This is a genomic window from Streptomyces sulphureus DSM 40104 (genome assembly GCF_000381025.1).
GTDB classification, from domain to species: Bacteria; Actinomycetota; Actinomycetes; order Streptomycetales; family Streptomycetaceae; genus Streptomyces; species Streptomyces sulphureus.
Genome location: NZ_KB905815.1, coordinates 1 through 110,578 on the forward strand (window position 1 = coordinate 1; position 110,578 = coordinate 110,578).

At 72.3% G+C, this 110,578-nt stretch carries 113 protein-coding genes, 1 rRNA gene, 1 pseudogene and 1 riboswitch (1 of these 116 cut by a window edge); of the genes and pseudogenes, 53 read left to right on the forward strand and 62 right to left on the reverse strand.

The window, feature by feature from the left end; genetic code table 11:
• Nucleotides 1-62 (reverse strand): 16S ribosomal RNA (locus F603_RS0108045); the annotation flags it as partial.
• Between the two features lie 417 nt (nt 63-479).
• Nucleotides 480-1,154, reverse strand: coding sequence for a DNA-3-methyladenine glycosylase (locus F603_RS0108050; RefSeq protein WP_211231051.1), 675 nt, complete (start codon nt 1,152-1,154; stop codon nt 480-482).
• Nucleotides 1,155-1,293: 139 nt separating this feature from the next.
• On the opposite strand from F603_RS0108050, the gene F603_RS0108055 reads away from it, so the two are divergent.
• Nucleotides 1,294-2,076, forward strand: coding sequence for a sporulation protein (locus tag F603_RS0108055; RefSeq protein ID WP_026328237.1), 783 nt, complete (start codon nt 1,294-1,296; stop codon nt 2,074-2,076).
• A 7-nt stretch (nt 2,077-2,083) separates the two neighbouring features.
• Here the strand turns inward: F603_RS0108055 and F603_RS0108060 are convergent, their stop codons facing one another.
• Complete coding sequence (locus F603_RS0108060; protein ID WP_019545500.1) at nt 2,084-2,515, reverse strand: barstar family protein; 432 nt, start codon at nt 2,513-2,515, stop codon at nt 2,084-2,086.
• A 140-nt stretch (nt 2,516-2,655) separates the two neighbouring features.
• On the opposite strand from F603_RS0108060, the gene F603_RS0108065 reads away from it, so the two are divergent.
• On the forward strand, nt 2,656-3,189 hold the full coding sequence (locus F603_RS0108065; protein ID WP_019545501.1) for a YbhB/YbcL family Raf kinase inhibitor-like protein: 534 nt from the start codon (nt 2,656-2,658) through the stop codon (nt 3,187-3,189).
• Between the two features lie 131 nt (nt 3,190-3,320).
• Complete coding sequence (locus tag F603_RS0108070; RefSeq protein ID WP_019545502.1) at nt 3,321-3,800, forward strand: HNH endonuclease; 480 nt, start codon at nt 3,321-3,323, stop codon at nt 3,798-3,800.
• A 68-nt stretch (nt 3,801-3,868) separates the two neighbouring features.
• Here F603_RS0108070 and F603_RS0108075 read toward each other — a convergent pair whose 3' ends face one another.
• Genes F603_RS0108075 through F603_RS0108085 form a run of 3 tightly spaced genes read right to left on the reverse strand, consistent with a single transcriptional unit; the run spans nt 3,869 to nt 6,107 of the window.
• Nucleotides 3,869-4,810, reverse strand: coding sequence for an SPFH domain-containing protein (locus tag F603_RS0108075; RefSeq protein WP_019545503.1), 942 nt, complete (start codon nt 4,808-4,810; stop codon nt 3,869-3,871).
• Nucleotides 4,811-4,864: 54 nt separating this feature from the next.
• Nucleotides 4,865-5,296: an NfeD family protein gene (locus F603_RS0108080; protein ID WP_019545504.1), complete on the reverse strand. Its 432-nt coding sequence runs from the start codon at nt 5,294-5,296 to the stop codon at nt 4,865-4,867.
• A gap of 13 nt (nt 5,297-5,309) precedes the next feature.
• Nucleotides 5,310-6,107 carry an ABC transporter ATP-binding protein gene (locus F603_RS0108085; RefSeq protein WP_019545505.1) on the reverse strand — a complete coding sequence of 266 codons (798 nt, stop codon included), beginning with the start codon at nt 6,105-6,107 and terminating at the stop codon, nt 5,310-5,312.
• A gap of 112 nt (nt 6,108-6,219) precedes the next feature.
• On the opposite strand from F603_RS0108085, the gene F603_RS0108090 reads away from it, so the two are divergent.
• Nucleotides 6,220-7,041 carry a hypothetical protein gene (locus tag F603_RS0108090; protein ID WP_019545506.1) on the forward strand — a complete coding sequence of 274 codons (822 nt, stop codon included), beginning with the start codon at nt 6,220-6,222 and terminating at the stop codon, nt 7,039-7,041.
• Between the two features lie 117 nt (nt 7,042-7,158).
• Here F603_RS0108090 and F603_RS0108095 read toward each other — a convergent pair whose 3' ends face one another.
• The 3 genes from F603_RS0108095 to F603_RS0108105 form a co-directional block, all read right to left on the reverse strand.
• The gene (locus F603_RS0108095; protein ID WP_019545507.1) at nt 7,159-7,800 is read right to left on the reverse strand and encodes a response regulator; all 642 of its coding nucleotides are present in this window, start codon (nt 7,798-7,800) and stop codon (nt 7,159-7,161) included.
• Entirely contained in the window at nt 7,793-8,953 is a 1,161-nt protein-coding gene (locus F603_RS0108100; protein WP_019545508.1) for a GAF domain-containing sensor histidine kinase, read from the reverse strand. The genes F603_RS0108095 and F603_RS0108100 overlap by 8 nt, the downstream gene beginning before the upstream one ends.
• 148 nt (nt 8,954-9,101) lie before the next feature.
• Nucleotides 9,102-11,657: an FHA domain-containing protein gene (locus tag F603_RS0108105; protein WP_026328238.1), complete on the reverse strand. Its 2,556-nt coding sequence runs from the start codon at nt 11,655-11,657 to the stop codon at nt 9,102-9,104.
• 428 nt (nt 11,658-12,085) lie between these two features.
• Between F603_RS0108105 and serB the strand changes: the two genes are divergently transcribed.
• Complete coding sequence (gene serB / locus F603_RS0108110) at nt 12,086-13,396, forward strand: phosphoserine phosphatase SerB (protein WP_245600748.1); 1,311 nt, start codon at nt 12,086-12,088, stop codon at nt 13,394-13,396.
• Between the two features lie 9 nt (nt 13,397-13,405).
• Here the strand turns inward: serB and F603_RS0108115 are convergent, their stop codons facing one another.
• From F603_RS0108115 to F603_RS0108130, 4 genes are all read right to left on the reverse strand, one after another.
• Nucleotides 13,406-13,921: a SixA phosphatase family protein gene (locus tag F603_RS0108115; protein WP_019545511.1), complete on the reverse strand. Its 516-nt coding sequence runs from the start codon at nt 13,919-13,921 to the stop codon at nt 13,406-13,408.
• An 80-nt stretch (nt 13,922-14,001) separates the two neighbouring features.
• Nucleotides 14,002-14,217, reverse strand: a complete 216-nt coding sequence (locus tag F603_RS0108120) for a hypothetical protein (protein ID WP_019545512.1) — start codon at nt 14,215-14,217, stop codon at nt 14,002-14,004.
• A 156-nt stretch (nt 14,218-14,373) separates the two neighbouring features.
• Nucleotides 14,374-14,490, reverse strand: a complete 117-nt coding sequence (locus tag F603_RS36215; RefSeq protein WP_281168873.1) for an SGM_5486 family transporter-associated protein — start codon at nt 14,488-14,490, stop codon at nt 14,374-14,376.
• A gap of 63 nt (nt 14,491-14,553) precedes the next feature.
• Nucleotides 14,554-15,873: a CynX/NimT family MFS transporter gene (locus F603_RS0108130; RefSeq protein ID WP_019545514.1), complete on the reverse strand. Its 1,320-nt coding sequence runs from the start codon at nt 15,871-15,873 to the stop codon at nt 14,554-14,556.
• 200 nt (nt 15,874-16,073) lie between these two features.
• Here F603_RS0108130 and F603_RS31840 point away from each other — a divergent pair, with 200 nt between their 5' ends.
• Entirely contained in the window at nt 16,074-16,763 is a 690-nt protein-coding gene (locus tag F603_RS31840; protein WP_019545515.1) for a FadR/GntR family transcriptional regulator, read from the forward strand.
• 54 nt (nt 16,764-16,817) lie between these two features.
• Here F603_RS31840 and fabI read toward each other — a convergent pair whose 3' ends face one another.
• Nucleotides 16,818-17,579, reverse strand: a complete 762-nt coding sequence (gene fabI / locus F603_RS0108140; RefSeq protein WP_019545516.1) for an enoyl-ACP reductase FabI — start codon at nt 17,577-17,579, stop codon at nt 16,818-16,820.
• A gap of 4 nt (nt 17,580-17,583) precedes the next feature.
• Nucleotides 17,584-18,324: a 3-oxoacyl-[acyl-carrier-protein] reductase gene (gene fabG / locus F603_RS0108145; RefSeq protein ID WP_019545517.1), complete on the reverse strand. Its 741-nt coding sequence runs from the start codon at nt 18,322-18,324 to the stop codon at nt 17,584-17,586.
• 506 nt (nt 18,325-18,830) lie between these two features.
• On the opposite strand from fabG, the gene tyrS reads away from it, so the two are divergent.
• The 3 genes from tyrS (at nt 18,831) to F603_RS0108160 (ending at nt 21,168) form a co-directional block, all read left to right on the forward strand.
• Complete coding sequence (gene tyrS, locus F603_RS0108150) at nt 18,831-20,237, forward strand: tyrosine--tRNA ligase (RefSeq protein ID WP_019545518.1); 1,407 nt, start codon at nt 18,831-18,833, stop codon at nt 20,235-20,237.
• A gap of 130 nt (nt 20,238-20,367) precedes the next feature.
• Nucleotides 20,368-20,721, forward strand: a complete 354-nt coding sequence (locus F603_RS0108155; protein WP_019545519.1) for a DUF3099 domain-containing protein — start codon at nt 20,368-20,370, stop codon at nt 20,719-20,721.
• A 210-nt stretch (nt 20,722-20,931) separates the two neighbouring features.
• Nucleotides 20,932-21,168 (forward strand): hypothetical protein, encoded by a 237-nt coding sequence (locus F603_RS0108160; RefSeq protein ID WP_019545520.1) that lies wholly within the window; start codon nt 20,932-20,934, stop codon nt 21,166-21,168.
• Nucleotides 21,169-21,183: 15 nt separating this feature from the next.
• Here F603_RS0108160 and moaA read toward each other — a convergent pair whose 3' ends face one another.
• From moaA to F603_RS0108175, 3 genes are all read right to left on the reverse strand, one after another.
• Nucleotides 21,184-22,173, reverse strand: a complete 990-nt coding sequence (moaA, locus tag F603_RS0108165) for a GTP 3',8-cyclase MoaA (RefSeq protein ID WP_019545521.1) — start codon at nt 22,171-22,173, stop codon at nt 21,184-21,186.
• 179 nt (nt 22,174-22,352) lie between these two features.
• The gene (locus tag F603_RS0108170; RefSeq protein WP_026328239.1) at nt 22,353-24,002 is read right to left on the reverse strand and encodes a solute symporter family protein; all 1,650 of its coding nucleotides are present in this window, start codon (nt 24,000-24,002) and stop codon (nt 22,353-22,355) included.
• Nucleotides 23,999-24,370 carry a DUF485 domain-containing protein gene (locus F603_RS0108175; RefSeq protein WP_169379059.1) on the reverse strand — a complete coding sequence of 124 codons (372 nt, stop codon included), beginning with the start codon at nt 24,368-24,370 and terminating at the stop codon, nt 23,999-24,001. Before F603_RS0108175 ends, F603_RS0108170 begins: the two co-directional genes overlap by 4 nt.
• 333 nt (nt 24,371-24,703) lie before the next feature.
• Here F603_RS0108175 and F603_RS0108180 point away from each other — a divergent pair, with 333 nt between their 5' ends.
• Complete coding sequence (locus F603_RS0108180) at nt 24,704-26,194, forward strand: S8 family peptidase (protein WP_019545524.1); 1,491 nt, start codon at nt 24,704-24,706, stop codon at nt 26,192-26,194.
• A gap of 106 nt (nt 26,195-26,300) precedes the next feature.
• On the opposite strand, the gene F603_RS0108185 is transcribed toward F603_RS0108180, so the two are convergent.
• On the reverse strand, nt 26,301-27,200 hold the full coding sequence (locus tag F603_RS0108185; protein ID WP_019545525.1) for a sterol desaturase family protein: 900 nt from the start codon (nt 27,198-27,200) through the stop codon (nt 26,301-26,303).
• A gap of 211 nt (nt 27,201-27,411) precedes the next feature.
• Between F603_RS0108185 and F603_RS0108190 the strand changes: the two genes are divergently transcribed.
• From F603_RS0108190 to F603_RS0108200, 3 genes are read left to right on the forward strand one after another with little or no spacing between them, the layout of a single operon-like run.
• Complete coding sequence (locus F603_RS0108190) at nt 27,412-28,425, forward strand: DEDDh family exonuclease (RefSeq protein ID WP_019545526.1); 1,014 nt, start codon at nt 27,412-27,414, stop codon at nt 28,423-28,425.
• A 25-nt stretch (nt 28,426-28,450) separates the two neighbouring features.
• A complete protein-coding gene (locus F603_RS0108195) occupies nt 28,451-29,290 on the forward strand; it encodes an SURF1 family cytochrome oxidase biogenesis protein (RefSeq protein ID WP_019545527.1) in 840 nt (279 codons plus the stop codon).
• A 47-nt stretch (nt 29,291-29,337) separates the two neighbouring features.
• Complete coding sequence (locus F603_RS0108200; protein ID WP_019545528.1) at nt 29,338-30,099, forward strand: SDR family oxidoreductase; 762 nt, start codon at nt 29,338-29,340, stop codon at nt 30,097-30,099.
• A 53-nt stretch (nt 30,100-30,152) separates the two neighbouring features.
• Here the strand turns inward: F603_RS0108200 and amaP are convergent, their stop codons facing one another.
• From amaP to F603_RS0108225, 5 genes are all read right to left on the reverse strand, one after another.
• A complete protein-coding gene (gene amaP, locus F603_RS0108205; RefSeq protein WP_019545529.1) occupies nt 30,153-30,779 on the reverse strand; it encodes an alkaline shock response membrane anchor protein AmaP in 627 nt (208 codons plus the stop codon).
• A gap of 16 nt (nt 30,780-30,795) precedes the next feature.
• Nucleotides 30,796-31,437: a DUF6286 domain-containing protein gene (locus tag F603_RS0108210; protein ID WP_019545530.1), complete on the reverse strand. Its 642-nt coding sequence runs from the start codon at nt 31,435-31,437 to the stop codon at nt 30,796-30,798.
• On the reverse strand, nt 31,434-31,802 hold the full coding sequence (locus F603_RS0108215; protein ID WP_019545531.1) for an Asp23/Gls24 family envelope stress response protein: 369 nt from the start codon (nt 31,800-31,802) through the stop codon (nt 31,434-31,436). The genes F603_RS0108210 and F603_RS0108215 overlap by 4 nt, the downstream gene beginning before the upstream one ends.
• 45 nt (nt 31,803-31,847) lie before the next feature.
• The gene (locus tag F603_RS0108220; protein WP_016907249.1) at nt 31,848-32,039 is read right to left on the reverse strand and encodes a hypothetical protein; all 192 of its coding nucleotides are present in this window, start codon (nt 32,037-32,039) and stop codon (nt 31,848-31,850) included.
• 61 nt (nt 32,040-32,100) lie between these two features.
• Nucleotides 32,101-32,574: an Asp23/Gls24 family envelope stress response protein gene (locus tag F603_RS0108225; protein ID WP_019545532.1), complete on the reverse strand. Its 474-nt coding sequence runs from the start codon at nt 32,572-32,574 to the stop codon at nt 32,101-32,103.
• Nucleotides 32,575-32,772: 198 nt separating this feature from the next.
• On the opposite strand from F603_RS0108225, the gene F603_RS0108230 reads away from it, so the two are divergent.
• A complete protein-coding gene (locus F603_RS0108230) occupies nt 32,773-33,567 on the forward strand; it encodes a hypothetical protein (RefSeq protein WP_019545533.1) in 795 nt (264 codons plus the stop codon).
• Between the two features lie 6 nt (nt 33,568-33,573).
• On the opposite strand, the gene F603_RS0108235 is transcribed toward F603_RS0108230, so the two are convergent.
• From F603_RS0108235 to F603_RS0108260, 6 genes are all read right to left on the reverse strand, one after another.
• Nucleotides 33,574-34,353, reverse strand: a complete 780-nt coding sequence (locus F603_RS0108235) for an enoyl-CoA hydratase/isomerase family protein (RefSeq protein WP_019545534.1) — start codon at nt 34,351-34,353, stop codon at nt 33,574-33,576.
• A gap of 76 nt (nt 34,354-34,429) precedes the next feature.
• Nucleotides 34,430-34,651 carry a helix-turn-helix domain-containing protein gene (locus tag F603_RS0108240; protein WP_016907245.1) on the reverse strand — a complete coding sequence of 74 codons (222 nt, stop codon included), beginning with the start codon at nt 34,649-34,651 and terminating at the stop codon, nt 34,430-34,432.
• Between the two features lie 351 nt (nt 34,652-35,002).
• Nucleotides 35,003-36,601 carry an ABC-F family ATP-binding cassette domain-containing protein gene (locus F603_RS0108245; protein ID WP_019545535.1) on the reverse strand — a complete coding sequence of 533 codons (1,599 nt, stop codon included), beginning with the start codon at nt 36,599-36,601 and terminating at the stop codon, nt 35,003-35,005.
• A gap of 164 nt (nt 36,602-36,765) precedes the next feature.
• Nucleotides 36,766-38,058 (reverse strand): hypothetical protein, encoded by a 1,293-nt coding sequence (locus F603_RS0108250; protein ID WP_019545536.1) that lies wholly within the window; start codon nt 38,056-38,058, stop codon nt 36,766-36,768.
• A gap of 236 nt (nt 38,059-38,294) precedes the next feature.
• Nucleotides 38,295-39,428, reverse strand: a complete 1,134-nt coding sequence (locus F603_RS0108255; RefSeq protein WP_019545537.1) for an alpha/beta hydrolase family protein — start codon at nt 39,426-39,428, stop codon at nt 38,295-38,297.
• 53 nt (nt 39,429-39,481) lie between these two features.
• The gene (locus F603_RS0108260; RefSeq protein WP_019545538.1) at nt 39,482-40,114 is read right to left on the reverse strand and encodes a class II aldolase/adducin family protein; all 633 of its coding nucleotides are present in this window, start codon (nt 40,112-40,114) and stop codon (nt 39,482-39,484) included.
• Nucleotides 40,115-40,259: 145 nt separating this feature from the next.
• Between F603_RS0108260 and F603_RS0108265 the strand changes: the two genes are divergently transcribed.
• From F603_RS0108265 to F603_RS0108320, 12 genes are all read left to right on the forward strand, one after another.
• Nucleotides 40,260-41,093 (forward strand): class I SAM-dependent methyltransferase, encoded by an 834-nt coding sequence (locus tag F603_RS0108265; RefSeq protein ID WP_019545539.1) that lies wholly within the window; start codon nt 40,260-40,262, stop codon nt 41,091-41,093.
• A 635-nt stretch (nt 41,094-41,728) separates the two neighbouring features.
• The gene (locus F603_RS0108270; protein ID WP_019545540.1) at nt 41,729-43,084 is read left to right on the forward strand and encodes an inorganic phosphate transporter; all 1,356 of its coding nucleotides are present in this window, start codon (nt 41,729-41,731) and stop codon (nt 43,082-43,084) included.
• Nucleotides 43,085-43,100: 16 nt separating this feature from the next.
• Nucleotides 43,101-43,313: a hypothetical protein gene (locus F603_RS0108275; RefSeq protein WP_019545541.1), complete on the forward strand. Its 213-nt coding sequence runs from the start codon at nt 43,101-43,103 to the stop codon at nt 43,311-43,313.
• A gap of 143 nt (nt 43,314-43,456) precedes the next feature.
• A riboswitch (cobalamin riboswitch) is annotated at nt 43,457-43,656 on the forward strand.
• A 144-nt stretch (nt 43,657-43,800) separates the two neighbouring features.
• A complete protein-coding gene (locus F603_RS0108280; RefSeq protein WP_019545542.1) occupies nt 43,801-44,805 on the forward strand; it encodes a cobalamin biosynthesis protein in 1,005 nt (334 codons plus the stop codon).
• Complete coding sequence (locus tag F603_RS0108285; RefSeq protein WP_019545543.1) at nt 44,802-46,352, forward strand: cobyric acid synthase; 1,551 nt, start codon at nt 44,802-44,804, stop codon at nt 46,350-46,352. The genes F603_RS0108280 and F603_RS0108285 overlap by 4 nt, the downstream gene beginning before the upstream one ends.
• A 50-nt stretch (nt 46,353-46,402) precedes the next feature.
• Nucleotides 46,403-48,538: a putative cobaltochelatase gene (locus F603_RS0108290; protein ID WP_019545544.1), complete on the forward strand. Its 2,136-nt coding sequence runs from the start codon at nt 46,403-46,405 to the stop codon at nt 48,536-48,538.
• Entirely contained in the window at nt 48,538-49,137 is a 600-nt protein-coding gene (cobO, locus tag F603_RS0108295) for a cob(I)yrinic acid a,c-diamide adenosyltransferase (RefSeq protein ID WP_019545545.1), read from the forward strand. The genes F603_RS0108290 and cobO overlap by 1 nt, the downstream gene beginning before the upstream one ends.
• Complete coding sequence (locus F603_RS0108300; protein WP_026328241.1) at nt 49,131-50,549, forward strand: cobyrinic acid a,c-diamide synthase CobB; 1,419 nt, start codon at nt 49,131-49,133, stop codon at nt 50,547-50,549. Before cobO ends, F603_RS0108300 begins: the two co-directional genes overlap by 7 nt.
• Nucleotides 50,550-50,979: 430 nt before the next feature.
• Entirely contained in the window at nt 50,980-51,441 is a 462-nt protein-coding gene (locus F603_RS0108305) for a cobalamin biosynthesis protein (RefSeq protein ID WP_019545547.1), read from the forward strand.
• On the forward strand, nt 51,425-52,528 hold the full coding sequence (gene cobC, locus F603_RS0108310; protein ID WP_019545548.1) for an Rv2231c family histidinol phosphate aminotransferase CobC: 1,104 nt from the start codon (nt 51,425-51,427) through the stop codon (nt 52,526-52,528). Before F603_RS0108305 ends, cobC begins: the two co-directional genes overlap by 17 nt.
• 29 nt (nt 52,529-52,557) lie before the next feature.
• Entirely contained in the window at nt 52,558-53,868 is a 1,311-nt protein-coding gene (locus tag F603_RS0108315; RefSeq protein WP_019545549.1) for an alpha/beta fold hydrolase, read from the forward strand.
• Between the two features lie 112 nt (nt 53,869-53,980).
• Nucleotides 53,981-54,382 (forward strand): hypothetical protein, encoded by a 402-nt coding sequence (locus F603_RS0108320; RefSeq protein WP_019545550.1) that lies wholly within the window; start codon nt 53,981-53,983, stop codon nt 54,380-54,382.
• Nucleotides 54,383-54,385: 3 nt separating this feature from the next.
• Here F603_RS0108320 and F603_RS0108325 read toward each other — a convergent pair whose 3' ends face one another.
• Together F603_RS0108325 and F603_RS0108330 are read right to left on the reverse strand one after the other, a co-directional pair.
• Entirely contained in the window at nt 54,386-54,790 is a 405-nt protein-coding gene (locus F603_RS0108325) for a DnaJ family domain-containing protein (RefSeq protein ID WP_019545551.1), read from the reverse strand.
• Between the two features lie 47 nt (nt 54,791-54,837).
• Nucleotides 54,838-55,929, reverse strand: coding sequence for an amidohydrolase family protein (locus F603_RS0108330; protein WP_019545552.1), 1,092 nt, complete (start codon nt 55,927-55,929; stop codon nt 54,838-54,840).
• Here F603_RS0108330 and F603_RS36370 point away from each other — a divergent pair.
• The 6 genes and pseudogenes from F603_RS36370 to thpD form a co-directional block, all read left to right on the forward strand.
• A pseudogene (locus F603_RS36370) lies at nt 55,928-56,164 on the forward strand (hypothetical protein); the annotation flags it as partial. The gene F603_RS0108330 and the pseudogene F603_RS36370 sit on opposite strands and share 2 nt — an antisense overlap.
• Before the next feature lie 80 nt (nt 56,165-56,244).
• The gene (locus F603_RS36375) at nt 56,245-56,454 is read left to right on the forward strand and encodes a hypothetical protein (protein ID WP_019545553.1); all 210 of its coding nucleotides are present in this window, start codon (nt 56,245-56,247) and stop codon (nt 56,452-56,454) included.
• A gap of 408 nt (nt 56,455-56,862) precedes the next feature.
• Nucleotides 56,863-57,375, forward strand: a complete 513-nt coding sequence (gene ectA, locus F603_RS0108340) for a diaminobutyrate acetyltransferase (RefSeq protein ID WP_019545554.1) — start codon at nt 56,863-56,865, stop codon at nt 57,373-57,375.
• A gap of 120 nt (nt 57,376-57,495) precedes the next feature.
• Nucleotides 57,496-58,764, forward strand: coding sequence for a diaminobutyrate--2-oxoglutarate transaminase (gene ectB / locus F603_RS0108345; RefSeq protein ID WP_019545555.1), 1,269 nt, complete (start codon nt 57,496-57,498; stop codon nt 58,762-58,764).
• A 196-nt stretch (nt 58,765-58,960) separates the two neighbouring features.
• Complete coding sequence (locus F603_RS0108350; protein WP_019545556.1) at nt 58,961-59,365, forward strand: ectoine synthase; 405 nt, start codon at nt 58,961-58,963, stop codon at nt 59,363-59,365.
• A 71-nt stretch (nt 59,366-59,436) separates the two neighbouring features.
• Nucleotides 59,437-60,336, forward strand: a complete 900-nt coding sequence (gene thpD, locus F603_RS0108355; protein WP_019545557.1) for an ectoine hydroxylase — start codon at nt 59,437-59,439, stop codon at nt 60,334-60,336.
• Between the two features lie 67 nt (nt 60,337-60,403).
• Here the strand turns inward: thpD and F603_RS0108360 are convergent, their stop codons facing one another.
• Nucleotides 60,404-61,924: an aldehyde dehydrogenase (NADP(+)) gene (locus tag F603_RS0108360; protein WP_019545558.1), complete on the reverse strand. Its 1,521-nt coding sequence runs from the start codon at nt 61,922-61,924 to the stop codon at nt 60,404-60,406.
• A gap of 130 nt (nt 61,925-62,054) precedes the next feature.
• On the opposite strand from F603_RS0108360, the gene F603_RS0108365 reads away from it, so the two are divergent.
• Nucleotides 62,055-62,825 carry an IclR family transcriptional regulator gene (locus tag F603_RS0108365; protein WP_019545559.1) on the forward strand — a complete coding sequence of 257 codons (771 nt, stop codon included), beginning with the start codon at nt 62,055-62,057 and terminating at the stop codon, nt 62,823-62,825.
• 96 nt (nt 62,826-62,921) lie between these two features.
• On the opposite strand, the gene F603_RS0108370 is transcribed toward F603_RS0108365, so the two are convergent.
• From F603_RS0108370 to F603_RS0108420, 11 genes are all read right to left on the reverse strand, one after another.
• Complete coding sequence (locus F603_RS0108370; RefSeq protein ID WP_019545560.1) at nt 62,922-63,809, reverse strand: polysaccharide pyruvyl transferase family protein; 888 nt, start codon at nt 63,807-63,809, stop codon at nt 62,922-62,924.
• Nucleotides 63,806-64,810: a glycosyltransferase family 9 protein gene (locus F603_RS0108375; RefSeq protein ID WP_019545561.1), complete on the reverse strand. Its 1,005-nt coding sequence runs from the start codon at nt 64,808-64,810 to the stop codon at nt 63,806-63,808. Before F603_RS0108375 ends, F603_RS0108370 begins: the two co-directional genes overlap by 4 nt.
• Entirely contained in the window at nt 64,807-66,285 is a 1,479-nt protein-coding gene (gene rfaE2, locus F603_RS0108380; protein WP_019545562.1) for a D-glycero-beta-D-manno-heptose 1-phosphate adenylyltransferase, read from the reverse strand. Before rfaE2 ends, F603_RS0108375 begins: the two co-directional genes overlap by 4 nt.
• A 38-nt stretch (nt 66,286-66,323) precedes the next feature.
• Nucleotides 66,324-67,022 carry a D-sedoheptulose-7-phosphate isomerase gene (locus F603_RS0108385; protein WP_019545563.1) on the reverse strand — a complete coding sequence of 233 codons (699 nt, stop codon included), beginning with the start codon at nt 67,020-67,022 and terminating at the stop codon, nt 66,324-66,326.
• Between the two features lie 72 nt (nt 67,023-67,094).
• The gene (locus tag F603_RS0108390; protein ID WP_019545564.1) at nt 67,095-68,348 is read right to left on the reverse strand and encodes a glycosyltransferase; all 1,254 of its coding nucleotides are present in this window, start codon (nt 68,346-68,348) and stop codon (nt 67,095-67,097) included.
• Nucleotides 68,345-69,313, reverse strand: a complete 969-nt coding sequence (locus F603_RS0108395) for a glycosyltransferase (protein ID WP_019545565.1) — start codon at nt 69,311-69,313, stop codon at nt 68,345-68,347. Before F603_RS0108395 ends, F603_RS0108390 begins: the two co-directional genes overlap by 4 nt.
• On the reverse strand, nt 69,310-70,365 hold the full coding sequence (locus F603_RS0108400) for a glycosyltransferase family 9 protein (protein WP_019545566.1): 1,056 nt from the start codon (nt 70,363-70,365) through the stop codon (nt 69,310-69,312). Before F603_RS0108400 ends, F603_RS0108395 begins: the two co-directional genes overlap by 4 nt.
• On the reverse strand, nt 70,362-70,889 hold the full coding sequence (locus F603_RS31850) for a D-glycero-alpha-D-manno-heptose-1,7-bisphosphate 7-phosphatase (RefSeq protein ID WP_019545567.1): 528 nt from the start codon (nt 70,887-70,889) through the stop codon (nt 70,362-70,364). The genes F603_RS0108400 and F603_RS31850 overlap by 4 nt, the downstream gene beginning before the upstream one ends.
• Before the next feature lie 824 nt (nt 70,890-71,713).
• Nucleotides 71,714-72,712, reverse strand: a complete 999-nt coding sequence (locus F603_RS0108410) for a glycosyltransferase family 2 protein (protein WP_019545568.1) — start codon at nt 72,710-72,712, stop codon at nt 71,714-71,716.
• Nucleotides 72,709-74,379 (reverse strand): carbamoyltransferase family protein, encoded by a 1,671-nt coding sequence (locus tag F603_RS0108415; protein WP_019545569.1) that lies wholly within the window; start codon nt 74,377-74,379, stop codon nt 72,709-72,711. Before F603_RS0108415 ends, F603_RS0108410 begins: the two co-directional genes overlap by 4 nt.
• A 46-nt stretch (nt 74,380-74,425) precedes the next feature.
• Entirely contained in the window at nt 74,426-75,415 is a 990-nt protein-coding gene (locus tag F603_RS0108420) for an NAD-dependent epimerase/dehydratase family protein (RefSeq protein WP_019545570.1), read from the reverse strand.
• A 413-nt stretch (nt 75,416-75,828) separates the two neighbouring features.
• On the opposite strand from F603_RS0108420, the gene F603_RS31855 reads away from it, so the two are divergent.
• The 7 genes from F603_RS31855 (at nt 75,829) to F603_RS0108455 (ending at nt 81,130) form a co-directional block, all read left to right on the forward strand.
• Nucleotides 75,829-77,211 carry an MFS transporter gene (locus tag F603_RS31855; protein ID WP_019545571.1) on the forward strand — a complete coding sequence of 461 codons (1,383 nt, stop codon included), beginning with the start codon at nt 75,829-75,831 and terminating at the stop codon, nt 77,209-77,211.
• Between the two features lie 101 nt (nt 77,212-77,312).
• Complete coding sequence (locus F603_RS0108430) at nt 77,313-77,504, forward strand: DUF2795 domain-containing protein (protein ID WP_019545572.1); 192 nt, start codon at nt 77,313-77,315, stop codon at nt 77,502-77,504.
• A gap of 73 nt (nt 77,505-77,577) precedes the next feature.
• Nucleotides 77,578-78,489 (forward strand): glycosyltransferase family 2 protein, encoded by a 912-nt coding sequence (locus F603_RS0108435; protein WP_019545573.1) that lies wholly within the window; start codon nt 77,578-77,580, stop codon nt 78,487-78,489.
• The gene (locus F603_RS0108440) at nt 78,486-79,409 is read left to right on the forward strand and encodes a glycosyltransferase family 2 protein (RefSeq protein WP_019545574.1); all 924 of its coding nucleotides are present in this window, start codon (nt 78,486-78,488) and stop codon (nt 79,407-79,409) included. Before F603_RS0108435 ends, F603_RS0108440 begins: the two co-directional genes overlap by 4 nt.
• Nucleotides 79,410-79,540: 131 nt before the next feature.
• Entirely contained in the window at nt 79,541-79,981 is a 441-nt protein-coding gene (gene panD / locus F603_RS0108445) for an aspartate 1-decarboxylase (protein ID WP_019545575.1), read from the forward strand.
• Between the two features lie 100 nt (nt 79,982-80,081).
• Complete coding sequence (locus F603_RS0108450) at nt 80,082-80,540, forward strand: hypothetical protein (RefSeq protein ID WP_158678623.1); 459 nt, start codon at nt 80,082-80,084, stop codon at nt 80,538-80,540.
• A gap of 290 nt (nt 80,541-80,830) precedes the next feature.
• Nucleotides 80,831-81,130 (forward strand): VOC family protein, encoded by a 300-nt coding sequence (locus tag F603_RS0108455; protein WP_019545576.1) that lies wholly within the window; start codon nt 80,831-80,833, stop codon nt 81,128-81,130.
• A gap of 110 nt (nt 81,131-81,240) precedes the next feature.
• On the opposite strand, the gene F603_RS35045 is transcribed toward F603_RS0108455, so the two are convergent.
• Nucleotides 81,241-81,405 (reverse strand): hypothetical protein, encoded by a 165-nt coding sequence (locus F603_RS35045; protein WP_019545577.1) that lies wholly within the window; start codon nt 81,403-81,405, stop codon nt 81,241-81,243.
• Nucleotides 81,406-81,687: 282 nt separating this feature from the next.
• The gene (locus F603_RS35765; protein WP_037955632.1) at nt 81,688-81,882 is read right to left on the reverse strand and encodes a hypothetical protein; all 195 of its coding nucleotides are present in this window, start codon (nt 81,880-81,882) and stop codon (nt 81,688-81,690) included.
• Between the two features lie 119 nt (nt 81,883-82,001).
• Here F603_RS35765 and F603_RS0108475 point away from each other — a divergent pair, with 119 nt between their 5' ends.
• From F603_RS0108475 to F603_RS35055, 4 genes are read left to right on the forward strand one after another with little or no spacing between them, the layout of a single operon-like run.
• Nucleotides 82,002-82,751 carry a helix-turn-helix domain-containing protein gene (locus tag F603_RS0108475; RefSeq protein ID WP_026328245.1) on the forward strand — a complete coding sequence of 250 codons (750 nt, stop codon included), beginning with the start codon at nt 82,002-82,004 and terminating at the stop codon, nt 82,749-82,751.
• Nucleotides 82,748-83,218, forward strand: a complete 471-nt coding sequence (locus F603_RS0108480; protein WP_019545580.1) for an NUDIX domain-containing protein — start codon at nt 82,748-82,750, stop codon at nt 83,216-83,218. Before F603_RS0108475 ends, F603_RS0108480 begins: the two co-directional genes overlap by 4 nt.
• 30 nt (nt 83,219-83,248) lie before the next feature.
• A complete protein-coding gene (locus tag F603_RS35050; protein WP_158678625.1) occupies nt 83,249-83,494 on the forward strand; it encodes a hypothetical protein in 246 nt (81 codons plus the stop codon).
• The gene (locus F603_RS35055; RefSeq protein WP_158678626.1) at nt 83,491-84,006 is read left to right on the forward strand and encodes a hypothetical protein; all 516 of its coding nucleotides are present in this window, start codon (nt 83,491-83,493) and stop codon (nt 84,004-84,006) included. The genes F603_RS35050 and F603_RS35055 overlap by 4 nt, the downstream gene beginning before the upstream one ends.
• Nucleotides 84,007-84,383: 377 nt before the next feature.
• Here F603_RS35055 and F603_RS0108485 read toward each other — a convergent pair whose 3' ends face one another.
• The gene (locus tag F603_RS0108485; protein WP_026328246.1) at nt 84,384-84,677 is read right to left on the reverse strand and encodes a GlsB/YeaQ/YmgE family stress response membrane protein; all 294 of its coding nucleotides are present in this window, start codon (nt 84,675-84,677) and stop codon (nt 84,384-84,386) included.
• Nucleotides 84,678-84,818: 141 nt separating this feature from the next.
• Nucleotides 84,819-85,634 carry an NAD-dependent epimerase/dehydratase family protein gene (locus F603_RS0108490; protein WP_019545582.1) on the reverse strand — a complete coding sequence of 272 codons (816 nt, stop codon included), beginning with the start codon at nt 85,632-85,634 and terminating at the stop codon, nt 84,819-84,821.
• A 579-nt stretch (nt 85,635-86,213) separates the two neighbouring features.
• On the opposite strand from F603_RS0108490, the gene F603_RS33435 reads away from it, so the two are divergent.
• From F603_RS33435 to F603_RS0108505, 3 genes are all read left to right on the forward strand, one after another.
• Nucleotides 86,214-86,522 carry a hypothetical protein gene (locus F603_RS33435; protein WP_019545583.1) on the forward strand — a complete coding sequence of 103 codons (309 nt, stop codon included), beginning with the start codon at nt 86,214-86,216 and terminating at the stop codon, nt 86,520-86,522.
• Nucleotides 86,523-86,729: 207 nt separating this feature from the next.
• The gene (locus F603_RS0108500) at nt 86,730-87,872 is read left to right on the forward strand and encodes a TerD family protein (RefSeq protein ID WP_019545584.1); all 1,143 of its coding nucleotides are present in this window, start codon (nt 86,730-86,732) and stop codon (nt 87,870-87,872) included.
• Between the two features lie 384 nt (nt 87,873-88,256).
• The gene (locus tag F603_RS0108505; RefSeq protein WP_019545585.1) at nt 88,257-88,577 is read left to right on the forward strand and encodes a DUF952 domain-containing protein; all 321 of its coding nucleotides are present in this window, start codon (nt 88,257-88,259) and stop codon (nt 88,575-88,577) included.
• Between the two features lie 10 nt (nt 88,578-88,587).
• Here the strand turns inward: F603_RS0108505 and F603_RS0108510 are convergent, their stop codons facing one another.
• Nucleotides 88,588-90,105 carry an MFS transporter gene (locus tag F603_RS0108510; RefSeq protein WP_019545586.1) on the reverse strand — a complete coding sequence of 506 codons (1,518 nt, stop codon included), beginning with the start codon at nt 90,103-90,105 and terminating at the stop codon, nt 88,588-88,590.
• Between the two features lie 207 nt (nt 90,106-90,312).
• Complete coding sequence (locus F603_RS0108515) at nt 90,313-91,593, reverse strand: YeeE/YedE family protein (protein ID WP_019545587.1); 1,281 nt, start codon at nt 91,591-91,593, stop codon at nt 90,313-90,315.
• A 327-nt stretch (nt 91,594-91,920) separates the two neighbouring features.
• Here F603_RS0108515 and F603_RS0108525 point away from each other — a divergent pair, with 327 nt between their 5' ends.
• Together F603_RS0108525 and F603_RS0108530 are read left to right on the forward strand one after the other, a co-directional pair.
• Entirely contained in the window at nt 91,921-92,130 is a 210-nt protein-coding gene (locus F603_RS0108525; protein ID WP_019545588.1) for a DUF2277 domain-containing protein, read from the forward strand.
• A gap of 35 nt (nt 92,131-92,165) precedes the next feature.
• Nucleotides 92,166-92,951, forward strand: coding sequence for a crotonase/enoyl-CoA hydratase family protein (locus F603_RS0108530; protein WP_019545589.1), 786 nt, complete (start codon nt 92,166-92,168; stop codon nt 92,949-92,951).
• Nucleotides 92,952-92,986: 35 nt separating this feature from the next.
• Here F603_RS0108530 and F603_RS0108535 read toward each other — a convergent pair whose 3' ends face one another.
• Nucleotides 92,987-94,501 (reverse strand): hypothetical protein, encoded by a 1,515-nt coding sequence (locus F603_RS0108535; RefSeq protein WP_019545590.1) that lies wholly within the window; start codon nt 94,499-94,501, stop codon nt 92,987-92,989.
• A gap of 311 nt (nt 94,502-94,812) precedes the next feature.
• Here F603_RS0108535 and F603_RS0108540 point away from each other — a divergent pair, with 311 nt between their 5' ends.
• Nucleotides 94,813-96,657, forward strand: a complete 1,845-nt coding sequence (locus tag F603_RS0108540) for an endonuclease/exonuclease/phosphatase family protein (protein WP_019545591.1) — start codon at nt 94,813-94,815, stop codon at nt 96,655-96,657.
• Nucleotides 96,658-96,707: 50 nt separating this feature from the next.
• On the opposite strand, the gene F603_RS0108545 is transcribed toward F603_RS0108540, so the two are convergent.
• The 4 genes from F603_RS0108545 to dapD all read right to left on the reverse strand — a co-directional run bounded on the left by F603_RS0108545 (nt 96,708) and on the right by dapD (nt 100,465).
• Nucleotides 96,708-97,538, reverse strand: coding sequence for an EI24 domain-containing protein (locus tag F603_RS0108545; protein WP_019545592.1), 831 nt, complete (start codon nt 97,536-97,538; stop codon nt 96,708-96,710).
• A 55-nt stretch (nt 97,539-97,593) separates the two neighbouring features.
• On the reverse strand, nt 97,594-98,397 hold the full coding sequence (locus F603_RS0108550) for an ABC transporter permease (RefSeq protein ID WP_019545593.1): 804 nt from the start codon (nt 98,395-98,397) through the stop codon (nt 97,594-97,596).
• 2 nt (nt 98,398-98,399) lie between these two features.
• Entirely contained in the window at nt 98,400-99,365 is a 966-nt protein-coding gene (locus F603_RS0108555; RefSeq protein WP_019545594.1) for an ABC transporter ATP-binding protein, read from the reverse strand.
• Nucleotides 99,366-99,478: 113 nt separating this feature from the next.
• Nucleotides 99,479-100,465 carry a 2,3,4,5-tetrahydropyridine-2,6-dicarboxylate N-succinyltransferase gene (gene dapD, locus F603_RS0108560; protein WP_019545595.1) on the reverse strand — a complete coding sequence of 329 codons (987 nt, stop codon included), beginning with the start codon at nt 100,463-100,465 and terminating at the stop codon, nt 99,479-99,481.
• 193 nt (nt 100,466-100,658) lie between these two features.
• Here dapD and F603_RS0108565 point away from each other — a divergent pair, with 193 nt between their 5' ends.
• On the forward strand, nt 100,659-101,792 hold the full coding sequence (locus F603_RS0108565) for a 5-methyltetrahydropteroyltriglutamate--homocysteine S-methyltransferase (RefSeq protein WP_019545596.1): 1,134 nt from the start codon (nt 100,659-100,661) through the stop codon (nt 101,790-101,792).
• Between the two features lie 34 nt (nt 101,793-101,826).
• Here the strand turns inward: F603_RS0108565 and F603_RS0108570 are convergent, their stop codons facing one another.
• The 7 genes from F603_RS0108570 to F603_RS0108600 all read right to left on the reverse strand — a co-directional run bounded on the left by F603_RS0108570 (nt 101,827) and on the right by F603_RS0108600 (nt 109,470).
• The gene (locus F603_RS0108570) at nt 101,827-102,372 is read right to left on the reverse strand and encodes a TetR/AcrR family transcriptional regulator (RefSeq protein ID WP_019545597.1); all 546 of its coding nucleotides are present in this window, start codon (nt 102,370-102,372) and stop codon (nt 101,827-101,829) included.
• Entirely contained in the window at nt 102,372-102,692 is a 321-nt protein-coding gene (locus F603_RS0108575) for a DMT family transporter (protein WP_019545598.1), read from the reverse strand. The genes F603_RS0108570 and F603_RS0108575 overlap by 1 nt, the downstream gene beginning before the upstream one ends.
• A 70-nt stretch (nt 102,693-102,762) precedes the next feature.
• On the reverse strand, nt 102,763-102,978 hold the full coding sequence (locus F603_RS0108580; RefSeq protein WP_019545599.1) for an EF-hand domain-containing protein: 216 nt from the start codon (nt 102,976-102,978) through the stop codon (nt 102,763-102,765).
• A gap of 96 nt (nt 102,979-103,074) precedes the next feature.
• Nucleotides 103,075-105,954, reverse strand: a complete 2,880-nt coding sequence (locus F603_RS0108585; protein ID WP_019545600.1) for an NHLP bacteriocin export ABC transporter permease/ATPase subunit — start codon at nt 105,952-105,954, stop codon at nt 103,075-103,077.
• Nucleotides 105,954-108,233: an NHLP family bacteriocin export ABC transporter peptidase/permease/ATPase subunit gene (locus F603_RS0108590; protein WP_425426958.1), complete on the reverse strand. Its 2,280-nt coding sequence runs from the start codon at nt 108,231-108,233 to the stop codon at nt 105,954-105,956. The genes F603_RS0108585 and F603_RS0108590 overlap by 1 nt, the downstream gene beginning before the upstream one ends.
• Complete coding sequence (locus tag F603_RS0108595; protein ID WP_019545602.1) at nt 108,230-109,036, reverse strand: HlyD family efflux transporter periplasmic adaptor subunit; 807 nt, start codon at nt 109,034-109,036, stop codon at nt 108,230-108,232. The genes F603_RS0108590 and F603_RS0108595 overlap by 4 nt, the downstream gene beginning before the upstream one ends.
• Before the next feature lie 218 nt (nt 109,037-109,254).
• On the reverse strand, nt 109,255-109,470 hold the full coding sequence (locus F603_RS0108600) for a hypothetical protein (RefSeq protein WP_019545603.1): 216 nt from the start codon (nt 109,468-109,470) through the stop codon (nt 109,255-109,257).
• A gap of 604 nt (nt 109,471-110,074) precedes the next feature.
• Here F603_RS0108600 and F603_RS0108605 point away from each other — a divergent pair.
• Together F603_RS0108605 and F603_RS0108610 are read left to right on the forward strand one after the other, a co-directional pair.
• Nucleotides 110,075-110,434, forward strand: a complete 360-nt coding sequence (locus tag F603_RS0108605) for a hypothetical protein (RefSeq protein ID WP_019545604.1) — start codon at nt 110,075-110,077, stop codon at nt 110,432-110,434.
• A gap of 40 nt (nt 110,435-110,474) precedes the next feature.
• A protein-coding gene (locus tag F603_RS0108610; RefSeq protein WP_019545605.1) for a DUF6571 family protein crosses the window boundary here: on the forward strand, nt 110,475-110,578 show its 5' end (the start). 2,146 nt of this gene lie beyond the right edge of the window; 104 of the gene's 2,250 nt are visible here — the first part of the coding sequence; it begins with the start codon at nt 110,475-110,477; its stop codon lies beyond the right edge, outside the window.

Genomic DNA, 110,578 nt, shown 5'->3' on the forward strand with positions numbered 1-110,578 from the left:
ACTTGCATGTGTTAAGCACGCCGCCAGCGTTCGTCCTGAGCCAGGATCAAACTCTCCATGAATGCATTCCACATCCACAAAGACCACACACCCACACACACGCGGGCATGCACAATCCTTGCCGAAAAAAATCAAAGAAACCCACCCAACCAAAAAACAGGCCAGGTACGGGCATCAACAAACTTGGCGTTGACTAAATGGCACGCTGTTGAGTTCTCAAAGAACGAACGCTTCCATCGAACCCCTCCCAGGGCCCTCCGGGCGCTTCCCTCTCGGTGTCCACCACATTAACCGATTTCCCTTCGGGCTCCTAATCGGGCCCTTCCGGTGCTTTCGGGCAAACGAAAGCAGTCCCGGATTCGGGATCTTCGCAGTAGTGGTTGGCCGCTTGCGGGAACTCGATGGGCGGTACGGGACCGCGCTCTGAGTCACCCCGCTTCAAGCGACCCGGTCAACGTTAGGGCGTCTGCTGGGTTGCGTCAACCCGAGGGGGTACGTCGCCTCGGTTGGTGGGGGCGGTACGGGCTCACCGTGGGATCGCCGTCGATCCAGAAGCGCCACGGGTGGTGGGCGCCCTCGCCGCCGACGCCGGTGCGTGGGCCGTTGCGTATGGCGTTCCCCTGGGGCAGGTCGCCCGTGAGGATGCGGAGGGGGGCGGTGGTGTCCGGGCCGCAGACATCCGTTCCGTTGAGCGTGCGGTCGATGTCGAGCGAAGTCGCGAGGCGGGCCGGGCCCTTGGCGAGTTCGGTGTCGCGCTTCGCCTTGGGGCGGCGGGCACGCGCCTGGTCGTGGCCGGTGAGGAGCTCGCCTCCGCGGAGGAGGACTCCGCTCGCATGGTTCTCGGGACCGCAGACGAGGTTGAGGCTGAACCACATCCCGTAGATGAAGTACACGTACGCGTGGCCCGGCGGACCGAACATGGACGCGTTGCGTTGGGTGCGCCCTCGGTACGCGTGCGAACCGGGGTCTGCTTCACCCGCGTACGCCTCGACCTCGGTGATGCGGAGCGCCATCGGGCCCTCGGGGGTGGTGCGTACCAGTGTGCATCCGAGCAGCTCCGGGGCCACCTCCAGGACCTGGCGGTCGAAGAAGGAGCGCGGTAGCGGGGCATGACTGGCGTTGCCGGGTGGCATACGGTCTCGACCAGCGATCATGCCGTCCGAGCGTAACCGAGCGGCCGGGGGTGCCGCCGGGGTCGCGGATGTGAGGTGGACGGCGGGTGCCGCGGGGGAGATGCCTCTCCCTCCGCGCGGTGCCACGGGGCAGGGGGAGGCCGAGTGGGAGGACCCGGAGATGGTGTGGAAGAAGCTGTTCGCGAGCGTGGGGGTCGGTGGGGCTTCTGTCGACACGGTGCTGCACGAACCGAACGTCGTGCCCGGTGGTGTGGTGCACGGGGAGGTGCGGATCGCCGGTGGCGCCGTCGAGCAGACGGTGCAGAGCCTCTCGGTGGGGTTCCTTGCGCGGGTCGAGGTCGAGAGGGACGACGGGGAGGTCAAGAAGGACATCGAGTTCGCCCGTCAGCGGATCGGGGGTGAGTTGCGGCTGAGCGAAGGGGCGGTGCACACGGTGCCGTTCGCGCTGGAGGTGCCCTGGGAGACGCCGTTGACGGTCCTCACGGGGCACCGCCTGCCCGGCATGGAGATCGGGGTGACGACGGAGCTCGCCCTCGCCAAAGCCGTCGACTCCGGTGACCTCGACCCCGTCCACGTCCATCCGCTCCCGGCGCAGCAGGCGCTCCTCGACGCCTTTCTTGGGTTGGGGTTCCGGTTCAAGTCGGCCGACCTGGAGCAGGGCGTCGTCCGGAACACGCGGCAGCGGTTGCCCTTCTACCAGGAGGTCGAGTTCCATGCGCCACCCCAGTACCGCGGGCTGCGCGAGGTGGAGGTGACGTTCGTCGCCGACGACCGGGAGATGGACGTCGTGCTGGAGATGGACAAGAAGCCCGGGCTCTTCAGTGAGGGCAGCGACTCGTACCACGCGTTCCGGGTCGGTCTCGCGAACTTCGCGTCGACGGACTGGGCCGGCTACCTCAATCGCTGGATCTCCGAGGTGAGCGGCCGACGGAACTGGCTGTGAGCGCGGGCTAGCCGAGGAGCACGGTGAGCGGGGTTTCGCGGACCGCCCAGTAGCCGGCGGCGGCGGAGAGGACGCCGGCTGCGGAGTCCGCCTCGGCCGGGGCTGCCTGCTCGAAACCTGCCCAGCCGGCGGTGAGGAGGAGGTAGCCCTCGGTCTCGCCCCACCACGAGAGGTCCGTGAGGCAGTCCGAGAGGGCGTCCCAGTTGCGGCCGAAGTAGCCGGGGAGTTCGAGGCCGACGGCGAACGCCTCCATGAAGCCCGCCTTGTCGGTGACGCCTGTGAGGTCCGCGACGGCGCCGATCCAGCCGGCCGCCTCGGCATGCATCAGGGCGTCGGGACCGACGCCGGGGCACCGGTAGACGCCGGCGGGGACCGTTCCGTCGAAGACGCCGGGGAGGTCCTGGTACGGAAGGTCGGGCAGGTCGACTGAGCTGGTCATGTCACACCATCGCTTTGCGGATCTGGTGGCGGCAAGGGGTGGAGGAGGTCTCTGCTCCGCGCTGCCATGGTGACAAAGCCGCGGCTCCTGGCTGGTTAGGCTGGCCGTTGCAGCGATTCGCACGACGAGGAGGGTCCGACGTGACCGACAAGCAACGGCGTCCGCTTCCGCACGAGTTCCACCCTCCGGTGCCCGGGTTCCGGGTGGTCAGCGACGACCTGGTGGACGGCGGCCGGTTGGGTTCCGGACAGGTCTACGGCGAGGGCAACACCTCGCCGCAGCTCAGCTGGTCCGGGTTCCCCGCCGGCACGAAGAGCTTCGCCGTGACCTGCTTCGACCCGGATGCGCCGACGGGCAGCGGATTCTGGCACTGGTCGGTCTTCGACATCCCGGCCTCCGTCACCGAACTCCCGGCCGGCGCAGGCACCGGAGGAATGGCGGGGCTGCCCGAGGGCGCGGTCCACGTCCGCAACGACTTCGGTGACCGGGAGTTCGTCGGAGCCGCTCCCCCGCCCGGGGACGGACCGCACCGTTATGTCTTCACGGTCTACGCCGTTGACAGCGAAAAGCTGGGGCCGGACGGGGACGCCACCCCGGCCTTCGTCGGGTTCAACCTGCGGTTCAAGACGATCGGCAGGGCCCAACTGATCGGTGAGTTCGAGCTCGAGGGCTAACCGCGGGCCCGCCCCACTCCCCCGTCGCAACTTCCCTTGCGGCGGGGGAAATTGCGTTGTACGGGGTATCTCTCGGCTGCACAGTGGAGCCACCCGCGCGCGGTGCGGGTGGGGCCTGGGAGGTGGCGGGGATGCGTCGGACACTGATCCTGAACGCGAGCTTCGAGCCGTTGTCGGCCGTGCCTGTGCACCGCGCGGTGGTGCTGGTGCTCCGCGGGAAGGCCGTCGTCGAGCGGGCGCATCCCTCGCTGCGGTGCAGGGCCGCCGAGTTGGAAATGCCGGCGCCCGAGGTGATCCGGTTGACGCGGTACGTCAGGGTGCCGTTCCGGGCGCGGGCGCCCTGGTCGCGTCGGGGTGTGCTGCTGCGGGACCGGTACAGGTGCGCGTACTGCGGGCGGCGGGCGGGGACGGTGGACCATGTCGTGCCGAGGTCCAGGGGCGGCACCGACTCATGGCTCAACACCGTTGCCGCGTGCGGCGGCTGCAACCGGAGGAAGGCGGACCGCACGCCCGCGCAGGCCGGTCTCGTGCTGCTTTCTGCGCCCTTTGCGCCGTCGCCGGGGGATGTGCTGGTGCGGAGCCTTGAGACGACGGCGCCGGCGGCTGCCTAGCGGGGCGGTGGGCCGGTCGCCGCGCCTCCTCGGAATGTGCCTGGCCCGAGGAGGCGGGCGCTTCCGGATCAGTCGACGCGGGGCTGCTCCACGGGCGCCTTCGTCATCGAGGCGCCGCCGCCGTTGCCGCCGCCGCCCGGGCGGAAGTTGTCGAGCGCGCCGCCGAGCCCCTTGAGCGCGTCGCCGATCTCGCTGGGCACGATCCAGAGCTTGTTGGCGTCGCCTTCGGCGATCTTCGGGAGCATCTGGAGGTACTGGTAGGAGAGGAGCTTCTGGTCCGGGTCGCCCGCGTGGATCGACTCGAAGACGGTGCGGATCGCCTGCGCCTCGCCTTCCGCCTTCAACGCGGCGGAACGGGCCTCACCTTCGGCCCGCAGGATGGAGGACTGCTTCTCGCCCTCGGCCTCCAGGATCTGCGACTGCCGGACGCCCTCCGCCTGGAGGATCGCGGCGCGCTTGTCCCGGTCGGCGCGCATCTGCTTCTCCATGGAGTCCTGGATGGACGTCGGCGGTTCGATCGCCTTCAACTCGACGCGGTTGACGCGGATTCCCCACTTGCCCGTCGCCTCGTCGAGGACGCCGCGCAGGGCCGCGTTGATCTCCTCGCGGGAAGTGAGGGTGCGCTCCAGGTCCATGCCGCCGATGATGTTCCGCAGGGTGGTGACGGTGAGCTGCTCGATCGCCTGGATGTAGCTGGCGACCTCGTACGTCGCGGCACGCGCGTCCGTCACCTGGTAGTAGATGACCGTGTCGATGTTGACGACCAGGTTGTCCTGGGTGATCACCGGCTGCGGGGGGAAGGGGACGACCTGTTCGCGGAGGTCGACGCGGTTGCGCACGGTGTCGATGAACGGCACCACGATGTTGAGGCCGGCGTTGAGCGTGCGGGTGTACCGGCCGAAGCGCTCCACGATGGCGGCGCTCGCCTGCGGGATGACCTGGATCGTCTTGATGAGTGCGATGAAGACCAGCACCACCAGGATGATCAGGACAATGATGATGGCGTCCATCGCCTGCCCCCTGCGTATTGTGTGACGTACGTGCTTACGCTGTGTGCTCTGACATCACATCACGACCGCCGTGGCGCCGTCGATCTCGACGACGTCCACCTGACGACCGGGCTCGTAGGCGCTCTCGGTGTCGAGTGAGCGCGCCGACCAGACCTCGCCGGCGAGCTTGATCCGCCCGCCCTGGCCGTCGACCCGCTCCAGCACCACCGCCTGGCGGCCCTTGAGCGCGTCCACACCGCTGCTCAACTCCGGCCGCCCGGCGCGCATTCGGCGCGCGACGGGGCGCACGACGAGGATCAGCGCGCTGGAGACGACGGCGAAGACGACGACCTGGGCGACATACCCCCAGCCCAGCCCGGCGGTCCCGGCCGCGGCGACCGCGCCGACAGCGAGCATGCCGAACTCGGGCATCGCCGTGAGTACCAACGGGATACCGAGCGCTGCGGCGGCCACGAGCCACCAGACCCATACGTCCACACCGCCCATGGTAGGCGGGTGTTCAGGTCAGCGGCAGCCCCTGCGCCGACCAGCGATCGCCGTGCTGCTCGACGACGAGCGGCAGCCCGAAGCACTTGGAGAGGTTCTTCGACGTCAGCTCCGTCTCCAGCGGCCCGGCGGCGAGCAACTTGCCCTGCCGCACCATCAGGACGTGCGTGAAGCCCGGAGGGATCTCCTCGACGTGGTGCGTCACCATCATCATCGACGGCGCCAGCGGATCGCGTGCGAGGCGCCCGAGGCGGCGTACGAGGTCCTCGCGGCCGCCGAGATCGAGCCCGGCCGCCGGCTCGTCGAGGAGCAGGAGTTCGGGGTCGGTCATCATCGCGCGGGCAATGAGGGTGCGCTTGCGCTCGCCCTCGGAGAGGGTGCTGAACCGGCGGTCGAGATACTCGCTCATGCCGAGGACGTCGAGGAAGGCGCGCGCCCGGTCCTCGTCGACGCGCTCGTAGCTCTCCTGCCAGTGCGCCGTCATACCGTAAGCGGCGGTGAGGACGGTCTCCAGCACGGTCTGTTGGCGGGGAAGCTTGTCGGCCATGGCGACGCCCGCAATGCCGATGCGCGGGCGCAGGTCGAAGACGTCGACGCCGACGCCGCCGAGCTCCTCGCCGAGGATCGAGACGCTGCCCGAGGTCGGGTAGAGGTAGGTGGAGGCCAGGTTGAGCAGGGTGGTCTTGCCGGCGCCGTTCGGGCCGAGGATCACCCAGCGTTCGCCCTCCTTGACCGACCAGGAGACCTCGTCCACCAGAGCTCGGCCCTCGCGGACCACGGATACGTCCACCAGCTCCAGTACTTCGCTCATGAGCGCGTTGTCTCCTCGTCTCCGCGTACCTGCATGTGCTGTGCCCGCAGGCACATTCCCCATGGGAAAACCTACGCCACCCGCCCGCCGGGCAGTTCCCTAGGCTGGTCCCATGCTCATCGAAGCGCGCTCAGGGCGCCTCACCGCTTGGGGAAATGCGCTCTTCGCCGGTCTTGTCTCCCCGGACGAGGCTGCCGAGGAGATCGTCGGCGAGGACGACAGGCACCGCGCTCTCGGGGTGCCCGGTGCCGACGGCGAAGGGGTCGGCCTGACGCTCGCGCTCGGGAGGCTGCGGGCGCTGGGAGCCGTGGGTCTGCGGCTGGCGCTGCCGGCTCCCGGACATCCGCTGGGGTTGAGCGGGCCGCCGGAGTTCAACGCGGCTGCGCTCGCCGCCGGCGAGGGCGTCGTGGTAGAGGGCGCGCAGTTGGGCTTGGTGCCCGAGGTGACGGAGTCGGGTCCCGGTGGCGCGGTGGGGCGTGCGGACCGGCACGTCGACGTCGTCTGGCGGTGCATGCCGGTGCGCGAGGCGCCGCCTGCGGACGTCCCCTCGCTCGGCGAGGCGGAGCGTGAACTGGCGGACGCGATGCGGGAGACGACGGAGGTGCTGACGCGGCTCGACGTCGCCGGCTCGGGACCGATCGCCGACGCGGCGCTGGAGGCGTACCGCGCGCGGGCGGAGGCGGGCAGGCGGCTGCTGGCCCCGGGGTATCCGGCCCGCGCCGTACGTGTGTTGGAGCTCGCCCAGCGCGTCCGGGCGCTGGTCTCGATCGCCTCCACGGAGGGCGGCGACGGGCGGGAGCACGGCGGTGCCGTCAGCGCGGCGCAGATCGCGGCACGCGCCGAGGCGCTCAGGCCGGTGGAGCGCACGGCTCGGCGGGCGCAGGTGGCGGCGTACAACTCCTACGCGGAGGAGCGGGAGCGCAGGCGTCACTGACGGACGTCAACGAACGGGCATGCGGCCCGGTGAGGGCGGGCGCGCGGAGACGGGCGCTCCCCGCGCGCGGTCGCGCGCCGGGGCGGCCGTCGTCAACTCCCGTCCTGTGCCGTGCGTTCATCCCCCGATGCCGTGCCGCACCGCCCAGAGCGCCGCCTGGGTGCGGTCGGCGAGGTCGAGCTTCATGAGGATGTTGGAGACGTGCGTCTTGACGGTCTTCTCCGAGAGCACCAGCGCCTTCGCGATCTCGCGGTTGGAGCGGCCGTCGGCGATGAGTTCGAGGACCTGGTCCTCGCGCTCGGTCAACGTCGGTGCACGCCCGGCGGGTTGGTCCGCGTCCTCTTCGTGCAGCAGGGCGCCGGCCACCTCCGGCTGGAGGAGCACGTGGCCCGCATGGACGGAGCGGATCGCGCCGGCGAGCGCCTCGGGGTCGACGTCCTTGTAGACGTAGCCGGCGGCTCCGGCGCGCAGGGCGGGGACCACCGTGCGCTGTTCGGTGAAGCTCGTCACCACGAGCACGCGCGCAGGGTTGCCCGACGCACGGAGCCCGCGGAGCGCCTCGACGCCGTCGGTGCCGGGCATCTTCACGTCCATGAGCACCACGTCCGGCCGGAGCTCCTCGGTACGCGCGAGCCCCTCCTCGCCGTCTGCGGCCTCGCCGACGACCTCGATGTCGTCCTGGACCTCCAGGAATGTGCGCAAGCCCCGGCGCACGACCTGGTGGTCGTCGACGAGGAGCACGCGGATCACCTCAGCCACCTGGTACCTCCATTTCGATGACGGTGCCCCGGCCGGGCTCCGAGCGGACTTCGAGCCGGCCGCCCACCCCGTGCGCCCGGTCGCGCATGGAGACGAGGCCGAGGTGGCGGCCGGCGCCGTGCACATCTGCGGGGTCGAAGCCGCGGCCGTCGTCACGGACGGTGAGCACGGCGCCCGGGTCGCTGCGGAGCAGCGCGACGCCGACCTCGGTGGCGTCCGCGTGGCGCAGTGCATTGTGCATCGCTTCCTGAGCGACCCGCAGGAGCGCTTCCTCCTGCGCTGCGGGGAGCGCGCGCACGCCGTGCGACGAGAAGGTGACGGAGGCGGTGTGCGCGCGGTCCAGGACCTGGGCCTGGGTGCGGAGGGTGGCGACGAGTCCGTCCTCGTCCAGGGCGGCCGGGCGCAGTTCGGTGACGACGTCGCGGAGTTCGTCGGCGGCCTGCGCGGAGAGCGCCGCCACCTCCTGGAGCTCCTCCTTGGCACGGGCGGGGTCGCGGTCGACGAGCGCGGCCGCCGCCTGTGCCGTGAGCCGGAGCGAGAAAAGCTTCTGCGCCACGGCGTCGTGGAGTTCGGTGGCGATGCGGGCGCGTTCGGAGGTGAGGGTGAGCTCGCGGCTGCGTTCGTAGAGCCGTGCGTTGGTGAGCGCGATCGCCGCGTGCTGGGCGAGGAGCGCGAGGAGCTCCTCGTCCTCCTGGGTGAAGCGGCAGCGCTTGCCCTCGTCGGCGGCGTCCGGAGCGTCGGGCGGGCACTCCTTGTTGGCGAGGAAGAGGGCGCCGAGGACCTGCTCGTCGTCGGCGATCGGCATGCCGAGGAAGTCGGAGAGCTCGGGGTGGGCTCCGGGCCAGCCGCCGAAGCGGGGGTCCTCGCGGACGTCGGCGAGGCGCTGCGGTGTCGCCTCCTTGAGCATCGCGGCGAGGACCCCGTGCTGGCGCGGGAGCGGCCCGATCGCGCGCCACTGCTCCTCGCTGACGCCTGCGACGACGAACTGCGCGAAGCCGCCGTGGTCGTCGGGGACACCGAGCGCCGCGTACCTGGCGCCGAGGAGCTCGCGTGCCGAGGCGACGATGGTCTGCAGCACGTCGCGCACCTCGAGCTGCCGGTTCATGGCGAGGAGCGCCGCGCTGACGGCCGAGAGCCCGGTCCGAGGGATCATGTCTGCACGCTACTCGGACAGGCGCGCGAGCGGGATCGGCCTGGAGTGCCCGCGGTCGGGACGCCGGTCCTAGGTCCGCGGTCGCAGGGTGCCCCGACACACGGGAGGCGGCGTCCGCGGACGCCGCCTCCCGCTCATGCGCGCGCGGTCACTTCCGCATGACCTCCGGCTCGTGCCTGCGGAGCAGGCGCAGGACGAGGAAGGCGCAGGCGACGCCGATGAGCAGCAGGACGCCGAGGTCCAGGGCCCAGATGCCCACCGAGTGCTCCCAGAGCGGGTCGAGGTCATCGGGGTTGTTGCGGTCCCACGGGACCATGAGGTGCGAGAGGTCGATCGTCGAGCCCGTCACGGCGACGCCCCAGCGCGAGGGCATGAGCCAGGCGAGCTGCTCGACGCCGAGCGAGCCGTAGACCTGGAAGAGCACGCCCGTGAAGACGACCTGCACGATGGCGACCATCACCAGCAGCGGCATCGTCTTCTCCGACGTCTTCACCAGCGACGAGATGACGAGCCCGAGGGTGAGCGCGGTGAGGCCCAACGCGGTGAGACCGACGCAGAGTTCGAGCGCGGGCGGCATGAGGACGCCCTCGTCGGGGAGTTTGCGCGCGGGGAAGGCGATCCCCGAGATGATCACTGCCTGGAAGGCGGTGATCACGCCGAGGACGATGATCTTGGACATCAGGTAGGCCGAGCGCGAGAGGCCGGTCGCCCGTTCCCGCTCGTAGATGACGCGCTCCTTGATCAACTCGCGTACGGAGTTGGCGGAGCCGGTGAAGACCATGCCGACGACGAGGATGAGCAGGATCGTGCCGGCCGGCCCGTTGAAGCCCCTCTCCGGCGCGGAGAGCCCGTAGGTCGCCGGGATCACCCTCGACACCCCGCCGATCACCGCGGGAAGGATGACCATCAGCGCGAGGAAGCCGCGGTCGGAGGCGATGACGGACGCGTACCGCCGCATCAGCGTCCAGAGCTGGGACAGCCAGCTCTGCGGCTTGTGCTGCTTGGCCGAGATCTCGGGTGCGTTCCCCGCCCCCGGGGCCATCGAGGCGTCGAGCTCGGCGGCGTACATCTGGTAGTGCTGCGAGCCCTGCCAGCGGCCCATCCAGTCGTGGTCGCGGTAGTTCTCGAAGGCCGAGAAGACGTCGGCCCAACTGCCGTAGCCGAAGAAGTTGAGCGCCTCCTCCGGCGGGCCGAAGTACGCGACGCCGCCGCCGGGGGCCATCACCAGCAGCTTGTCGCACAGGCCGAGTTCGGCGACGGAGTGCGTGACGACCAGGACGGTGCGGCCGTCGTCGGCGAGGCCGCGCAGGAGCTGCATCACGTCGCGGTCCATGCCGGGGTCGAGCCCCGAGGTGGGCTCGTCGAGGAAGATCAGCGAGGGCTTCGTCAGCAGTTCGAGGGCGACGGAGACGCGCTTGCGCTGGCCGCCGGAGAGCGAGGTGATCCGCTTGTCGGCGTGGATGTCGAGCTTGAGTTCGGCGAGGACCTCCTCGACGCGCGCGTTCCGCTCCGCGTCGGCGACGTCGCCGGGGAAGCGGAGCTTGGCCGCGTACCGCAGCGCCGTGCGGACCTTCAGCTCCTTGTGGAGGATGTCGTCCTGCGGCACCAGGCCGATGCGCTGCCGGAGTTCGGCGAAGTGCTCGTAGAGGTTCCGGTTGTCGTAGAGGACCTCGCCCTCGTCGGCCGGGCGGTAGCCGGTGAGCGCGCGCAGCAGCGTCGACTTGCCGGAGCCGGACGGGCCGATCACGCCGATCAGCGACTTCTCCGGGACCCCGAAGGTGACGTTGTCGAGGATCACCTTCCCGCTGTCGACCTTGACGGTCAGGTGGCGCGCGGAGAAGGAGACCTCGCCGGTGTCGACGAACTCCTCCAGGCGGTCGCCGACGAGCCGGAAGGTGGAGTGGCCGACGCCGACCGTGTCCTGCGGGGTGATGACGACCGAGCCGGCCTTCGGCAGCAACTGGCCGTTCACGTAGGTGCCGTTGTGGCTGCCCAGGTCGTGGATCTCGAAGCGGCCGTCGGGGGTCGCCCTGAACTCCGCGTGGTGCCGGGAGACTTGGAGGTCCGAGACGACGAGCTCGTTCTCCAGCGACCGGCCGATGCGCATCACGCGCCCGAGCGAGAGCTGGTGGAAACTGGTCGGGCTGCGGTCTCCCCCGCCCGTCGCCGGCTCCTGCCTCGGGGAGGGCACCTGCTGCGCCATCTGCGGCTGCTGCGGGGGGTGTTGGCTCCACTGCTGCTCAGCGAAGTGCGGCTGGCCCGGCTGCTGCGCGTGCACGGGGGCGGCGGGCTGCCCGAAGCCCTGCTGCGGGTACGGCGCCTGCTGGGGGTACGCCTCCGGCAGCGGCTGGACCTGCTGCTGCGCGCCCGGGGCGCCGGCCTGCGCCGCGTACCCGCCGGACTGCGCCGCTGCGGCGCCCGAGAGGGTGAGCCGCGGGCCGTCGGCGGCGTTGCCCAGGTTCACGCTCGTCCCGGGGGCGAGCTCAAGCTGCTGGATGCGCTGCCCCTGCGCGTACGTGCCGTTGGTGCTGCCGTGGTCCTCGATGACCCAACTACGCCCGCCCCAGCGGACGGTGGCGTGCCGCCAGGAGACCCTGGCGTCCTCTATGACCACGTCGCCCTGGGGATCGCGCCCCAGGGAATATGCCCTGGACGGATCGAGCGTCCAGGTCTGTCCGTTCAATTCCAATACGAGTTCCGGCACTCCATGCCCCACAAAGTTGTCCCCCGAGGTACCCCCCGCTTGAGAGAGGGAGTCTAGGGATGGTGAACATCGTGGGGAACTATTCCAGGGAGCGGTGCCCGGCAGAAAGTCGGGCCGGAGGACGTGACGAGACCGGGACAGGGAAATGCGTACGGACCGCGTCGGATCGGAGATCGCGGACACCCGCTGCAACCGTCGCGCCCTGACGGGGTGCGTTCGCTGCGGGTGCGGATACTCTGTGCACCGCATTCAGGACCCACCGCGACGGAGCCGTGGGCCCCGTCGACCCGGACAGTTAACCGGCTCGCGGTGGGGGCACTCGTGACGCGGGGATGCGTCCCGACCTGCACGAGGGCGTGCACGACGAGAGTGAGCGCCCCCACACCAGCCACAGGCTGCACAGCGGATACTGTGAGAAGACCATGACCATGTCGCTGGACACCCCGCCCTCGTACGCCGATACGCCGACCCTCCTCATCAAGATCTTCGGCAAGGACAGGCCCGGCATCACGGCCGGACTCTTCGACACCCTCGCTGCCTACGCGGTCGAGGTCGTGGACATCGAGCAACTCGTCACCCGCGGTCGCATCACTCTCAACGCGCTGGTGACCTCCCCGAGCCCGGCGATCGCCACCGAGGGCGAAGTGCGGGCGACCGTCCACGGCTGGGCGGAGTCGATGAAGCTGGAAGCGGAGATCATCTCCGGCACCGGCGACAACAAGCCCCGGGGGACCGGGCGTTCGCACGTCACCGTCCTCGGCCACCCCCTCACGGCGGAGTCCACGGCCGCCATAACGGCGAGCATCACCTCCACGGGCGGGAACATCGACCGCATCTTCCGCCTCGCCAAGTACCCCGTCCTCGCCGTGGAGTTCGACATCTCGGGCGCGGAAACCGGCTCGCTGCGTACCGCGCTGGCGCTGGAGGGCGTGCGCCGCGGTGTCGACGTCGCCGTGATGTCCTCGGGGCTGCGCCGCCGGGCGCGGCAACTCGTCGTCATGGACGTCGACTCCACCCTCATCCAGGACGAGGTGATCGAACTCTTCGCCGCCTACGCCGACTGCGCCGACGAGGTCGCCGAGGTCACCGCGCGGGCGATGCGGGGGGAGCTCGACTTCGCGCAGTCGCTCCGCGCCCGCGTCGAGCTGCTCGCCGGACTCGACGCCTCGGTGGTGGAGAAGGTGCGCAGGGACGTCCGCCTGACGCCCGGCGCACGGACGCTGATCCGCACCCTGAAGCGCCTCGGCTACCAGGTCGGCGTCGTCTCCGGCGGGTTCACGCAGGTCACAGAACCGCTCCAGGAGGAGCTCGGGCTCGACTTCGCCGCCGCCAACACGCTGGAGATCGCCGACGGAAAGCTCACGGGCCGCCTCACGGGCGGCATCGTGGACCGTGCGGGCAAAGCGCGGCTGCTGCGCAGGTTCGCGGCCGAGGCGGGCCTCCCCCTCGCGCAGACGGTGGCGATCGGCGACGGCGCCAACGACCTCGACATGCTCAACACGGCGGGCCTCGGCGTCGCGTTCAACGCGAAGCCCGTCGTGCGCGAGGCCGTCGACACCTCCGTCAACGTGCCCTTCCTCGACACCGTGCTCTACCTGCTCGGAATCACGCGCGAGGAGGTCGAGGCCGCGGACGGAGAGGACGCCGGCACGCTCGCCGCGGAGGAGCGGCTCCGCCTCGGCACCGAGGGCCAGGAGGACGAGCGCGCGGGCGGCGCCGTCGCCGGTGCACCGCACTGAGGCGCGGCGCTACTCCTGCGGCGACCAGAAATCGGTGAGCTCGGCCGACCCCGCCTCCAGCGACTTCCAGGAACCGGTGAACCGCAGCACCGCGACCGCGGAGGTGGGGAAGCCGCGCTCCAGCCGGGCGCGCGCCTCCTGGTCGGCGCTCCCCGCGAGCAGCCCCGCCACCGATTGCATGCCCGGGTTGTGGCCCACGACGAGGACGTTCTCCATGTCTTCAGGGGCCTCGTTGAGCACCTCGATGATCTGGCCCGGCGGCGCCTCGTAGAGCCGCTCCTCGTAGACGGTGCGGGGTCGGCGCGGGAACTGGTGGACGGCGAGCTTCCAGGTCTCACGGGCGCGGGTGGCGGTGGAGCAGAGGGTCAGCTCCGGGAGCGGGCCGTGCTCGGCGAGCCACTCGCCCGTCTCGGGCGCCTCCCTGCGGCCCCGCTCCGCGAGGGGGCGCTCGTGGTCGGGGACCTCGGGCCAGTCCGCCTTGGCGTGCCTGAAGAGGACAATACTGCGGGACACGTCGACGCTCATGTCTCCCAGCTTCGCACGAAACGGCCGCTGCGGCGCGGGGTGTTGGGCACCCTTCCCGCTAGGGCGTGCGACCGCGGGAGCTACAGGAGCACCTCGTAGACCCTCGCGAGCACTTGCGCGACCAGGGAGCCGGCGGGGGCGGACTCGGCGGCGCGGGCCTCCCCCGAGCCGACGAGCAGCGTCAGCAGCGCGAAGGCGGCGGCGGGCAGCGTCAGGGCCCACCAGGGGAGCCGGCGCTGCCGTGGCGCAGGGGCCGGGTCGCCGTCGGTCGCGGCGGTCTGCGCGGTGGCCGGCATGGGGCTCGCCTCCGGGTCTTCGGTGCCTGGACGGACGGTCCGCCCACGCTCCACGACGCTACGGACTCGTGGAGCGGCGCCCCATCCGGTGACCCACCCAGTTCCCCCTGAGCCGGACCCCCTAGGGGGCGGTGGGGAAAACCCCACCGCCCGTGCTCACGGCGAGACGACGCTCGCGACGACCGCGATCACGACCGTCAGCAGCAGCATCGCGCCGAGGATCTGGAGGAACTTCCGCTGGCCGTTCTTCGGGTTCGGTTCGAGGACTGGCATGCGGGCAGTCTCGCACCCGGGGCGCGGGAGGCGCGCACCGGCCGCGCCCTCCTGCACCCGGTGTCATCTCCCGTCCTCGATCACGCGGTTGCGGCCCGCGAGCACTCCTGTCGCCATCTGCGCGACGAGGAGCGCGGCCATCACGATCAGCGGGATGCCCCAGCCGCCGGTGGCGCCGTTGAGGGCACCGACGAGGAGCGGGCCAGGGATGGAGAGGAGGTAGCCGGTGCTCTGTGCGAAGGCCGAGAGGCGGACGACGCCCGCGTGCGAGCGGGCGCGCATCCCGATCATCGTGAGGGCGAGCGGGAAGGCGCAGTTGGAGACACCGAGCACCACGGCCCACAGCCATGCTCCGCCGACCGGCGCGAAGTACAGCCCGGCGTACCCGGCGAGCCCGCACACCCCCAACAGCAGGACGAGCGGCCCCTGGTGGCGCATCCGGGCGGCCGCCCTCGGCAGGACGAAGGCGAGCGGGACACCCATGCCCATCGTCACCGCGACGAGGAGGCCGGCCGTCGGCGCCGAGACGCCGGAGTCGCGGTAGATCTGCGCCATCCACCCCATCGTGATGTAGGCGGCCGACGCCTGGAGGCCGAAGAAGAGGGCGAGCGCCCACGCGGTCGGCGAGCGCACGACCCGCACCCGCGCCTCCGGCTCGGCGCCCGGACGCTCGTCCGCCGGCGACTCGCGGCCCGAGCCGGAAGTGATCCTGATCGCTCCCCACACGGCGACGCCTACCACCCCGAGCACCGCCCAGGCGCCGATGCCGAGGCGCCAACTGCCGCCGAGCGCCTCGGTCATGGGCACGGCGACCGCCGCCGAGCCGGAGGTGCCGACGGCGAGCGCCATCGAGTACAGCCCCGTCATGGAGCCGACCTTGTCGGGGAACCAGTGCTTGACGACCACCGGCATGAGCACGTTGCTCACCGCGATGCCGACGAGAGCGAGGACGCTCGCGGCGAGGAAGCTCACGGTGTCGGGCGCGACGGCGCGCAGCAGCAGCCCGAGGAGGACCGACGCCATGCCGAGCACGAGGACGGAAGCCGGCCCCCAGCGCCTCGCGAGACGCGGCGCGAGCCCGCCGAAGGCGGCGAAGCAGGCGGGCGGCAGCGAGGTGACGAGCCCGGCCACGGTGGTGTTCATCCCGAGCCCGAGGCGTACCTCTTCGAGCAGCGGACCGAGTCCGGAGATGGCGGGGCGCAGGTTGAGCGCGGCGACGACCATGCCGACGACGACGAGCGTGCGGACTCTGCGCGCCCGTGCGGGTTTCGGCGTTCTCCCGGCGGTCTCGCTCGGGGGTACGGCGGCCGTCGCGGGGCTGGTGGGCTCGTCGGTGGGCGTCGTGCGGAGCCGGGTCGGCGTCTCGTCGTCTGCGGTGGGCATACGGCCATCATAGAATCATGGGATGAATCCGGGGCAAGCTGGCTCCGCACAGCGGAGACGCCGGGTACGAGCGGAGGGCGCAGGCAGCGCGGCGGGGCGCCGCCGCTGCTACGTACCCTTCCCGCGAGGGCGCCGGCGCCGCCCCGCCCCGACGGAACAGCAGGACCGCCGCCCCAGCCACGCGAAGACCCGGAGACCCCATGCCACTGCCGTCACCGCACCGCTCAGCCCTCGCCGACCAGGTCATCAACACCCTGCGGCAGCAGATCAGTTCGGGTGAGTGGCCGGTCGGCTCGCGCATCCCGACCGAACCGGAGCTCGTCGCGGAGCTCGGCGTCGCCCGGAACACCGTGCGTGAGGCGGTGCGCGCGCTGGCGCACAACGGCCTGCTCGACATCCGGCAGGGCTCGGGGACGTACGTCGTCGCCACCAGCGAGCTCGCAGGGGTGATGCACCGCAGGTTCACGGAAGCCGACCCGGGCCACATCGCGGAGATGCGCTCGGCGCTGGAGACCACGGGCGCGAGGCTCGCCGCCGAACGGCGCACCGAGCGGGACCTGCACCAGCTCGAAGCGCTCCTCGCACGGCGCGAGGCGGCGTGGGACTCGGGGAACGTCGAGCGGTTCGTCGAGGCGGACGCGGGGCTGCACCTCGGCGTCGTCTCGGCCTCCCACAACGAAGTGCTCACCGCGGTCTACGCGGACCTCGGCGACGTGATGCGCGCCTACCTGCGGCACGACGTCGGCGAGGAGCTGCGTCCCGAGGCGCACATGGACCACGCCAGACTCGTCGCCGCGGTGCGCGCGGGCGACGCGGAGGCCGCCGCCCGCGAGGCGGCCTCGCACACGGCGGAGTGGCGGCCGGCGGAGCGGGAGTTGAGCAGCGGCTGAGCGGGGGCGAGCGCCGCCCGCCCCTTGCGGGAGGCGGACGGCGCTCGCGGCAGGTCAGGCGCCCATCATGTGCACGCCGCCGTCGACGTGGACGATCTCGCCCGTCGTCCGGGGGAAGAAGTCGGAGAGCAGCGCGACGACACCGCGTCCTGCGGGCTCCGGGTCGGTGAGGTCCCAGCCGATCGGGGCGCGGTGGTTCCACACGTCGGCGAGCTCCTCGAAGCCCGGGATCGACTTCGCGGCCATCGACTTGATCGGTCCGGCCGAGACCAGGTTGCAGCGCACGTTCTGCTCACCGAGGTCGCGCGCGAGATAGCGGCTCGTCGACTCCAGGGCGGCCTTGGCGACGCCCATCCAGTCGTACTTCGGCCACGCGGTCTGCGCGTCGAACGTGAGGCCGACGACCGAGCCGCCCTGCGGCATAAGCGGCAGCGCAGCCGTCGTCAGCGACTTCAGCGAGAACGCCGAGACCTCCACCGCGGTGCTGACGTCCTCCCACGTCGCGTTGAGGAAGTCGAAGGCGCCCTCCGGGCCGAACGCGACGGAGTGCACGACGCCGTCGAGCCCGTCGACGTGCTCGCGGACCCGGTCGGCGAGGGTGTCGAGGTGCTCCTGGTCGGTCACGTCGAGCTCGATCACCGGCGCCTCCTTCGGCAGCCGCTTGGCGATCCGCTGCACCAGGGAAAGGCGGCCGAAGCCGGTGAGGACGACCTCGGCGCCCTCCTCCTGCGCCACCTTGGCGGCGTGGAAGGCGATCGAGCCGTCCGTGATCACACCCGTGACGAGGATGCGCTTGCCAGCGAGGATTCCGCTCATTTCTTCAGTGACCCATGCCCAATCCGCCGTCGACGGGAATGACGGCTCCGGTGATGTACGCGGCTTCGTCGGAAGCCATGAAGCGCACGGAGGAGGCGACCTCCTCCGGTTGCGCGTAACGCCCCATCGGCACCTGCTTGACGATGTCCTCGCGCTGCTCCTCGGAGAGCGCCTGGGTCATGTCGGTGTCGACGAAGCCGGGCGCGACGACGTTGCAGGTGATGTTCCTCGAACCCAGTTCACGCGAAAGGGAGCGGGCGAAGCCCACGAGCCCCGCCTTGGAGGCCGCGTAGTTGGCCTGGCCCGCCGAGCCCAGCAGACCGACCACCGAGGAGATCAGCACGATGCGGCCCTTGCGGGCGCGGAGCATGCCGCGGGAGGCGCGCTTGACGACGCGGTAGGTGCCGGTGAGGTTGGTGTCGACGACCGAGGCGAAGTCCTCCTCGGACATCCGCAGCAGCAACTGGTCGCGGTTGACACCGGCGTTGGCGACGAGCACCTCGACCGGGCCCTGGGCCTCCTCGACCTCCTTGAACGCCCGGTCGACCTGCTCGGCGTCGGTGATGTCGCACTTGACGGGGGTGCACCCCAACTCCAGCAGCTCGGCCGGGGGCTCGCCCGAGCGGTAGGTGAAGGCGACCCTGTCCGCCTCGCCCTCGCTGCCCCTGCCCGCCTGCGCGAAGGCGCGCGTGATGGCGAGGCCGATCCCGCGGTTGCCTCCGGTGACCAGTACTGAGCGGCTCAAGGAAGACCACCCTTTCTGCGAGTCTTCTGCGAGGGGCCGAGGGGCAGGCGGCCCCGGTCCGGCCTCAACGCCCTGTCGTCATGGGCTGACTTGGCGCGGTCGCCGTGCGGCCCCTTGCGCGGGGCGTGCGCCGGCGGCGCGGGTGAGCGGTGCATGTGGGAGCACCGCGACTACGCCCAGGGGAAACCTATCGGTCGTCGGAAGCGGCGACGGAAGCGGCCGGTGACAGCAGGCTCCGCCTCCTGCTGTCGAATCCCTACAGTCGTCGGACGAGGCCGACGGCGCCCGTCGCACGTCGCGGAAGCGGTCACAAGGACGGCAGGTGGCGGCAGTTGTCGTGGTCCGGGTGGCAGGCGCGCCTGTCGTGCACCGGCGAAACCGGCTGGCCGGAAAGGCGCACAGCGGCGAGAATCCTCCGCGGAGAGCGGTCGGCCGCGTGACGTGGCCGACGGCCGCCGCACATAGACTCTCCCCGACCCATCGGTACCGATACACAGGACAGTGACGTGACACGCCTCGGCGACTCCGTACAGCGCGCCAGTGAACTGCTGGCACAGGACCTCTCCGCAGAGGAGACCATCGAGCGGCTGCTGGAGGAGACCGGGTCTCGGCGGTATCTGGACCTCGGGGACCTCTCGCCGCAGGAGCAGGCGGCGCTGGTCGGCTCGCGCACCGTCGACCTGCTCCCGTCGGAGGAGCAGCTCGCCGAGCGGATCGAGAAGCGCAGGGCCGAGGGCCGCGGCCTCCACGTCAAGCTGGGCATCGACCCGACGGCGGCCGACGTCCACCTCGGCCACGCGGTCCCGCTGATCGTGCTCAGCCGCTTCCAGCGCATGGGCCACGACGTCACCCTGATCATCGGCGACTTCACGGCGAAGATCGGCGACCCCTCGGGGCGCACGGCCGAGCGTCCGCCGCTCACCGACGAGGACATCGCACGCAACCTCGCCGGCTACCAGGACCAGGTGAAGCCGTTCTTCGACTTCGAGAAGGTCGACTTCCGCCACAACAGCGAGTGGCTCGGCGGCTTCACCTTCGGCCAGCTCCTCAGTCTGCTCTCCCAGATCCCCGCCTCGTCGCTGCTCCAGCGCGAGGACTTCCGCAGCCGGCTCGCCGACGGCTCGGGGCTCACCATGTCCGAACTCCTCTACCCGGTCGCCCAGTCGCTCGACTCGGCCGAGCTCGGTGACGACGTGGAGCTCGGCGGCGTCGACCAGTTGCTCAACCTCCAGATGGGCCGCCGCGTCATGGAGGCGTACGGGCAGCAGCCGCAGCTCGTCGCGACGCTGCCGCTCGTCGAGGGCACGGACGGCTCCGGCGCCAAGATGTCGAAGTCCAAGGGGAACTACGTCGGTCTCCGGTCCACGCCGCAGGACGTCTTCGGCAAGATCATGTCGATCCCGGACCGGCTGATGGTGCCGTACCTCCGCGCCTGGACGGAGTGGACGGACGCCGAGATCGCGGCGGTCGAGGCGCGCGTCGCGGAGCGTTCGGTGCACCCGATGGACCTCAAGCGGATCGTGGCGGGCGAAGTCGTCACCGCTCTGTACGGGGTACGCGAGGCGATGGCGGCGCGCGAGCAGTTCGCCGCGCAGTTCTCGCGCAAGTCGTTCTCCGACGTCGGCTCGCTGCCGAGCGTCGAGCTCGCCGAGCACGGCGGGGACGGGATCGCCTCGGTCCTCACCAAGGTGCTGGAGTTCACGCCGAGCGCCTCGGGTGCCCGGCGCCTCGCGAAGCAGAACGGCCTGCGGCTCGTCGTCGAGCCGCCGGAGGGAGAGCAGCGCACCGTGGTGCTCAGCGAGACGGATGCGCTGCGTCCGCTCGGCGAGGTCGTCCGCGAGCAGGTGTCCGAGGACGGTGCGGCCGTCTACCTCAAGGCGGGGCGGAAGCTCGCCGTCGTCGCCGGGGCGTAGCCCCCAAGGCGACTTTGCCTGCCGGTGCCTGCCCCTGTATGTGCCGGTTGCCTCGGGCGGCGTACCGTGAGAACGGACCGGTCGCTCGGGGCGGCCGGAGCGGAACCACAGTGAGCAGGTGAGGAGCGCGATGCCCAAGCAGCGGAGCGCGGAGGTCTTCCGGATCACGGGTGCCCGCAAGGGACTTGACGAGGACGTGCGGGGCAGACAGCGCCGCTACGTCATCTCCATGCTCGCCCGCACCCTTGCCGTGGTCCTCACCATCGTGCTCTGGAACGTCGAAAGGCCGCTCGCCGTCGCCACGTTGGTCCTGGGCATGCTGCTGCCGTACGTGGCTGTGGTCGTCGCCAACGCCGGGCGGGAGAACGCCCCCTCGCTGCCGTCCTCGATCGTGCCGACGCCCTACCGCACCGAGCTGCCGCCGTCCCAGACCCGTCCGGAGAGCACGCAGGGCACCAACGGGCCCGCGGACAGCCAGCGTTGACCTGGCTCTTCCGCGCAAGCTCAGGAAAAGCTCAGATCAATCATGCAGTTCGGTGCACCGCACAGGGTCCGTCATGCCATACTTCAGGAGCGCTCCGCATCCCCCGTCGGAGCGACTGACCGACGCCGGGCGGCTCCCCCCGTGGCTGCCCGGCGTCGTTTGTCTCCACCCCGGTTCGGGTGGACGCACCGGCGCGGGGATGATGGAAGTGTGTTTCCCTCCTCTGCCGAAGGCCCCGAATCCCCCGTCTGCTCCGCCAAGGGCTGCCGTGCCGCTGCCGTCTGGGTGCTCGCCTGGAACAACCCGAAGCTGCACACGCCGGAGCGCCGCAAGACGTGGCTCGCCTGCGAGGAGCACCGTGAGTACCTCGCCAAGTTCCTCGGCGCTCGCGGGTTCCTCAAGGACGTCGTCCTCCTGGCGGAATGGCACGAACCGGGCACCGACTGAGGCGCCCACCCCGGCTCACCCCCCGATCGCCGACATCGGGCGCTGCGGCTGGACGAAGGACGGGTCGTCGATCCCGGCGCCGGCTTTCTTCCCCCACATCGCCTTTCGCCACAGCTCCGCGACGTGTTCGTCCGAGGCGCCCTCGCGGAGGGCTCCGCGCAGGTCGGACTCCTCGGTCGCGAAGAGGCAGGTACGCACCTGACCGTCGGCCGTGAGCCTGGTGCGGTCGCAGGCGCGGCAGAAGGGGCGGGTGACGGAGGCGATCACGCCCACGCGCTCGGGGCCGCCGTCGACGATCCAGCGCTCGGCCGGTGCGGAGCCGCGGGCCTCGTCGGGTTCGGGCTCCAGGCGGAAGCGGGAGCGCAGGGAGGCGAGGATGTCACCCGCGGTGATCATCCCCTCGCGTTGCCAGCCGTGCTGGGCGTCGAGCGGCATCTGCTCGATGAAGCGGAGCTCGTACCCGTGCTCGACGGCCCAGGCGAGCAGTTCCGGGGCCTCGTTCTCATTGAGGCCGGGCATGAGGACGGTGTTGACCTTCACCGGTTCCAGTCCTGCCTCCTTCGCCGCGCGGAGGCCGGCGAGGACGTCGGCGTGACGCTTGCGGCGGGTGAGGCGGTGGAAGACCTCGGGGTCGAGGGTGTCGAGGGAGATGTTGATGCGGTCGAGGCCGGCGGCGGCCAGGGCCTGCGCCGTGCGCTCCAGGCCGATGCCGTTGCTGGTCAGCGAGAGCTTCGGCCGCGGCTCCAACTCGGCGCAGCGACCGACGATTTCGACGAGCCCCCGGCGCAGCAACGGCTCACCGCCGGTGAATCGGACCTCCTCGACGCCCAGGCGAGTGACGGCGATGTGCACGAGCCGCACGATCTCGTCGTCGCTGAGCAGGGAGGGCTTCTCCAACCACTGCAACCCCTCTTCGGGCATGCAGTAGGTGCAACGCAGGTTGCAGCGGTCGGTGAGCGAGACGCGCAGATCGGTGGCCTTGCGTCCGTATGTGTCGAGCAACATGCAGGCAGCCCCTCCCACGGGTGTGGTGCACTGCCTGGAACATTACGTGACGACACTGACAGACGATACGCCCGCACTCCTCCCGGACACCCGCGACCTGCGGGGAGACGGGCGGCACGACCGCCAACACGCGGCCGGCGCCCCCGAGTCGGGGCCGCCGGCCGGTGCGGTTCGCGGGCTCAGTGGGCGCCGGTACCGGTCATGGAACGCACCTCCAACTCGGCGTACTTCTCACCCTGCGCCGCCTCGTCCTTCGACCAGAGGGCGCCGAGGAAGCCGGCGAGGAAGCCGACCGGGATGGAGATCAGGCCGGGGTTCTCCAGCGGGAACCAGGAGAAGTCGACGCCGGGGAACATCGAGCTCTCCGCGCCCGAGACGACGGGCGAGAAGAGGACCAGCCCGACGGAGCTGATGAGCCCCGCGTAGATCGACCACAGGGCGCCTCTGGTGGTGAACCGCTTCCAGAAGAGGCTGTAGAGGATCGTCGGCAGGTTCGCCGAGGCGGCGACGGCGAACGCCAGGGCCACGAGTCCCGCGACGTTGAGGTTGCCCGCGAAGATGCCGAGCGCGATCGCGACGCCGCCGATGAGCACCGCGGAGATCCGGGCCGCCTTCACCTCCTCCTTCTCCGACGCCTTGCCCTTGCGGATGACGTTGGCGTACAGGTCGTGCGCGAACGACGAGGACGAGGCGAGGGTGAGCCCCGCGACCACCGCGAGGATCGTGGCGAAGGCGACGGCCGAGATCATGGCGAGCAGGATCGCGCCGCCCGTCGAGTCGGCGCCGCCGCCGATCTCCTGGGCCAGCAGTGGCGCCGCCGTGTTCCCCGCCGCGTTGGAGTCGGTGATCGTCTTGGGGCTGAGCAGCGCCGCGGCGCCGAAGCCGAGCGCGATCGTCATCAGGTAGAAGACACCGATGATGCCGATCGCCCAGAGCACCGACTTCCGGGCCGCCATGGCGGTCGGGACGGTGTAGAAGCGGATCAGGATGTGCGGCAGCCCCGCGGTGCCGAGGACGAGCGCGATGCCGAGCGAGAGGAAGTTGATCTTCGACGTGGCGTCGGCGCCGTACTGGAGCCCCGGTTCCAGGAAGGACGCGCCCTTTCCGCTCGTCTCCGCCGCCGCGCCGAGGAGTTCGGAGACGTTGTAGCCGTACTTGTGGAGGACGAGCACGGTGATGATCAGGGTGCCGACGATGAGGAGGCACGCCTTGATCATCTGGACCCAGGTCGTCCCCTTCATGCCGCCGATGGTCACGTAGAGGATCATCACGACGCCCACGAGGACGACGATCAGGTTCTTGCCCGCATCGCCCGTGATGCCGAGGAGCAGCGCGACGAGCGCACCGGCACCGACCATCTGCGCAAGCAGGTAGAAGATCGAGACGATGATCGTCGAGATGCCGGCAGCCGTGCGCACCGGGCGCTGCCGCATCCGGTAGGCGAGGACGTCGCCCATGGTGTAGCGCCCGGAGTTGCGGAGCGGCTCGGCGACGAGGAGCAGTGCGACGAGCCAGGCGACGAGGAAGCCGATGGAGTAGAGGAAGCCGTCGTATCCGTAGAGGGCGATGGCGCCCGCAATGCCGAGGAACGACGCGGCCGACATGTAGTCACCGGAGACGGCGAGGCCGTTCTGGAAGCCGCTGAACTGGCGGCCGCCTGCGTAGAAGTCGGTGGCGTCCTTGGTCCTGCGCCCCGCCCACACCGTGATCACCAGGGTGATGACGACGAAGACCGAGAAAAGTGTGATGATCAGCGACCGGTGCTCGGAGGCGCCCTCGGCGGCCGCCAACTGCACTGCAGGCGTGGCCAGTTGGTAAGTGGCGCTCATGCGTCCCCCCGTGTGCCGTGCTCGGACTCAAGACGGTTCTTGATCGCCTCGCCCTTGGGGTCGATCTTCGCCGCCGCGAAGCGCGAGTACCACCAGGCGATCAGGAAGGTGGTGACGAACTGGGCCAGGCCGAAGATGAAGGCGACGTTGACGTTGCCGACGACCTTGACGCCCATGAACCCGCCCGCATAGTTCGAGAGCAGGACGTACAGCACGTACCAGACGACGAAAGCGATGGTGAGCGGAAAGACGAACGTGCGGTACGTGCGGCGCAGTTCGCCGAACTCCTGGCTCTGCTGCACTTCCGTGTAATCCGGTCCCGGCCGCTCCGGCGGCCCGGAGCTCCCTTGCTCTGGGGCGGTGTCCACAGTGACTCCAGACGGATCGTTAGGTGGGAAGAAGCTGACTACGGGTACGCCTCTCTGGCAACTCGGGCTCGTTCGAGTGCAGTTGAGAAGAGGCCCGGCTGCTCGGTGACGCGCATCGTAGATCCGCAACCGGCGTGGCAACAGGGGTTTGTTGTTGATACGCGGAAGACACATCGCTGCGGTACGCCCCCGTCACACACACCTCGATCTTTCCTTCGCTATCCGTTGCTGTTTCACACCTCACAGCGATAAGTTCCCTCGTCTGTGGACAAGTTCAGACGACATGGAGACCCCGTGGATTCCAGACCTTCCAGACGTAGACGCGCCCTGGCGATGCCGCTCGGGCTCGCGCTGACCGCGACGCTCGGCCTGACCGGAGCGGCTGCCGCCAGCGCGCAGGGGTCGGCGGACGCCGCACCCGCCAAGACCGGCGAGAAGCTGAGCTACGTCGTCAACACCGGTACGGACGCGCGTACCGTCAAGCGCGTCAAGAAGGAGGTCGCCGCAGGCGGCGGAAGCGTCGTCGCGACGTACCAGAAGATCGGCGTGATCGTCGCACACTCGGAGAACCCGAAGTTCGGCGAGCAGATGCGCGCCCTCGACGACGTCGACTCCGCCGGAGCGACGCGCACCGCCCCGCTCAAGGCTGCGGGGACGACCGACGTCGGCAAGCCGAAGTTCGTCGACGAGGCCAAGGCGTCCGCCACCGCCAAGGCGAAGGCCGCGGGCGAGGAGCCGCTCGAACCGCTCCAGTGGGACAAGCGCGCCCTCAAGGCCGACGAGGCGAACAAGATCAGCGAGGGCAGCAAGAAGGTCACCGTCGGCGTCATCGACACCGGCGTCGACGACACGCACCCGGACCTGGCGCCCAACTTCGCGGCGAAGCAGTCCGCCAACTGCGTCGGCGGCAAGGCCGACACCTCCAAGGGCGCATGGCGCCCCTACGACAAGGCCGAGGACTACCACGGCACGCACGTCGCGGGCATCATCGCCGCGGCGCGCAACGGCCAGGGCGTCGCCGGCGTCGCGCCGGGCGTCGACGTCGCGGCGATCAAGGTGAGCGAGCCGACCTCGTCGCTCTTCTACGCCGAGGCCGTCGTCTGCGGCATGGTCTTCGCCGGCGACAACGGCATCGACGTCACCAACAACAGCTACTACGTCGACCCGTGGCAGTTCACCTGCCAGGACGAGGACGACCAGAAGGCGATCTTCGACGCGGTCAACCGCGCCACCCGCTACGCCGAGAACAAGGGCACCGCGCACGTCACCTCGGCGGGCAACTCCTCGCTGGACCTGGCGGCGCCCGAGCTCGCCGACGACACCAGTCCCAACGACTCGGAGCCGGTCGAGCGCACCGTCGACACCTCGGTCTGCAAGGACCTGCCCGCGCAGCTCTCCAACACGGTGTCGGTGGGCGCGTCCGGCGCGGAGAACCTCAAGTCGTACTACTCCAACTACGGCATGGACGAGATCGACGTCACCGCCCCCGGCGGCGACCGCCGCTACCAGACGCCCGAAGCCCCCGCGAAGGACGGCGGCGTCCTCTCGACGATGCCCGACGGCGAGTACGCGTACCTCCAGGGCACCTCGATGGCCGGCCCGCAGGTCGCCGGCGTCATGGCGCTGCTGAAGAGCGAGCACCCGAAGTCCAGCCCGCAGGAGCTGCGTTGGCTGCTGAAGGCGCAGGCGGAGACCCTCCCCTGCCCCGAGGACTACGACCCGGACGGCGAGGGCACCTACGCCGCGAAGTGCACGGGTCTGCCCGGCAGCAACAGCTTCAACGGCCACGGCCTCGCGGACGCGCTCGCCGCGGTCACCGAGTGACGGTCTGAACGCCCCGGTCTCCGGGGAGCACCACAGCGGAGGGGTGGAGCCACGGCTCCGCCCCTCCGTCGCACGTCCAAGTCCCTTGCATCGCAAGGTGGTTGACTCAGCCTTTCGCCGGCTTCTGCTCGGCCCGCGGCTCCGCGGCACCGGTCTCGGCGGGCCGCGCCCGGACCTCCGGCTGCCATCCGGGGCCGCGGAAGAGCCGCCCCGCGCGCTCCCGCCAGCCGTGCGCCGCGCGCAGGTCGCGGCCGATGGCGACGTACTCGTGGGTGGCCACGCGCAGCGGGTTGTAGGTGTCGATGTTCTTCGTCAGGCCGAAGACGCACGGCTCGGTCTCCGGCGTGAAGCTGCCGAAGAGGCGGTCCCAGACGATGAGGATGCCGCCGAAGTTCCGGTCGAGGTAGCCGCCTTGGGAGGCGTGGTGCACTCGGTGGTGCGACGGCGTGTTGAAGAGCCATTCGACGGGGCGCGGCAGCCTGCCCACCCGCTCGGTGTGCACCCAGAACTGGTAGACGAGGTTCGCCGACGAGCAGAAGGCGAGAGCGGCCGGGTGGACGCCGAGTGCGATCAGCGGCAGGTAGAACGGCCAGACGCTCCAGCTCGTCCACGGCTGCCGCAGCGCGGTCGTGAAGTTGAACTTCCGGCTGGAGTGGTGGACGACGTGGCACGCCCACAGGATGCGCACGACGTGGTGGCCGCGGTGCGACCAGTAGTAGAAGAAGTCCTGGGCGAGGAGCATCAGCGGCAGCGACCACCACGCGATCGGCACCCGGAGCGGGGTGAGTTCGTACACGGCCGCGTAGACCGCGACGATCGGTATCTTCCACAGCGCGTCGAAGACGAGGCTCCCCACGCCCATGGTGACGCTGGTGGCGGCGTCCTTGGCCTCGTATCCGGCGGCGTCCTCGTCGGGGCGGAGCCGGTAGCCGACCATCTCGACCACGGTGAGGAGGACGAAGGCGGGGACCGACCAGAGCACGACATCGGGCAGGTTGGCTGGCATGCCAGCACGGTAGAGCTGCGCCCCGCGGGCCCACCAGGGGTCGTTACCGAGGAGTACGGAAACCTCTCCCCCGCCGACGAACTCCCGTGCGTCCGACCGGGGTTGGACGATGGTGCACGGGCGCCTGACGGCACGCCGTACGCGCGTTGCGTCGCCCGTGGGAGGGACGGGGGTGCGGCACTGTCAGTAGCGCCCCGTATTCTCTGGGACCATGCTCGACAAGCACACGGCACCCTCCGAAGGGACGGCCCCCCGCACCGTCCCCGCGCAGCCCGCCGCCCCGCACTGGCCCGCGGCCTACCCGCACGGCTACGCGGTCGTGGACGTCGAGACCACCGGCCTCGCCAAGGACGACCGCATAGTCTCCGCCGCCGTCTACCGCGTCGACGCCAGAGGCGAGATCGAGGACCACTGGTACACACAGGTCAACCCCGAACGCGACCCCGGGCCCACCTGGATTCACGGCCTCACCGCCGAAGAGCTCGCCCGTGCCCCGCGGTTCGCCGAGATCGCGGAGGAGTTCGCCGAACGCCTTGCCGACCGCGTGCTCGTGGCGCACAACGCCGTCTTCGACTGGTCGATGATCGCCCGCGAGTTCGCGCGAGCGAAGCGGACGGCGCCGGTCAACCGCCGCCTGTGCACCATCGCGCTCTCCAAGGAGCTCCGACTGCCGCTCCCCAACCACAAGTTGGAGTCGCTCGCCGCGCACTTCGGCGTCGTCCAGCAGCACGCACACCACGCCCTCGACGACGCGCGCGTGCTCGCCGAGGTCTTCCGCCCCAGCCTCCACCAGGCCGCGGCGCAGGAGACGCAGTTGCCGCTCCTCGCCTGCCGCCCCCTCACCGAGTGGTCCGACCCGGTCGTCCGCGGCACCTCCAGCGGCGGACGCCCGTACGGCCACGGCTGGCGCCCGTCGAGGAAGCGCCCCGCCTGTCCCTTCCCCAACCCGGGGCGGTACCAGCCGGGCGGCTGCCTCGTCCAGGGGATGCGGGTGGCGATCTCCGGCGACACCACCGTCGACCGCGAACTCCTGGAGGACCGCGCGATCGAGGCCGGGCTGCACATCTCGGGCAGCGTCTCGCGCCTCACCAGCCTCCTCGTCACCAACGACCCCGAGGCCGCCACCTCCAAGACGACGAAGGCCCGCACCTTCGGCACCCCGGTCGTCGACGAGGCCGCGTTCAGCCAACTCCTCCAGACGGTGGCCCCAGCGCCGAACCGCTGACACCCTTTGGGTACGGTCATGGAGTGTGTACCGCTTCCTGCTGACCCGCCAATGGGTCGCACTCACCCTCCTCGGGCTCCTGCTGATCCCGGTGATGATCAAACTGGGCTTCTGGCAGTACCACCGCCACGAGGACAGAGTCGCCAGGAACGACCAGGTCGCGGCGGCGCTCGCCGCCCCCGCCGTCCCCGTCGACCGGCTCACAGGCGTCGGTGAAGGCCCCGCCAAACAGGCGAAGTTCCGCACCGTCACCGCCGAGGGCCGCTACGACACCGCGCACGAGGTGCTGGTACGCCACCGCACGGGCCCCGACGAGCAGACGATCGGCTACTTCGTCGTCACCCCGCTCGTCCGCGCCGACGGCACCGCTGTCCTCGTCAACCGCGGCTGGTTCGAGGGCGACGGGGACCAGACCAAGCAGCAGGAGGCCCCCGCCCCGCCGTCCGGCGAGGTCGAGGTGACCGGTCGCGTCATGCCCGACGAGACGACCGAGGCCAGCGGCATCCGGGACACCAAGGGCCTGCCCGACGGCCAGGTGATGCTGATCAACAGCGGGCAGCGCGCCGCGGACCTCGAGGGGCCGCTCCTCGGCGGCTACGTGCAGTTGGAGAAGAGCACACCGACGGGCGGCAGCGGCCAGCCCGAGGTGCTCCCCGAACCCGACCACAGCGGAATCGGCCCGCACATGGCGTACGCGATCCAGTGGTGGCTCTTCACCGGCGCCGTGCCCGTCGGCTGGGTGGTGCTCCTGCGGCGCGAGTTGAAGGAGCAGGCGGCCCCCGGCACCGGGACGACGGCCGAGGCGTCGCCACCGCCCGAGGCGGACGGGCCGGCGCCGCAACCCGCGCAGGAGAGCGCCCGGTAGCGCGGACCCCGTGACGCGCGCCGTACACCGTGGAGGAGACTGCTCCCATGGATCTTGGACTGAGCAACCGCGTCTACATCGTCACCGGGGGCACCCGCGGCCTCGGTTTCGCCACCGCACGGCAACTCGTCTCCGAGGGCGCCAAGGTGGTCGTCTCCGGGCGGACGGAGCAGGCGGCCGGTGACGCGGCCGAGGCGCTCGGCGCGGACTCGGCCGTCGGCGTCGCCGCCGACAACGCCGCCGAGGACACCCCCGACCGCCTCATCGCCGCGGCCCGCGAACGGTTCGGCGGCTTCGACGGCGTCCTCGTCAGCGTCGGCGGCCCGCAGGCCGGGCTCCCCGCCGACCAACTCACCGACGAGCAGTGGCGTTCCGCCTTCGAGACGGTCTTCCTGGGCGCCGTCCGCCTCGCCCGCGCCGCGGTGCAGGAGCTTGGCGAAGGAGGCGTCGTCGCGTTCGTCCTCTCCGGCTCCGTGCGGGAGCCGATCGGCGGCCTCACCCTTTCCAACGGCCTGCGCCCCGGGCTCGCCGGTTTCGCGAAGACCCTCGCCAACGAGGCGGGCCCGCGCGGCATCCGCGTCCTCGGCCTCCTGCCGGGCCGCATCGCGACCGAGCGCATCACCTACCTCGACTCGGTCAGCGGCGACGCCGACGCGGCGCGCTCCCGCCAGGAGTCCGGCATCCCGCTCCGCCGCTACGGCACCCCCGAGGAGTTCGGCCGCACCGCGACGTTCGTCCTCTCCCCCGCCGCCTCCTACCTCACCGGCGTGATGCTCCCGGTCGACGGCGGCAGCCTCCACGCGATCTGAGGCACGCGGCCCCCGGCACGCGCCGATGTCGAGGCGCGTGCCGGGGGCTCCGCCTAACTCACGCGCTCCGCACGGTGCTTGGAGCTGCGCAGCCGTACCTCGGCCGGCAGCTCCTCCAGCCCGGCCGAGGTACGCGCACGCGTCAGCGCCCCGGTGCGGAGCCGCACCATCTCGGGACCCGGCTCCGCGTGCGCCGCCAGCGTCAGCCCCACGCGCACCCGCGGCCGGCGCCGCTTGCCGAGCAGCACCGCACGGGCCCGGTCGACCCCTGGCAACTCCTCGGCGTCGGCGGCGAGTACGTTCTCCAGCGCTCTGCCCCGCAGCAACGCGGCCGACCTCTCTGCGGCAGGACCCGCCTCGCCCTCGGCGCCCGGCGTCTCGACGAGCACCTCCTTGAGCCGGTGCTGCCGCAGTTGTGCCAGCAGCCACCACAGCGAGAGCACGACGAGGAGCCCGAGCACGGCGAAGACCACGGGCCACCACCATCCCTCGCCCGTCCACCGCGTCCGGTCCTGCTCCGAGAGCACCGCGTCCCCGCCCACGCGCCACGGCCACCACGAGGGCATCGAGAACCCCCAGCGGTACGGCAGGTCGAGGCCGCCGACGAGAGCGCCGAGGCCGAGTACGAGCAGCACCAGCCCGATCACCCCGACGACGACCCGGTTCACGATCCGCAGCATGGTTCCCGCCTCCGCCTCATCGCTTCGCCGGACGTCGGACGCGGACCGAAAGGGAGAGCGGCCGGTCGAGCCCCAGCTGCCTGATCCCCTCGTCCAGCGCGGCGTCCACGTCGGCCCGGACGAGGTCCAGGTCCCGGAAGTGCGCTTCCGCCCGCGCCCGCACCTTCCCGCGTCCGACCAGCACGCGCACCGACTGCACCCCGGAGACGTCCATCGCCCGGTCGCGCAGCACCAGTTCGGCCGCGCTCCGCTCCAGCCCCGCACGCACCTCGGGCGACTCCCTCCGCATCGAGAGCACCGTCCGCAGCCCGGGGGTGAGCGCCATGACGATCAGCACCACTCCGAGCAGCGCCGCGAACGACGCCCCCGCGAGGACGGGGACGCTGTCGATGCGGGTGGCCGCCAGCTCCTCGGCGAGCGAGCGCCGCCAGGACATCGCCTGCTGCCGCGCGCGCACGGCGGCGACGTCGTAGAGAAGCAGCCCGGACGCCGCCAGGATCAGCAGCGCGAGGAGGGCGGCGGGGACGCGTCTCGCCGACCAGAAGCGCCCACCCCGCCGGGCGGGTGCCTCGGGGTCGTAGACCGCGGAGGAGGCCGACTGCTCCAGCCCGCCCGCGGGCGGGTACGCCTTCTCCAACGTGACGTGCTCGTCGCTCATCTGACCCTCCCCGGAGCCTCGCCGTCGAGCTCGGCGGAGTGCAACCGCTCCACCTCGACGGAGACGTCCGGCACGTCCATGCCGACAAGTTCCCTTACCCGCTTGGCGACTTGGCGACGCACCGCCCCGCACTGGGCCCCGATGTCGGACGGGTAGCCGAGCTCCAGCACGACGCGCACCCGCGCCGACCACTCCCGCACCGTCACGTCGGCGCCCGGCAGCCGCGCCGGCGGGTCCTGCTTCGTACGCGCACGCCCCGCCGGCCGCAGCGCCTCGCGCGCGGCCTGCGACGCGACCTTCGCGACGACGCGGTCGGAGACCTTCAGCGATCCCCGCTCCGCGCTCGGCACCTCACCCGGGTCCACGGCACCACCCCTCCTTCCCAGCCCTGTACGTCCCGGCGCCGAACGTCACCTGCGTCGCCCGCCCTCGCGCGTCGAACGGAAGAACTCGCCCGGCTCCAGGTCGCCGTCGGCGAACCTGCCGGCGACGAATCCGATGGCGCCGAGCGCCGCAACAAGCAGGAAAGCGCCGAAGCCGCCGAAGTATCCGGCGAATCCCAGCGCCATACCGGCGAGCAAGCCGATAGCAGCCATGTTCATGGTGTGCGCTCCTTCGCTGAAGTCGCCGGGCGGCGCACGTCGCGCGGCCCAGAGGCCGCGGTCACTGCAGCCGCGGCCGGTCCTCGTCCTCGTCCTCCTCGTCGGGGAGCTTCACGTCGCTCACCTCGATGTTCACCTCCACGACCTCCAGGCCGCTCATCCGCTCCACCGCCGAGACGATGTTCTCCCGCACGGCACGTGCGACGTCCGGGACGGAGACGCCGTACTCGACGACGATCTCCACGTCGAGCGCCGTCTGCACCTCGCCGACCTCTGCCTTGACGCCGCGCGAGACCGACTTCCCGCCCGGGACCCGGTCCTTGACGGCGCCGAGGGTGCGCGCCAGGCCGCTGCCCATCGCGTGGACACCGGTGATGTCACGGGCCGCAAGCCCTGCGATCTTCTCGACGACGCCGTCGGCGATCGTCGTCCGGCCGCGCGCCGCCGGGTCTCCCCCGCCGCGGCGGGCGTACGTCCGCTCGCCGTCGCCTTCGCCGCGCTGTCGCTCGCCGGCCGCCGTTTCGCCTTCGGACATGCCTGGGCCCCTTTCCGGGAATGTGGAGGACGTGCCTCGGCCCGCGCCTCGCCGTTCCGGTGCCACACTAAGCGTGCTCCGCCAGGCACGGCTCGCACATGCACGGCCGAAAGGGTGGCGCTGCCCGCCGGGTGGCCCCGGTGGGGCACTGTGGTGGTGACGCGGGGCGCGTCCGCACCGCGGAGAGGAGTGAGCCGGATGCCCGTCGACACCCTGGCCGAGGCGGTGCGCCAGCGGCTGAGCCTCGGCAGGCTGCTGCCCCTCGGCGACCCGGCGGACGCCGCCTGGATCGCCGAAAGCGCCGCCGTCGCAGTGCTGCTGAGAGCCGTGGAAGATGTCCGAGGGGTGCGCACCGAGGAGCTGCGCCTCTCCCAGGACCCGGACGACGCGGGTGAACCGGTCGTGGAGCCCCCGCCGAGCGCGCTCCCTCCCGGACCTCTCCGCCTCACCGCGACGCTCTCGGCGTCGGGCGCCGAGCCGTTCCCCGCCGCGGCCGAGCGGCTGCGCACCGCCCTCCTCGCCGCCGCCGACGAGCGGCTCGGGCTCCGCGTGCACGCGGCCGACCTGGAGGTGGTCGGGATGCTCGAGGCCGAAGAGGACGCCGGCGGCGAGAGAAACGCGCCCGACGGGCCAACCTCCGCGCGCACCGCGGAAGTTCATGATTCCGGCGCGTCCTCGGACTCCGGCGACGGCGGCGGGCGGCAGGGCCTCGCCGCGGCCGTGACCGCCGCCGTCCGCGCGGTGCCCGGCGTCGCGGACACCTCGTCGCGTCTCGGCTCGACCCTGCGCCGGCTCGGGCTCCGCGACGAGGAGGTCGCCGTGGAGCCGGGGCCCGACGGCCAAGAGGCCCATCTCCTCGTGCAGTTGGCCACGAGGCCGGGCCACGGCCCGCTGGACACCGCACGCGCCGCGCGCAGGGCCGCGCTCGATGCGGCTGCGGCGCAGGGGGCTTCGGCGACGGCTGCGGTGCTCGTCACCGACGTCGGCGCGTAGGGCTGCTCAGTCGGCGACGGCGAAGACGTCCCGCAACCGCCGTCCCTGTGCCGCCCGTTCGGCGGCGCGCTGCTCGTCGAGCGAACGCCCGGCGGCACCGGCGAGGAGCGCCTTCGTCTCGACGACGGCGTCGCGGGGCGGGGCGAGGAGCGCGGCGGCGAGGTCGGCGACGGCGCCGTCGAGCTGGTCCGCGGGGACGACGAGGTTGGCGAGGCCGCAGCGTTCGGCCTCCTCCGCGCGTACGTACCTGCCCGTCGCGCAGATCTCCAGCGCACGCGCGTAGCCGACGAGGGAGACGAGCGGCCGGGTGCCGGTGAGGTCGGGGACGAGGCCGAGGCTCGTCTCGCGCATGGCGAACTGGACGTCGTCCGCGCACACGCGCAGATCGCAGGCGAGCGCCAACTGGAAGCCCGCGCCGATGGCATGGCCCTGCACGGCCGCAACCGTGATCAGATCGTTCCGCCGCCACCAGGTGAACGCCTCCTGGTAGGCGGCGATGGTCTCGTCGAGCTGCTCCTCGGGGCCCTGCGCCATGCTCAGGAACGACTGCTCGCCCTCGAACCCCTCGGGCTCGAACGCCTGCCGATCGAGCCCGGCGGAGAAGGACTTGCCCTCACCGCGGAGGACGACGACGCGCACGTCACCGGGGACCGCGCGCCCCGCCTCGACGAGCGCCCGCCACATGGCAGGCGTCTGGGCGTTGCGCTTGGAGGGGTTGGCGAGCGTGACCGTGGCCACGGCACCGTCCCTGGTGAGCCGTACGCCGTCCTTCTCCAGCAGGGTCATCGGGCATCCTCCGGTGGTTACTCAGTGGCTTAGTTAACCGAAGAGTAACCACCGGGAGCGGTGCTCGGAAGGCCGGTCAGGACGAGGCCGACTTCTTTCCCCGCGTTGCTCCGCCGCGGCCACGGAGGGTCACGCCGGATTCGCTCAGCATGCGATGAACGAAGCCGTAGGAACGGCCCGTCTCCTCGGCGAGCGCCCTGATACTCGCACCGGAGTCGTACTTCTTCTTGAGGTCTGCCGCGAGCTTCTCGCGCGCGGCGCCGGTCACCCGGCTGCCCTTCTTCAGAGTCTCGGCCACCCGTGCCTCCTCGTGGGAAGTGCGCTCTGTGACTCTCATGATCACCCCTCCTCCGGGTTCTGGCCACCCATTCGGCAAGGTCCGTGCGAGAGACCCATGCGTCTGCATCCGCCTACAGGCCGGTGGAATTGGGGATTCCGCCACGCTCCGCAGCCGCCGCCGTGCAGCACCGCGCGGAACCGGCAGGTCAGCGGGGAGGTCGCGCGAGCAGGCGTGCGGCACGGTGCGCTACCGCACGCCGGGCGCCCGCGGGTGGGACGCGAGGGGGGTACGAGCCGCCCTCACGCAGATGAAGGATCAGCGGTCGGCCGAATGATCCAGACGGGATGGATCACGCTCGGGCCCACCGGCTCACGCGAGGGCGACGAGGTCGGCGTACTCGGCGCTCCAGAGGTCCTCGACCCCGTCGGGGAGCAGAATGATCCGCTCCGGCTGGAGCGCCTCGACCGCGCCCTCGTCGTGCGTCACGAGGACGACGGAGCCCGTGTAGGTGCGGAGCGCGCCGAGGATCTCCTCGCGGCTCGCGGGGTCGAGGTTGTTGGTCGGCTCGTCGAGGAGCAGGACGTTCGCCGAGGAGACCACGAGGGTCGCGAGCGCGAGACGGGTCTTCTCGCCGCCGGAGAGGACGCCGGCCGGCTTGTCGACGTCGTCGCCGGAGAAGAGGAAGGAGCCCAGCGTCTTCCGGATCTCGACGAGGTCCATGTCGGGGGCCGAGGAGCGCATGTTCTCCAGGACGGTGCGGTCCGGGTCGAGCGTCTCGTGCTCCTGCGCGTAGTAGCCGAGCTTGAGTCCGTGCCCCGCGACGACCTTCCCGGTGTCCGGCTCCTCGACACCGCCGAGGAGCCGCAGCAGCGTCGTCTTGCCCGCGCCGTTGAGGCCGAGGATGACGACGCGGGAGCCGCGGTCGACCGCGAGGTCGACGCCGCTGAAGATCTCCAGCGAGCCGTAGGACTTGGAGAGGTCCTCGGCCATCAGCGGTGTCCGGCCGCAGGAGGCCGGCTCGGGGAAGCGGAGCTTGGCGACCTTGTCGGACCGGCGCTCCTCCTCCAGGCCCGAGAGGAGCTTCTCCGCGCGGCGGGCCATGTTCTTGGCGGCTACCGCCTTCGTCGCCTTGGCGCGCATCTTGTCGGCCTGCGAGTTGAGGGCGGACGCCTTCTTCTCCGCGTTGGCCCGCTCCCGCTTGCGCCGCTTCTCGTCGTCCTCGCGCTGGACGACGTACTGGTGCCAGCCCATGTTGTAGATGTCGAGCGCCGAGCGGTTGGCGTCGAGGTTGAAGACCTTGTTGACCACGGTCTCGATCAACTGGACGTCGTGGGAGATCACCACGAGGCCGCCGCGGTAGGACTTGAGGAAGTCCCGGAGCCAGACGATGGAGTCGGCGTCGAGGTGGTTGGTCGGCTCGTCGAGGAGGAGGGTGTCGGCGTCCGAGAAGAGGATGCGGGCGAGTTCGACGCGACGCCGCTGGCCGCCGGAGAGGGTGCGGAGCGGCTGGTCGAGGATGCGTTCGGGGAGCCCGAGACTGGCGGCGATCGTCGCGGCCTCGGACTCGGCGGCGTAACCGCCTTTGGTGAGGAACTCGGTCTCCAGACGCTCGTACTTGCGCATCGCACGCTCACGCTGCGTGCCCTCCGCGCTCGCGATCAGCTCTTCGTTCTTCCGCATGCCGTCGATGACGCGGTCGAGACCGCGGGCGGCGAGGATGCGGTTCCTCGCCAGGATGTCGAGGTCCCCCGTGCGCGGGTCCTGGGGGAGGTAGCCCACCTCGCCGCCGCCGCTGATGGTGCCCGCCGTCGGGGTGCCCTCGCCGGCGAGGCACTTGGTGAGGGTCGTCTTGCCTGCGCCGTTCCGGCCGACGAGGCCGATGCGGTCGCCGGGCGCGATCTGGAAGCTGGCCGACTCGATCAGGACGCGGGCGCCGACGCGCAGTTCAAGACCGGAAACGGTGATCACAGAGAACTCCAAGGCAGGAAAAAGGACGTGCGTACTGAGGTCTGCGGCGGACGGGCGCGACGTGGTCGGGCCCTGTACGCACGTCTAATGCACGAGGAGGTAAGGCATGCCCCCCAGTCTAACGGCGCAGCGCAAACCGATTTCCTGGTCGGGCGGCGAAGCCCTCACTCCCCGCCTGTGTGCACCTGGAACGCCGCCCTGCGCACCGCCTTCGCCAGCACCGGGTCCGGGTGGGCGGCCGCGAGGGCGACGAGGACCTGGACGGTGCGCGGATGCCCGCTGGCGCGGACCTCCTCCAGGAGCCGCGGGACGGAGCCCTGCACCGCGGTGTCGAGGTGGTCGACGAGGAGCCGCTCCTCCCCGTGGTCGGCGACGGCCGCCGCCGTGTCCACCCACAGCCACGTCGCCTCCTCCCGCGTGAGCACCCCGTGCGGCGACGCCACCTCGGCAGCGAGCTCCTCGGGGTCGGCGCCGGCCAGCTCGGCGAGCCAGAGCAGTGCGTAGGGACGCAGCACGGATTCGGCCGCCGCCTCGCGGACGGCGCCCTCCGCGGGCTCGCCCACGACGCGCAGCGCCTCGAAGGCGAGCCCGCGCGTGAGCGGGTCCTCTCCCCTTGCGGCGTCGAGGAGTTCGGTGACGGCGGGCCCCGTCGGACGTGCGGCGAGCCAGGCGCGGTACTCGGCGCGGGCGGGGCCCGGGGTGAGGCGGGCGCAGCCGCGGAGCATGTCGGCGGCGGCGTGCTCGATGTTGCCGGCCGGGCTCTGCGCGGCGACGCAGATCTGCTCCAGCTTCGTCCACACCGCCCAGTTGCCCAACGGGGTGAGCACGGCGGAGCCTTGGCGCGGGCCGCCCTTGGGGCCGGTGAGTTCGAGGCCCTCGTCGGGGCAGCGCACCAGGGCGCCGACGCCGGAGAGGCCGTCGAGCGCCCAGTCGAGGACGCCGGCGAGTGCGTCCTCGGCCTCGGTGGTGACGCGGACCGGGTGCTCCGGGTCCCGTTCGGCGCGGAGCTCCTCGATCCGCCCGGTGAGGAGCTCCTGGAGGAGGCTGAACGACACGGGGCCGGCGGAGAGGTGCATGACGGAGAGGAACTGCGGGACCGCCTGCACCGTCTCCGCCGCGAGCCCCGCATGGAGCGCAGAGGGCGGCGGGTGGGCGAGCGACCAGGCGTCGAAGAGGGCGACCCAGCCGCGGAGCACGGCGGCGTCGTCGCGCTCCCAGGCGTGCAACCGCCAACCGGCGCGCACCTGTTCGCCGTGGAGCTCCACGAGGCCGGCGAGGCGTGCCCGGTCCCATGCGGCAGGTACGGGCGCGGCGTCGCCGAGCACCTCGGCGGCCGCGCGTGCGGCCGCGGGGTCGGCGTGCGGTGAGAGGCCGGTCTCGGCCGCCCAGCGGGCCAGGCGTACCGCGCCCTCCAGGGCTGCCCTGGCTTGTTCGGCAAGGCGCTCGGGCGGCAGCACGCCTTCGGGCGGGGGCGGCGCCGTCCTGGTCCTCGGGACCGTGACCTTGCGGTGCACGGCCGCTGCGGGCGTACTGGGTACCAGGCGGAGCCGGCTCTCTCGCGGTGTACGGGACGACGTCACGGGAGCAGTCTTCACGGTGCCCCGCGCCCGCCCAAATCTGGGGTCCCCTTTTCGCCGCGTCGAGCCGTGCCTGGAGCGGGAGTTGGGGTGCGTGGGACGGTTTCGGAGGACCCTCACATCAGCGGGATGAGGAACCGTCCGAGGGTCTGTTCGTACCCGTCGGGGTCGGCGTTCCACATCGCGGAGTGCGGCGCGTGCGGGACGGTGTGGAGGGTGACGCGTGCGGGGCGGGCCGCGGCGAGTGCGCGCGAGCCTTCCCAGTCGGCGACGGTGTCGTCGGGGCCGTGCACGAGGAGCGTGGGGACGCGCAGGTGCGAGGGCTCGACGACGGACTCCTGGGCGGGGTTCTCCGCCTCTCCCCTGGCGGCACGGGCGGCGAGCGGAAGCAGCGCTTTCGGTACGTGGTGCGCGGCGGCTAGTGCACGAAGGGCGGCGGCCGGGTCGAGCACGGGCGAGTCGAGGACGAGGCCGGCGATCCGCTCCCGGAGCGGCGACTCGCACGCGGTGCGCAGGGCCATCGTCGCGCCGCTCGACCAACCGAGCAGGACGACCCGGCGCGCTCCGTACCGCACGGCGTACCGGACGGCCGCGTCGAGGTCGTGCCACTCGGGGCCGCCGGGGCGCCGGGGAGCGCGCCCGGGGGCGCCCGCGTCGCCCCGGTAGGCGAGCGCGAGGACGGGGAGGCGCTGTTCGCGAAGGAAGGGGAGCAGGTTGAGCGCGAGCTCCCGCGTGGTGCCGAGGCCGTGCACGGCGAGCACCCAGGTCTTGCGGTCGCCGGGGACGAACCAGGCGGGGAGGGCGCCGAGTTCGCCCGGTACGTCGACGTCGGAGAAGTCGATGCCGAGTGCGCTCTGCGGGTCGCCGGTGCGCAACTGGGGCGTGAGGCGCACGGTGCTTCCCGCGCGCGGGAGGTCCCAGTCGGCCGTCAGCAGCCGGCGCAGCACGACGTGCGCCTCGGCGCGCGCCGACTCGTCGGGGAGGACGGGCCCGACCTGGGCGTGGCCCGACTTGCCCTGGACGCCGTAGACGCCGGGCCGCAGGGTGGCGAGGGAGCGGGTGAGCGCGATCCGGGCGTCGCCGATGGCGTGGACGGTGAGCGCCGGCCCCTCGAAGCCGGCCGGCACCGGGGCGCCCGAGCGGCGGACCGGCAGCGCGGCGCCCGCGGCCCACCGGCCGGCCGCCACGGCTGCCGCGCCGGTACCGAGGAAGGTTCCGGCGGCCAGGGCCGCCGCGGTACGTGCTCGCATCCCGGCCAGTTTCCGTTACGCGGTGGACGGAGGCCACCCGGGCGCGTCGCCCTTCAGCTCGCGCGCTGCCCGTATCCGCTCAGCTTCTCGGCCACGCGCCGGAGTTCGTCGGGGGCGATGAGGCTCGGCTGCCCGACGGTGGAGGCGGTGAGCCAGACGCGGCACATCCACTCGAGCTGCGCGGTGCGGTCGTACGCCTGATCCAGGGTGTCGCCGTACGCGACGGTGCCGTGGTTGCGGAGGAGGCAGGCGTTGCGGTCGCGGAGCGCCTCGGTCATGTGCGCGGCGAGCTCGGGGCTGCCGTAGGTGGCGTACGGCGCGACGCGTACGGGGCCGCCGAGGGCGGCCGCCATGTAGTGGATCGGCGGCAGCTCGTCGACGAGGGTGGAGGCGGCGGTGGCGTGGACCGCGTGCGTGTGGACCACCGCGCGGGCTGCGGTGGTGCGGTAGATCGCCAGGTGCATCGGCAGCTCGCTCGTCGGCACCGCGGTGCCGGCCGTCACTTCGCCCTCCAGGTCGACGGCGCAGAGGTCGCCGTCGTCGAGGCGGTCGTAGGCGACACCGCTCGGCGTCACGAGGACGGTGTCACCGAACCGGCACGAGACGTTCCCCGACGTGCCCACGACGAGTCCGTCCTCGACCGTACGTCGGGCCGTGGCCACCAACTGGCGCCAGGCTTCTTCCATTTCGTACACCTCCTCCCGCAGGCTATCCCGCGCTTTCCGGGCGCAGGGCCGGGGGTGCGCCGTCGTACCTCGTGGAAGGGCGGGCTTCGCAACGCAGTGCTACGTTGCCGACACGGACGGTTCCGGTGACCATCGAGGAGGACCCATGGCCCGATCACGCCCGTCGTACGGCCCGCCCATGCGCCGCGGCACGCTGCTGCACAAGGCCGGTTTCGTGCTGCGCCACCCCGAGCGGGTCCCCACGCATCTGCGCCGGGCCGCGCGGGACGCCTGGCTACGAGCACGCCACCGCGACCACGTCTCGTACTACCGCGCGGTGATGGCCTCGGACGCCGCGCGGAGTCCGGAGAGCGCGGTGGGCGGGCACGACGGCGAGGAGATCTGGCTGCGCATCGGCCGGATGCAGTTCGACTACCTGCGCGCGCACGGGCTCACCCCGCAGGACCGGATGCTCGACATCGGCTGCGGCAACCTGCGCGCCGGCTGGCGGTTCATCGAGTACCTGGAGCCAGGGAACTACTACGGGGTCGACATCTCGCCCGACATCCTCGTCGCGGCGAAGCGGACGCTCGTCCGGTACGGGCTGCAGGACCGGCTGCCGCACCTCGCCGTCACCCGTGACCTCACCTTCGACTTCCTGCCGGCCGGGCACTTCACGGTAGTCCAGGCGCACAGCGTCTTCTCGCACTCGCCGCCCGAGGTCATCGAGGAGTGCTTCGCCCACGTCGGCCGCGTCCTCGCCCCCGGCGGCCGCTTCGACTTCACCTTCGACCGGACGACAGGACGCGAACACCACGTGCTGCGCGAGGACTTCTACTACCGCACCGAGACGCTCGCCGCGCTCGCCGAACGCCACGGACTCACCGCGGAGTTCATGTCGGACTGGGAGCAACTCCCGCACCGCCAGTCGAAGATGCGGCTCACGCATGCGACGTCGGCCGGGGTGGAGGCGGGCGAGGAGGGGGCGGGGCGCCGGTAGGGCTCGGGACGGGTGGTGTCGGTCGGCCGCCGAACCGCGCCGGTGTGTGGGGAAGTTGTGCGGAGGTCGGCTGGACCGGGGCGGGAACGCCCTCCCCGCTGTGCGGTCCCGCGGGAGGCCGACGCCCGGTACGAGTCCGGGTCGGCAGGGCCCTGCCACGGTTGGCGGTCGACAGACCAACCGCGCGGCCGACTCGCCAAGCATCGTCGCCTGTCGGACCCCGACCGTCGTGACCCCTGTGCCTTCGCGGCTCGGTCGTGACCGTCCCGCGCTCAACTCCGCATCTGACGTTGGCAGTTACGCCGAGTCGCTGCCCCGGTAAGCGTGCCTCCCGTCGGCGGAGGAGACGGGCGTGCGCGCGGCCGTGGCGACAGGACCCGCCGCCCGTCGCCGGTACCAAAGCCCGGCGGTGAACGGCGGGGAACGCGAGGCGTGCGAGGCCGCAGAGGCGGTGTGACGCAGGTTACATACGGGGGTGGAGTCGGCTGCGGATGTGCAGGTCAGCGGTGTACGACTCGGCATTCCGAAGACCGGGGGCGCTGGACACCCGGGCGCTGGGCCCAGTTCACCTTCCGTTCACCCACCGTCCCTACGTTCGGCCTGTCACTCCCCTTCGAACTGATTGTGCCTGGTGCATGGAACACATCACGCTTCTCATCGGGATCGTGATCGTCACGGCCTTGGTGTTCGACTTCACGAACGGTTTCCACGACACGGCCAACGCCATGGCAACGACCATCTCCACCGGGGCGCTCAAGCCCAAAGTGGCGGTGGGCATGTCGGCCGTGCTCAACCTGGTCGGCGCCTTCCTCTCGATCGAGGTCGCCAAGACCATCTCCTCCGGGATCATCGACGAAAGCGCCGGCGTCCGACCTGAAGTGATCTTCGCCGGGCTGGTGGGCGCGGTCATCTGGAATCTGCTGACCTGGCTCGCCGGACTCCCCTCCAGCTCCTCGCACGCCCTGATGGGAGGTCTGATCGGTGCCACGGTCGCGTCCGTCGGCATGGGTGCGGTCAACGGCGGGGTCGTCGTGATGAAGGTGCTCATACCCGCGCTGGCGGCGCCGCTCGTCGCAGGCATCGCGGCGACCCTCTCGACGAGGCTCACCTACCGGGTGGCGAAGAACGCGGACGAGCAGCAGACCTTCAAGGGCTACCGCGCGGGGCAGATCACCTCGGCGGCGCTCGTCTCGCTCGCACACGGCACCAACGACGCGCAGAAGACGATGGGCGTCATCACGCTGGCGCTCGTCACGGGCGGCGCCCTCGCGCCCGGTTCCGACCCGCCGGTGTGGGTCATCGCGTCGGCCGGCATCGCGATCGCGCTCGGCACCTACCTCGGCGGCTGGCGCATCATCCGCACCATGGGCAAGGGCATCACCGACATCCAACCGCCGCAGGGCTTCGCCGCCCAGACCAGCGCGGCAGCGACGATCCTCGCCTCGTCGCACATCGGCTTCTCGCTCTCCACGACCCACGTCTGCTCGGGCGCCGTGATGGGCGCGGGCCTCGGGCGCAAGGGCGGCGTGGTGCGCTGGTCGACGGCGGGACGGATGGTCGTCGGCTGGGGGTTGACGCTGCCGGCGGCCGGGCTCGTCGCCGCGGGTTCGGCGCTCCTCGCCGGGCAGGGCGACTGGGGCGTCGCCACCGTCGCGGTCCTCGCGCTCGCCATCTGCCTCGTCATCTGGGCCCGTTCGCGCCGCGAGCCCGTCGACCACACCAACGTCAACGACGACTCCGTCTTCGACGAGCCGAGCCCCGGCGCCTCGCTCCCCGAGCCGGAGCCGGCCGGCGTCGTGACCACCGCGATGCGCTCGGTCGCACCGCCGCCCGCAGGCCCCGCACAGGGCAGCGAGGCCGAAACCGCCGCCGCGCAGGAGGCGTTGGCAGCGGTCGACGGCGCCCCCGCACAGCGGCCCGCGGCCGTGCAGGCGGCCGAGACCGCTGCCGAGACGCCGCAGCGGGCCGGCTCGGCGCCGCTGCTCCCCTGAACAGGAAGGCAGAACCATGTACATCGACTGGGGCGCGCTCGGCGAGGTCTTCGGGGTCAGCCTGCTGGCGACCGTGGTGCTCGTCGGACTCTTCACCGCCGGGATCGTCGGCGGCGGTACGCGCAGGGCCGACGGCAGCGTGCACACTCCGGCGAGGGTCGGCGCGTACGCCTGCTACGCGCTGTGCGCGGGGGCCGTCGGGTTCGGCATCTGGCTGATCGCCGCCTGACTCGTGTCAACTCCCGTGCGCGGGCGCCCGGTTCGCCGTCGGGCCCGCACGGAGGACGCCGCGGGGCCGGTGGAGCAGTGCTCCGCCGGCCCCGCGGTGTGTCGGCCCGCACCGCGCCGTCGCAGGTCATGTGCGAGTTGACGGGTTCACCCCCGCGTGGTGAACTGCCGTTGCCGAAACGGCGGCAGGGAGGAAGCCGGTGCGAATCCGGCGCGGTCCCGCCACTGTCACCGGGGAGCGTCCCCCAGAAGCCACGGCCGACCACCGCGACGGTGCCGGCCGGAAGGCGGGGAAGGCGTGCAGAGCCGGGGAGCCAGGAGACTTCCACCGCCGGTCACGTCGAGCCAGGGCGAGGACCCTGAGTGAGGACACCTGCCATGCGTGGCTTCTCCGCCGTACGCCGCGGCGCCTCGGGCGCGACCCGCCCGCGCCGACAGACCACCGCACCCCGCGGGCCGGCGCGCGCCGGCGAGGCGGCGGGCTGAGCATGCCGCATCCGCCGTCCCCCGCGCCCGCACGCGCAGGGGATCACTTTCGTATCGGGGCGCGCCCCGAACTCGCGGGGCTCGTCCTCGGTTTCGCCGCCGACCTCGCCTTCGGCGACCCGCGGAGGGGCCACCCCGTCGCCGCCTTCGGCCGTACCGCCGCCGCGCTGGAGGCACGGCTGTGGCGCGACGACCGCGCCGCGGGCGCCGCCTACACGGCGCTCTGCGCCGGCGGGGCCGCGGCGGCCGCGGCGGCGCTCGCGCGCCTGGCACGCGGTGCGGGCGCCACGGCGACCGCCGGCCTCACGGCCGCTGCCGCCTGGAGCGTCCTCGGCGGTACGGGACTTGCGGCCGAGGCGCAGGCCGTCGGCGAAGCCCTCGGGCGCGGTGATCTCGACGGGGCCCGTGCCCGCCTCCCGCATCTGTGCGGACGCGACCCGCAGGCGCTCGACGCCGACGGGCTCGCCCGCGCCGTCGTCGAGTCGGTCGCGGAGAACACCTCGGACGCGGTCGTCGGCGCCCTGGTGTGGGGTGCCGCCGCCGGGCTTCCGGGACTCGTCGGCTTCCGCGCCGTCAACACGCTCGACGCCATGGTCGGCCACCGCTCGCCCAGACTGCGCCGGTTCGGCTGGGCCTCGGCCCGCCTCGACGACGCGGCCGGCTTCCCCGGCGCCCGGCTCACGGCCGCGACGGCTGCCCTCGCGGGCCCGGAGCCGCGGGCCGCGCTCCGCGCCTGGCGGCGCGATGCGCACCGGCACCCGAGCCCCAACGCGGGCCCCGTGGAAGCCGCGTTCGCCGGTGCGCTCGGTGTGCGCCTCGGCGGGACGCTCTCGTACGGGGGCCGCACCGAGCAGCGTCCGGTACTCAACGCTCCGGGCCGCGCCGTCGAACCTTCGGACATACCCCGCGCGGTGCGTCTCTCCCGGACGGTCTCGGTCGTCTCGCTCGGTCTCGTCGTCTCCGCCCGCCTCGCCGCGGGCGCCCTTCGCCGCGGGGAGGGCCGGTGAGCGGCGGGCTGCTGGTGCTCGGCACCACCTCGGACGCGGGCAAGAGCGTGGTCACGGCGGGGATCTGCCGGTGGCTGCGGCGGCGCGGGTGGAACGTCGCGCCGTTCAAGGCGCAGAACATGTCCCTCAACTCGTTCGTCACGGCCGACGGTGCGGAGATCGGCAGGGCGCAGGCGATGCAGGCAGCGGCGGCAGGCGTCGAGCCGTCCGCGCTGATGAACCCGGTGCTGCTGAAGCCGGGCGGGGAGCGCAGCAGCCAGGTGGTGCTGCTGGGACGGCCGGTGGGCGAGCTCAGCGCGCACGGCTACTTCGCCGAGGGGGAGGCCGATCCCGAGCGTCCCGCGTTCCGCGGACGGGGCGAGCTCCTCGGCACCGTCGTCGCATGCCTGGAGGAGCTGCGGCGCACCCACGACGCGGTGATCTGCGAGGGCGCGGGCAGCCCGGCAGAGATCAACCTGCGCGGCACCGACCTCGTCAACATGGGCCTTGCGCGGGCGGCCGGGCTGCCCGCCGTGGTCGTGGGCGACATCGACAGGGGCGGCGTCTTCGCCTCGTTCTTCGGCACGACGGCGCTGCTGGCGCCCGAGGACCAGGCCCACCTCGCCGGGTACGTCGTCAACAAGTTCCGCGGGGACCGGGGGCTGTTGGCGCCGGGACTCGCGATGTTGGAGAAGCTCACCGGACGTCCCACGCTGGGGGTGCTCCCCCACCGCGAGGGCATCGGCATCGACGCGGAGGACGGGCTCTCGCTCGGCCGCGGCCGTGCGGCCGTGCAACCGCCGTACGGGCGCGAGGTGTTGCGCGTCGCCGTCCTCGCCGTTCCGCTGATGTCGAACTTCACCGACGTCGACGCGCTCGGCGCGGAGCCGGGCGTCGTCGTCCGGTACGCCGAGCGGTCCGAGGAGCTCGACGACGCGGACCTGGTGGTGGTCCCCGGCACCCGCGGCACGGTCCGCGCGCTGGAGTGGCTGCGCGCCAGGGGGCTCGACGGCGCGCTGCGGAAGCGCGCGGCCGAGGGCCGGCCCGTGCTGGGCATCTGCGGCGGCTACCAGCTCCTCGGCGAGCGCATCGAGGACGACGTGGAGTCCCGCGCCGGGACCGTCGACGGGCTGGGGCTGCTCCCGGTCCGGGTGCGCTTCGCGGCGGAGAAGACCCTGGCGCGCCCGCACGGGTTCGCGCTCGAGGAGCCGCTGGAGGGGTACGAGATCCACCACGGCGTCGCGGAGGTCGAAGGCGGCGAACCCTTCACCGTCGACGCCGGGGGACGGGCGATCGACGGATGCCGCGTCGGTTCGGTGAGCGGCACGCACTGGCACGGCACGCTGGAGTGCGACGCCTTCCGCCGCGCGCTCCTCCGCGAGGTCGCAGGCGTGACGGGCCGCGACTTCACCCCCGCCCCCTCGACGAGCTTCGCCGCGCTCCGCGAGGCCCAACTCGACCTGCTCGGCGACCTGGTGGAGGAGTACCTCGACACGGACGCGCTGCTCCGCCTCGTCGAGGAGGGCCCGCCACCGGGGCTCGACTTCGTTCCGCCGGGCGCCCCGTGAGCCGGGAAGCGCCGCCCGCAGCACCAACCCGAATCGGAGGGTCATCAGCTATGGACACCCCGGGGAGCGCCCACGGCGCCTACCCGTTCTCCGCACTCGTCGGCATGGACGACCTGCGCCTGGCGCTCGTCCTCAACGCGGTCTCGCCCGCGGTCGGCGGCGTACTCGTCCGCGGTGAGAAGGGGACGGCCAAGTCGACGGCCGTACGGGCGCTTTCGGCCCTGCTGCCGCCCGTGCGCACGGTGCCGGGCTGCCGGTTCTCCTGCGACCCGCAGCGACCCGACCCCCAGTGCCCCGACGGCCCGCACACGGTGCCCGAGGCCGAGGAGCGGGCGGCGCGGATGGTCGAACTGCCCGTCGGCGCCTCGGAGGACCGGCTCGTCGGCGCGCTCGACATCGAGCGCGCCCTCGCCGAAGGGGTGAAGGCGTTCGAGCCGGGGCTGCTCGCCGAGGCGCACCGGGGCGTGCTCTACGTCGACGAGGTCAACCTCCTCCACGACCACCTCGTCGACCTCCTCCTGGACGCCGCCGCGATGGGCGCCTCGCACGTCGAGCGCGAGGGGGTGTCGGTGCGGCACGAGGCGAAGTTCCTCCTCGTCGGCACGATGAACCCCGAAGAGGGCGAGCTGCGGCCGCAGTTGCTCGACAGGTTCGGACTCACCGTCGAGGTGCGCGCCTCGCGGGAGACGGCGGAGCGGGTCGAGGTGGTGCGCAGGCGGCTCGCGTACGACGAGGACCCGGGAGGTTTCGCCGCGCGATGGAGCGCGGGCGAGCAGGAGTTGCGCGAACGGATCGCACTCGCACGTGAGCTGCTGCCGCAGGTGCGGCTCGGGGACGGCGCTCTCCACCGGATCGCGGCCGTCTGCGCGGCCTTCGAAGTCGACGGCATGCGCGCCGACTTGGTGATGGCGCGTACCGCGACCGCGCTCGCCGCGTGGGCGGGCAGGACGGACGTCGCCGCCGAGGACGTCCGCCAGGCCGCCCTGCTCGCACTCCCCCACCGGCGCCGTCGCAACCCGTTCGACGCACCGGGCCTCGACGAGGACAAGCTCGACGAAGTCCTCGACGAGGCAGGCGCAGAAGCCCCCGACGACGGCCCCGAAGACGACGGCCCGGGCGGCGGCGCGGAGCCGCCCGCCGAGCCGCCGCAGGAGGAGGCTGCGCAGGACGACACCGGGGCCGAACCCCCCGAGCTCCCCCAACAGCCCACGGGCGAGAGCGAGTCGGCGCCCCGCCAGGAGGCCCCGGAGCAGGAGGCGCCCGCCGAGCAGCCGGAGGCCGAAGCGGAGCCCGCGGACGGAGAGCACTCCGACGAGGGCACCCCCGCGACGCCAGGCGTCGGCGGCGAGCAGCAACCGGCCCCCGTCGCCGCCCCGTTCCGCGCCCGTACGCTCACGGTCCCGGGCCTCGGCGAGGGTGCGGCAGGCCGCCGCTCCCGTGCCCGCACGGCGCACGGCCGCACCACGGGTGCGCGCCGCCCCCGAGGCGCCCTGGGTCGCCTCCACTTGAGCGCCACCGTCCTCGCGGCCGCGCCTCACCAGCAGGCACGCGGGCGCTCGGGGCCGGGCCTCCTCGTACGCGGGGACGACCTGCGGGAGGCCGTGCGCGAGGGGCGGGAGGGCAACCTCGTGCTCTTCGCCGTCGACGCGTCGGGATCGATGGCGGCGCGGAAGCGGATGAGCGCCGTGAAGGGCGCCGTGCTCTCGCTGCTCCTCGACGCGTACCAGCGGAGGGACAAGGTCGGCATGGTCACCTTCCGCGGCTCCGACGCCGAGGTGGCCCTGCCGCCGACCTCCTCCGTCGACACGGCGGCAGCCCGTCTGGAGTCGCTGCCGACGGGCGGGCGCACGCCGCTCGCCGCCGGTCTGCTCCGCGCGCGCGACGTGCTGCGCGTCGAGCGCATGCGGGACCCGTCGCGGCGCCCGCTGCTCGTCGCCGTCACCGACGGGCGGGCCACCGGCGGGCCCGAACCCGTCGAACGCGCCCGCAGGGCAGGCGGGTTGCTCGCCGCCGACGGCGTCGCCTCCGTCGTCGTCGACTGCGAGGCGGGGCCCGTACGCCTCGGTCTCGCCGGGGAGTTGGCGCACGCGCTCGGCGGGGAGGCCGTCACGCTCGACGAGTTGCGCGAGGACACCGTGACCGAGCTCGTACGCACCGCGACCACCAGCACCCGGAGGGCAGCGTAATGCCGCAGGGCAAGCCGAACACGATCCCGGACGACGGCCTCACCACGCGGCAGCGCCGCAACCGTCCCCTCCTCGCCGTCCATACGGGCACGGGCAAGGGGAAGTCGACCGCCGCCTTCGGGATGGCGCTGCGCGCCTGGAACCAGGGGTGGCCCGTCGGGGTGTTCCAGTTCGTGAAGTCCGCCAAGTGGCGGGTGGGCGAGGAGCGCGCACTGCGGGTGCTCGGCGAGAGCGGCGAGGGCGGCAGCGTCGCCTGGCACAAGATGGGCGAGGGCTGGTCCTGGCTCCAGCGCGACGGGGAGCTGGAGAGCGAGGAGGCGGCGAAGGAGGGCTGGGAGCAGGTCAAGCGCGACCTGGCGGCCGAGACGTACCGGATGTACGTGCTCGACGAGTTCGCCTACCCGATGCACTGGGGCTGGATCGACGCGGCGGAGGTCGTCGAGGTGCTGCGGACGCGCCCCGGCCACCAGCACGTCGTGATCACGGGCCGGAACGCGCCCGAGGAGCTGTGCGCGGCGGCCGACCTCGTCACCGAGATGACGAAGGTGCGCCACCCGATGGACGCGGGCCAGAAGGGCCAGCGAGGCATCGAATGGTGAGGGCGGGCGGGGGCGGTACGCCCCGGCTCGTCGTAGCGGCTCCTTCCTCGGGGAGCGGAAAGACCACCGTGGCAACGGGGTTGATGGCCGCGTTCGCGGAGCGCGGCCTCGCCGTCTCGCCGCACAAGGTCGGCCCCGACTACATCGACCCGGGCTACCACGCGCTCGCCACCGGGCGCCCCGGGCGCAACCTCGACGCGTTCCTCTGCGGCACCGAGCGCCTCGCGCCGCTCTTCGCGCACGGCGCCTCGGGGGCCGAACTCGCCGTCGTGGAGGGGGTGATGGGCCTCCACGACGGCGCGGCCCGACGGGGCGAGCTCGCGTCCACGGCGCAGGTCGCCAAGGAGCTGCGGGCGCCCGTCGTGCTCGTCGTCGATGCGTCCTCGCAGTCCCGCTCGGTGGCCGCGCTGGTCCACGGCTTCGCGAGCTGGGACCCCGGCGTGCGGCTCGGCGGCGTCATCCTCAACAAGGTCGGCTCGGCGCGCCACGAGGCCCTGCTCCGGGAGGCGTTGGCCGACTCGCCCGTGCCTGTGCTCGGTGTCCTCCACCGGCGGCAGGCCGTGCACGCGCCCAGCCGGCACCTGGGGCTCGTGCCGGTGGCGGAGCGCCGGAGGGAGGCGGTGGAGGCGGTGGACGCGCTCGCCGCGCAGGTCCGCGAGGGGTGCGACCTGCCGGCGCTGCTGGCGCTCGCGCGCAGCGCGCCCGCTCTCGACGCCGAGGCGTGGGACCCGGCCGAGGCGGTCGGCACGCAGAGCCGACAGGCGGGCGGCGCCGAGCCGCGCGCGGACGGTACGCCCCCGGCTGCCGCCGGCGGCGTGCGACGGACCAGGGGGCGTCCGGTCGTCGCCGTGGCCGGTGGCCCGGCATTCACCTTCGGGTACGCCGAGCACCCCGAACTGCTGCGCGCCGCCGGTGCGGAGATCGCCGTCTTCGACCCGCTCCACGACGAGCGACTGCCGGCGGAGGCGGACGCGCTCGTCGTCGGAGGCGGGTTCCCCGAGGTGTACGCGGCCGAACTCGCCGAGAACAAGCCGCTGCGCGCCGCCATCGCCGGCTTCCGCGGGCCCGTCGTGGCCGAGTGCGCCGGACTCCTCTACCTCACGAGGGAGTTGGACGGACGCGAGATGTGCGGCGTCCTGGACGCCACAGGGCACATGGGCGAACGGCTCACCCTCGGCTACCGCGAAGCCACCGCCGCGACGACGAGCGTGCTCACCACCGCGGGTACGACCGTCCGAGGGCACGAGTTTCACCGCACCTCGCTCGCCCCCGCCGCGGGCGCCTCGCCCGCCTGGCGGTTCGATGGCCGCACGGAGGGCTTCGTCCATGGCCGCGTCCACGCCTCCTACCTCCACCTGCACTGGGCTTCGGCACCCGAGCTGCCCACGCGGCTGGTGGCGCAGTGCCGGTGACGGGCGCGACCGCGGCGGGCGACGGACGGCGCCGTGCGACGCGCGTCGCGGGCTCACCGCTCGACCGGTCGGCGTACGGCGGGACTCGGGCGGTGGCAGCCGCCGCGTGCACCGGCCGGGGACCTGGCGCCGCCCTGCGGCCTACGTGCCCGTACCCGGGTAGGGCACAGGCCCGGCTCACCTCTCGCTGGGCGCTGTCGACGCCTACCGCCCCTCCGACGCGTCGGAAGGCCACCGGGGACCCTCGTCCCGACTCCGCGGTTCCCGGGCGTCTTCGGGCGGCCCGCGTCCTCGTCGCGAGAGCCCCGTTCCCGCACCGCCCGCCGTGTACGACGCCCAGCCGACGCGCCCGCACCGAACACGTGCGGCTCAACACACCTGCGTACACGCGAGCTTGCCCGACGAGCCATCGGGCCACGACGCCCCGCCTATGACGACCCACGAAACCGCCTCTCCCCCGCCCCCCGTACCCGTCACCATCGGCGTCGGGGGATGCCGCGACGTCGCGGGAGACGAGGTGCTGGCGCTCGTGCACCACGTGCTCGCGCTGGCCGGTGCGGTGGAGCCGTGCGCCCTCGCGACCGTCGAGGGCAAGGAGGGCGAGCCGGGGCTGCTGGCCGCCGCGCGGGCGCTCGGGGTGCCGCTGCGGGCGTACGGCGCCGCGGAGTTGGCCGCCGTGCCGGGTGTGGCGGTGTCGGCGACCGCCCGGGCCGCCTTCGGCACGGCCTCGGTGGCGGAGGCCGCTGCCCTGCTCGGAGCCGTGGCGCCGTACGGTGCTGTGGGCGCCGCCCGGCTGCTGGTGCCGAAGACCAGGTCGGCGGCGCACCCCGCACGGGCGACCGCCGCGGTCGCCGCAGCAGCCACAGGAGAGCGCCGTGTCCGCACCGACTGACCCGAGGCCGCGCCCCGCACCGGAGCAGCCCGCACCCGACCTGCGCCATCACGGCGACGCCGAGGTCCGCGGCTCCGGGCTCACCGACCTCGCCGTCAACGTGCGCACCGGCACCCCACCGCCGTGGCTCCGCGCCCGCCTCGCCGCCTCGCTCGACGACCTCGCCGCCTACCCGGACCCCACAGCGGCGCGCACCGCGGTCGCCGAGCGGCACCGGGTGCGGCCGGAGCAGGTGCTGCTCACAGCAGGCGCCGCCGAGGCGTTCGTCCTGCTCGCGCGGGCGCTGCCGGCGTCCCGGCCGCTCGTGGTGCACCCGCAGTTCACGGAACCGGAAGCGGCGCTGCGGGACGCAGGACACCGCGTCGCGCGCCACCTGCTCGACGCCGCGGACGGCTTCCGCCTCGACCCGGCGGCCGTCCCCGAGGACGCCGATCTCGTCGTCGTCGGCAACCCGACCAACCCGACGAGCGTCCTCCATCCGGCCGAACACCTCGCCCGGCTTGCGCGACCTGGCCGCTCGCTCGTCGTCGACGAGGCGTTCGTCGACGCCGTGCCGGACGAACGCCACTCCCTCGTACCGCAGTTGGGCCACCTGCCCGGCAGGCTGCTCGTCCTGCGCAGCCTCACCAAGACGTGGGGGCTCGCGGGCCTGCGCGTCGGCTACGTCCTCACCGATCCGGAGACGGCCCGACTCCTCGCGCACCAGCAGCCGTTGTGGCCCGTCTCCGCGCCCGCGCTGGCTGCGGCCGAGGCGTGCAGCGAACCGGCGGCACTCGCCGAAGCGGAGTCCGCCGCCGCGGAGTTCGGCGAGCGGCGTGCCCATCTCCTCGCGCGGATGCGGGAGTTGCCCGGACTGGAGACGGCGACGCCCCAGCCGCAAGGCCCCTTCCTCCTCCTGCGGCACCCGTGCGCACCGCGGTTGCGGGAGGCCCTCCGACGACGCGGTTTCGCCGTACGCAGGGGCGACACCTTCCCCGGACTCGGCCCCGAGTGGTTCCGCGTCGCCGTCCGGGACCGCGCGACGAGCGACGCGTTCACGTCGGCGCTCGCCGCGGTACTCAACTGCCCGAGCGAACACGGGCGTTGACCCGCCCCACACACACGAGGAGAGCCGCCTTGCCCGTACTGCACCACCCGGGGACCGTCCTCACCGACCACCGCTTCAGCCTCCCCCTCGACCACGAGCAGCCCTCGGGCGAGCGGATCGAGGTGTACGCGCGGGAGGTCGTCGCCGCAGGACGCGAGGACGAGCGACTCCCCTGGCTGCTCTTCCTCCAGGGCGGCCCGGGCAACCGCGCGCCCCGCCCCGTCGGCGCGGAGCACTGGCTCCGAGTCGCCCTGGAGCACTACCGCGTGCTCCTCCTCGACCAGCGCGGCACCGGCCGCTCCACCCCCGCCGACGCGACCACGCTCCCGCTCCGCGGCACCCCTGAGCAGCAGGCGGCGTACCTGGCCCACTTCCGCGCCGACGCGATCGTCCGCGACGCCGAGGCGATCCGCCGCGAGCTGCTCGGCGAGGACGTCCGCTGGTCCCTGCTCGGCCAGAGCTTCGGCGGCTTCTGCGCCCTCACCTACCTCTCGCAGGCGCCAGAGGGCCTCCGCGAGGCGTTCGTCACCGGCGGCCTCCCCGGCCTGCACACCTCGGCGGACGACGTCTACCGCGCCGCCTACCCGCGCGTGGCCCGCAAGGTCACGGCGCACTACGCGCGCTACCCGCAGGACGCCGCGACCGTGCGGCGGATCGCGGCACACCTCCTCGAGACCGACGTACGCCTCCCGGACGGCAGCCCGCTCACCGCCGCCAGGTTCCAGTTCCTCGGGAAGATGCTCGGCGAGACGACCGGCTCGCACCGCCTCCACTACCTGCTGGAAGACGCCTGGACCAGGGGGAGTTCGGGCCACGTGCTCTCCGAGGCGTTCCTGGAGCAGGTCCGCTCCGCCGTCTCCTTCGCCGGCGACCCGCTCTTCGCCGCGCTCCACGAGGCGATATACGCCCAGCGGTCGGTCACACCCCGCGGCACCCGCTGGGCGGCCCAGCGGGTACGCGCCGAGTTCCCCGAGTTCGACGCGGCGAGGTCCGTGGCGGACGGCCTCCCCGTCCTCCTCACGGGCGAGATGATCTACCCCTGGATGTTCACCACCGACCCATCCCTGCGCCCCCTCGACGAGACGGCGCACCTCCTCGCCGAACGCACCGACTGGCCCGACCTCTACGCCCCCGACCGCCTCGCCCGCAACGACGTGCCGGTCCTCGCCGCCGTCTACGACGACGACATGTACGTGGACCGCGACGCGTCCCTCGCCACCGCGGCGGCCTTCCCCGGCGTGCGGCCCTGGGTCACCGACACGTGGGACCACGACGGCCTGCGGGTCAGCGAGGGCGCCGTGCTGCGGCGGCTCTTCGACATGGCAGCCGGTCGGCTCTGACCAGGACCGCCGAGCGGGCGACACCCGGCATGTCCACCACGCCCGGGACGGTGGCGAGTTGAGACCCTGTCGACGCTCCCGCACGCACCGCCCCTCCCGGGAAGGGACCCCGATGCCCGCTCGCCCCCTCGCCCTCTGCGCCGCCGCGGCGCTGGCCGCGCTCTCCGTCCTCGTCGCCCCCGCGCACGCGACCGCGGAACAGACCTCGCCCGTCCGGCACCGGGCGGCATCGGCCTGCCTCTCGCACGCCGTCTCCTACAACACGAAGGCCGACAGCTTCATCCCCCACCCCCGCGGCACGTACCGCGCGTCGTCCCGGTGCAAGGACATCAACCTGCGCATTGCCTCGGGCGGCGCCACGAAGGTCTGCGTCCGCTTCCACCCGGGTCCGGACTGCGCACGCAAGGTCCGCGTCGGCGCCAAGTGGAAGGTGATCGCGAGCAACGTACGCAACGGCGCGCGGTTCCAGGTCGTCTTCGACGGCCAGTTCCACAAGGGGCGGATCGCCTACTGACGCTCACGCCGAGGGGCGGCGCTCCCGCCAGACGGCGACGAGCCGCTCCTCGTCGAGCGGAGCGACGTTCAGCGGCGGGCCCTCCGGCGGGTTCCGGATCGCGGCCCTGATCTTCTCGTTCACCTCGCGCACGCTCGCCCGCACCTCGGCCTCGCTGCGCGCCGTCACCGCCTGCTCGCGCACCTGCTCGGCCTCCTTGCGCAGGACGAGGGCGGGCGGCAGATAGCTGAGGCTCTCGCGCTCGGCCTTCTCACGGAGCCACCAGTACTCGTCGTACGGCTGGTCGAGGCTGCGCAGCGGCTTGCCCTTGCCGGGCAGGTCGTCGAACTCGCCGCGCTGCTCGGCCTCCCTGATCTGACGGTCGGCCCAGGACTCGAAGCTGATCCCCGGCGGTTTGCGCTCGGTCATGATGCGGCCCCCTGGAGTCGGTGACCCGCCCAAGGATACGGCCTCCGCTAACGCACCACCCCGCGCAGTACCACGTGCTCGGGCGCCGTCAACACCCGTACGTCGGCCCGCGGGTCCTCCGGGTAGACGACGAGGTCGGCCGAGGCTCCCTCCTCGATCCCCGGCCGCCCCAGCCAGGACCGCGCGCCCCAGGCGGCGGCGGAGAGCGCCTCGGTGGCGGGGATGCCGGCCCTGACGAGTTCGGCGACCTCCTCGCCGACGAGGCCGTGCGCGAGCGAACCGCCGGCGTCCGTCCCCGCGTAGACGGAGATTCCCGCGTCCCGCGCCGCCCGGACCGTCTCGTACCTGCGCGCGTGGAGCCGGCGCATGTGCGCGGACCAGCGCGGGTACTTGGCCTCGCCGCCGTCGGCGAGCCCGGGGAAGGTGGCGATGTTGACGAGCGTGGGGACGATGGCGGTGCCCCGTTCGGCGAAGAGCGGGATCGTGTCCTCGGTGAGCCCTGTGGCGTGCTCGATGCAGTCGATCCCGGCCTCGACGAGGTCGCGGAGCGAGTCCTCGGCGAAGCAGTGCGCGGTGACCCTCGCGCCCTCCTCGTGCGCCGCGTTGATCGCCTCCTCGATCGCCCAGCGCGGCCAGCACGCGCTCAGATCGCCCTCCTCCCGGTCGATCCAGTCACCGACGATCTTCACCCAGCCGTCGCCGCGCTTGGCCTCGTTCCGGACGTAGGCGGCGAGGTCGCCCGGCTCGATCTCGTGCGCGTAGTTGCGGACGTAGCGCCTGGTGCGGGCGATGTGGCGGCCGGCGCGGATGATCCTGGGGAGGTCGTCGCGGTCGTCGATCCAGCGGGTGTCGGCGGGCGAGCCGGCGTCGCGGAGCAGCAGGGCGCCGGCGCCGCGGTCGGTGAGCGCCTGGTCCTCGCTCTGCTGCTCCGGTACCGCGCCGTGCGCGTCGAGGCCGACGTGGCAGTGCGCGTCGACGAGCCCGGGCAGCACCCAACCGTGCAGCCGCGTCTGCGCACCGGCCGCCGTCCCCGGCCGCTCGAAGGTGATCCGCCCGTCGACGACCCAGAGTTCGTCCCGTACGTCCTCGGGGCCGACGAGCACCCGCCCCGTGATGTGCAGCGTTCCGCTCTCAACCATGGGGGCACCCTACGAGCAGCGGTGCGCGGCTGGGTACACGGTACGGAACAGCGCGGGCCTAGTCGGCCGCCAGCGCGGCGTCGACGGAGGTGTGCAGGTCCTCGGGCACGGCACCGTGCGCGGAGTCGCAACTGCTGCTGACCCGGGGCCCGTTGATCGTGACCTTCTACCGGGCGCCTGGTGCCCTTTCTGCAACGTCGCGTTCCGCGCACTCCGGAAGCACCTGCCGCGGTTCACCGAACGAGGGGCCCAACTCGTCGCCGTCTCCCCGCAGATACCCGACGAGTCGCGTACGAGCAGCTCGGCTTCGATCTGGTGCGCGTCAACGGCGGCCATCCGCGCACACCGTCGATCCCGGCGACGTACCTCCTCGACCGCAACGGCACCGTCCGTTGGTCCTTCGTCGACACGGACTGCACCCGCCGTGCGGAGCCGGCCGAACTGCTCGTAAGGCTCGACGAGTTGAAGGCCGAGGAGAGGCGCATGCCCCAAGGGTCCGGAGAAGGCGGGAAGACGCCCCGGTGAACCGCAGTCAACTTATTCGGGAAAACTCTGTCCTCACCGCACCCCATACAATAGAGTGCATTCGGCGGCAGGCTTTCAGAGCACAGGTTCCCGTTTTCTTCTGCCCGCTTTCGCCCACCTCAAACGCCATGATTTCAGGGGCCGTTAGCCGGTAATTCGGACGCCTCTCACATCGGTTACCGCGGTGTGACACATTCCACAACGCGCCCTTTTTGCCCAGGCGAATCCGGACATGGGCGGTGATCAGCGCGGGGGTCTGCGCGCCTGCGCGCCCCCGCGCGATAACACAAGACCCCCGGGACACGTAACCCCGCACGCCCGTGCAGTTTGAGATTCTGCTAGGTAAATTAAATCCGCATGACCGCCGCACAAGCAGAAGATGCACGTGCCCGCAGCGATTTCCGGGAAATGCCGGAGGGACTGAAGCTGGACGCTCCCCGCGTGGCCGACGGAGCCGCGATCTGGCGTATCGCCAGGGACTCGGGGACGCTCGACCTGAACTCCTCGTACAGCTACCTGCTGTGGTGCAGGGACTACGCGGCCACCTCCGTGGTCGCCCGCGACGAGGCAGGCACCCCGGTCGGCTTCATCACCGGTTACATACGTCCCGACCACCCGGAGACGCTCCTCGTCTGGCAGGTAGCCGTCGACGAGGCGGCGCGCGGACGCGGACTGGCGGCGGCGATGCTCGACGGGCTCTCGGCGCGCACCGCCCGCGAGCTCGGCACGGCCGGGATCGAGACCACGGTCACCCCCGACAACATCCCCTCGAACCGGCTGTTCACCTCCTACGCGGAGCGCCACGGCGCGCCCGTCGCCAAGGAGGTCCTCTTCGAAGCGGAGGCGTTCCCCGAGGAGGGCCACGAGCCCGAAGTGCTGTACCGGATAGGCCCGGTGGCGCTCGCCGACGAACGGCGCTGACCACCGCCGCAGGCGCGCGCCCGACCGCTGCCCTGCCCCGACCGCGCACCGTCCACCGCCGATGCGCCCCAAAAGCCCCGATCACACTCCTCGCACACGACCCACTCCCTGGAGCAAGCCGTGACCATCACCCAGCCTGACCTCAGCGTCTTCGAGACCGTGGAGTCGGAGGTGCGCAGCTACTGCCGTGGCTGGCCCACCGTCTTCGACCGCGCGCAGGCGTCCCACATGTACGACGAGGACGGGCACGCCTACCTCGACTTCTTCGCCGGCGCCGGAACCCTCAACTACGGCCACAACAACCCCGTGCTCAAACGCGCGCTCCTCGACTACCTGGAGCGGGACGGCGTCGTGCACGGCCTCGACATGTCGACGAGCGCCAAGCGGGCGTTCCTCGAGACGTTCAAGTCGACGATCCTCGAGCCGCGCGACCTGCCGTACAAGGTCATGTTCCCCGGGCCGACCGGCACCAACGCCGTCGAGGCGGCGCTGAAGCTCGCCCGGAAGGTCAAGGGGCGCGAGTCGATCGTCTCCTTCACCAACGCCTTCCACGGGATGTCGCTCGGCTCCCTCGCCGTCACCGGCAACGCCTTCAAGCGGGCGGGCGCCGGCATCCCGCTCGTCCACGGCACCCCGATGCCGTTCGACGACTACCTCGACGGCAAGGTCGACGACTTCCTCTGGTTCGAGCGCCTCCTGGAGGACCAGGGCTCGGGGCTCAACAAGCCGGCCGCCGTGATCGTCGAGAGCGTGCAGGGCGAGGGCGGCATCAACGTGGCGCGCACAGAGTGGCTCCGGGCCCTCTCCGACCTGTGCACCCGGCACGACATGCTGCTCATCCTCGACGACATCCAGATGGGCTGCGGCCGCACCGGCGCCTTCTTCTCCTTCGAGGAGGCGGGCATCAAGCCGGACATCGTCACCCTGTCGAAGTCGATCGGCGGTTACGGGCTGCCGCTGGCGCTCACCCTCTTGAAGCCGGAGCTCGACGTCTGGGAGCCCGGTGAGCACAACGGCACCTTCCGCGGCAACAACCCGGCGTTCGTCACCGCGACCGCCGCGCTGGAGACGTACTGGACCGACGGCCAGATGGAGAAGCAGACCATCAGCCGGGGCGAGCAGGTCGAGGCCGCGCTCAAGGCGATCGCCGACGAGCACCCGGGCGAGATCGCGGACTTCCGCGGCCGCGGCCTCGTGTGGGGGCTGGAGTTCGAGGAGAAGGCCCGCGCCGACCGCGTCGCGAAGCGTGCCTTCGAGCACGGGCTGCTCATCGAGACCTCCGGCCCGCAGAGCGAGGTGATCAAGCTGCTCCCCGCGCTCACCATCGCCCCGGAGGAGCTCGACGAGGGCCTGCGCATCCTCGCGCGCTCCGTCCGCGAAGCCGCGTAGCACCGCGGTTCCCCCGACGCGCCGTCCCCGCGCGAGCATCAGGCCCGCGGTGACGGTCGCCACCGGCCCGTCCCGGTACCACCCGGGGCGGGCCGCCCCCTTGAGAGGGCACCCGCGCACGCCGCCCCGGCGCCGCGACGGGAGAGGAGAACCGGCCCGCCCGGGCCGGACACCGAGAGAGAGGCACCAGCACACCGTGATCGTTCGTTCGTTCAAGGACATCGAGGGCACCGACCGCCACATCAAGTCGGCCTCAGGCACGTGGGAGAGCAAGCGGATCGTCCTCGCCAAGGAGAAGGTCGGCTTCTCGCTCCACGAAACAATCCTTTACGCGGGTACAGAGACGGATATGTGGTACGCAAACCACATCGAGGCCGTACTCTGCGTGGAGGGCGAGGCCGAACTCACCAACCGAGAGACCGGTGAGAAGCACTGGATCACCCCCGGAACGATGTACCTCCTGAACGGGCACGAGAAGCACACGATGCGCCCGAAGACCGACTTCCGGTGCATCTGCGTCTTCAACCCGCCCGTGACGGGCCGGGAGGACCACGACGAGAACGGCGTCTACCCGCTGCTCACCGAGCCGGACGAGGGCTGACCGCAGTTCGAGGCCGGCCGGCCGCACCGCCCATGTGACAGGGCCGTACGAGAGGAGAGGAAGGCACATTCATGACCACCGCACCCGAGCGCACCGCCGACCTGTACCCGACTCGTGGCGCCACCGAGGTGGCGACGCCGCGGATGGACCCCGTCGTGTGGTCCGAGCCGGGTACGTCCGGGCCCATCGAGGCTTCGGACCTGGCGGGCTTCGAGCGGGACGGGTTCCTCGCCGTCGACCAGCTCCTCACACCCGATGAGGTTGCTGAGTGCGGCAGGGAACTGGGACGGCTCACCTCTGACCCGGAGATCCGGGCCGACGAGCGCTCGATCGTCGAGCCGAAGTCGGACGAGATCCGGTCGGTGTTCGAGGTGCACAAGATCAGCGAGGTCTTCGCGAAACTGGTGCGCGACCCGCGCGTGCTGGACCGGGCGCGGCAGATCCTGGGTTCGGACGTCTACGTCCACCAGTCCAGGATCAACCTCAAGCCCGGCTTCGGCGCATCGGGTTTCTACTGGCACTCGGACTTCGAGACCTGGCACGCGGAGGACGGACTGCCGAACATGCGGACCGTCTCGGTCTCCATCGCGCTGACCGAGAACTACGACACCAACGGCGGTTTGATGATCATGCCGGGGTCGCACAAGACCTTCCTCGGCTGCGCGGGCGAGACCCCGCGCGACAACTACAAGAAGTCGCTGCAGATGCAGGACGCCGGGACCCCGTCCGACGAGGCGCTCACCAAGTTCGCCGAGGCGCACGGGATCAAGCTGTTCACGGGCAAGCCCGGTTCGGCGACCTGGTTCGACTGCAACTGCATGCACGGAAGCGGTGACAACATCACTCCGTACTCGCGGAGCAACGTCTTCATCGTCTTCAACAGCGTCGAGAACACCGCCGTCGAGCCCTTCGCGGCCCCGGTCCGACGCCCCGAGTTCATCGGGGCGCGTGACTTCACCCCGGTGAAGTGACGGGCTGAGCCCAGGGGATGTGGGGCGGGACCGCATGACGGTCCCGCCCCACGTTCGTGCGTACGGCTCAGCCCTCCCTGCGACCGTCGACGCGGCGGGGCAGCCCGAGCGGGTTGCCGTCGCGCAGCTCGGGCGGGAGGAGCGGCTCGGGGGTGTTCTGGTACGCCACCGGGCGCAGCCAGCGCTCGATCGCCGTGGCACCGACCGAGGTCGACGTCGACGTGGTGGCCGGGTAGGGGCCGCCGTGGTGCTGCGCGGGGGCGACGGCGACGCCGGTCGGCCAGCCGTCGACGACCAACCGGCCGGCGAGCGGGGCGAGTCGGGCGAGCAGCTCGGCGCCCCTCCCCTTCTCCTCGCCCGCTTCTTCGGCGCCCACGTGCACCGTGGCTGTCAGGTTGCCCGGGAGCACCGCGAGCACGGCGCCGGCCTCCTCCGCGTCCCGGTACCGCGCGACGACGGTGACGGGGCCGAAGCACTCCTCCAACAGCAGCTCGTGCGGGCCCGGTTCGGCCAGCCGGCGGGCCGGCACGGTGAGGAACCCGGCGGCCACCGTGTTCTCCGCCGCGCCCTCGCCCGCGGCGACCGGCGCCTCCACGCCTTCGAGTCCGGCGCGGCGGCGCACGCCTGCGAGGAACGCCTCCCGCATCCGCGCGTCGAGGAGCGGCCCGGCCGGTGCAGCGGCCAGCGCCTCACCGAGCGAGGCCAACAGGCCGTCGCCCGCTGCGCCTTCGGGGACGAGGACGAGCCCCGGCTTCACGCAGAACTGGCCCGTGCCCTGGGTGACCGAACCCGCGAGCCCGGCGCCGATCTCGTCGGGGCGCTCGTCCGCCGCCTGCTCGGTGACGACGACCGGGTTGAGCGAGCCGAGTTCGCCGTGGAACGGGATCGGACGCGGGCGGGCCGCCGCGGCGTCGAAAAGGGCGCGGCCGCCGCGCACGGAACCCGTGAAGCCGGCCGCTGCGACCAACGGGTGCTCCACCAGGGCGATTCCGGCGTCGAAGCCGTGGACCACGGTGAGCACCTCGGCCGGCAACCCGACGGAGGCGGCCGCTCGCCGCAGGGCTGCGGCGCAGAGTTGGGAGGTGGCGGGGTGGTCGGGGTGGGCCTTGACGACGACGGGGCAGCCCGCCGCAAGAGCGCTCGCCGTGTCGCCTCCCGGGACGGAGAAGGCGAGCGGGAAGTTGGAGGCGGCGTAGACGGCGACGACTCCGAGCGGCATCTTGACGCGGCGCAGGTCGGGGAGCGGCGGGATGCGCTGCGGGTCGGCGTGGTCGACGGTGGCGCCCAAGTAGGCGCCGTCGTCCAACTCGTCGGCGAACGCGCGCAGTTGCGCGGCGGTGCGGGCCATCTCGCCGTCGAGGCGGGCGGTGCCGAGAGCGGTCTCGGCGTCGGCGACGGGCACGATCTCGCCCTGTGCGTCGAGGAGTTCGGCCGAGGCCGCGCGCAGGAAGGCGGCGCGCCCCGCACGGTCGGCGAGGCTGTCGCCCGCGCGGTGCGCCGCCTGCACCGCGGCGTCGACGTCGGCGGCCGTGGCCTCCTCGGTCACCTGCTCGCGCCGGTTTCCGGTCCTGGGGTCGACGCTCCACACTGGAACTGTCAACGAAAGCCTCCTGACGGGCGGTTGGGGGTCCAGCCCTCTCGTTCGATATGCTGAACACCATCCCGGTAAGTGAATATGCGGGGACTGTATGGCCGTGCGAACAAGGGGGTCAAGGTCGATGGCGGCAGACGGGACGGGTGGTTCGCAGGTCAAGTCGGCCGTGCGGACGGTGGAGTTGCTGGAGTACTTCGCCGGGCGGCCGGGGATGCACTCGCTCGCGGCCGTCCAGGAGGCCGTCGGGTATCCGAAGTCGAGCCTCTACATGCTGCTGCGCACGCTCGTCGACCTCGGCTGGGTGGAGACCGACCTCACCGGTACCCGCTACGGCATCGGGGTGCGCGCCCTCCTCGTCGGCACCTCCTACATCGACGGCGACGAGGTGGTGGCCGCCGCCCGCCCCACCCTGGACCGCCTCTCCGACGACACGACCGAGACGATCCACCTCGCCAGGCTCGACGGCACCAACGTCGTCTACCTCGCCACCCGCCAGTCGCAGCACTACCTCCGCCCGTTCACCCGCGTCGGCCGCCGCCTCCCCGCGCACTCCACCTCGCTCGGCAAGGCGCTCCTCGCCACCCACAGCGACGACGAGGTGCGGGCCCTGCTGCCGGCGGAGCTTCCGCAGCTCACCGAGCACACCCACACCGACCGCGAAAAGCTCGTCGAGGAACTGCACGCGATACGCGCGCGCGGCTTCGCCGTCGACCGCGAGGAGAACACCCTCGGACTGCGCTGCTTCGGCGTCGCCGTCCCCTACCGCACGCCGGCGCGCGACGCGATCAGCTGCTCCGTCCCGGTCGCCCGCCTCACCTCCGCGCACGAGCAGACGATCCAGGCCGCGCTCCTCGACGCGAGGGACCGGCTGACGCTCGCCACCCGGCGGCTGTGAAACGCGGGCCCGGCCGAACTCCTCGCCCGATCGGCCGCGTTGGGGGGCGCGACGTGCGCTCACGCCCCGCCTGCGCGTCACACCACGTCAAGGCCCTCACGCGAAGAGCGTGGACCGCAGCGCCGCGGCGACGAGGTCCGGCGGCGGGGAGGCGGCGTGGGCCGCGGCACGTGCAGGGCCCTCGGTGCGGACCCACTCCCACCAGTACGCAAGGGTGGCGTCGTCCATCTGCTCGGCGTGGACGAGGGCGGGCCAACGCATCGCCTGCGCCTGCGCGCTGACCTTCGCGCCCCCCGCCACCGGGTCGACGGCGAGTGCCGGGACGCCGGAGCGCAGCGCGAGCACGAGGCCGTGGAGACGGTCGGTGACCACCAGGTCGAGCCGGGAGAGCACGGCGTCCCACTGCTCGGGGGTGCGGCACAGGCGCCAGTCGCGGTCGTCCAGCCGCGTCTCCAACGGCAGCCGTGCGCAGTCCTGTCGGGCGAGCCAGCCGGTTACCCGCTCGGCCGTCCCCTCGTGGCGGCGGCGACCCCCGTACTCCTGCTGTCCGCCGGTGAGGACGACCCCGACGACGGGCGGCAGCGTGCGCGGCGGCCGGGTGCCTGCGGAGAGGTCGGCCAAAGGGGCGACGTCCGGGCCGTCCCGCGCGATCACCTCGTGGAAGCCGCGTACGGCCGGGTCCCCGGGGTCGATGACCGAGACGCCGACGGCGAGGCGGCGGCAGTGCGCGTACTCCTCGTGGAGCCCGGCGACCTGCGGTCCGTGCAGGGGCCCGCAGACGAACAACAGCAGGCCGTAGCGCCCGGGTTCGACGTCACGGAAGGACAGCGCGCCCGGACGGAACCCTGGACTCCACACGACGTCGTAGGGCACTCGCCGCTCCCGCATCACCTCCTCGACACGGCGCAGCGCGAGCACGTCCCCCGCCGTCGCCTCCCCCTCGAGGAAGCTGAACCAGCCGGTGAGCAGCGCCCGGACGCTCACGACGCGGGCCCGGGGAAGTGGACGGGCCGCGGGCGCGGCAGGGCCTCGACGGCCTCCACGACCTCGTGGGGAGCGAGCCGGAGCAGCCGCGGGTCGGGCAGCGGACCGTGCGGGTCGCCGGGGGCCGCGCCGTCCAGCGGGCCGGGGCGCCACAGCGGGCGGTGCCTGTCGTGCGGAGGCGGTCCCCACACCGCGGGCGAGACGGGCCCGAAGAGGACGACCGAGGGTGTGGCCAGGGCCGAGGCGAGGTGGGCCAGCCCCGTGTCGCCGACGACGACCGCGCGCGCCTCGGCCACCAGCGTCGCGAGCGTCCCGAAGGGCAACCCCTCGGGACCGCCGAGCACCGCGCCGCGAGGCAGTCCGGCCCGCTCGGCGACCCCGTGTGCGAGCGCCCCCTCCCGCGCACCGTGCGTGACGACGACCTCGGCGCCCCGGTCGCTCAACTCCCGCGCCACGGAGGCGAACCGGTCGGCGGGCCAGCGCCGCGCCCCCGCGTCGGCGCCGGGGTGCACGACGACGGCGCCGGGCGCGGGCGAGGCCGCGCCCGGGCGGGGCAGCAGCAGGTCCGCGGGGTCCGCGGGGATGCCGTACCAGGTCAACAGGCGGCACCAGCGGGCGCGTTCGTGCTCGTCCGGCCGCCAGGAGGGTCCGGACGCCTCGGCGTAGGCGAAGAGGCGTCCGGGGGCGAGACGGGCGAGGAGGTCCCTGCTGGGTGGTCCGTTGCCGTGCAGGTCGAGGGCGAGTCGCGGCGGTTCGGGCCAGGGCCACGGCACCTCCTCCGGCACCTCCCGGCCGGCGCCGCCCGTCGGGAGCAGCACGTCCGCAGCCTCGGTCGTACGCACCGCCTCTTCGAGCGACTGCGGTGCGGCGAGGACGAGTTGGTGGCCGGGAAGGGCCCGGCGCAGCGCCCGCAGCGCCGGGACGGCGGTGAGCAGATCGCCGAGGCCGAGCGCCCGCAGCGCCAGCACGCGCGGGCCGCCCCCGGCGCCCTCGCCCGTCATGACGGCGGCTCGCCCGTGGGCTCCCCTGCGGCGCGGCGCGCCAGAGCGGTCGTCGAGCGGCCGTCCAGGTAGGGCAGGAGCAGCACCCGGCCGCCCCACTCCTCCAGGGTGTCCGCCTCCGGGAGCCGCTCGGTGCCGTAGTCGCCGCCCTTCACCCAGACGTGCGGGCGCAGTTCGCGGAGCAGGTCGCTCGGGGTGCTCTCGTCGAAGACGGCGATGGCGTCCACGCAGTCGAGCCCGGCGAGCACCGAGACCCGGTCGGCCTGTGGCGTGAGCGGGCGGCCCTCGCCCTTGAGGCGGCGCACCGAATGGTCGGAGTTGAGGCAGACGATGAGGCAGTCGCCGGTGCGGCGGGCGTTCTGCAACATGCCGACGTGGCCCGCGTGGAGCAGATCGAAGCAGCCGCCCGTCGCGACCACCGTCCCGCCGCGCGCCCGCACTTCGGCGGCGAGCTCCCGCGCGTCGGTCCCCCGTGCGGTCGGCGGCGTGAGCCGCAGACCCGACGCCGCGGACGCCGCGGCACCGTCCCACTGGGTGCGGTCGCGTACCCCGCCGCCCGCGACGAACGCGCCGGAACGGACGACCGCCTCCTGTACGGCCTCCTCCGGCAGCGCCCCGCCCGCCAGCGCCCACGCGGCCGTGGCCGCGAAGCAGTCCCCGGCTCCGCAGGGGTCCCCACCCGCCTCCTGGAGCGCCGGGAAGTACAGCGGCGTCTCGTCCGTCGGCCGGGCGAGCACCGCCCCTTGGCTGCCGAGCGTCACAGCCACCCCCATGCAGCGCCACCGCGAGGCCAGGGCGACGCCGCGCAGCCCGTGCCCGTACGGCCCGTCCTCGTCTAGCCGGCGGGTGTCCTCCTCGGCAGCGCCCTGCTCTGCGGAGTCCTCGGCGCACAGTGCGCGCGCCTCCTCGGCGTTGGGCGTCACCAGCCTGGCGCCCGGCACCGGTGGCTCGCCCTTGGGGTGCGGGTCCCACACGAGCTGCGTGTGCCCGGCGAGGACGGCGAGTTCGGCGCGGAGCCTGGCGGCGACACCGCGCCCGTAGTCGGAGACGAGGATGGTCTGCGCCCCGGCGAGCGCCGCTCGCGCCTCGTCGGTCATCGGGCCGACGGTGCCGCCGCCGCGGTCGAGCCGCAGGAGCGGCCGCCCTTCGGCGCACAGTCTGGTCTTCTCCGGCACGGTCCCGCGCAGCGGCAGCTCGATCAGCCGTACGCGCGGGGCCAGCAACTCCCGTACGAGGGCGTCGGAGCGGCCCTGCCCCAGCGCGGTGATGAGCACGATCTGCGGGACCTCGGGACCCTCGTGCGGCACCGCGGCGGCCAGTACCGCGGCGAGCCCCGCCCCGCCGGGCCTGTGGTGCTCGCCCGTCACGTCGAGGACGGGCGCGGGCGCGTCCGGCGCGAGGCGGTGCGCGTGGCCCTCCACGTCCGTGTCGAGCAACGTGTCGCCGACCACGACGAGTTGGCGGTTCCTGGGCATGGCACGTCCTCCGCTCGGTCCCGGTACGGGAGCCTCCGTCATCTCTCCGGCGCCCAACGGCCGTTCGCCGTGCGCATCAGCCGAGGGGCCTCGCCCTCGGCCGCGGGCTCGGAAGCGATCCCCGCGGACTCGGCGGGCGAGGTCTCCTCCAGCCTGCCGGCGAGCTTTTCCAGCGCGGTGTCGAAGGCTTCGCACAGCAGGTGGACCGCGATGAGGTGCACCTCCTGCACGGTGGCCGTCGTCGCGGCGGTGACACTGAGGACGTCCTCGGCCTCCAGCGCCAACGGGTTGGGGACGGGACCCGTCAACGCCCACACCCGCAGCCCGGCCTCCCTCCCCGCCGCCGCGGCGCGCAGCAGGTTGCCGCTGCGGCCGGAGGTCGAGAGCAGGACGAGGACGTCGCCTGTGCGGCCGTGCGCCGTGACCTGCCGCGCGTAGACGTCGTCGAAGCCGTAGTCGTTGCCGATCGCCGTCACCGCCGAGGTGTCCGCGTGGAGCGAGACGGCGGAGTACGGTGCGCGCTCGGCCTGGTAGCGGCCGACGAGCTCCGCCGTCAGGTGTTGGGCCTGTGCGGCGCTGCCGCCGTTGCCGGCGGCCAGGAGCCGGCCGCCCCTGTGGAGCGCGACCGCCAGCCGCTCACCCCAGTCGGCGGCCCGGGCGGCGTGCTCCCGGCGGAAGAGGCCGACGGCCTCTTCGACGGCCAGGCAGTGTGCGTGTGCGGCGTCGAGTGGAAGCATGGCAACGGCCGAAGCGCCGGATGCGGCCGACGGCCTCCCTCCTTCTCCTCGCGGTCTGCGGGGTCTCGGGACTCACGGCGAGGCAGGTGCCGCCGCGGAGCTCAGCGCAGGGGCGCGCGCGGCCAGCACCTGCCGGTAGTGCTCTTCCGTCTGCGCGACCACGCGCGCCCAGCAGTACTTGGCCAGCACCCGGCGCCGTCCCGCGACGCCGAACCGCCGGCCCCTGTCGGGCATCGCCAGCAGCGTCCGGACGGCTTCGGCGAGCGCGTCGGCGTCGTCGGGCGGCACGAGCAGCCCGGTGTCGCCGTGCACGACGGTGTCGCGCTGCCCGCCGACCGCGGTCGCCACCACAGGCGTCCCGCAGCTCATCGCCTCCAGCGGGACGATCCCGAACGGCTCGTACTCCGCCGGGCACAGCACCGCGTCGGCCGCGCGCAGCAACGGCGGCACGTCCTCGCGCGGCAGCCCGCCCGTGAGGTGCACCCGGTCCGCGACGCCGTACTCGCTCGCCAGCCGCCGCAGCCGCTGCACCTCGGCGTCGGCTTCGAGCTCCGCACCCGACGGGCCCCCGGCGACGACGAGTTCGGCGCCGGGGACACGGGCGAGCGCCGCCACCGAGAGGGCGGCGCCCTTCCGCGGCACGAGCCGCCCGACCTGGACGAGCAGCGGCCGTCGGCCCGGCCGCCGCCACTGCGGCCCTTCCGGACTGAAGACCTGCGGATCGACGCCGCAGGGCACGACGGAGATCCGGTCGGACGGCACCAGCATCGCCGCCAGCTCCTCGACCTCGTCGCGGCAGGTGGCGACGATCCGGTCGCAGGCGGTCCCGATCGCCGTCTCGCACGGGATGCGCTCCCCCGGGCTGGTGTCGGCCTCGCCCTGGTGACGCTTCTTGACGGTGCCGAGCGCGTGGTAGGTGTGCAGGAACGGGAGCCCCCGCTCCTGCGCCGCCTGGAGGGTCGCCAACCCGGACATCCAGAAGTGCGAGTGGACCACGTCGGGTCGCTCCGCCGCCCACTGCGCCGAGAGGCAAGCGGCGAACATGCCCATGCAGGGCAGCAGTTCGTCCTTGGGGACCGCCCTCGGCGGGCCTGCCGGCACGTGGTGGACGTCGACGCCGTGCCGCAGCGGCGTCCGCTCCGACAGTTGCGGGGAGTCCCGCCGGGTGTAGACGGTGACCCGGTGCCCGTGGTCGGCGAGCGTCTCGGCGAGCCGCGCCACGTGCACGTTCTGGCCGCCCGCGTCGGCGCCGCCGAGGGCGGCGAGCGGGCTGGCGTGCTCCGAGACGAGTGCGATGCGCAACGGCTTCTCCTTCGCGGTGGTCATCGGCGGGTCACCTCTTCGAGAAGCTGGTCCCAGCGGTGCAGGAAGGTCTTGAGGCCGTAGCGCCCGAGCGCGGCACGCCGCGCCCTTGCACCGTCCTCGGCCGCGGCCTCGGGCTCGTCGAGGTAGTGGCGGGCCGCCTCGGCGAGCACCTCGGGACGGGTGGAGAGCACGCCCGCCCCCGGCGGTACGGCCTCGACCGCCTCGGTGGTGGCGAGCGCGACGACGGGCATGCCGAGGTGCATCGCCTCCAGCAGCGAGAGCCCCAACGAGGTCCATCGCACCGGGTGCACGTAGCAGCGGCGTCGCGCGAGCTCCGCGTGGAGCCCTTCCTGCGGCAGGTCCTGACTTCGGCAGCGTTCGGGCGGCAGCCCCAGGTGCGCGGCGAGCCCGTCGGTGCGCATCCCGAAGACGTCGAGCGGCGCCGCCTCGCTCAGCGCGGGCAGCAGGTCGGTTCCGACGTGCCGACCGCGCCGTACCGGGTCGTTGACGACCACCGCGGCCCGCTCGACCTCGCCCGTCCACCGGTGGCCCGGGTCGACGACGCCGTGCTCGATGACCGTCGTGCGGGTGGTGCCGTTGTCCCAGAAGAGACGGTTGAAGTGGGTGACGTGGACGAGCGTGAGGTCGTCCCGGTCGGCGCACGGGTGCCGGGTGTCGGGCACGGCGCCGTCGGGAGCGTTGTGCTCGAGATAGACCGCGGGAACCTCGCGTCCCGGGCGGCGGCCGCCCAGCCAGCGGGCGGCGAGCTCCGCCTCGTGGGGCCGCTGGAGGACGACGACGTCCACGTCCTCGGTGGCCAACTCCTCGGGTGTGGCCTCCCGTACGGAGTCGGGCCAGGCGAAGGTGCGGGCCCTGCCGAGCCCGTCGGGGCCGCGGTCGGGCAGCACCGGGACCAGGTAGGTGTGCGGGCCCTGCACGAACGCCGTCGTCCAGGAGCCGTGCACGTGCCAGAGCAGGACTCTCATGTGCGGGCCTCCAAGCTCGTGCCGGTGCTCGTCCTCCGCGGGTGCGACGCCGTCAGCAGGTCGAAGGCGGCCAGGACGTCGGCGTCCTCGACGGAGTCGAGGCACGGGTGGCCGTCCACCGGGCAGGAGACCGCGCGGCTCCCCGCGCACGGCGCCTCCTGATCGCCCAGGAGCACGTGCGGCACCCCGAAGGGCGCCCAGCGCTCGGCCGGCACGACGGGCGCGAACAGGCACACCACCGGCGTGCCCACCGCCGCCGCCAGATGCGCGGGCCCGGTGTTGCCGACGAGTACCGCGTCGGCCCGCGCGAGTACGCCGGCGAGTTCGCGGAGCCCCGTCCTGCCGCCCAGGTCGAGCGCGTGGCTCCCGGCGACGGCCGACGTCAGCCTTTTCTCCCGGCGGTCACCGGTGACGACGACGCGGTGGCCGGCGGCAGCGAGCGCCGCCACCGCACGCGCCGCCCGCTGCTCGCTCCACGCCCGGGCCGGCGCCGACGCACCGGGGTGGACGACGATGTACGGGTCGGTGCCTGTCAGTTGGACGGTCTCCGGCGGCGGTGCGGTCGCCAGACCTCCGCCGTCGCCCTCCGGCAGCGCGAAGCCGGAGTCGGCCGCCAGGTCCATGGCGGCCTCCGCCTCGTGCCGGCCGGGTGCGCGGCGGTGCCGCAGGTCGAGGAGCGAGCCCGGGTAGTCCTCGCTGTCGGCGGCGACCCATGCCACTCCGGCCATCTTCAGCAGCAGCGCCGTCGGCAGCGGGCTCTGGTGGTAAGAGGTGAGGACGAGCGCCCGGTCGATCCGCCGCCGGGCGAGGCCGTCGACGAGGGCAGCGCACTCGGCGGGGTCCACGGGCGGCGCGTCCCGCGCGACCCACGGCGCCTCGTGGACCATCACCTCGTCCACGCCCGGCAGCAGCCGCGCCGCGCCCGCACCCGACGGCCCGGCAAGAAGCGTCACGCGCCGCGATCCGGCCGCCGCCATCCGCAGCGCGGGCCCGGCGAGGAGGACGTCGCCGGCGCTGTCGAGCCGGACCACGAGCGTGTGCGGCCGCGTCACGACGGGCCTCCGTACCGTCCCGGCGTCAGGACCGCCGTGCGGACCGCCGTGGCGAGGTCGGGCGCGGTCCGCGGCGCCGCACGTACCTCCTGCGGGCGGGTGGCCGCGTCGGGTACGAGCACCCCGGTGGCTCCGGCACGGTCGGCCGCGGCCATGTCGGTCCCGATGTCGCCGATCACGACGCTCTCCTCCGGCCGCACCCCGAGGACGCGGCACGCCGCGAGGACCAGCCCGGGCTCGGGCTTGCGGCAGGCGCAGCCCGCCTCGGGCGGGTGCGGGCAGAGGACCGTCACCGCGAAGGGCCCGAGCAGCTCCTCCACCCGCCCCTGTACGGCGTCGAGTTGGCGCCTGGAGCGCACACCGCGTCCCAGGTCGGGCTGGTTGGTCACCACCCCTGCCGGCACACCGGCCGACCTGAGCAGCTCCAGCGCCTCCCCCGCGTGCGGGCGCGCCCGCACCCGCTCGGGGTCGGTGTTGTGGGGCACGTCCTCGATGAGGGTCCCGTCGAGATCGAAGAGGACCACCGCCGGCCTCCCCCGAGGGCCCGCGCCGACCCTCGGACCCGGCCGACGGGGCATCCGCAGCAGCGGCCCGCCCGCGCCCTCCCGGCTCCAGGACGCGTCGGGCGATGCTGCGGCGTTCGGGGGTTGGGGGGCGCTGTGCTGCGGGGAGCCGTCTTGGGCGGAGGCGCTCGGAAGCGGGGGATGACGGTACGGAGTTGACACGCTCCACGCGGAACCCGGAGGGCGGCTCGTGACGGAAGACAACGGGTGCACACCGTCAAGTGAGGCGCGGCGTTGCGGCGTTGACCCATCAGACGCGGCTCCTTCCGGCCGGCTCAAGACAGACGCCGCGAAGGACGCTCCCGCAAGTGAGGCGCGACACGGGGGACCCGACACCGCGGCGCCCGGCGCACGACTCAGGACAGACGGCCCTGGACGCGCGCGCACAAGCGGGATACGGAGCTGCGGAAACGTCGCACTCCACGCAACGTTCACCGGGCGGCCCGGAAGCGACGGCTCGTCGAGCACGCCTCCGAGCGGGTCGTGGCGGCCCGGATTCGACATGCCCGATGCGGCGCCCGGCGAGGGGGCGGACGGCCCGAAGCGCACACCCGCGAGTGGGACGCGGCACCGCGGAGTCGGCGCACACCAGTCGGCACCCACCGAGTGGTCTTGCGCGGAACCGCTCGCAAGTGGGGAGCGACGGCGCGCACTCGACACGCTCCACGCGGCACCCACCGGGCGGCTCCGGACGGACGCTCCGAGGTCGGCGCCCGCAAGCGGGCGGTGACACCGCGGAGTTGACCGTTCGCGGACCCCGTTCGGGTACCTCAGCGGGTGGCCGTTCATGTTCCCTCCTCGCGGGCGGGAAGCGGGCCCAGCCAGGCGCGGAGCCAGTGGAAGGAGGCGGCAGGGGGGATCAGCAGGCTGCTGAGCGCCATCGTCAGCAACTCCTCGCGTTCGCACGGGCCCGGGCGGAGCCTTGCGCAGAGGAACTCGCCTGTGCCCAGTCCCCACACGCCGGCGCACGCCGCCGCCGTCCACGGCCTGCGGGCCGCCGCGGCGGCCAGCGCGCCCGCCGCTGCCGCCGTGGTGGCGAGGTGCCGGGGCAGCCGTCCGCGGCCGGCGCCCGCCCTGTGCCACCAGTCGCGGCCGTGAATTCTCGTCATGAGGACGTCGTCGGCATTGCCGCGCTGGGCACGTACCGAGACCCAGCGGTCGGCCGGGCGTACGGGGTGGAGGGTGCGCCGCTCGCCCTCGGCGAGCAGCCAGCCGTCGGCGAGCAGCCGGAGGGCGAGGTCGGCGTCTTCGCGGAAGGCGCGGCGGAACCGTTCGTCGAAGCCGCCGACGGCCGCCAGCGCGGAGCGCCGGTAGGCCATGTCCGCCGTGATCCAACGGGCCGTCGCCAGGCCGGCGGTGGAACGCTCCCAGTCGGTGGGCGCCCGGTCGTCGGGGAGCGGAACGCTGATACGTCCCTGGCTTCCGGCCACTCGCGCGTCGGCAGCGGCGGCGAGGTCGGCGGCGAGGCGGGCCGCCCAGTCGCGGCCGGGGAGGACGTCGTCGTCGAGGAAGGCGATCCACTCCTCCTCCGCGGCGCGCCACCCGACGTTGCGGGCGGCGGCGGGCCCGGCCGCGGCGCCGGGCACCACGGCGACGAGCGGGGCGAGCGCGGAGGGCACTTCGACGGGCAGCGGGCCGCACTCGCGCGGAGGGCGGTCGTCGACGAGTACGACGCGGCGGGGCGGCGGCCCTCCCGCCGCGGCGAGCGCGCGGAGGGTGGCGCTGAGCGAGGGCCGGCCGAGCGTCGGTACGACGACGGCGTACTCGGGCGCGGTACCGCTCATCGGCCTCGCCCTCCCTCGCCGCCCGCACGGTCGAAGAAGCCGGCACGCCGCACCACGTACGGGCCGAGGGCGAGGAGGTCCACGGGTGCGGAGCCGAAGCACTCCAGCGCGTCGCGCGGATCGTCCACCATCGGCCGACCGGCGGTGTTCAGGCTGGTGTTGACGACGACGGGCAGCCCGGTGAGCCGCTCGAACTCCTCCAGCATGCGAGCCAGGCGCGGCTCCCGGTCGCGGCCGACGGTCTGGATACGCGCAGTCCCGTCGGTGTGCACCACCGCAGGGATGCGGTCGAGCCACGCGGAACGCACCTCGTGCACGAAGAGCATGTACGGGCTCGGCAGCACGCCCTCGAAGATCTCCGGTGCCCGCTCCTCCCGCACCATCGGCGCCACCGGGCGGAACTGCTCGCGGCCCTTGACGTCGTTGAGGCGCTCCAGGTTGGCCGAGCGGCCCGGGTGCGCCAGCAGCGAGCGGTGGCCGAGCGCCCGGGGCCCGTACTCCGAACGCCCTTGGAACCAGGCGACGATCGCGTCGTCGGCGAGGGCACGGGCGACCTCTTCGCTCACGTCGTCCGGCTGCTCGAACGGCACCCCTGCACGGGTCAGCCAGTCGTGGAGCTCCGCGTCGCTCCACTGCCGTCCCAGGTCGGCGCCGCCCATCGGCGCGGTGGTCTCGCCGCCTGCCGCGGCGAACGCCAGAGCGCTGCCCAACGCGGTACCGGCGTCCCCGGCGGCCGGCTGCACCCAGACGTCGGCGAACGGGCCCTCGGCTGCCAGGCGCGCGTTGGCGACGCAGTTGAGCGCCACGCCCCCCGCCATGGTGAGCAGTTGGTCGTGGGTCCTGCCGTGCAGCCAGCGCGCCATGTCCAGCAGCGTGTCCTCCAGGCACCGCTGTGCGGAGGCGGCGAGGTCGGCGTGCTCCTGGGTCCACCCCTGTCCGGCCCGTGCCGGCGGGGCGAAGCTCTCCCAGGGGACGTCGCGCGCGACGAAGCCGCCGTCCTCGGTCGAGTGGACGTAGCGCGCGAGCTCGGAGGCCATCCGCGGCTTCCCGTAGGAGGCGAGCGCCATCACCTTGTACTCGTCGGAGGAGCGCAGGAACCCCAGGTGCTCAGTGAGCTCCTCGTAGACCAGCCCCAGGGAGTGCGGCAACTGCTGGCTGTGGAGCGGCTCCAGGACCGTGCCGCGCCTGCGCGCCGCCAGGTGCGAGGCCGACTCGCCGCGGCCGTCGACGACGAGCACCGAGGACCGCTCGGCGTCGGGCGCCGCGAAAGCGCCGGAGGCCGCGTGCGCCACGTGGTGCGGGACGAAGTGCACCTGGTCCGGCGTGAGCCCCGGCAGCGCCGAGCACAGGAACTCGGGTGCCTGGCGCGCGTAGGTGAGGCGCAGCGGGTCCCAGGGGTCGTCCAACTCCAGGTCGGCGGCGGGTTCGGCGAGCGAAGGGTCGAAGGAGTAGGCGACGGCGTCGATCTCCTCCGGCCGGAGCCCGGCCTCGGCGAGGCACCAGGACGCGGCTTCGGTGGGGAGCTCCCAGGCGGAGAACGGCACCGGCCGCTTGCCGTGCTTGCGGCGGGAAAACCTCTCCTCCTCGGCGGCGGCGACCGGCTGCCCGTCGACGAGGAGCGCGGCGGCCGGGTCGTGGAAGAGGGCGTTGATGCCGAGGACGCGCATGGCTGCCTTCTTTCGCCGGGATGGGGGCCGGATGCCGGACGACGGGTCAGGCGTCGGGGCGCTCCCGGAACCACTCGATGGTCCGTGCCAGGCCGTCGCGGGCCGTGACTTCCGGCTCCCACTGGAGCTTGCCCCTGGCCAGCGTGATGTCGGGGCAGCGCACGGCGGGGTCGTCGCCCGGCCGCTCCACGAAGCGCAACCCCGATCCCGAGCCGGTCAACTCCACGACGAGCCGGGCGAGTTCCCGCATCGTGATCTCGTCCGGATTCCCGATGTTGACCGGGCCGACCAGTTCGGAGCCGGCCATGGCGAGGACTCCGCGCACGGTGTCGTCGATGTAGGCGAGAGAGCGGGTCTGCAGCCCGTCGCCCGTGACGGTCAGGTCCTCGCCTGCGAGGGCCTGCCGGATGAAGGTGGGCACGGCCCGGCCGTCGTAGCCGCGCATGCGCGGACCGTAGGTGTTGAAGAGGCGGACGATGCCGACGTTGGTGCCGTGCACGCGGCCCTCCGCCATCGTCAGCGCCTCGCTGAACCGCTTGGCCTCGTCGTACATGCTGCGCGGGCCGACGGGGTTCACGTGGCCCCAGTAGCGCTCGTTCTGCGGGTGCTCCTGGGGATCGCCGTACGACTCGGACGTGGAGGCGTGGACGAGCCGGGCGCCGTGACGCCTGGCGAGGCGGAGCGCGTTGCGGGTGCCGGCGCTGCCTGTCTCCAGCGTGTGCAGCGGCATCCGCGCGTAGTCGGCGGGCGACGCGGGGGACGCGAGGTTGAGGACGAGGTCGGGCGGCCCGAACGACCCGGTGTCGGGCTCCTCCGTCGCCGCGGAGCGGCAGATGTCCGCCTCCGCGAGCGAGAAGCGCGGGTCCCCCAGGAGATGCGCCACGTTCTCCCGACTGCTCGTGCTGAAGTCGTCGAGGCAACTGACGGCGCAGTCCATGGCGAGCAGCGCGGTGCACACATGGGAGCCGACGAAACCGGCCCCGCCCGTGACGACTGCGTGCCGGAAACGCGGTATGCCGGCGGAGAGTACATCCATGGCTTTCCTTCGGTCACCGGACGAACCGGAAGCAGGAGCACTGGACTCGTTTTCAGCCTGAGCCACTGCGCGGAGGCCCGCAAACCGAGGAGGGGTCGGGCGATGCTCCCCGTGGTCGTACGGAGTGCGCGCCACCGCACGACTCCTCACGACGCGTGGCCGGGCGCTGTGCTGCGCGGTCAGTCAATCGACGGTGCGTGACGGGGAGTTGAAGGCCGCACTCGCTGTGAGCAAGGCAACGTACTCCCCTTTTCAGCAGGTCAGGACGGTGCGCGGGGGTTGCCTGCGGGGCTGCTCCGCGCCGGTCCCCTTGGCCGTCGGAGACCGTCTGTGAACATGGCTGAAGGCGACGTGCGGGCTTCCTCCGCGTGCGTCCCCCTTTTTCGCCCTTGTGCTCCCTTCCCGGTACTCCTATGCCTGCTCTTCTCCCTGCCGTCCGCAAGGGCGGCGGCCGTGGCGGCCGTTCCGAACGCAGCCCGTGGCGCTCCCTGCGCTACCCGAGCATGCGCTGGTGGTCGGCGGCGAACCTCGTCTCCAACGTCGGTACGTGGATGCAGCTCACGGTGCAGAACCTCCTGGTCCTGCAACTCACCGGCTCCGCCGCCACGACCGGTCTCTCCCTCGCCGTACAGGCCGCGCCCGGCCTGCTGCTGAGCCTCGTCGGCGGCAGCCTCGTCGACTCGTGGCCGCGCAAGATGACGGCCTCGGTGAGCCAGGCGCTCCTCGGCGTCGTCGCCTTCACGACGGCGGGGCTCGTCGCCTTCGACCTGCTGACCGTGCCGCTGCTGATGGTGCTCGCCGCCGTCACCGGTTCCATTGCCACCGTCGACAACCCCGCGTGCTCGCTGCTCGGCAACGACCTGGTGAAGCGGAAGGACGTGCCCTCGGCGATCTCGCTGGGCTCCGTCGTGCACAGCGCGGGCCGGCTGATCGGTACGGCGGCCGCGGGTGCGGCCGTCGCGTGGTTCGGCATGGCCTCGGCCTACCTGGCCAACGGGCTCTCCTTCGTGGCCGTCGCCGCCGTCATCCCGTTCCTCAAGCTCCAGCCCAAGGCCGAGCGGGACCCGCAGTCCGCCAAGGAGCACGCCGCCGCAGACGGGGCCCGAGCCGACGCCGCCAAGGGCGGCAAGCGGCCCCGGCTGGCCGGAGCGAGCCGTGAGGGCCTGGTCTACTTCGTGCGGAACCCCCGCCTCGTGGCGCTAGCGGCCATCACCGGTATCTCCGCGATCTTCGGCCGCAACTATCAGTTGACCCTCGCGGTGCTGGTGACAGGACCGCTCGCCGCCGGCGCCGGCTCCTTCAGTACGGTCTCGACCGTGCTCGCGGTCGGTGGCATGGTCGGTGCCGTCCTCGCCGGCTGCCTCCGCAAGCCCTCGGTGCAGCACGTCGCCTTGCTCGCCTCAGCGGGGGCGCTGCTCCAGGTGGTGACGGGCTTCTCGCCTTCGCTGCTGTTCCTGGTGCTGCTGGTGGCGCCGATGGCGGTCGTGGAGTCGATCTCCGACACCGCCGGCACGACCGTGCTCCAGACCGAGCCGCCCGCCCACCTGCGTGGCCGCGTCCTCGGCGTGTGGCGCAGTGCGAGCACCGGTTGGGGCCTCATCGGCCCGCCGCTGCTGGGTGCGCTGATGGAGTTCGCGGGCGCGCGGGCCGGGCTCGTCGTGGGTGGCCTCGCCATCGTCGTGGTGACCGGTGCGGCGCAACTCCTCCAGCGCCGTCCGCAGAAGCGGGGCGAGCGTTCCGCTCACGAAGCGCCCGAGACCCCCGAGGCGCTCGAAGCGGAACCGGTCGCCGCATGATCCACCGTGTGGCCTGCTGTTGCAGGCCACACGGGCGACTCTCACCATGGAGCGGACAGAAGCAGCATGACGGACGAATCCCTCTGCTTCCTGGAGGAACGATGGCCGAGACCAACCCCATCGAGGTACAGCAGGCTCTCAAGGGAGCCTCCTACCCGACCGACCGGCAGACCCTGGCCGACCTCGCCAGGAAGAACAAGGCGAGCGACCAGCTCGTCGACAAGCTCTCGCACCTGAAGAGCGACCGCATCGAGGGACCCGACCAGGTCGAGAAGGAGATGTTCCGGGGCTGACCCGGCACTCCGGACGGATGCGACCGACGGGCCCGGCGAGCGTCCGGGCCCGTCCGTCGGGAGCTGAGGCCCCATGCACGCACCCGCGTCCCGGCCAGGGCGGACCGCCGAAGGGCCGGACCTGCGCGACCGGTTGGGCGTCGTCATCGCCACCCGCGACCGACGCGACCGGCTCGCCCGCACCCTGGAGCACCTGCTGACCCTCCCCGAGCGGCCCCGCGTCCTGGTCGTGGACAACGCCTCGCAGGACGGAACGGCGGACCTGGTCCGCGACTCCTTCCCCGGCGTCGAACTGCTGCGGCTACCGACCAACTACGGGGCGCTCGCCAGGAACGAGGGCGTCCGCGCCCTGGACACCCCCTACGTCGCCTTCAGCGACGACGACTCGTGGTGGGAGCCGCACGCCCTCGCCACCGCGGTGGACCTGCTCGCTTCCCGCCCTGCCACGGGTCTGCTCGCCGCCGCCGTCACCGTGGACCCGGACGGTGCGCCCGACCCGCTCAACACGGTCCTCGCCGGCTCGCCGCTGGGCCCCGGCGCGATCGCGCGGAGCCGCAAGGTGCTCGGCTTCCTCGGCTGCGCCGCCGTCGCCCGCCGTCGGGCCTTCCTCGACGTCGGCGGGTACCACCCCCTCCTCTTCTTCGGAGCCGAGGAGACGCTCCTCGCCTACGACCTCGCGGCCGCCGGCTGGGAGGTCGTCCACTCCCCCGAGGTGGTGGCACGCCACGCCCCCGGCGCGGCACCCCGTCCGGGGCGCCGCGCGCTGGTGCGCCGCAACGAGGTGCTCATCGCCTGGCTCCGACGCCCGTTGCGCACGGCCGCGCGCCGCACCACCGCCCTCTGCGCCGCGGCCGTCCACGATCGCCAGGACCGCCGGGCCGTCCTGGCCCTGCTCCCCCGTCTGCCGAAGGCCCTGCTGCTGCGGCGCCCGCTGCCGCCCGACGTCGAGGAAGCCGCCCGCCTCGTGGAGGCGACGCCCGCGTGAACGCGCGTGCGCCGGACGGCGACCGACCGGACGACCGCGTGACGGTCGTCGTCATCACGCGCAACCGCCGCGACGAACTCCTCCGCACGCTCGGCCACTTGGCCCGGCTGCCGGAGCGCCCGCCGGTGATCGTCGTGGACAACCTCTCCTCCGACGGGACACCCCACGCGATCCGCGCCGCGCACCCCGACGTGGCGGTCCTGGAGCCGCGGCGCAACACCGGCGCCGTGGGGCGCAACCTCGCCGTCCGCCACGTCACCACGCCCTACGTGGCGTTCTGCGACGACGACTCGTGGTGGGAGCCCGGCTCCCTGCGGGCGGCCGCCGACCTGCTCGACGGCTGTACGGCGCTGGCGGGGGTCGTGGCACGCATCGTCGTCGAACCCGAGGGCGTGGAGGACCCCGTCGTCGACGAGTTGCGCAACTCGCCCGTGCCAGGGCCCGGTTGGCTGCCGGGGCCTGCGCTCGGCTCGTTCCTCGCCGCCGCCACGTGCCTGCGCGTCTCCGCGTTCCGGGCAGCGGGCGGGTTCGACGCGCGGCTGTGGCTCGGGGGCGAGGAGGAGCTGCTCGCCACCGATCTCGCCGTGGCCGGCTGGTGGCTGTGCTTCGCCGAGTCGCTCGTCGTCCACCATGCGCCGTCGCACGTCCGCGATACGACGGGGCGGCGTGTGGACGGGCTGCGGAACACCCTCTGGTACACCTGGCTGCGGCGTCCGCTTCCGGCCGCGATGCGGCGCACCTGGTACCTGCTGCGCACCGTTCCGCGCGACGGGGCGTCCCTCCGCGCCTTCGCCGAGGCCGCTGCCGGACTGCCGTGGCTCGTGACCGACCGCCGGCCCGTACCCGCCGAGGTCGAGCGCCGCCTGGCCGTTCTCGACGAGGCCCAACGGCGCTCCACGGCCCGCCAGTACACCGGCTGACCTGGGGCGGCGCGGTGCGGGGCGAGTGGCGCCGCGGAGGGGCCGACCGGGGGCACGGCTCGCTGTACAGTTGAGCGGAAGCCCTTGACCTGCACAAATGCAGGCAGGGAGCCCACACTTCTGGAGTTGCGATGCTGCGCACCATGTTCAAGTCGAAGGTCCACCGCGCCACCGTGACCGAGGCCGACCTGCACTACGTCGGCTCCGTCACCGTCGACGCGACGCTGATGTCCGCCGCCGACCTGCTCCCCGGCGAGCTGGTGCACATCGTCGACATCACCAACGGGGCCCGGCTGGAGACGTACGTCATCGAGGGCCAGCCCGGCTCGGGGGTCATCGGCATCAACGGAGCGGCCGCTCACCTGGTCCACCCCGGGGACCTGGTGATCCTGATGAGCTACGCGCAGGTGGACGACGCCGAGGCGCGGTCGCTGAAGCCGCGGGTCGTCCACGTCGACGGGGCCAACCGCATCGTCGGGCTCGGCTCCGACGCGTCCGAACCCGTCCCCGGCGGAGAGGCGCGGCGCAGTCCGCACGCCGTCGGCGCGGGGCTCGAACACCCGGCGGGCTGAGCGCGAGCGGGCGCGTCCGGAGGAATCGGCGCCGCGTCCGCGCGCGAGGTGACTTCCGTGCAGGGCGTGTCCTGGAACGCCCGCCGGGGGTTCTCCTTGCATGCGTCATGCGATCCCTCTGCTCGCCGTCCCCCTGCTCCTCGCCGCCTGTACGACGGTCGACGGGCGCGGAAGCGCCCCGCGCCCTGAGGAGCGCCGCAACACCCCTTCCGCATCGTCGCGTTCGGTCCCCCAGCGGACGGAGAGGGCCGGCGTGCCAGAGGCGAGCGCCGAGGCCCCGGGGCTCGCAGCGAGCACGGAGCCGCCCCGCACCGACGGCTCGAACCCGCGGCAGCGCCACGCTACGCGCCCGCGCGACCCGGAGCCCGACCGTCGCGAGCCCGCCGCGCCGCAGCCCGCGCCCGAGGCGGAGGCGGAGCCCGAGGCGGAGGCGCCCTCACCGCCGGGACCGCGGGTGTCCGCGCGGCCGTCCTCGGAGATCGCGCACCTCTGCGAGTTGGGGCGCGACGGCGCCGTCGGGCCCGACGTCGTCGCCGCCTGCCGTCGACACTACGGGTGACCGGACGCCGCCGGCTTCCTGAACGTGGTCAACGGTGCGCGTTTTCCTGCGGGTTGGGCCGCTCTGCGGTGGCCGAATCCACGCGGGACGGGCGTGGGGGCGCTGCGTGTCGCCACTCGTCGAGCCTCGTGAGAGCCCGCCCCGCCGCGTCGGACAAGCCGGCTGTTCAACGGCGCTTGGGCACAGGCGCATACGGAGGCCGGGACGCGCGGGGAAAGGACAAGACCCGTGGCGGAGCGCATGGTCTTCATGCATGCTTCGCCGCATGGTTTCTTCGGTGGAGAAACGCGGTGGTCGACTGTGCAGACGCCTACGGGCTGGCTCAGTTCCGGAGCACGGTGACGGGCTGCCCTGTGCACCCGGGCGACCCGGAGGTGCCGCTACCGCTCCCCGAGGGGCCTGCGCTCGTCTTCATCCAGGTCCCCGAGCCGAAGACCGTCAAGAACCGGCTCCACCCGTGCCTGCGTCCCTCCGCCTCGAGGGAGGAGGAGGTGGAGCGGCTGGTCGCTTCCCTCGTCGCCGACCGCCGGGAGCCTGACTCGGGATGGGCGGTCCTCTCGGATCTGAACGCTTCTAACTACCGGTTCTAGAGTAGCGGACCTGTCCGCCCAGGTCAGCGGGTATGCGGAGGCCCCGACCATGCGCCACGGGCGCAGCACACGGACGGGGCCGGTTGTACCCCTCACAGCCGGGCTGTCCGTCACCGGTCGTGAAGGGTGGCTTCTCCGTTGAGCTTGGCGCGCATCCGGGCCAGGAGGTCAAGCTTCGCTTCGCCTTGCTTGCACGTGGCAGCGTCGTCCTTGTCGGAAAGGCTTCCGCCCTTCACGCTGCCCTTCGGCGGTCTCTTCCGGCCTGGCTTCGTCATCACATGTTCCCTGTCAGCGCGGCAGTGATGATGAGGCCGCACAGCGCCGCTGAGCCCATGACGAACGTCAGCCACGCGATACGGCCCACAAACCGTTTCACCATCGGATTGGCTCCCTCTTCCCGCCCGCACACACGGGGCACGCCACTTTGAAAGAGCCCCGGCACGTACGGCACCCGAAGAACCCGCAGCAGTCGGGACACCAGATCTCCCGCCAACCCGCACAGCACCCGCAGTACGACTGCACGGGCGCAGGGGGAGGCGCTTCCGGGGCGACGGTCACTAGTGCCCCTCCGGGTGCCTTCGGATGAACACGTTGCAGTCGCTGACCGTCGTTCCGTCTCCGCTGGCACGCGCCCAGTCCCGCACCTTGGCAAGCTCCACGCACCCAGGGCAGTCCGCTACTGGCGTCGGCTCAGGGGCAGCGCTGTACGGCAGCTCAACCGGCGTTGTGCTGAATCTCGTTGGCTCCGTCATGTGGCTGAGGATCGGGCGCGTCAGCGGGACGGGGGAACCACGTACGTTTCCCACTTCGGGACGTCCCAAGGCGGGTACAACGTCCCTAGCAACGTCCAACGTGCGGGGTGACACTGAGCATGCAGAACGAGCGCCTACGAGCCGTCATAGCAGCAGGGGGATGGACTCACGCCGACCTAGCCAACGCAACAGGGGTCGATCCCAAGAGCGTTGAACGGTGGGTCAACCTGGGGCGCACGCCAAGGCGGGGCACTGCCCTCAAGGCAGCCGAAGCACTAGGGGAAGACGTGCATGCACTCTGGCCAGCACTCCGGCAGGCACGCGCAGCAAGAGCAGTGAGTCCCGAATTGGTCGCGCTGTACGACCAGCGGGCGGACCTTCCCGTTTCCACCTTCGTTGACCTCTTCGCACAGGCACAGAAGCGCATTGACGTACTCGTGTACGCCGCTGTGTTCATCCATGAGGCGTATCCGCGCTTGAATGACCTTCTCCGTGAGCGCGTGGCCGAAGGGTGTTCCGTGCGAATCGCCATAGGCGACGCGGACAGCGAGAATGTCCAACAGCGCGGCAGGGAAGAGAAGTTCGGACACGGCATTGAATCGCGCTGCCGTCTCGCCGTTATGCACTACCGACCATTGCTCAGCGTGCCGGGGGTCGAACTCCGTACGCACTCAACCACGCTCTACAACTCCATCTATCGCGCTGACGATCAGATGTTGGTCAACGCGCACTTGTGGGGTGTGAACGCCTACGGAGCGCCTGTGTGGCATCTCCGGCGGCACAGCGAAGGCGGGATGTTCGACAGCTACGCCCGGAGCTTTGAAGCCGTCTGGGACACAGCACAGCCGGTACAGGAAGGCACTCAGTGAGCCGCAGAGAGTTCTATGACGACCCGAACGCACCGGAGCCCAACAGTCTCGTCGTAGCGGCCTCAGCGGTCGTCGCGGATGCCGAGGGGCGCATTCTCTTGCAGCGGCGGACGGATAACGACCTATGGGCGCTGCCGGGGGGCGGGATGGAGATGACCGACTCATTGCCCGGTACGGCCGTGCGAGAGACGAAGGAAGAGACCGGCCTTGATGTAGAGATCACGGGGCTTGTCGGCACGTACACGGACCCCCGGCACATCATTGCCTACAGCGATGGGGAAGTGCGGCGGCAGTTCAACGTGTGCTTCACGGCGCGAGTCGTCGGCGGACAGCTAGCCATTTCGGATGAGTCCAAGGAACTGCGGTTCGTGGCACCGGAAGATATTGACGCGCTTTCCATGCATCACACTCAGCGGCTCCGGCTGACGCACTTCCTAGAACAGCACACGACTCCGTATCTCGGATAGATCAGAACGCATACAAGGCGGAGTGTACCTATGAGTGAAACGACGCTTGCGCTGGTTGCAATCATCATCTCTGTCGTGGTTGGAGCAGTGACCTTCGCCTACACACACCAGCAGATGAAGAAGGCAAGAAGAGCTAACGCGCTGACCGAGAAAGCACAGCAGGAACAAGTTCAGCCGTATGTGGTGGCTGATATCCGCGAAACCGTGCCAGGGTCGCATGTGTTCACTTTGTCATTGAGAACACCGGGCCAACCATGGCGCGGGACGTGCAGGTGACAGTTGACCCGCGCCTTCGGACAACGCTCGGGGACGACATTGAGGAAACTCGCAACATTGAGGAAACTCTAAATGCTGCGGCGAGCCGGGAGATTTCCGTACTGCCACCTGGGCGCAAGCTGGTTTTCCTAATGGACAACGGACATGAGTTCTTCGCCTCCGATCTGCCGCGCCGGTACACGGTAACTGTGAAGTCATCGGGGCCTTTCGGGGCGATTGAGCCACTGACGTACGTCATTGACCTTGCCGTTCTCGAACACTCGCTACTGAACACAGATTTTCTGGAGTGGAGTATGCGCACACTCGCCAAGGAATCCGTAAAGCAAAGGAAGGCACACGAGAAGCAAGCGACCGCCACAGCCAATCTCTTCCGAACGCTGACGCGTGAGCTGAGGGCTTGGCGCAGCGGTCAGCAGGAAGTCGACCAGTCAGGCAGGCGCCCGGAAATCAACCCGCCGGATGATGCTTGCAGCAGGGCGCACACCTCCGCTCACGACGACCCCTCCGGATGACGGAGCGACCTACTCGGCGCCGAGGCAACCGAGTTGGCCGGATACCGCGAGCCCCGAGGGACCCCGGGAGGCATCTCGGGCGCCGGGCCACCCGCACCGTCCGTACCGCGGAGACTCCCTGCGCGGGCGTCTCCGGGTTGCCCCGGCCCGCGTCCGCGAAGAACTCCGAGCCCGATAGGCGGAACGCACCCGCTTGGTGGCAACACGCCACCGCCCTTGTGCGCGGCGTACGCCGCCGAATGCAGCCACCTGTCGAAGCGAAGCTCCGACCCGGCGCGGGCTCAGCCGAGTTGGCCGGGGCGAGGCGGAAGCCGCGGCTCTTTGCCCCCGGACTCCACCCGCCCGCCCAGCTTCCCGCGGCAGCCCCCGTGTGCGTCCTACCTGCGTCCGCGGGAGTGGCCGAAGAGGAGGCGGTACGCGATCAGGAGGACCAGAGAGCCCGCCACGGCGGCGACCCACATCGCCGGGTCGACGAAGTTGTTCTCGATCGGGCGGTCGAGGAAAGTCGACGAAAGCCATCCGCCGACGAAGGCTCCGGCAACGCCGATGAGGATGGTTCCCACGATGCCGCCCGGGTCGCGCCCGGGCAGCAGAATTTTGGCCACGGTGCCCGCGATGAGCCCGAGGAGTATCCAGCTGACGATCGAGGACCCGGCAAGGTCCGAGAGCAGCGAGTCGGCGTCCGAGCCGGAGTCTGCGACATGTGCGGCTGCGATGAGCATGGTGGTGAGGGCCCTCCCCGTGTGATCAGTTGCCACCCCATCATGCCTGCTTGGCCTAGGGCGAGCAGCCCCGGTCCGGGACGGCCGTGGTCAATGCGGCCAGATCGGCGGATCGGTGCAGAAGTGCCCGCCCAGGTTCGCAGAGGCCGGGTCGTCGGGGTCCAACTCGCCCTCCCGGGCCAGGAGTTCCGGTGCGTACGCCTCGGAGTCGTCCTGCGGCTCGTATCCGAGGGCGCGTGCCGGGCCGAGGTCCCACCACAGGCGAGTGTTGGCGGACGAGCCGTAGACGACGGTATGGCCGACGCCCTCCGCTGTGAGGGCCGCGTGGACGAGACGGGCGCCGTCGGCGGGGCTCAGCCAGAGCGAGAGCATCCGGACGGATGTCGGGCGCGGGAAGCAGGAGCCGATACGGAGCGAGACGGTCTCGATGCCGTGCAGGTCGTGATAGAGCTGCGCGAGGTCCTCGCAGAAGGACTTGGAGAGCCCGTAGTAGGTGTCGGGGCGGTGGGGCACGGCGACCCGGATGAGCGGGGCGTCGCCCGTCGGTCTCGGTGTGAAGCCCACGGCGTGGTTGGAGGAGGCGAGAACGACGCGGTCCACGCCGACCCTGCGTGCCGCCTCGTAGAGTCGCTGGGTAGCGAGGATGTTGGCGTGCAGGATCTTCTCGAACGTGGACTCCAGGGAGATCCCCGCGAGATGGACGACGGCGTCGACTCCGCGGACGGCCTCGTCCAGCTCCTGCTCGGAGGCGGCGGCCACATCGAGGGTGAGCGCTGCGGGTTCGCCCTCGACGGGTTCCAGGTCGAGGAGACGCAGCCGGTAGCCGTACTCGGGCAACAGCCCGCGCAGCAGCGTGCCGACGCCGCCTGCGGCACCCGTGAGCAGGACGGTGCGGGGTGAGGGCATGACCGGAGGCTCCGTCCGTAGCGCGTTCACATGCGGGAAAGCTAGAGAAGGGTGCCCGGAGCGTCAAGAAGTCCTTGAATACGGCGAGTTGGACCGACGCTGCGGTGCACGGCGACCCATCGTTTGCCTCCTGACCATTACCAACTACTCCCTTTGCGTGCCCGATTCAGGAGTGCGGACGAATGTCAGGGATGCGCACGGCCGCCGACTCGGCGCTCGACGGATCGGTCGATGCAGGACGGCCGTATCCGGCCAAGGAGCCGTCATGACCTCGGAACCACCGTCCTCGACGCACACGAAGTCCGCTGGCGCGGAAAGGTGAGCTGTGCACAGCCCGACCCGGCCGAGCAAGGTGCCGTGAAATGGTGGAAGTGGAGCGGCTGTTGGGCACGGAGACCGCGGGGCTCCTCTCCGAGTGGCGGCGGCGAGCCGCGGCGACGCTGCGTCACACGGTGACAGGGGCGGTGAGAGACGAGGCGACCGACGGCTTCGAGGTACTGCTCCACACCGACCCCGCGCCGCACCGGACCGGCGCCAACCCCGGTTCCCGACGCCGTCGCAGCCGCCGACGGCGCGGTCGTGCCGTGCACCGGAAGGGACGCAGGACGGGGCGCGGCCCTCACACCGTTCGTCCGGGCTGCGCAGGCGGCATGGTCGGACGGACTCGACGAGGCGGGCACCCGCGAGGCACCCGCCGACGGGCCACGTCGGACGGCACCCGTCATCGCTGCGAACCTCACCTCTGTGGCAGGACTGGGCGGCTCCCCGGAACGGCTCGACGCCGATGTTCGGCACGCACGAGCCCCCGGGACGACGGAACTCCGCTTCTACCACGCCGGATTGGCCTCCGATGCAGAACTGCGGCACCTCGCACGGACGCTCGACTGACCAGCGCCCGACGGGGACGGCCCGCACCGATGGACGACAGCGAAGGACCCCCGGGAAGCGCAGCCGTCGCAGCGCACGGCCGACCCTCCGCACCCCTCGGAGGGCGGCGACACGGACCGCCGCCGAGCCTGCAAGGGGCGAGCGACCGGCCGCCGACACGGTGCCACGGCAAAGGAACCGCAAAGGGTGATCGCTCGTTGGGCGGGCATGACGGCAATGACTCCTGGCTCCAACCTCCCGCTGCCGGCGCCCCGCGTGGCGGTGGAGGTCACTGCGCCCACTCGGCTCGACGTCTCCGGGCTGCTCCTCGGCGAGAGCGGCAAGGTCCGCTCCGACGCCGATTTCGTCTTCTACAACCAGCCCGAGGGCGCGGGCGTCCGACACACCTCCGGCGCCCAGGACACCATCACGGTGGACACCCAGGCCGTGCCCGCGGAGATCGACAAGGTCGTCGTCACGGCGAGCCTGGAAGGCGGTGCCGCCTTCTCCGGAGCCGAGCCAACGGCCACGCTGCGCGACGCGGGCAGCCAGCAGGTGCTCGCGACCTTCACCCCGCCCAGCCTCGGCGCGGAGACGGCGCTCGTCGTCGTCGAGCTCTACCGGCGGGGCGGCGCCTGGAAGGTGCGCGCCGTCGGCCAGGGGTACGCCAACGGGCTCGCCGGTATCGCCACCGACTTCGGCGTCGAGGTGGAGGAGCCCGCGACACCCGAGCCCGCGCCCGCCGCTGCGGCCCAGGCGCCGACCCCGCCCGCGCCCCAGGGCGGCAAGGTCAACCTCGACAAGGGCAAGGTGAGCCTCACCAAGAACCAGACAGTCTCGCTCGTCAAGGGCGGCGCCCCGCTCCTGACGACCGTCACCATGGGCCTCGGTTGGGAGCCGGCCTTCCGTCCCGGCAAACGGGGTGCGGACATCGACCTCGACGCGTCGGTGATCGCCTTCGACGCCAAGCGCGAGCCGATCGACGCCTGTTACTTCGGCAAGCTGATGATCCTCGACGGTGTCGTCCAGCACAGCGGGGACAACATGACCGGCGAAGGCGCGGGGGACGACGAGTCGATCACCGTGCATCTCGGCTCGGTGCCGCAGGAGGTGTGCGGCCTCGTCTTCACGGTGAACTCCTTCTCCGGGCAGAAGTTCACCGAGGTCGCCAAGGCGTACTGCCGGCTCCTCGACTCCGCGGGGAGCGAGGTCGTGCGCTTCGACCTCTCGCGGTCCGAGCCGCGCACCGGCGTACTGATGGCGAAAATGATCCGCCAGTTCTCCGGCGAGTGGGAGATGACCGCGCTCGGCGAGTACGTCGACGGAAGAAGCGTCAGCAGCATGGTGAAGCCGGCTTCCGCCGCGCTCTGACGCCTCGGGCGGTGCTGCTCCCCGCCACGGAGCCCGCAGGCACCGGGGAGCAGCACCCCGCATCAGCGCGACCGCCAACCCCAGCAGCACCCCGCCCCCGCACCGCACGGACAGGGCACACCACCTCGAACCCAAGGCCACGCCTTCGCACTTGAAGCGCATCGGACCCCACCTTCCCCCGTGACAACCGGCGCCCGCTCGACGGCAGGCACCTCAGAACGACCGAGCCCATCCTCACCCCCGCATCCTCCGCCACGCCCGGCCCGCAACCGCCGTTCACCCGACCGAATGCAAAACCACCCCGATCTCCCGGCCACCCCAGTCCCGAAGTGCCCCTGTCAACAGCGCAGTTGACGCCCTCCCTCGCTCCTCTACCCTCTTGCCATGACGGAGCTCTTGCACCTCACCGAACGCGGTATCTGGGAGGCGGCGCAGACCGCCGGCGTCTACCGACACTCGACGCGCGGCAGCTCGCTGGAGGAGGTCGGCTTCATCCACGCGTCGCTCCCCCGTCAACTCCCCACGGTGGCCGCGCTGTTGTACGGCTCCCCACCGGAGCGGGACGACCTCGTCGTCCTCGTCGTGGACGACCGGGGGCTCGACGTCCGGTACGAGGCTGCCGAGCCGGGCGGTGAGGAGTTCCCCCACCTCTACGGCCCGCTCCCCCTCGACGCCGTCCTCCGCGTCGAGCCCTGGCGCGGCTGAGCAGCCCCCGCTAACGCGCCCGCAGCAGCTCCCCGCTCGCCGCGGCCAGCCGGCGTGCCTCCTGCTCGGACTCGACCATCGGGGGCGAGCCCCGCAACGGCACCCCCGCGCTCTCCTTGAGGAACGCGACGGCGACGAGGCCGATGCACCCGCTCATCACGAGGTAGAACCCGGGGAGGAGCGTGAACCCCGTCGCGCTCACCAGCGACTGCGTGATCAGCGGCGTGGACCCGCCGAAGGCGGCGACGGAGAAGTTGAACCCGATACCCATCGCGGCGTAGCGGATCGTGGTGGGGAAGAGCGCGGGCAGCGTAGCGGCGGAGGGCCCGGCGAAGCCGGCGAGCAGGGTGGAGAGGATCAGCACGCCGATGAGCGGCAGCAACCACCCGTCCTGGCGCAGGAGTTCGAAAGCGGGCACGGCGAGGACGATCTGTGCGACGGCGGCCCACCGGTAGACCGCGCGCCGTCCCACCAGGTCGCTCAGTCGTCCCACGAAGACGATCAGCACGACGATCCACAGCATCCCGCAGAGCACCAGCACGTCGGCGGCGGTACTGGACCGCCCGAGATTCTCCGTCTGGTACGTCGGCAGGTACCCGGTGACCATGTAGTTGGTGACGTTGTAGAGGAGGACGAGGCCGATGCAGACGAGCAGCGGCCGCCACTGGCGCGTGACCACGTCGCGCAGCTCGCGCAGGCTGCCTCCGCCGCCCCCTGAGTTCTCCTGCTCGTCGAGCTTCCCCTGGAAGGCTGGCGAGTCCTCCAACTTCAGCCGCAGGTAGAGGCCGACGATGCCGAGCGGCCCGGCGAACCAGAACGGCACGCGCCAGCCCCAGGACATCATCTGCGCGTCGTCGAGCGTGAACTCCAGCACGGTGACGAACGCGGAGCCGAAGGCGTACCCGAAGAAGGTGCCGAGGTCGAGGAAGCTGCCGAGGAAGCCGCGGCGCCGGTCGGGCGCGTACTCGGCGACGAAGGTGGTGGCGCCGCCGTACTCGCCGCCCGTCGAGAAGCCCTGGAGCATCCGCGCGAAGAGCAGCAGCCCGGGCGCGACAATGCCGATGGAGGCGTAGGGCGGGATGAAACCGATCATGAAGGTGCCGAACGCCATCAGCAGCATGGTGGTGGCGAGCACCTTCTGGCGTCCGATGCGGTCCCCGAGCGGTCCGAAGAAGAGTCCGCCGAGTGGACGGACGACGAAGGCGGCGGCGAAGGTCGCGAAGGAGGAGATCACCTGTGCCGCCGAGGAGGCGTCGGGGAAGAAGACCTTGCCGATGGTGGCGGCGAGGTAGCTGTAGACGCCGAAGTCGAACCACTCCATGCAGTTGCCGATGGCCGAGGCACCGACCGCCCGCTTCAACATGGTCGGCTGGACGACGTGGACGTCATCCTCCTCCAGGGCCTTTCCGCTGCGGTCGACGCGCCGCTCCAGCTCGCCGCGCACCTGCGGGGACAGCGCAGCGGCGGCCCCGTCCCCACCGTCGGTTCCGCCCTCCCCCGCCGACGGGTTCCCGGGGTTCTCTGCCATCGAGTGCCTCACGCCCTTTACTCCGTGGCGCACCGCGAACACGACAGTGTGTCCGCATACGCACGCTTCGTCGGATTCGGCGATCGTACGGAGCGCGCGGCGGTGCGGGGTGGAGGGCGCGTCAATCGGCGCGGGGTGCACCGGGTTGCCGGAACGCGAACGTCCCCGTCCCGGCATCCGGGACGGGGACGTTCGACGAAGGGCGGTTCAGCAGGCCCCGTCTCCTTGCTTGGGCACACCCAGCCCGAAGAGCGGACGGCACTTGAGACCGACCCAGGTGCCGACGAGTGCAACGGCGCCCCAGAGCCAGCCGTGGAGGCTGCCGGAGGAGATGCCGGCGAGGTAGGCGCCGATGTTGCAGCCCCCGGCAAGGCGGGCGCCGATCCCCATGAGGATGCCGCCGACGACGGCGCCCACGGCCATGCGCGCGGGGACCTTGCGGTACAGCGTCCAGACACCGCCCGCAGCCGCCGCGACGGCGGCTCCGATCATGATGCCGATGTCGGTGAGGCTGTTCTTGTCGGCGAGGACCGCACCGTTCAACTGCTCGGCGTTGCCCGGCTCCTGCCAGAACGCCCACGTCTCGGGCGAGCCACCCAGGAGACCGACGAGCTTGGACCCCCAGAGTGCGAAAGCGCTGGTGATCCCCCACGCGCCGCCGGAGACGAGCAGCACGGCGCCGCCGAGGAGCGCCAGCGCGAGCGCGCCGACCGCGAGCGGCCAGGAGCCGCGCACCGCGCGCGCAAGGGCGCCCTTGGCCGACGGCGGTGCGCCCACCGGCGGCGGATTGCGGCGCGCCTGCACCGTACGGGCGAGGAACCAGACGCCGGCGAGAACGGCGAGCGTGAGCACCCAGGAGCCGAACCAGCCGACGTGGTCGGAGAGGAGCACCGGGTCGAGCGCGGGCAGGTCGCTCCAGAGGCCGAACTGCCAGGCGGCCAGGGTCGAACCGATGACGAATCCGCCGAGCGTGAGCACGATGGCGCTCTGCCCCGAGCCGACCGCGAAGAGCGTGCCGGACGCGCAGGCCCCGCCGATCTGCATACCGATGGCGAAGACGAACGCCCCGACGAGGAGCCCGATGCCGAGCGGCCCCGCACTGGGCGCCGGCTCGGAGCCGAAGAGCCCTGTCCCCGTACCGATGATCAGCGCGAAGAGCGTGGCGGTCGTGGCGAGGAGGAGGGTGTGGGCGCGCAGCCCCGTCCCGTTGCCCACGCCGACGAGCTGCCGCCAGGCGGAGGTGAAGCCGAACCGCGAGTGGAAGAGCGCGACGCCGAGGCCGATGCCGAGGAGGAGCAGGACACCGGGTTTTGCACCGTGCGTCGCCCATACGTAGACGGTGAGCGCGAGCCCGAGCACACCGGCCACGGCGAGCGGCGCCTTGCGCACGGGCGGCGCGGACGCCGGCTCGGGCGCGGGGAGGGAGGTGGGGGACGGGGCGAGGAGCGCCGGGCGCGGGGGCGCCTCGGCGGGAGGAGCGGTGGTCACGAGCGTCTCCGTGAAGTGAGGCCGGGCACACGTGTGTCGGCGGCGCTGCTTGGGAGTTGAGCGGAGGGGCGACGCGGCGCGTGCGGTCGCTGGAGAGTCCGTGGAGGACTCGCCGGAGTACGTCAGTGACGACAGAGCGCGTCGTCCACGCTCCAGGTCGTGGCCGCGAAGAGCGCGAGCGCGAGCTGACGGGCGAGTCCGAACATGCGTGTCACGGTAATGGACGCGGCGCCGCACCGGAGGCACCGTCTCACGTCACGAGATCAGACGTGAGACGCCTCGCCGCTCGTCGCCTCGGCGTGAGGGGCAGCGCGTACCTTCGGCCGTATGTGCAGAAGCATCCACACCCTCCGCCCGCCGTACACCGAGGACGCTACCGAGGAGGAGGTACGCGCCGCCGCTCTCCAGTACGTCCGGAAGGTCTCCGGCTTCCGCCGTCCGGCCGCGCACAACGCGGAGGCGTTCGACCGTGCCGTCGACGCGGTCGCCGCGGCGACCGACGAGCTCCTCGGCTCCCTCGTGGTCCGCGGCGCCTGACGCGCACCGAAGAACCGACCGCCACGGAGGCAGGCATGCCGGTACGCACGGAACGCGAGGGCCGCGTCACCACCGTCGTCCTCTCCCGCGTCGAGCGGCGGAACGCCGTCGACGGCCCGACGGCGACCCAACTCACCGACGCCTTCAGGGAGTTCGACGCCGACCCGAGAGCGCACGTCGCCGTCTTGTGGGGCGAGGGCGGCACCTTCTGCTCCGGTGCCGACCTCAAGGCGTTCGGCACGGAGCGCGCCAACCGCGTGGCCCCCGAGGGCGATGCGCCCATGGGACCGACCCGCATGCGGACGAGCAAGCCCGTCATCGCGGCGGTGAGCGGCCACGCGGTCGCGGGCGGGCTGGAGTTGGCGCTCTGGTGCGATCTGCGCGTCGCCGAGGAGAGCGCCGTGCTCGGGGTCTACTGCCGGCGCTGGGGCGTCCCGCTCGTCGACGGCGGCACCGTCCGACTGCCCAGGCTCGTGGGCGCCTCGCACGCGGCCGACCTGATTCTGACGGGGCGCGGGGTCGACGCCGGCGAGGCGCTGCGGATGGGGCTCGTCAACCGCGTCGTGCCCGATGGCGAGGCACGCCGCGCCGGGGAGCAACTCGCTGCGCAGATCGCCGAGTTCCCGCAGACCTGCCTGCGCGGCGACCTGGCCTCGCTCAGGGAACAGGAGGGGCAGTCCGAGGAATCCGCGATGGCGAACGAACTGGACCACGGACGACGGTCGTTGGCGGAGGCGGAGGCGGAGCGCGGCGTCGCCCGGTTCGTCGCCGGCGACGGGCGCCACGGTGCGGCCCCCGTCGTGCCCGACACCGGCGGGTGAGCGGCGCGGAAACCCATGCCGCTCACACCTGCCGGTCAAGCCTGGTTGCTCCGCGCCTTGAAGGCCGCCTTGCGTGCCTCCTTGGCCGTGCTCTTGTCGGGGTGGACGCGGCCCATCGCTTCGAGGACCTCGCCCGTCGCGGGGTGGTCGACGCGCCAGGCCCGGTCGAAGAACCCCGCGTGCTGGTCGACCAATCCCTGGACGAGGCCCTGGAGTTCCTCGGGCTCGCCCACGGTGCGCAGTTGGGCCGCGATGGTGTCGACGGTGAGCCAGAAGACCATCTCCTCGTCGGGCTGCGGCACGTCCGTTGCGCCGCGCTCGGCGAGCCAGACGCGGGCGAGCCCGCCGAGTTCGCGGTCGTCGAGGACGCCGCGGAGCGCCGGCTCCGCCTCGGGGCCGGCGAGCGAGAGCGCCTGCTGGCAGGAGAGGCGGCGGGCCGGTCCCTCCTCGTCGGAACCCCGTGCTGCGGCGAGGAGTTCGTGCGCGGCCTCCAGCGACTTGCGCGCCGCGAGCCACGCCTCGATCTCGCCCTGGGCGCTCTCCTCCGTGTACGCGGGGAGGGCGGCGAGGAGCTCCTCGGCGGGGCGCTCGGCGAGGTCGCCGACGAGCGGCGCCTCGATCCCCGCCTCGCGCATCCGCTCACGGACGCCGTGGAGCCCGAGCGGGGTGAGCTTGACCATGCCGTACTTGGTGACGTCCTCGTCGTCGAGGTCGGCGGGGAGCTCGCTGTCCTCGCCCGCCTCCTGGGTGAGGGCCTCGTCGACGGGGCGGTACTCGACGAGGCCGGTCGGCTCCAGCAGCCTGAACTGCTCGTCGAGGCGCATCATCACCTCCGAGACGGCCTCCAGCACCTCGTCGGTCGGCTCGTCCATGTCGTCGGGGACGACCATGGAGGCGGCGAGGACGGGCAGCGGCACCATCGAGCCCTCGGCGACGGACGGGTCGCCGACGGTGAGGAGGTAGAGGCCGCCGAGCGCGCTGTCGAGGGCTTCGGCCTCCTCCTCCGGATTCCAGTCGATCGAGTCAAGGTCGATGGCGTCCGGGTTGACGGTGCCGTCCTGCGAGACGGCGCCCTCGATGCCGCCGAGGAGGTCCTCGAAGCTGGGGGTGGCCGCGTCGGCGAGGACGGAGTCGAGGCCGTTGCGCCAGAGTTCGAGCACCTCCTCGGGGTTGCCCTCCTCGAGGAGGTCCAGCTCCGAGCCCGGGCGTGCGGTGCCGACCGGCTCGTCGAGCGGGGTGCCGGGGGCGGTGTCCGCGCTGTCTGTGCCGTCCTCCGTGACGTCGAGGAGGCCCGTGTCGACGGCGAGGTTCCAGGCGTCGGAGACCGCGCCGAGCTCCTCAGGTGCCGCACCTAGGCCGAGCTCGGAGGCGGCCGACTTGAGCTGCTCGTCGAGGAGTTCGCCGCCGGCGCCGACCGGGACGCCGGCGCCGGCCCAGCGCGCGAGCCGGACGGCGTGCGCGAAGAGCGGGGCGGCGAGCGCGTCCCGCGCCAGCTCGGCGTCGGCGGGCAGCCGCACGGGCGGCATGGTGGGACGGTCGTCACCGGACATCAGCGTGTTCAACTCCTACGGATCTGCGAGAGCCTGCCGTGCCCCAGGGTAGTCGGGATCTGTCCGCTGATGCCCGCATCGCGTCCCGGTCGTCGGCGCGTGGCAGCCGCGTGGCAGCCGACGGCAGCAAGTTGCTCCTCCGCAACCGCGGACCCGCGGGGCGCTCCGCGTCGGCGCATGTCGTCACATCCTTGACAACTCCCGTTTCCGCAACAGACTTTACGCGCGTAGAGAATGCCGCGGCAGTCCGACGGCGGCCCCGCCGCCGGCAGTCGCCCCACCGACACCGCCGAGCGCCCCGGAGGCCCGCCTTGCCGTCGTCCCGCCTCGTCCGCACCTCGACACTCACCGCAGCGGCGCTCTGCGCCGGCCTGCTCGCCGCCCCGCAGCACGCCGCAGCGGCCGGAGAGGGGGTGCGCATCCACGACGTCCAAGGGGACACCCGCATCTCCCCCCTCCTCGGCGAGCACGTCAGCGACGTCCCCGGAATCGTCACCGCCGTACGGGGGTTCGGCTCGGCACGCGGCTTCTGGCTCCAGGACCCGCGCCCCGACGGCGACCCGGCGACGAGCGAGGCCGTCTACGTCCACACCGGCGGCGAGACCCCCGACGTCGAGCCGGGCGACGAGCTCCGCCTCGACGGCACGGTCGCCGAGTACTACCCGGGCGGCAAGGAGGCCGGCGGCCAGTCGGTGACCCAGCTCACCGAGCCGGAGTGGACGGTGCGTTCGCAAGGCAACAGGCTCCCCGCCGCCCACCGCCTCGACGCGCGCACCGTGCCGACGCGCTACGCGCCGCAGGCCGACGGCGGCAGCATCGAGGACCGCCGCCTGCGCCCCGGCCGCTACGCACTCGACCGGTACGAGTCCCTGGAGGGCATGCGCGTCGCCGTCACCGACACCCGTGTCGTCGGGCCGACTTCGACCTACGACGACCTGTGGGTCACCACGGACCCGCGGCAGCACCCCACCCCGCGCGGCGGCACGCTCTACGGCTCGTACGCACACCACAACTCCGCGCGGCTCAAGGTCTCCTCGCTCCTCGACGCGGACCGGCACCCCTTCCCGCAGGCCGACGTCGGCGACATGCTCGGGGGACGCACCGAAGGGCCGCTCGACTACGAGCAGTTCGGCGGCTACACCCTCCGCGCGACCTCGATGGGACGGCACCACTCGGGCGGCCTGGAGCGCGAACGCACCCGCCAACACCGCCCGGAGGAGCTCTCCGTCGCCACCTACAACGTGGAGAACCTCTCCCCCGCAACGCCGCGGGAAAAGTTCGCGCGCCTCGCGGAGGGGCTCGTCGAGAACCTCTCCTCGCCGGACATCGTCACCCTGGAGGAGGCTCAGGACGACAGCGGCCCCGAGGACGACGGCACCGTCTCGGCGGCGGAGACCCTCGATGCGCTCACCGCCGCCGTGCGCAAGGCCGGCGGACCCGCGTACGAGTGGCGGCAGATCGACCCCGAGGACAACGCGGACGGGGGCCAGCCGGGCGGCAACATCCGCGTCGCCTTCCTCTTCGACCCGGAGCGGGTCTCCTTCACCGACCGTCCCGGCGGTGACGCGACCACCCCCGTACGTGTCGAAGAGGCGGACGGCGCGCCGCGGTTGAGTGCCTCGCCCGGACGGATCGCACCGCAGGACGACGCATGGGAGGCGAGCCGGAAGCCGCTCGCCGGGGAGTTCGTCTTCAGGGGGCGTACCGTCTTCGTCGTCGCCAACCACTTCAGCTCCAAGGGCGGCGGCGACCTCGACGGCGACCAGCCGATGGAGGGCCGCTTCCAGCCGCCGGCGCGCCACTCCGAGCCGCAGCGGATCGAACAGGCCCGCCTCGTCAACGAGTTCGCGGCGCAGGTGCGGAAGGTCGACCGGGACGCCGCCGTGGTCGCCGGCGGCGACTTCAACGACTTCCCCTTCTCCCCCGCGCTCGACGCGCTCCGCTCGGACGCCGCACTCACCAGCCCGATGGACGCGCTGCCCGCGGACGAGCGGTACGGCTACGTCTTCAACGGCAACTCGCAGACCCTCGACCACCTGCTGACCAGCCCGGGCGCAGGCGCCGTCGACTACGACATCGTGCACCTCAACGCCGAGTTCGCCGACCAGTCGAGCGACCACGACCCGTCGGTGGTACGGCTGCGCCCCCGACGCTGAGCTGTACCGACACTCCCCCGGCGCCCGCGCATGCACGTCGGCGCCGGGGGCTATTCGGCGACCTCGGCCGCGGCCCCGTCGTCCACCATCGCCCGCACGAGCAGCACCGCCCCGGCCACGGCCCCCGGCATCAGCACCACGGCGACGACCGGCAGCAGGAACGCCAGCACCAGCGGCACCCCGAACCCGAGTGCGGCCGCCCGGAACTCCCGCAGCACGCGCTGCCGTTCGCGCACGTCGATCCCCCTGCGCTGCATCGCGACCGAGGCGAGCTCCAGCGTGAGGAAGAACCCGGAGACGCAGAACCCGAGCACCGGGACGACCGTCTGTCCGACGAAAGGCACGAAACCGAGGGCGAAGAGCGGGACGCCCCACAGCGCCGCGCGGTAGAGGACGTAGCAGCTATCCCGCAGCGAGATCCACAACTCGCGCCACAGCGGCAGGTCTTCGCCCTCCGGGCACTCTCCCTCGGAGAGCTCCACCTGCTCGGAGAGCTTCTCGTAGAAGGGGTCGCCGACGAGGAGCGCGACGGCGGTGAAGGTGAGCGCCGCGAGGAGCAGCACGCCGAGCCAGAGAAGGACGGCGAAGACGCCCCGCAGCAGCTCGGGCCAGGGGGACTCCCAGTCGTCGGCGAAGGGCGTCGCCCAGGCGGCGAGGTCGTCGGCCCAGAAGGCGAGGGCGAGGAGCGCGGCCGCGTAGATCACCAGCGTGATCAGGGCGGGGAGCAGCCCGAACCCGAACCATCTGCCGTGCCCCAGCACCCAGCGCTGCCCGCGCAGGAGGTAGCCGGCGCCGGCCAGCAGGCCGCGCAGCCCGGCCGGGGGCGGGGAGGGCGGCGCGGCGGAGGTGTCGGGGGAACGGGGAGGCGGTGCCGAGATCATCCCGGCATCCTAGGCAACTCCCCTTCCCCCGAGCGTGGTTGGCATCCGCGAGAGGTCACTCCCAGCGGAACCACCGCGCGGCCCCCGCCACGACGACCACGCCCCACACGGCGGTGACGAGCAGGTCCAGCCACGCGGGCCAGCTCCCCCCGGCGGCCGCGTCGAGCGCCTGCGAGGCGGCCCCGAGCGGCGTCCACTCCACGATGTTCCGCACCACGTCGGGCATGGCCTGGACGGGGAGCCACACGCCCGAGGTGAACATCATCGGGAAGAAGACGACGGTGCCGATGACGCCGGAGATCTTCGTCGTCCTGGAGAAGGCGGAGATCAGCGTGCCGATCGCGAGCGAGGCGAAGGTGGCGAGGACGAAGGCGACCGCGTATCCGAACGGCTGCTGCGGCAGCGGGACGTCGTAGACGAGGCGGCCCACCGTGAGCGCGACGGCGCCGGAGACGAGGACCGCGGCGCCGTGCAGCAGAAGCTGCGCGACGAGGAGGCTCGCCGGCCGCGCCGGGGTGACCCGGAGCCGCCGGAGGACGCCGCGTTCGCGGTAGCCGGTGAGGACGGTCGGCATCGACTGGATGCCCGCGGTGATCGTCGCAAGGAGGACGGCGACGGGCACGTAGAGGTCGATGACGCGGGTGCCGCCCATCTCCTCGTTGGGCTGCCGGAACTCGGGGATGAACCCCAGGACGACGAGGAGGAGCGTCGGGAAGGCGAGAATCCAGAAGAGCGCGCCTGCCTCACGGCAGAAGAGCCGGAACTCGGTGCGCAGGATCGCGGTCGAGCTGGAGAGCGCCGAGGCCGGGACGCCGGTGGGCGCGGTGGGCGTCGGCGGCGTGGTACGGGTGGCGGCCATGGTCAGCGCACCTCCTGGGCGTCGCCGGAGCGGGGGGCGGTGGGTTGCGCGGCCGGCTCGGCGGCGTCCTCCTCGGCGGCGGTGAGGTCGAGGAAGGCGTCGTCGAGGGTGGCGTCCTCGATCCGCAGCCGCTCGGCCGAGACCTCGCGGGCGGCGAGGAGCCGCACCAGCGCATTGACGGTCTCGTCGCTCCCGGTGAGCGTGACGCGACCGCGGCGCTCGGTGACGGCGCCGACCTCGGGAAGCGCGCGCAGCTCCAGATCGTCGAGGGCGGGCGAGGGCGTGAAGGAGACCACGGTCGAGCTGGCGGACTGCCGCACCAGGCCGTCGGGCGTATCGAGCGCGACGACGCGGCCGGAGTCGATCACGGCGACGCGGTCGCAGAGGCGCTGTGCCTCCTCCATGAAGTGCGTGACGAGCAGCACCGTGACGCCGGAGTCACGGACGCTCTCGATGAGGGACCAGGTGTCGCGGCGTCCGCGCGGGTCGAGACCGGTGGTGAGCTCGTCGAGGACGACGACGCTCGGGTTGCCCACGAGCGCGAGCGCGATGAAGAGGCGCTGCTTCTGGCCGCCCGAGAGCTTCGCGAAGCGGGTGTTCAACTGCTCGTCGAGGCCGAGGCGTTCGACGAGCGCGCGCCAGTCGGCGGGTGTCCGGTAGAACGCGGTGTAGAGCTCGAGCGCCTCACGGACGGTGAGCTTCTGCTGGAGCTGGCTCTCCTGGAGCTGCGCCCCGAGGAGCTGCATCACCTCGTCCCGGTCGGTCACGGGATCGAGCCCGGAGACGCGTACCTCGCCCGCGTCCGGTGTGCGGAGCCCCTCGATGCACTCGACGGTGGTGGTCTTCCCCGCGCCGTTCGGCCCGAGCACCCCGAAGATCTCGCCTTCCTCCACCTCGAACGAGACCCCGTCGACGGCAGGCTTTCCCCCGTAGACCTTGCGCAGGTCCTTCGCCTCTATTATCGCCATTCTTGAACCCTAAACGTCCGGGCGGCGACAGATCCAGGCCGGTCGTTCCGGCCCTCGGCAGGACCGCGCCGGTCCCGGACGGGCGGCGCGGTCCTGCCGGCGCCCCGCAGGGCTCAGTTGTGGTGGAGCGCCTCGTTGAGACCGCCCCAGGAACCGCTGCGCGGGAGCGCCTCGACCGTGCCCGAGGTGGAGTTGCGGCGGTAGAGGAGGTTGTCGGCGCCGGTGAGCTCGACGGCCTTGACGACCTGGCCGTCGGGGAGGGTGACCCGGGTGCCGGCCGTGACGTAGAGCCCGGCCTCCACGACGCAGTCGTTCCCGAGGGAGATCCCGATGCCGGCCTGGGCGCCGAGGAGGCACCGCTCGCCGATCCGGATCGTCTCCTTGCCGCCGCCGGAGAGCGTGCCCATGATCGAGGAGCCGCCGCCGATGTCGGAGCCGTCTCCGACGACGACGCCGGCGCTGATGCGCCCCTCGACCATCGAGGCGCCGAGGGTGCCGGCGTTGTAGTTGCAGAAGCCCTCGTGCATCACGGTGGTGCCCTCGGCGAGGTGCGCGCCGAGGCGGACGCGGTCCGCGTCGCCGATGCGGACGCCCTTGGGCACCACGTAGTCGCTCATGCGCGGGAACTTGTCGATGCTGGTGACGTTGAGCGCGAGCCCCTCGGCGCGGGTGCGCAGCCGGGTCTGCTCGACCTCGTCGACCGGCACGGGCCCGAGGTTGGTCCACGCGACGTTGGCGATCAGCCCGAAGATACCCTCCAGGCTCACGCCGTGCGGGCGGACGAACCGGTGGCTGAGCAGGTGGAGGCGGAGGTAGACGTCGTGCGCGTCGAGCGGCTTCTCGTCGAGCGAGGGGACGACGGTGCGGACGGCGAGGACGTCGACGCCCCGCCGGGGGTCGGGCCCGATCGCCTGCACGGCCGCGTCGCCCAGCAGTTCGGCGGCGCGCTCGGGGCTGAGCGTCTCGGTCCCGGCCGGTCCGGGCTCGGCGACGAGCTCGGGGCTGGGGAACCACGTGTCGAGCACGGTCCCGTCGGACGAGACGGTGGCGAGCCCGGCGCCGACGGCGCCGGTCGTGCGGGTGGTGGAGGCTTCGGTCATGGTGAGAACGCTAACCGGCGGACGGGCGCGGTGACCAACCGGCGTCCGGGCTCTCGCGGCCGCTGCCCACGGGGTGGCGAGAGTACGCCGTCGGTGCGGCCTCGCCCGCTGACTACGCGCGTGTGAGGGTGGCTGGTTGAGGAGTGAACCATTCCGGTCGGCGGCCGCGGCCGCCGACAGAAAGGAGCACCGCATGGCGACGCGCACGAGCCTCCCGCCCTTCCGGGCCGACCACGTCGGCAGCCTGCTGCGCCCCGAGGCGCTCAAGCGCGCGGGAGCGGAGTACGCGTCCGGCGCCCTCACCGCGGAGCAGCTCAAGGCGGCGGAGGACACCGCCGTCCGCGACGTGGTGCGCCGCCAGCACGAGACGGGGCTGCGCACCGTCACCGACGGCGAATTCCGGCGCAGCTCCTGGCACATGGACTTCATCTACGGCCTCGGCGGCGTCACCCGCGTCGACGACACCACGGTCGACGTCACCTTCCACAACGAGCGCGGGGACGTCGCCGCGCAGTTCGCCACCGCCAGGGTCGACGGCCGCATCCGTCTCGACGACGTCCTCTTCGGCGACGCCTTCGCCTTCCTCCGCGACAACGCGCCGCGGGGCACCACCCCGAAGCTCACCATCCCGTCGCCGAGCATGGTCCACTACCGCGGCGGGCGCTCGGCGATCGACCAGGAGGTCTACCCGGACCTCGACGCGTTCTGGACCGACCTCACGGCGGCCTACGCAGCCGAGATCCGCGGTGTCCACCGACTCGGCTGCCGCTACCTCCAGTTGGACGACACCTCGCTCGCCTACCTCAACGACCCCGAGCAGCGCGCCCACGTCGCGGAGCTCGGCGGCGACCCCGCGCACCAGCACGAGACGTACATCACCAACATCAACCGCGCCCTCCGCGACCGCCCGGCCGACCTGCGCGTCACGACGCACCTGTGCCGCGGCAACTTCGCCTCCTCGTGGGCGGCTTCGGGCTCCTACGACTACGTCGCGGAGGCCCTCTTCGGCGGGCTCGACGTCGACGGCTTCTTCCTGGAGTTCGACGACGCGCGCTCGGGCGGCTTCGAGCCGCTGCGGTACGTCCCCGCGGGCAAGCAGGTGGTCCTCGGCCTCGTCACGAGCAAGCGCCCGGAGTTGGAGAGCAAGGACGCGCTCAAGCGGCGCATCGACGAAGCCGCCCGGTACGTCGACGCCGATCAGCTCTGCCTCTCCCCGCAGTGCGGCTTCTCCTCCACGCAGGAGGGCAACAACCTCACGGAGGAGGAGCAGTTCGCCAAGCTGCGGCTGATCGTGGAGACCGCGGAGGAGGTCTGGGGCGGACTGTGAGGCGCCGCGACCGCTCGGGCCGCCTCCGCGCCGCTCAGCCGAGCACGCGCAGGAGCGCGGAGCGGACCTGGTCGCGGTCGAACTGCCGGTCCGTGAGCAGGAACTGGAGGAGCAGGCCGTCGACGAGCGCGACGAGGACGCGCGCCGTGTGCTCGTCGGGGGTGTGCCGGCCGAGCACCTGCGCGAAGTCGTCCATCCAGGCCGCCGCGACCGGTTGGAGCGCGGGCTTGGTGAGCGCGGCGAGGTAGAGCTCGTACTCCAGGCGGATACGGCCGTGGCCGCCCTCGGCGTACTCGGCGAGGACATCGGTGAGCGCCTCGACGAACGGCATCTCGCCCGCGGCGAGTTCGGCCGCCCAGCTTTCGATCCCCGCCAGCGGCAGACACGTCACCTGTTCGAGGGCGGCGACGAGCAGGTCGTCGAGGCTGGCGAAATGGTACGTCGTCGAACCGAGCGGCACGTCGGCCTCGGCCGCGACGCTGCGGTGGCTGAGCGCGGCGATGCCCCTCTGCTCGACGATCCGCAGCGCCGCCTCGATGATGCGCTGCCGGCGGTCCGGATCGTATCGGCGGGCGGCCATCAGTGCGCTCCGTCCAGGTTGAGGACGACGACGCCGGCGATCACGAGGAGGAGGCCGCCGATCTTCGCCGCGGTCATCGCCTCACCGATGAAGAGCATGCCGATCACCGCGATCGCCGCCGTGCCCATGCCGGACCAGATCGCGTAAGCGGTGCCGATCGGCAGGGTCTTGAGCGTCTGCGCGAGCAGCGTGAAGGCGAGCACGTAGCCGAGGGCCGTGCCCAGCGACGGCCACAACTTCGTGAATCCGTCGCTGTACTTCATCGCAGTCGTCCCCAGCACTTCCGCGATGATGGCTCCGGTGAGCGTCAAGTAGACCATGCGTACGAGTGTACACATCGTTGTGTACGGTCGTACGCAGGACGGCCGCGCCCGGCGGCGGCACCGCCTGTCAGGGGCGTATCGCCGCCCAGAACTCCGCGAAGGAGACGCGCTGATCGCCGTCGGTGTCGAGCGTCGCCACCAGGTCGGCGGCGGCGTCCTCGGTGACGCCCGCGTCCCCGAGCTCGGTGGCCACCTGCCGGTACTCCTCGGCCGTGAGCAGACCGTCACCGTCGAGGTCGTACCGGTCGAAGACCTGCCGGGCCGCCGCTTCCATGTCCACCACTCGTCTCACCTTTCCCCTCTGTTCGCGCTCGCGGGTGCGAGGCTCCTGTTGACCGGCGCCCACGCTAACCGCCGTACGTCGCAGGGGCGTCGGCGGTCACTGCATCTGCCGGCGCACGAGCTGCCGGAAGAGGCCCTGCTCATCGGCGAGCAGCTCGCCCGGGGGGCCCTGCTGCACCAGACGGCCCGCGTCGAGGACGAGTACGCGGTCCGCGTCGAGGACGGTGGAGAGCCGGTGCGCGATCATCACGCGGGTGGCGTTGAGCGCGCCCGTCGCCTCCATGACGGTGCGCTGCGTGCGGTTGTCGAGGGCGCTCGTCGCCTCGTCGAAGAAGAGAAGGCGCGGCTTGCGCACGAGCGCCTGCGCGATCATCAACCGCTGGCGCTGGCCCCCCGATACGGTGCCGCCCCCGTCCGAGAGCATGGTGTGCATCCCCATCGGCATCGCCTTGATGTCCTCGGCGAGGCCCGCCATCGCGGCGGCCTCCCACGCCTCCTCCAGCGAGTACGACTCGGCTCCGCAGATGCACTCCAGGACGGAGCCGGTGAACGGCTCCGCGTTCTGGAGCACGACGCCGCACTGGCGGCGGACGGCGGCCTGGTCGAGCGCCGCGAGGTCCTGCCCGTCGTAGCGGACGCTGCCGGCGTACGGGTCGTCGAAGCCGATGAGGAGCCGCAGCAGCGTCGACTTCCCGCAGCCGCTCGCCCCGACGATCGCGACGAACTCGCCAGGGCGCACCGAGAACGAGACGCCGTCGAGGACGAGCGGGCCGTCCTCGGTGTAGCGGTAGGAGAGCTGGTCGGCCTCGAGCCCGCCCGCCAACTCCCCCGGCTGGACGCTGGCTTCGCGTACCTCGGGCGCCTCCTGGAAGACCGGCTTCACCTGCTCGAACATCGGCAGGACGGCGGCGGCCGAGATGAGCGCGCCGGTGAGCTGCGTCACCGACGAGAGCAGCATCGTCACCGCGGTGTTGAAGGTGAGGAAGGAGCTCGCCGACATGGTGCCCCGCGCGGGGCCCGCCAGGAGCATGAACATCACCAGCGTGCACAGCGGGAGGTAGACGGCGTTGAGCACCGCGATGGTGTTCTTGATCCGTCCGACCCGCTGCTGGAGCTGCCGGGTGTACGCGAACTCCTTCGCCCACGCCGCGTAAGCGAAGCTCTCGGCCGCCGCGACGCGCAGCTTCGGCAGGCCCCTGAGCGTCTGGAACGCCTGGTTGTTGAGCTTGTTGCCGAGTTTCACCAACTGCCGCTGCCACCGCAGTTGCCATATCCCGAGTCCGACGAAGACCCCCGCGACGACGAGCAGCATCGCCAGCGCCGCCAGCGCCAGGGGTACGCTGTAGAAGAGCAGCAGCACGAGGTTGACCGTCCCGACGGTGCTCGACTGAATCGCCACCGAGCCGATCCCCGAGAGCACGCGCCGGATCGAGCTGATCCCCATCGCCGCGCTCGCCAGCTCACCCGTCGAGCGGGTGGCGAAGAACCGCGTCGGCAGCCGCAGCAGCCGGTCCCAGACGGCGGGTTGGAGCGACGCCTCGATGCGCCCCTCCAGCCGCAGCACCGAGATGTTCTGCAGCAGCATGAACGAGGCGGCGACGACGGCGGACGCGGCAAGCGCCAGCGTCGTCTGCATGATCAGCCCGGTTTCGGCGCTGGGGACGTACACGCCGAGCACCTGGCCGGTAGCGATCGGCACCAGCGTTCCGAGTGCTACGGCGACGAGGCCGCCGAGGATCAGGTCCCGCAGGTCGGAGCGGGTGCCGCGGAGGCTGAAGCGGAGCAGGTGGAGCAAACCGAGCGGGCGCTCGGGCAGCGGCCGGTAGAACATCACGCCGCGCCGCTCGAACTCCCCCTCGTTGGCGCGTCCTACACGCTCGCGCCTGCCGGAGGCCGGGTCCACCGCCTCGTACCTGCCGCGCCGCCACACCAGCGCGACGGGCGCCTCGTCACGGGCCCGACGCCCCACGAGCGGCCCGCTGTTCTCCCGCCACCAGCGGTCCGCGAGCCGCACCACGCGGGTACGCACCCGGGAGGCGACGGCGATGCGCTCGACGGGGCCCATCCGCTCCGAGTCCGGGGCGTGCCCCGGCTCGGTGAGCGCGATCCGCGCCTCCCTCGCGACGATCCGGCACGCCGCGAACGTCGCGTCGTCCCCGCGTCCGTAGCCCTCGCTCCCGGTGCGACCGATCGAGGCGAGCAGCTCCTCGTCCGCACGCCGCCGTGCCGCCTCGCCTGCGCGGATGCCGGCGGCCGTGCGGTCCTCGTGGGTGCGTTCCGCGTGCTCGATCCACTCGTCGAGCGCGTGGAGCAGGCGGTACTGCTGATCGAGCATCCCCTGCCACATGGTGCCGTCGACGAGGAGCGTGCCGGCCGCCTCCGCCTCGTGGACGGCGCCGTACTGGACGCTGCCGGGCGGGACCTGCATCCAGAGGACGTCGTCTTCGGACCCGGTGTCGGGCCTCCGCCCGCCGAGCGGCGCCTGGTAGAGCACGTGCAGGCCGCGGCCGACGCCGAGCGCGAACGCCTCCTCCAGCGGGCTCGGCTGGGCGCCGGGCTGCGCCGCGTACCACTGCGAGGCGTACCACTGGCCCGTGTCCCACTCCGCCTGGCCCCACTCGCCGTACTGCTCGGGCCTGTTGAGCTCGCGCAGTTCGATACGGCGCAGCGCGCAGCCGGCGAGCGGACGCGCGACGAGAGTGTGCCGCGCCCCCTCGACGGGGCCGAGGAGGAGCGTGCCGGCGTGGAGCCGTCCGAGGTGGTGCCAGTGCCCGAGGAGCGCGGCGTCGACGGCGAAGAGGTCGACGCCGCCGTCCTCCACCAGCCAGAGGATGTGCGGGCCCTCCAGCGAGAGGCTGCGCACCCCCGCGGTGTCGACCGGCCGACCGAGGGTGCCCGTCGCCGCGACGACCGGGTCGGCGACGGGGCCCTGCGCCTCGGCGGGCTCGGGCCACCGGGCGGTGTCGGGCGTAACCACTAGTGCTCCCTGACGAGTTCGGCGTACGCGCCGCGCGCCTCGGGGCTCGACACGAGCCACTCGTGCCGCCCGCGCTCGACGACGGTGCCGCGGTCCAGGACGACGATCTCGTCGCTGTCCCGCACGGTGCTCAACCGGTGCGCGATGACGACGCAGGCACAGCCCCGCCGCCGCAGGTTGTCGATGATCAACTGCTCGGTCTCCGCGTCGAGTGCGCTGGTGACCTCGTCGAGGACGAGCACGCTGGGACGCCTGACCAGCGCCCTGGCGATCTCCAAGCGCTGCCGCTGGCCACCGGAGAAGTTCCTCCCGTCCTGCTCCACACGGCAGTTGACGCCGCCGGGACGCCTGGCCACCACCTCGTGGACGGCGGCGTCGCGCAGCGCGGAGACGACCTCCTCGTCCGGGATCGACGGGTCCCAGAGCGCCACGTTGTCCCGGACCGTCCCCTCGAAGAGGAAGACGTCCTGGTCGACGAAGGAGACGGAGGCGGCGAGCGCCCCGCGCGGGATGTCGTCGAGCCGCATCCCGTCGATGCGCACCGTCCCCTCCCACGGGGTGTAGAGCCCCGAAATCAACCTGGAGACCGTCGACTTGCCGCTCCCCGAGCCGCCCACGAGCGCGACCTGCTGCCCGGGTCCCACGCCGAGTGAAAACTCTTTGAGCAGGGGTGCGTCGAGCGGGCTGTACCCGAAGGTGACGTTCTCCACCGTCACGTGGCCGCGCAACCTGCGGCTGCTCGCCGGGGGTTCGCGGCGCGTGTAGAGCGGGTCGACGGGGAAGTTCTCGACGTCCTTGAGCCGGGCTACGTCGGCGGCGAAGTCCTGGATGCGGCCGACGACGCCGTTGAGCCGGGTGAGCGGCGTCGTGAAGCTCGTCACGAGCGCCTGGAAGGCGACGAGAAGACCTACCGAAAGGTGCCCCTCGACGGCGCGGGTCCCGCCGATCATCAGGATCAGCGCGCTGTTGAGCGCCGCCAGCGTCGGCGCGACGACGGCCAACGCCGCGCTGGGGACGCCGAGTTGCTGCTGCACCTCGAGCGTCGTGGCGTGCTGTCCCGCCCAGCGTCGGAAGAAGCCGTTCTCGCCTCCCGTCGCCTTCATCGTCTCGATCAACTGGAGGCCGCTGTACGAGGTGTTGGTGAGCCGCGCCGTGTCGGCGCGGAGCTTCTGGGTGCCGGTCGAGCGCAACCGGATCACCACCCGCATCGCCACGATGTTCAGCAGCGCGATACCGATACCGACGACGGTCAACTGCGGGTCGTAGGTCCACAGCAGAAGCGCGTACACGACGACGACCACCGCGTCGACGCCGGCCGCGGCGAGATCGCGCGCGAGCGTCTCCGCGACGGTGTCGTTGGACTGCAGCCGCTGGACGAGGTCGGCGGGGTTGCGCTGGGAGAAGAACGAGACGGGCAGCCGCAGCAGATGGCCGAGGAACCGCGCGCTGCCCAGCGTCGACGAGATGATGCGCCCCCGGAGCAGGTTCGCCTGCTGGAGCGCCGTGAGCACCACCGTCAGCACCAACGCGCCGCCCATGGCGGCGAAGACGACGCCGAGGAGCGAGGACTGCTCGCCGAGAAGGAACATGTCGATATAGGTACGGCTCAGCGCCGGGACCGTCGCGCCGACGAGCACCAGCAGCAGGCTCGAAAGCACCGCGACGGCCATGGTGCCCGTGGTACCGCGCAGCCTTGCCGGCATCGCGCTGAGCACGCCCGGCTTGCGCCCGGTGCGGCGGAACTCCGGTTCGGGCTCGAAGGTGAGCACGACGCCCGTGAAGCTCGCGTCGAATTCGTCGAGGGGGACGAACCGCCGCCCGCGCGCGGGGTCGTTGACGTGGACGCCGCGGCGGCCGAACCGGCGCGCCATCCCGTCGAAGACGACGTAGTGGTTGAACTCCCAGAAAAGGACCGCCGGCGCGTCGACCTCCGCCAACGCGGCCATGTCCATCTGCATGCCCTTGGCGCGCAGGCCGTAACTGCGCGCCGCCTTCAGCAGGTTGGAGGCGCGCGAGCCGTCGCGCGAGACGCCGCAGGCGATGCGCAGCTCCTCCAGCGGCACGTGCCTGCCGTGGTACGCGAGCACCATGGCGAGCGCCGCAGCGCCGCACTCGACGGCCTCCATCTGGAGCACCGTCGGCGTGCGCACGTGCCTTCCCCCGCGGGGAGTGCGCTGCGGGGCACGCCGCCTGGCGCCGCCGCGCGGCTCGGCGCCGCGCCTGCGGTGGCCGGCGGGCGGCAGCCGGTGCGGCGGCGGGTATTCCTTCCGTCTCGTCACGGGAGCAGCCAATCGACGGGGTGTTGCGAGTCGAGATGGACGGCGGCGGAGACCGGCGTCGTCGAGTCGAGGGTGTGCGGCGGGCCCTCCTCCGAGGACCACTCGTAGCCCGACTTCGTCGTCGAGGAGGGCTCCAACTTCACCAGGACGGGAAGCGGGTTGCCCTTCGCCGCGAACTGCCGTGCCAGGTCGGCGTTTCCGAGGAAGCCGGAGATCTGCTGCGCCGTCTGCGGCGCCCGGCCGACGGCCTCGACGCGGCCGCGCAGCACCCCGTACTGCTGCTGCGGCACCGAGGGGACGGTCAGGTCGACCTCGGCTCCCGGCTTCACCGAGGAGCCGCCGCTCCCCTGCACGTAGACCATCGCCACGAGCGGCTCGTCCGGGTCCTCGGCACGCTCGACGGTGGCGACGTCCGCGCCCGGCGTGAGGACCGAGCCGCTCTTCGTCAGCAGCGTGGTCACCTCCCCCGCCTCGACGGCGCGCACCGCGCGCGGCCCCGTCTGCGTACGCACCCGCAACAGGGGCGCACCGGCCTCGACCCGGTCGCCCTCCTCCGCGAAGACACCGGTGACCTGTCCGGCGAGCGGGCTCTGGAGGACGTAGCTGCCGCCGGCGTGCGTGAGCACCCCCGGCGACTCGATCTTGTTGGTGACGGTCCCGGTCACGCCCCACACCGCGGCAGCCGCCATCGCGACGAGTGTGACGGCGAGGACGAGCCGGCCCGGAGGGCGCGCGAAGCGCACCGGCAGGTCCAGCTCCTCCGGCGACTGCAATCGGGAGAGCGCCTTCTGACGGAACTGCACTGGTCTTCCTTCGGCTGCTCGTCTGCGGACGCGCACGGGCGGCGTCCTGCCCGATCCCCGTACGGGGCCGGGCGGTTGCGGCCACGACATGAACCCCGGAACGGGGGAGCTCCGGGGTTCATGAACGGTCAGGCGGGGGCGCGGACCCCTCGTCAGACCGCGTGGCGCACCGGACCGCAGGGCGGCCCGAGGTGCCCCTTCTCACTCGCCGAGGCGGATCACTGGCCGAGGCTGACACCCGTGACGTTGCCGACGGTGCCGGTGGCCTCGCCGGCGAGGCCGGTGGCCGCGCCGACGGTCTCCAGCGAACCGACGGTGTTGGTCACGTCGTTGACGGCGCCGCCGACAACACCGCCGACGGCACCGCCGAGGCCGCCGGAGACGGCGTCCAGCTCGTTGTCGGCGATCTCACGGGTCTCGAGGTCGTTACGCATTCTGCGTACTGCCCTTCGCTTGGTGGAATCTGTGCAATCAGCGACCGCACCCGGCAGGGTGCCGTCACTCCGCTTACGCAGGCCCGAAATGCAGGGCCGTTCACGAGGCGTTTGCGGTGCGCCAGATGAAAGCACGGGGGCGCAGGGGTCTGCCAGCCGCGTCAACGTCCCCACCTGCGGTTTCTGAACACCCGATGCCCAGTCGGTGCACCCCGGGCACGCCTTTGGGACACCGTCTTCACGTCGTTGCGGAACGAATACACGTCCGCCACCGAATCGGGTCGCCGCGAAGGGACATAACGGCAGCAAAAACCGTCCGGTGAAGATGTCGGCGCCCCGCTGTGACGCATGCACGCACGCCTTGTGCAAGCGTGTTGAAGAATCCCCTATTCCCCGCGCGCACCGGGCCGAAGGAGCAGAGCGCGACATAGCGGCCGCGCGAGAGCCGCCGCACCGGGGGGGCACACACCGTGCGCACCGGCACGGCACGAGCCGCGCACGCACCTCTCACCGCCGACGTCCTGCGACCAACTCCCCCCGCTGTGCGGCACGCTGGTACTTTCTCGTTGCAACGACACGCACATGCCGAGCCCCTGGAGGCCGAGTGACCACCCCACTTCCCGGCGCCCCGGCAGACGCGCTCGCCTCCTCGCCGAGCGAGAAGAAGGCGGCAGCGAAGGCCATCGAGAAGCACATCTACCCGGACACCAGAACCGCGGGCGAGTACGCGGACGAGAAGACGAACGCCGCCGTCAAGGAGTTCGATGCCAAGGACGGCCACGGCTGGGCCACCTCGACCGCGCTGCGAAAGGCCCACAAGGAGTGGGGGAAGCAGGTCAAGTCGCTGCTGGAGAGGCTGGGTCAGGAGCAGGCGATACTGACCAGCACCAACAACATGTTCCTGAACACCGACGGCGGCGCCGCAGCGAGGCTGCGCCCGCCCTCCGCCCTCGACGACTTCTGAACCGAGTACAGCAGCACCGCGCAGCCACGGGGGAGGCAGCATGCCGACGTACCACGAGATCATGTCCACGAAACTCTCCGCGCTCACCACCGCCGCCCAGGAATGGGAGGACATGGCGGGCGAGTTCGACGACCAGGAGACGGC

Bases quoted from the DNA above. Each gene is read 5' to 3' on its own strand.
- F603_RS0108180 (WP_019545524.1), top strand. From the start codon at position 24,704: ATGCCGCTCGGGCTCGCGCTGACCGCGACGCTCGGCCTGACCGGAGCG.
- F603_RS0108185 (WP_019545525.1), bottom strand. From the start codon at position 27,200: ATGCCAGCCAACCTGCCCGATGTCGTGCTCTGGTCGGTCCCCGCCTTC.
- F603_RS0108390 (WP_019545564.1), bottom strand. From the start codon at position 68,348: ATGACCACCGCGAAGGAGAAGCCGTTGCGCATCGCACTCGTCTCGGAG.
- F603_RS0108450 (WP_158678623.1), top strand. From the start codon at position 80,082: ATGCGTCATGCGATCCCTCTGCTCGCCGTCCCCCTGCTCCTCGCCGCC.
- F603_RS0108565 (WP_019545596.1), top strand. From the start codon at position 100,659: ATGGCGACGCGCACGAGCCTCCCGCCCTTCCGGGCCGACCACGTCGGC.
- F603_RS0108320 (WP_019545550.1), top strand. From the start codon at position 53,981: ATGCCCGCTCGCCCCCTCGCCCTCTGCGCCGCCGCGGCGCTGGCCGCG.
- F603_RS0108255 (WP_019545537.1), bottom strand. From the start codon at position 39,428: ATGCGAGCACGTACCGCGGCGGCCCTGGCCGCCGGAACCTTCCTCGGT.
- F603_RS0108155 (WP_019545519.1), top strand. From the start codon at position 20,368: ATGCCCAAGCAGCGGAGCGCGGAGGTCTTCCGGATCACGGGTGCCCGC.
- F603_RS0108080 (WP_019545504.1), bottom strand. From the start codon at position 5,296: ATGGGCGGTGTGGACGTATGGGTCTGGTGGCTCGTGGCCGCCGCAGCG.
- F603_RS0108200 (WP_019545528.1), top strand. From the start codon at position 29,338: ATGGATCTTGGACTGAGCAACCGCGTCTACATCGTCACCGGGGGCACC.
- F603_RS0108600 (WP_019545603.1), bottom strand. From the start codon at position 109,470: ATGCGTAACGACCTCGAGACCCGTGAGATCGCCGACAACGAGCTGGAC.
- F603_RS0108550 (WP_019545593.1), bottom strand. From the start codon at position 98,397: ATGGCCGCCACCCGTACCACGCCGCCGACGCCCACCGCGCCCACCGGC.
- F603_RS0108385 (WP_019545563.1), bottom strand. From the start codon at position 67,022: ATGCTTCCACTCGACGCCGCACACGCACACTGCCTGGCCGTCGAAGAG.
- F603_RS0108235 (WP_019545534.1), bottom strand. From the start codon at position 34,353: ATGACCCTGCTGGAGAAGGACGGCGTACGGCTCACCAGGGACGGTGCC.
- F603_RS0108410 (WP_019545568.1), bottom strand. From the start codon at position 72,712: ATGAGCGGTACCGCGCCCGAGTACGCCGTCGTCGTACCGACGCTCGGC.
- F603_RS0108055 (WP_026328237.1), top strand. From the start codon at position 1,294: ATGGTGTGGAAGAAGCTGTTCGCGAGCGTGGGGGTCGGTGGGGCTTCT.
- amaP (WP_019545529.1), bottom strand. From the start codon at position 30,779: ATGCTGCGGATCGTGAACCGGGTCGTCGTCGGGGTGATCGGGCTGGTG.
- F603_RS0108510 (WP_019545586.1), bottom strand. From the start codon at position 90,105: ATGGCAGAGAACCCCGGGAACCCGTCGGCGGGGGAGGGCGGAACCGAC.
- F603_RS0108230 (WP_019545533.1), top strand. From the start codon at position 32,773: ATGCCCGTCGACACCCTGGCCGAGGCGGTGCGCCAGCGGCTGAGCCTC.
- F603_RS0108085 (WP_019545505.1), bottom strand. From the start codon at position 6,107: ATGAGCGAAGTACTGGAGCTGGTGGACGTATCCGTGGTCCGCGAGGGC.
- F603_RS36215 (WP_281168873.1), bottom strand. From the start codon at position 14,490: ATGCCAGTCCTCGAACCGAACCCGAAGAACGGCCAGCGGAAGTTCCTC.
- F603_RS0108325 (WP_019545551.1), bottom strand. From the start codon at position 54,790: ATGACCGAGCGCAAACCGCCGGGGATCAGCTTCGAGTCCTGGGCCGAC.
- F603_RS0108420 (WP_019545570.1), bottom strand. From the start codon at position 75,415: ATGGATGTACTCTCCGCCGGCATACCGCGTTTCCGGCACGCAGTCGTC.
- F603_RS0108120 (WP_019545512.1), bottom strand. From the start codon at position 14,217: ATGCCGGCCACCGCGCAGACCGCCGCGACCGACGGCGACCCGGCCCCT.
- F603_RS0108575 (WP_019545598.1), bottom strand. From the start codon at position 102,692: ATGGTCTACTTGACGCTCACCGGAGCCATCATCGCGGAAGTGCTGGGG.
- F603_RS0108300 (WP_026328241.1), top strand. From the start codon at position 49,131: ATGGTGAGGGCGGGCGGGGGCGGTACGCCCCGGCTCGTCGTAGCGGCT.
- F603_RS0108375 (WP_019545561.1), bottom strand. From the start codon at position 64,810: ATGACGGGCGAGGGCGCCGGGGGCGGCCCGCGCGTGCTGGCGCTGCGG.
- F603_RS0108270 (WP_019545540.1), top strand. From the start codon at position 41,729: ATGGAACACATCACGCTTCTCATCGGGATCGTGATCGTCACGGCCTTG.
- F603_RS0108060 (WP_019545500.1), bottom strand. From the start codon at position 2,515: ATGACCAGCTCAGTCGACCTGCCCGACCTTCCGTACCAGGACCTCCCC.
- F603_RS0108545 (WP_019545592.1), bottom strand. From the start codon at position 97,538: ATGATCTCGGCACCGCCTCCCCGTTCCCCCGACACCTCCGCCGCGCCG.
- F603_RS31855 (WP_019545571.1), top strand. From the start codon at position 75,829: ATGCCTGCTCTTCTCCCTGCCGTCCGCAAGGGCGGCGGCCGTGGCGGC.
- F603_RS35045 (WP_019545577.1), bottom strand. From the start codon at position 81,405: ATGACGAAGCCAGGCCGGAAGAGACCGCCGAAGGGCAGCGTGAAGGGC.
- moaA (WP_019545521.1), bottom strand. From the start codon at position 22,173: ATGTTGCTCGACACATACGGACGCAAGGCCACCGATCTGCGCGTCTCG.
- F603_RS0108475 (WP_026328245.1), top strand. From the start codon at position 82,002: ATGCAGAACGAGCGCCTACGAGCCGTCATAGCAGCAGGGGGATGGACT.
- thpD (WP_019545557.1), top strand. From the start codon at position 59,437: ATGACCACCGCACCCGAGCGCACCGCCGACCTGTACCCGACTCGTGGC.
- cobO (WP_019545545.1), top strand. From the start codon at position 48,538: ATGCCGCAGGGCAAGCCGAACACGATCCCGGACGACGGCCTCACCACG.
- F603_RS0108050 (WP_211231051.1), bottom strand. From the start codon at position 1,154: ATGATCGCTGGTCGAGACCGTATGCCACCCGGCAACGCCAGTCATGCC.
- F603_RS0108525 (WP_019545588.1), top strand. From the start codon at position 91,921: ATGTGCAGAAGCATCCACACCCTCCGCCCGCCGTACACCGAGGACGCT.
- F603_RS0108305 (WP_019545547.1), top strand. From the start codon at position 50,980: ATGACGACCCACGAAACCGCCTCTCCCCCGCCCCCCGTACCCGTCACC.
- F603_RS0108220 (WP_016907249.1), bottom strand. From the start codon at position 32,039: ATGAACATGGCTGCTATCGGCTTGCTCGCCGGTATGGCGCTGGGATTC.
- F603_RS0108170 (WP_026328239.1), bottom strand. From the start codon at position 24,002: ATGAGCGCCACTTACCAACTGGCCACGCCTGCAGTGCAGTTGGCGGCC.
- F603_RS0108500 (WP_019545584.1), top strand. From the start codon at position 86,730: ATGACGGCAATGACTCCTGGCTCCAACCTCCCGCTGCCGGCGCCCCGC.
- F603_RS0108210 (WP_019545530.1), bottom strand. From the start codon at position 31,437: ATGAGCGACGAGCACGTCACGTTGGAGAAGGCGTACCCGCCCGCGGGC.
- F603_RS0108415 (WP_019545569.1), bottom strand. From the start codon at position 74,379: ATGCGCGTCCTCGGCATCAACGCCCTCTTCCACGACCCGGCCGCCGCG.
- fabI (WP_019545516.1), bottom strand. From the start codon at position 17,579: ATGAGCGGAATCCTCGCTGGCAAGCGCATCCTCGTCACGGGTGTGATC.
- F603_RS35765 (WP_037955632.1), bottom strand. From the start codon at position 81,882: ATGACGGAGCCAACGAGATTCAGCACAACGCCGGTTGAGCTGCCGTAC.
- F603_RS0108290 (WP_019545544.1), top strand. From the start codon at position 46,403: ATGGACACCCCGGGGAGCGCCCACGGCGCCTACCCGTTCTCCGCACTC.
- F603_RS0108395 (WP_019545565.1), bottom strand. From the start codon at position 69,313: ATGAGAGTCCTGCTCTGGCACGTGCACGGCTCCTGGACGACGGCGTTC.
- F603_RS0108530 (WP_019545589.1), top strand. From the start codon at position 92,166: ATGCCGGTACGCACGGAACGCGAGGGCCGCGTCACCACCGTCGTCCTC.
- F603_RS0108365 (WP_019545559.1), top strand. From the start codon at position 62,055: ATGGCGGCAGACGGGACGGGTGGTTCGCAGGTCAAGTCGGCCGTGCGG.
- F603_RS0108505 (WP_019545585.1), top strand. From the start codon at position 88,257: ATGACGGAGCTCTTGCACCTCACCGAACGCGGTATCTGGGAGGCGGCG.
- F603_RS31840 (WP_019545515.1), top strand. From the start codon at position 16,074: ATGCCACTGCCGTCACCGCACCGCTCAGCCCTCGCCGACCAGGTCATC.
- F603_RS0108570 (WP_019545597.1), bottom strand. From the start codon at position 102,372: ATGGCCGCCCGCCGATACGATCCGGACCGCCGGCAGCGCATCATCGAG.
- F603_RS0108555 (WP_019545594.1), bottom strand. From the start codon at position 99,365: ATGGCGATAATAGAGGCGAAGGACCTGCGCAAGGTCTACGGGGGAAAG.
- F603_RS0108490 (WP_019545582.1), bottom strand. From the start codon at position 85,634: ATGCCCTCACCCCGCACCGTCCTGCTCACGGGTGCCGCAGGCGGCGTC.
- rfaE2 (WP_019545562.1), bottom strand. From the start codon at position 66,285: ATGCCCAGGAACCGCCAACTCGTCGTGGTCGGCGACACGTTGCTCGAC.
- F603_RS35050 (WP_158678625.1), top strand. From the start codon at position 83,249: ATGAGTGAAACGACGCTTGCGCTGGTTGCAATCATCATCTCTGTCGTG.
- F603_RS0108260 (WP_019545538.1), bottom strand. From the start codon at position 40,114: ATGGAAGAAGCCTGGCGCCAGTTGGTGGCCACGGCCCGACGTACGGTC.
- F603_RS0108280 (WP_019545542.1), top strand. From the start codon at position 43,801: ATGCCGCATCCGCCGTCCCCCGCGCCCGCACGCGCAGGGGATCACTTT.
- F603_RS0108430 (WP_019545572.1), top strand. From the start codon at position 77,313: ATGGCCGAGACCAACCCCATCGAGGTACAGCAGGCTCTCAAGGGAGCC.
- F603_RS0108275 (WP_019545541.1), top strand. From the start codon at position 43,101: ATGTACATCGACTGGGGCGCGCTCGGCGAGGTCTTCGGGGTCAGCCTG.
- F603_RS0108225 (WP_019545532.1), bottom strand. From the start codon at position 32,574: ATGTCCGAAGGCGAAACGGCGGCCGGCGAGCGACAGCGCGGCGAAGGC.
- F603_RS0108265 (WP_019545539.1), top strand. From the start codon at position 40,260: ATGGCCCGATCACGCCCGTCGTACGGCCCGCCCATGCGCCGCGGCACG.
- dapD (WP_019545595.1), bottom strand. From the start codon at position 100,465: ATGACCGAAGCCTCCACCACCCGCACGACCGGCGCCGTCGGCGCCGGG.
- F603_RS0108100 (WP_019545508.1), bottom strand. From the start codon at position 8,953: ATGATCCCTCGGACCGGGCTCTCGGCCGTCAGCGCGGCGCTCCTCGCC.
- panD (WP_019545575.1), top strand. From the start codon at position 79,541: ATGCTGCGCACCATGTTCAAGTCGAAGGTCCACCGCGCCACCGTGACC.
- F603_RS0108190 (WP_019545526.1), top strand. From the start codon at position 27,412: ATGCTCGACAAGCACACGGCACCCTCCGAAGGGACGGCCCCCCGCACC.
- F603_RS0108070 (WP_019545502.1), top strand. From the start codon at position 3,321: ATGCGTCGGACACTGATCCTGAACGCGAGCTTCGAGCCGTTGTCGGCC.
- F603_RS0108535 (WP_019545590.1), bottom strand. From the start codon at position 94,501: ATGTCCGGTGACGACCGTCCCACCATGCCGCCCGTGCGGCTGCCCGCC.
- F603_RS0108090 (WP_019545506.1), top strand. From the start codon at position 6,220: ATGCTCATCGAAGCGCGCTCAGGGCGCCTCACCGCTTGGGGAAATGCG.
- F603_RS0108115 (WP_019545511.1), bottom strand. From the start codon at position 13,921: ATGAGCGTCGACGTGTCCCGCAGTATTGTCCTCTTCAGGCACGCCAAG.
- F603_RS0108130 (WP_019545514.1), bottom strand. From the start codon at position 15,873: ATGCCCACCGCAGACGACGAGACGCCGACCCGGCTCCGCACGACGCCC.
- serB (WP_245600748.1), top strand. From the start codon at position 12,086: ATGTCGCTGGACACCCCGCCCTCGTACGCCGATACGCCGACCCTCCTC.
- F603_RS0108075 (WP_019545503.1), bottom strand. From the start codon at position 4,810: ATGGACGCCATCATCATTGTCCTGATCATCCTGGTGGTGCTGGTCTTC.
- F603_RS0108435 (WP_019545573.1), top strand. From the start codon at position 77,578: ATGCACGCACCCGCGTCCCGGCCAGGGCGGACCGCCGAAGGGCCGGAC.
- F603_RS0108330 (WP_019545552.1), bottom strand. From the start codon at position 55,929: ATGGTTGAGAGCGGAACGCTGCACATCACGGGGCGGGTGCTCGTCGGC.
- ectA (WP_019545554.1), top strand. From the start codon at position 56,863: ATGCCGGAGGGACTGAAGCTGGACGCTCCCCGCGTGGCCGACGGAGCC.